This window comes from Bacillus sp. FSL R5-0593 (assembly GCF_038603755.1).
Taxonomy (GTDB): domain Bacteria; phylum Bacillota; class Bacilli; order Bacillales; family Bacillaceae; genus Bacillus; species Bacillus velezensis.
This window is the reverse complement of sequence record NZ_CP152011.1, coordinates 3230172-3345514: the sequence shown is the minus strand read 5'-3', so window position 1 is coordinate 3345514 and position 115343 is coordinate 3230172. Positions and strand designations below refer to the sequence as shown.

114 protein-coding genes and 1 pseudogene (2 of these 115 cut by a window edge) are annotated in these 115343 nt (G+C 47.6%); 84 read left to right on the top strand and 31 right to left on the bottom strand.

What is annotated here, in order from left to right; translation table 11 throughout:
- The 3 genes in view from sufS to sufB are tightly spaced (at most 19 nt apart) and all read left to right on the top strand, a layout consistent with a single transcriptional unit that may run on beyond the window.
- Positions 1–1061, top strand: the 3' portion of a protein-coding gene (sufS, locus tag NYE36_RS16610; RefSeq protein ID WP_007410089.1) for a cysteine desulfurase SufS. Its footprint begins 160 nt before the window's first position; 1061 of the gene's 1221 nt are visible here — the last part of the coding sequence; its start codon lies beyond the left edge, outside the window; it ends in the stop codon at positions 1059–1061.
- A complete protein-coding gene (gene sufU / locus NYE36_RS16605; RefSeq protein ID WP_003151877.1) occupies positions 1051–1494 on the top strand; it encodes a Fe-S cluster assembly sulfur transfer protein SufU in 444 nt (147 codons plus the stop codon). The genes sufS and sufU overlap by 11 nt, the downstream gene beginning before the upstream one ends.
- Before the next feature lie 19 nt (positions 1495–1513).
- On the top strand, positions 1514–2911 hold the full coding sequence (gene sufB, locus NYE36_RS16600) for a Fe-S cluster assembly protein SufB (RefSeq protein ID WP_007410090.1): 1398 nt from the start codon (positions 1514–1516) through the stop codon (positions 2909–2911).
- Between the two features lie 35 nt (positions 2912–2946).
- Here sufB and csn read toward each other — a convergent pair whose 3' ends face one another.
- Positions 2947–3783: a chitosanase gene (gene csn / locus NYE36_RS16595; protein WP_039253952.1), complete on the bottom strand. Its 837-nt coding sequence runs from the start codon at positions 3781–3783 to the stop codon at positions 2947–2949.
- A gap of 136 nt (positions 3784–3919) precedes the next feature.
- Positions 3920–4381 carry a DUF2691 family protein gene (locus NYE36_RS16590; RefSeq protein WP_076851272.1) on the bottom strand — a complete coding sequence of 154 codons (462 nt, stop codon included), beginning with the start codon at positions 4379–4381 and terminating at the stop codon, positions 3920–3922.
- 73 nt (positions 4382–4454) lie between these two features.
- On the opposite strand from NYE36_RS16590, the gene NYE36_RS16585 reads away from it, so the two are divergent.
- From NYE36_RS16585 to NYE36_RS16575, 3 genes are all read left to right on the top strand, one after another.
- Positions 4455–5156: a class I SAM-dependent methyltransferase gene (locus tag NYE36_RS16585; protein ID WP_094032466.1), complete on the top strand. Its 702-nt coding sequence runs from the start codon at positions 4455–4457 to the stop codon at positions 5154–5156.
- A gap of 37 nt (positions 5157–5193) precedes the next feature.
- Positions 5194–6309 (top strand): FAD-binding oxidoreductase, encoded by a 1116-nt coding sequence (locus NYE36_RS16580; RefSeq protein WP_094032465.1) that lies wholly within the window; start codon positions 5194–5196, stop codon positions 6307–6309.
- Positions 6310–6374: 65 nt separating this feature from the next.
- Positions 6375–6749: a nucleotide excision repair endonuclease gene (locus NYE36_RS16575; protein WP_007410094.1), complete on the top strand. Its 375-nt coding sequence runs from the start codon at positions 6375–6377 to the stop codon at positions 6747–6749.
- 38 nt (positions 6750–6787) lie between these two features.
- Here NYE36_RS16575 and NYE36_RS16570 read toward each other — a convergent pair whose 3' ends face one another.
- A complete protein-coding gene (locus NYE36_RS16570) occupies positions 6788–7060 on the bottom strand; it encodes a DUF1648 domain-containing protein (RefSeq protein ID WP_015240532.1) in 273 nt (90 codons plus the stop codon).
- A 73-nt stretch (positions 7061–7133) separates the two neighbouring features.
- Between NYE36_RS16570 and NYE36_RS16565 the strand changes: the two genes are divergently transcribed.
- Together NYE36_RS16565 and NYE36_RS16560 are read left to right on the top strand one after the other, a co-directional pair.
- Complete coding sequence (locus tag NYE36_RS16565) at positions 7134–7262, top strand: hypothetical protein (protein ID WP_265451034.1); 129 nt, start codon at positions 7134–7136, stop codon at positions 7260–7262.
- Positions 7256–7486, top strand: coding sequence for a hypothetical protein (locus NYE36_RS16560; RefSeq protein ID WP_231102349.1), 231 nt, complete (start codon positions 7256–7258; stop codon positions 7484–7486). Before NYE36_RS16565 ends, NYE36_RS16560 begins: the two co-directional genes overlap by 7 nt.
- A gap of 33 nt (positions 7487–7519) precedes the next feature.
- Here the strand turns inward: NYE36_RS16560 and NYE36_RS16555 are convergent, their stop codons facing one another.
- Positions 7520–8446 carry a MerR family transcriptional regulator gene (locus NYE36_RS16555; protein WP_241457668.1) on the bottom strand — a complete coding sequence of 309 codons (927 nt, stop codon included), beginning with the start codon at positions 8444–8446 and terminating at the stop codon, positions 7520–7522.
- Positions 8447–8642: 196 nt separating this feature from the next.
- Here NYE36_RS16555 and NYE36_RS16550 point away from each other — a divergent pair, with 196 nt between their 5' ends.
- The 5 genes from NYE36_RS16550 (at position 8643) to NYE36_RS16530 (ending at position 13639) form a co-directional block, all read left to right on the top strand.
- Positions 8643–9629: an SIS domain-containing protein gene (locus tag NYE36_RS16550; RefSeq protein ID WP_241457666.1), complete on the top strand. Its 987-nt coding sequence runs from the start codon at positions 8643–8645 to the stop codon at positions 9627–9629.
- Positions 9630–9702: 73 nt separating this feature from the next.
- The gene (locus NYE36_RS16545; RefSeq protein WP_039255045.1) at positions 9703–10968 is read left to right on the top strand and encodes an extracellular solute-binding protein; all 1266 of its coding nucleotides are present in this window, start codon (positions 9703–9705) and stop codon (positions 10966–10968) included.
- A gap of 36 nt (positions 10969–11004) precedes the next feature.
- Complete coding sequence (locus NYE36_RS16540; RefSeq protein WP_023357120.1) at positions 11005–11883, top strand: sugar ABC transporter permease; 879 nt, start codon at positions 11005–11007, stop codon at positions 11881–11883.
- A 3-nt stretch (positions 11884–11886) separates the two neighbouring features.
- Complete coding sequence (locus NYE36_RS16535) at positions 11887–12771, top strand: carbohydrate ABC transporter permease (RefSeq protein WP_003151895.1); 885 nt, start codon at positions 11887–11889, stop codon at positions 12769–12771.
- A gap of 13 nt (positions 12772–12784) precedes the next feature.
- Positions 12785–13639, top strand: a complete 855-nt coding sequence (locus NYE36_RS16530) for a PfkB family carbohydrate kinase (protein ID WP_032867112.1) — start codon at positions 12785–12787, stop codon at positions 13637–13639.
- Positions 13640–13663: 24 nt separating this feature from the next.
- Here NYE36_RS16530 and NYE36_RS16525 read toward each other — a convergent pair whose 3' ends face one another.
- Entirely contained in the window at positions 13664–14392 is a 729-nt protein-coding gene (locus NYE36_RS16525; RefSeq protein ID WP_012118372.1) for a GntR family transcriptional regulator, read from the bottom strand.
- A gap of 155 nt (positions 14393–14547) precedes the next feature.
- On the opposite strand from NYE36_RS16525, the gene ugpC reads away from it, so the two are divergent.
- Positions 14548–15654 (top strand): sn-glycerol-3-phosphate ABC transporter ATP-binding protein UgpC, encoded by a 1107-nt coding sequence (gene ugpC, locus NYE36_RS16520; protein ID WP_032869751.1) that lies wholly within the window; start codon positions 14548–14550, stop codon positions 15652–15654.
- A 48-nt stretch (positions 15655–15702) separates the two neighbouring features.
- Here ugpC and NYE36_RS16515 read toward each other — a convergent pair whose 3' ends face one another.
- Positions 15703–16572: an endonuclease gene (locus NYE36_RS16515; RefSeq protein WP_007410107.1), complete on the bottom strand. Its 870-nt coding sequence runs from the start codon at positions 16570–16572 to the stop codon at positions 15703–15705.
- Positions 16573–16771: 199 nt separating this feature from the next.
- On the opposite strand from NYE36_RS16515, the gene allC reads away from it, so the two are divergent.
- From allC to NYE36_RS16490, 5 genes are all read left to right on the top strand, one after another.
- Positions 16772–18013 (top strand): allantoate deiminase, encoded by a 1242-nt coding sequence (gene allC / locus NYE36_RS16510; protein WP_241457664.1) that lies wholly within the window; start codon positions 16772–16774, stop codon positions 18011–18013.
- A gap of 18 nt (positions 18014–18031) precedes the next feature.
- Entirely contained in the window at positions 18032–19285 is a 1254-nt protein-coding gene (locus NYE36_RS16505; protein ID WP_015418152.1) for an alanine--glyoxylate aminotransferase family protein, read from the top strand.
- A 121-nt stretch (positions 19286–19406) separates the two neighbouring features.
- Positions 19407–20603, top strand: coding sequence for a tetracycline resistance MFS efflux pump (locus NYE36_RS16500; protein WP_015418151.1), 1197 nt, complete (start codon positions 19407–19409; stop codon positions 20601–20603).
- 56 nt (positions 20604–20659) lie between these two features.
- The gene (locus NYE36_RS16495) at positions 20660–21793 is read left to right on the top strand and encodes a hypothetical protein (protein WP_015418150.1); all 1134 of its coding nucleotides are present in this window, start codon (positions 20660–20662) and stop codon (positions 21791–21793) included.
- Between the two features lie 433 nt (positions 21794–22226).
- The gene (locus NYE36_RS16490) at positions 22227–23357 is read left to right on the top strand and encodes a Rap family tetratricopeptide repeat protein (RefSeq protein ID WP_064115957.1); all 1131 of its coding nucleotides are present in this window, start codon (positions 22227–22229) and stop codon (positions 23355–23357) included.
- Between the two features lie 455 nt (positions 23358–23812).
- Here NYE36_RS16490 and NYE36_RS16485 read toward each other — a convergent pair whose 3' ends face one another.
- A complete protein-coding gene (locus NYE36_RS16485) occupies positions 23813–25408 on the bottom strand; it encodes a PucR family transcriptional regulator (protein ID WP_064107697.1) in 1596 nt (531 codons plus the stop codon).
- 179 nt (positions 25409–25587) lie between these two features.
- On the opposite strand from NYE36_RS16485, the gene NYE36_RS16480 reads away from it, so the two are divergent.
- The 6 genes from NYE36_RS16480 to yunB all read left to right on the top strand — a co-directional run bounded on the left by NYE36_RS16480 (position 25588) and on the right by yunB (position 31394).
- Complete coding sequence (locus NYE36_RS16480) at positions 25588–26952, top strand: allantoinase (RefSeq protein ID WP_265451028.1); 1365 nt, start codon at positions 25588–25590, stop codon at positions 26950–26952.
- 72 nt (positions 26953–27024) lie between these two features.
- Entirely contained in the window at positions 27025–27378 is a 354-nt protein-coding gene (locus tag NYE36_RS16475) for a hypothetical protein (RefSeq protein WP_007408736.1), read from the top strand.
- A 26-nt stretch (positions 27379–27404) separates the two neighbouring features.
- The gene (locus tag NYE36_RS16470; RefSeq protein ID WP_015240515.1) at positions 27405–28256 is read left to right on the top strand and encodes a DUF72 domain-containing protein; all 852 of its coding nucleotides are present in this window, start codon (positions 27405–27407) and stop codon (positions 28254–28256) included.
- A 19-nt stretch (positions 28257–28275) separates the two neighbouring features.
- Positions 28276–29097, top strand: coding sequence for a sulfite exporter TauE/SafE family protein (locus tag NYE36_RS16465; RefSeq protein WP_007613562.1), 822 nt, complete (start codon positions 28276–28278; stop codon positions 29095–29097).
- Between the two features lie 17 nt (positions 29098–29114).
- On the top strand, positions 29115–30509 hold the full coding sequence (locus NYE36_RS16460) for a bifunctional UDP-sugar hydrolase/5'-nucleotidase (protein ID WP_265451025.1): 1395 nt from the start codon (positions 29115–29117) through the stop codon (positions 30507–30509).
- A 126-nt stretch (positions 30510–30635) separates the two neighbouring features.
- Positions 30636–31394 (top strand): sporulation protein YunB, encoded by a 759-nt coding sequence (gene yunB / locus NYE36_RS16455; protein WP_020954305.1) that lies wholly within the window; start codon positions 30636–30638, stop codon positions 31392–31394.
- Between the two features lie 37 nt (positions 31395–31431).
- Here the strand turns inward: yunB and lytH are convergent, their stop codons facing one another.
- Positions 31432–32409 (bottom strand): L-Ala--D-Glu endopeptidase, encoded by a 978-nt coding sequence (gene lytH / locus NYE36_RS16450; RefSeq protein ID WP_007408731.1) that lies wholly within the window; start codon positions 32407–32409, stop codon positions 31432–31434.
- 202 nt (positions 32410–32611) lie between these two features.
- Between lytH and lipA the strand changes: the two genes are divergently transcribed.
- The 4 genes from lipA (at position 32612) to NYE36_RS16430 (ending at position 35265) form a co-directional block, all read left to right on the top strand.
- Positions 32612–33508, top strand: coding sequence for a lipoyl synthase (gene lipA / locus NYE36_RS16445; protein ID WP_003151923.1), 897 nt, complete (start codon positions 32612–32614; stop codon positions 33506–33508).
- Between the two features lie 217 nt (positions 33509–33725).
- Positions 33726–34001 carry a YutD family protein gene (locus tag NYE36_RS16440; protein WP_003151928.1) on the top strand — a complete coding sequence of 92 codons (276 nt, stop codon included), beginning with the start codon at positions 33726–33728 and terminating at the stop codon, positions 33999–34001.
- Positions 34002–34026: 25 nt separating this feature from the next.
- On the top strand, positions 34027–34461 hold the full coding sequence (locus tag NYE36_RS16435; RefSeq protein WP_020956293.1) for a DUF86 domain-containing protein: 435 nt from the start codon (positions 34027–34029) through the stop codon (positions 34459–34461).
- Between the two features lie 33 nt (positions 34462–34494).
- Positions 34495–35265, top strand: coding sequence for a TIGR01457 family HAD-type hydrolase (locus NYE36_RS16430; protein ID WP_007408728.1), 771 nt, complete (start codon positions 34495–34497; stop codon positions 35263–35265).
- 26 nt (positions 35266–35291) lie between these two features.
- On the opposite strand, the gene NYE36_RS16425 is transcribed toward NYE36_RS16430, so the two are convergent.
- Positions 35292–35792: a phosphatidylglycerophosphatase A gene (locus NYE36_RS16425; protein ID WP_003151934.1), complete on the bottom strand. Its 501-nt coding sequence runs from the start codon at positions 35790–35792 to the stop codon at positions 35292–35294.
- 154 nt (positions 35793–35946) lie between these two features.
- On the opposite strand from NYE36_RS16425, the gene yutH reads away from it, so the two are divergent.
- From yutH to NYE36_RS16400, 5 genes are all read left to right on the top strand, one after another.
- On the top strand, positions 35947–36963 hold the full coding sequence (gene yutH / locus NYE36_RS16420) for a spore coat putative kinase YutH (RefSeq protein WP_007613555.1): 1017 nt from the start codon (positions 35947–35949) through the stop codon (positions 36961–36963).
- Positions 36964–37164: 201 nt separating this feature from the next.
- Positions 37165–38466, top strand: coding sequence for a homoserine dehydrogenase (locus tag NYE36_RS16415; RefSeq protein ID WP_003151938.1), 1302 nt, complete (start codon positions 37165–37167; stop codon positions 38464–38466).
- Positions 38466–39524, top strand: a complete 1059-nt coding sequence (thrC, locus tag NYE36_RS16410) for a threonine synthase (protein ID WP_031378395.1) — start codon at positions 38466–38468, stop codon at positions 39522–39524. The genes NYE36_RS16415 and thrC overlap by 1 nt, the downstream gene beginning before the upstream one ends.
- On the top strand, positions 39521–40450 hold the full coding sequence (gene thrB, locus NYE36_RS16405; RefSeq protein ID WP_199022130.1) for a homoserine kinase: 930 nt from the start codon (positions 39521–39523) through the stop codon (positions 40448–40450). Before thrC ends, thrB begins: the two co-directional genes overlap by 4 nt.
- Positions 40451–40552: 102 nt before the next feature.
- Entirely contained in the window at positions 40553–42529 is a 1977-nt protein-coding gene (locus NYE36_RS16400) for a S9 family peptidase (protein WP_241457660.1), read from the top strand.
- Positions 42530–42569: 40 nt separating this feature from the next.
- Here the strand turns inward: NYE36_RS16400 and NYE36_RS16395 are convergent, their stop codons facing one another.
- Entirely contained in the window at positions 42570–42905 is a 336-nt protein-coding gene (locus tag NYE36_RS16395) for a NifU family protein (protein WP_181461952.1), read from the bottom strand.
- A gap of 79 nt (positions 42906–42984) precedes the next feature.
- Between NYE36_RS16395 and NYE36_RS16390 the strand changes: the two genes are divergently transcribed.
- A complete protein-coding gene (locus NYE36_RS16390; RefSeq protein WP_015240509.1) occupies positions 42985–43311 on the top strand; it encodes a YuzD family protein in 327 nt (108 codons plus the stop codon).
- A 37-nt stretch (positions 43312–43348) separates the two neighbouring features.
- Here NYE36_RS16390 and NYE36_RS16385 read toward each other — a convergent pair whose 3' ends face one another.
- Complete coding sequence (locus tag NYE36_RS16385) at positions 43349–44416, bottom strand: NAD(P)/FAD-dependent oxidoreductase (RefSeq protein WP_007613539.1); 1068 nt, start codon at positions 44414–44416, stop codon at positions 43349–43351.
- A 266-nt stretch (positions 44417–44682) separates the two neighbouring features.
- Between NYE36_RS16385 and NYE36_RS16380 the strand changes: the two genes are divergently transcribed.
- From NYE36_RS16380 to NYE36_RS16365, 4 genes are all read left to right on the top strand, one after another.
- A complete protein-coding gene (locus NYE36_RS16380) occupies positions 44683–44919 on the top strand; it encodes a YuzB family protein (RefSeq protein WP_007408721.1) in 237 nt (78 codons plus the stop codon).
- Between the two features lie 133 nt (positions 44920–45052).
- The gene (locus NYE36_RS16375; protein WP_012118346.1) at positions 45053–46270 is read left to right on the top strand and encodes a NupC/NupG family nucleoside CNT transporter; all 1218 of its coding nucleotides are present in this window, start codon (positions 45053–45055) and stop codon (positions 46268–46270) included.
- 123 nt (positions 46271–46393) lie between these two features.
- Entirely contained in the window at positions 46394–47248 is an 855-nt protein-coding gene (gene dapF, locus NYE36_RS16370; RefSeq protein WP_012118345.1) for a diaminopimelate epimerase, read from the top strand.
- Between the two features lie 78 nt (positions 47249–47326).
- Positions 47327–47689 (top strand): iron-sulfur cluster assembly accessory protein, encoded by a 363-nt coding sequence (locus NYE36_RS16365; RefSeq protein ID WP_003151967.1) that lies wholly within the window; start codon positions 47327–47329, stop codon positions 47687–47689.
- A 142-nt stretch (positions 47690–47831) separates the two neighbouring features.
- Here NYE36_RS16365 and NYE36_RS16360 read toward each other — a convergent pair whose 3' ends face one another.
- Positions 47832–48593, bottom strand: a complete 762-nt coding sequence (locus tag NYE36_RS16360) for an SDR family NAD(P)-dependent oxidoreductase (protein WP_064115953.1) — start codon at positions 48591–48593, stop codon at positions 47832–47834.
- 375 nt (positions 48594–48968) lie between these two features.
- On the opposite strand from NYE36_RS16360, the pseudogene NYE36_RS16355 reads away from it, so the two are divergent.
- From NYE36_RS16355 to NYE36_RS16325, 7 genes and pseudogenes are all read left to right on the top strand, one after another.
- A pseudogene (locus tag NYE36_RS16355) lies at positions 48969–49495 on the top strand (GNAT family protein).
- Positions 49496–49753: 258 nt separating this feature from the next.
- On the top strand, positions 49754–50326 hold the full coding sequence (locus tag NYE36_RS16350) for a hypothetical protein (protein ID WP_007613520.1): 573 nt from the start codon (positions 49754–49756) through the stop codon (positions 50324–50326).
- A gap of 67 nt (positions 50327–50393) precedes the next feature.
- Positions 50394–50729 carry an uberolysin/carnocyclin family circular bacteriocin gene (locus tag NYE36_RS16345; protein WP_003151973.1) on the top strand — a complete coding sequence of 112 codons (336 nt, stop codon included), beginning with the start codon at positions 50394–50396 and terminating at the stop codon, positions 50727–50729.
- 82 nt (positions 50730–50811) lie between these two features.
- Complete coding sequence (locus NYE36_RS16340) at positions 50812–52467, top strand: hypothetical protein (RefSeq protein ID WP_094032803.1); 1656 nt, start codon at positions 50812–50814, stop codon at positions 52465–52467.
- Positions 52460–53164, top strand: coding sequence for an ABC transporter ATP-binding protein (locus NYE36_RS16335; RefSeq protein ID WP_094032804.1), 705 nt, complete (start codon positions 52460–52462; stop codon positions 53162–53164). Before NYE36_RS16340 ends, NYE36_RS16335 begins: the two co-directional genes overlap by 8 nt.
- Complete coding sequence (locus NYE36_RS16330; protein WP_094032805.1) at positions 53161–53688, top strand: stage II sporulation protein M; 528 nt, start codon at positions 53161–53163, stop codon at positions 53686–53688. Before NYE36_RS16335 ends, NYE36_RS16330 begins: the two co-directional genes overlap by 4 nt.
- Positions 53689–53704: 16 nt before the next feature.
- On the top strand, positions 53705–53926 hold the full coding sequence (locus NYE36_RS16325) for a DUF5970 family protein (protein ID WP_003151978.1): 222 nt from the start codon (positions 53705–53707) through the stop codon (positions 53924–53926).
- Between the two features lie 62 nt (positions 53927–53988).
- Here the strand turns inward: NYE36_RS16325 and guaC are convergent, their stop codons facing one another.
- The gene (gene guaC / locus NYE36_RS16320; RefSeq protein WP_012118338.1) at positions 53989–54969 is read right to left on the bottom strand and encodes a GMP reductase; all 981 of its coding nucleotides are present in this window, start codon (positions 54967–54969) and stop codon (positions 53989–53991) included.
- 216 nt (positions 54970–55185) lie between these two features.
- Between guaC and NYE36_RS16315 the strand changes: the two genes are divergently transcribed.
- Positions 55186–55329 (top strand): hypothetical protein, encoded by a 144-nt coding sequence (locus NYE36_RS16315; protein ID WP_003151982.1) that lies wholly within the window; start codon positions 55186–55188, stop codon positions 55327–55329.
- A gap of 40 nt (positions 55330–55369) precedes the next feature.
- Here NYE36_RS16315 and yumC read toward each other — a convergent pair whose 3' ends face one another.
- The gene (gene yumC, locus NYE36_RS16310) at positions 55370–56365 is read right to left on the bottom strand and encodes a ferredoxin--NADP reductase 2 (protein ID WP_020956286.1); all 996 of its coding nucleotides are present in this window, start codon (positions 56363–56365) and stop codon (positions 55370–55372) included.
- Between the two features lie 311 nt (positions 56366–56676).
- Between yumC and NYE36_RS16305 the strand changes: the two genes are divergently transcribed.
- From NYE36_RS16305 to NYE36_RS16290, 4 genes are all read left to right on the top strand, one after another.
- Complete coding sequence (locus tag NYE36_RS16305; protein ID WP_007408709.1) at positions 56677–57897, top strand: NAD(P)/FAD-dependent oxidoreductase; 1221 nt, start codon at positions 56677–56679, stop codon at positions 57895–57897.
- Positions 57898–58070: 173 nt separating this feature from the next.
- Positions 58071–58196 (top strand): YuiA family protein, encoded by a 126-nt coding sequence (locus tag NYE36_RS16300; protein ID WP_007408708.1) that lies wholly within the window; start codon positions 58071–58073, stop codon positions 58194–58196.
- 68 nt (positions 58197–58264) lie between these two features.
- Positions 58265–58585, top strand: coding sequence for a YuiB family protein (locus tag NYE36_RS16295; RefSeq protein WP_003151989.1), 321 nt, complete (start codon positions 58265–58267; stop codon positions 58583–58585).
- A 100-nt stretch (positions 58586–58685) separates the two neighbouring features.
- Positions 58686–59327, top strand: a complete 642-nt coding sequence (locus NYE36_RS16290; protein ID WP_276020358.1) for a 3D domain-containing protein — start codon at positions 58686–58688, stop codon at positions 59325–59327.
- 29 nt (positions 59328–59356) lie between these two features.
- Here the strand turns inward: NYE36_RS16290 and NYE36_RS16285 are convergent, their stop codons facing one another.
- Complete coding sequence (locus NYE36_RS16285) at positions 59357–59833, bottom strand: divergent PAP2 family protein (protein WP_021495380.1); 477 nt, start codon at positions 59831–59833, stop codon at positions 59357–59359.
- A 147-nt stretch (positions 59834–59980) separates the two neighbouring features.
- On the opposite strand from NYE36_RS16285, the gene NYE36_RS16280 reads away from it, so the two are divergent.
- Together NYE36_RS16280 and NYE36_RS16275 are read left to right on the top strand one after the other, a co-directional pair.
- Positions 59981–61471: a leucyl aminopeptidase gene (locus tag NYE36_RS16280; protein WP_094032806.1), complete on the top strand. Its 1491-nt coding sequence runs from the start codon at positions 59981–59983 to the stop codon at positions 61469–61471.
- 132 nt (positions 61472–61603) lie between these two features.
- Positions 61604–62932: a Na+/H+ antiporter NhaC family protein gene (locus tag NYE36_RS16275; protein WP_094032807.1), complete on the top strand. Its 1329-nt coding sequence runs from the start codon at positions 61604–61606 to the stop codon at positions 62930–62932.
- A gap of 46 nt (positions 62933–62978) precedes the next feature.
- Here the strand turns inward: NYE36_RS16275 and NYE36_RS16270 are convergent, their stop codons facing one another.
- Positions 62979–63572, bottom strand: a complete 594-nt coding sequence (locus NYE36_RS16270) for a biotin transporter BioY (RefSeq protein WP_007408702.1) — start codon at positions 63570–63572, stop codon at positions 62979–62981.
- A gap of 99 nt (positions 63573–63671) precedes the next feature.
- Between NYE36_RS16270 and NYE36_RS16265 the strand changes: the two genes are divergently transcribed.
- The 8 genes from NYE36_RS16265 (at position 63672) to NYE36_RS16230 (ending at position 77418) form a co-directional block, all read left to right on the top strand.
- Entirely contained in the window at positions 63672–64268 is a 597-nt protein-coding gene (locus NYE36_RS16265) for a sulfite oxidase-like oxidoreductase (RefSeq protein WP_094032808.1), read from the top strand.
- A 175-nt stretch (positions 64269–64443) separates the two neighbouring features.
- Positions 64444–65313: an alpha/beta hydrolase gene (locus NYE36_RS16260; RefSeq protein WP_094032809.1), complete on the top strand. Its 870-nt coding sequence runs from the start codon at positions 64444–64446 to the stop codon at positions 65311–65313.
- Between the two features lie 135 nt (positions 65314–65448).
- Positions 65449–66234 carry a 2,3-dihydro-2,3-dihydroxybenzoate dehydrogenase gene (locus tag NYE36_RS16255; protein WP_014418780.1) on the top strand — a complete coding sequence of 262 codons (786 nt, stop codon included), beginning with the start codon at positions 65449–65451 and terminating at the stop codon, positions 66232–66234.
- A 23-nt stretch (positions 66235–66257) separates the two neighbouring features.
- Positions 66258–67454 carry an isochorismate synthase DhbC gene (dhbC, locus tag NYE36_RS16250; RefSeq protein ID WP_094032810.1) on the top strand — a complete coding sequence of 399 codons (1197 nt, stop codon included), beginning with the start codon at positions 66258–66260 and terminating at the stop codon, positions 67452–67454.
- Between the two features lie 18 nt (positions 67455–67472).
- The gene (locus NYE36_RS16245) at positions 67473–69098 is read left to right on the top strand and encodes a (2,3-dihydroxybenzoyl)adenylate synthase (RefSeq protein WP_113766684.1); all 1626 of its coding nucleotides are present in this window, start codon (positions 67473–67475) and stop codon (positions 69096–69098) included.
- Positions 69099–69115: 17 nt separating this feature from the next.
- Positions 69116–70042 carry an isochorismatase gene (locus tag NYE36_RS16240; RefSeq protein WP_032867164.1) on the top strand — a complete coding sequence of 309 codons (927 nt, stop codon included), beginning with the start codon at positions 69116–69118 and terminating at the stop codon, positions 70040–70042.
- Between the two features lie 14 nt (positions 70043–70056).
- A complete protein-coding gene (locus tag NYE36_RS16235) occupies positions 70057–77184 on the top strand; it encodes an amino acid adenylation domain-containing protein (protein ID WP_342496862.1) in 7128 nt (2375 codons plus the stop codon).
- Between the two features lie 18 nt (positions 77185–77202).
- Positions 77203–77418 (top strand): MbtH family protein, encoded by a 216-nt coding sequence (locus tag NYE36_RS16230; RefSeq protein WP_007408694.1) that lies wholly within the window; start codon positions 77203–77205, stop codon positions 77416–77418.
- 44 nt (positions 77419–77462) lie between these two features.
- Here NYE36_RS16230 and NYE36_RS16225 read toward each other — a convergent pair whose 3' ends face one another.
- From NYE36_RS16225 to NYE36_RS16215, 3 genes are all read right to left on the bottom strand, one after another.
- Positions 77463–78140, bottom strand: coding sequence for a YukJ family protein (locus tag NYE36_RS16225; RefSeq protein ID WP_113766682.1), 678 nt, complete (start codon positions 78138–78140; stop codon positions 77463–77465).
- Between the two features lie 117 nt (positions 78141–78257).
- Positions 78258–79388: an alanine dehydrogenase gene (gene ald / locus NYE36_RS16220; RefSeq protein ID WP_003152011.1), complete on the bottom strand. Its 1131-nt coding sequence runs from the start codon at positions 79386–79388 to the stop codon at positions 78258–78260.
- Positions 79389–79491: 103 nt separating this feature from the next.
- The gene (locus NYE36_RS16215; RefSeq protein ID WP_007408691.1) at positions 79492–80721 is read right to left on the bottom strand and encodes a PucR family transcriptional regulator; all 1230 of its coding nucleotides are present in this window, start codon (positions 80719–80721) and stop codon (positions 79492–79494) included.
- Between the two features lie 315 nt (positions 80722–81036).
- Between NYE36_RS16215 and NYE36_RS16210 the strand changes: the two genes are divergently transcribed.
- The 16 genes from NYE36_RS16210 to NYE36_RS16135 all read left to right on the top strand — a co-directional run bounded on the left by NYE36_RS16210 (position 81037) and on the right by NYE36_RS16135 (position 98726).
- The gene (locus tag NYE36_RS16210) at positions 81037–81330 is read left to right on the top strand and encodes a WXG100 family type VII secretion target (protein WP_015418116.1); all 294 of its coding nucleotides are present in this window, start codon (positions 81037–81039) and stop codon (positions 81328–81330) included.
- Positions 81331–81405: 75 nt separating this feature from the next.
- Positions 81406–81645 carry an EsaB/YukD family protein gene (locus NYE36_RS16205; RefSeq protein ID WP_007408690.1) on the top strand — a complete coding sequence of 80 codons (240 nt, stop codon included), beginning with the start codon at positions 81406–81408 and terminating at the stop codon, positions 81643–81645.
- A 14-nt stretch (positions 81646–81659) separates the two neighbouring features.
- On the top strand, positions 81660–82946 hold the full coding sequence (gene essB, locus NYE36_RS16200) for a type VII secretion protein EssB (protein WP_061861493.1): 1287 nt from the start codon (positions 81660–81662) through the stop codon (positions 82944–82946).
- Between the two features lie 54 nt (positions 82947–83000).
- A complete protein-coding gene (gene essC, locus NYE36_RS16195; RefSeq protein WP_094032813.1) occupies positions 83001–87476 on the top strand; it encodes a type VII secretion protein EssC in 4476 nt (1491 codons plus the stop codon).
- Positions 87473–90589, top strand: a complete 3117-nt coding sequence (gene esaA, locus NYE36_RS16190) for a type VII secretion protein EsaA (protein ID WP_199022127.1) — start codon at positions 87473–87475, stop codon at positions 90587–90589. The genes essC and esaA overlap by 4 nt, the downstream gene beginning before the upstream one ends.
- A 7-nt stretch (positions 90590–90596) precedes the next feature.
- Entirely contained in the window at positions 90597–91070 is a 474-nt protein-coding gene (gene essA, locus NYE36_RS16185; protein ID WP_113766679.1) for a type VII secretion protein EssA, read from the top strand.
- Positions 91071–91130: 60 nt separating this feature from the next.
- Positions 91131–91862: a (S)-benzoin forming benzil reductase gene (locus NYE36_RS16180; protein WP_015418111.1), complete on the top strand. Its 732-nt coding sequence runs from the start codon at positions 91131–91133 to the stop codon at positions 91860–91862.
- 163 nt (positions 91863–92025) lie between these two features.
- Positions 92026–92556 carry an HD domain-containing protein gene (locus NYE36_RS16175; RefSeq protein ID WP_007408684.1) on the top strand — a complete coding sequence of 177 codons (531 nt, stop codon included), beginning with the start codon at positions 92026–92028 and terminating at the stop codon, positions 92554–92556.
- Positions 92557–92693: 137 nt separating this feature from the next.
- On the top strand, positions 92694–92930 hold the full coding sequence (locus tag NYE36_RS16170; RefSeq protein WP_003152023.1) for a DUF2642 domain-containing protein: 237 nt from the start codon (positions 92694–92696) through the stop codon (positions 92928–92930).
- Between the two features lie 136 nt (positions 92931–93066).
- The gene (locus tag NYE36_RS16165) at positions 93067–94173 is read left to right on the top strand and encodes an AI-2E family transporter (protein ID WP_015418110.1); all 1107 of its coding nucleotides are present in this window, start codon (positions 93067–93069) and stop codon (positions 94171–94173) included.
- A 61-nt stretch (positions 94174–94234) separates the two neighbouring features.
- Positions 94235–94456 carry a spore germination protein gene (locus tag NYE36_RS16160; RefSeq protein ID WP_007408682.1) on the top strand — a complete coding sequence of 74 codons (222 nt, stop codon included), beginning with the start codon at positions 94235–94237 and terminating at the stop codon, positions 94454–94456.
- Between the two features lie 72 nt (positions 94457–94528).
- The gene (locus NYE36_RS16155; protein WP_003152028.1) at positions 94529–94777 is read left to right on the top strand and encodes a YueH family protein; all 249 of its coding nucleotides are present in this window, start codon (positions 94529–94531) and stop codon (positions 94775–94777) included.
- Positions 94778–94842: 65 nt separating this feature from the next.
- Positions 94843–95241 carry a DUF1694 domain-containing protein gene (locus tag NYE36_RS16150; protein ID WP_003152031.1) on the top strand — a complete coding sequence of 133 codons (399 nt, stop codon included), beginning with the start codon at positions 94843–94845 and terminating at the stop codon, positions 95239–95241.
- A gap of 96 nt (positions 95242–95337) precedes the next feature.
- Positions 95338–95889, top strand: a complete 552-nt coding sequence (locus tag NYE36_RS16145) for an isochorismatase family cysteine hydrolase (RefSeq protein WP_003152033.1) — start codon at positions 95338–95340, stop codon at positions 95887–95889.
- Positions 95890–95906: 17 nt separating this feature from the next.
- Complete coding sequence (locus NYE36_RS16140) at positions 95907–97373, top strand: nicotinate phosphoribosyltransferase (RefSeq protein WP_014305722.1); 1467 nt, start codon at positions 95907–95909, stop codon at positions 97371–97373.
- Between the two features lie 129 nt (positions 97374–97502).
- On the top strand, positions 97503–98726 hold the full coding sequence (locus NYE36_RS16135; RefSeq protein WP_007408678.1) for an EAL and HDOD domain-containing protein: 1224 nt from the start codon (positions 97503–97505) through the stop codon (positions 98724–98726).
- Between the two features lie 6 nt (positions 98727–98732).
- Here the strand turns inward: NYE36_RS16135 and NYE36_RS16130 are convergent, their stop codons facing one another.
- The gene (locus tag NYE36_RS16130) at positions 98733–99074 is read right to left on the bottom strand and encodes a hypothetical protein (RefSeq protein WP_007408677.1); all 342 of its coding nucleotides are present in this window, start codon (positions 99072–99074) and stop codon (positions 98733–98735) included.
- Positions 99075–99536: 462 nt separating this feature from the next.
- On the opposite strand from NYE36_RS16130, the gene degQ reads away from it, so the two are divergent.
- The 6 genes from degQ (at position 99537) to NYE36_RS16100 (ending at position 104350) form a co-directional block, all read left to right on the top strand.
- Positions 99537–99677, top strand: coding sequence for a degradation enzyme regulation protein DegQ (degQ, locus tag NYE36_RS16125; protein WP_003152043.1), 141 nt, complete (start codon positions 99537–99539; stop codon positions 99675–99677).
- Positions 99678–99828: 151 nt separating this feature from the next.
- A complete protein-coding gene (locus NYE36_RS16120; protein WP_025285191.1) occupies positions 99829–100704 on the top strand; it encodes a polyprenyl synthetase family protein in 876 nt (291 codons plus the stop codon).
- A 14-nt stretch (positions 100705–100718) separates the two neighbouring features.
- Complete coding sequence (gene comX, locus NYE36_RS16115; protein WP_015240484.1) at positions 100719–100895, top strand: competence pheromone ComX; 177 nt, start codon at positions 100719–100721, stop codon at positions 100893–100895.
- An 18-nt stretch (positions 100896–100913) separates the two neighbouring features.
- The gene (locus tag NYE36_RS16110) at positions 100914–103220 is read left to right on the top strand and encodes a sensor histidine kinase (RefSeq protein ID WP_094032817.1); all 2307 of its coding nucleotides are present in this window, start codon (positions 100914–100916) and stop codon (positions 103218–103220) included.
- Positions 103221–103300: 80 nt separating this feature from the next.
- Positions 103301–103945: a response regulator transcription factor gene (locus NYE36_RS16105; RefSeq protein ID WP_003152052.1), complete on the top strand. Its 645-nt coding sequence runs from the start codon at positions 103301–103303 to the stop codon at positions 103943–103945.
- A gap of 21 nt (positions 103946–103966) precedes the next feature.
- Positions 103967–104350, top strand: coding sequence for a hotdog fold thioesterase (locus NYE36_RS16100; protein ID WP_012118312.1), 384 nt, complete (start codon positions 103967–103969; stop codon positions 104348–104350).
- A 39-nt stretch (positions 104351–104389) separates the two neighbouring features.
- Here the strand turns inward: NYE36_RS16100 and mnhG are convergent, their stop codons facing one another.
- From mnhG to NYE36_RS16065, 7 genes are read right to left on the bottom strand one after another with little or no spacing between them, the layout of a single operon-like run.
- On the bottom strand, positions 104390–104764 hold the full coding sequence (mnhG, locus tag NYE36_RS16095) for a monovalent cation/H(+) antiporter subunit G (RefSeq protein ID WP_003152056.1): 375 nt from the start codon (positions 104762–104764) through the stop codon (positions 104390–104392).
- The gene (locus NYE36_RS16090; protein WP_012118311.1) at positions 104748–105032 is read right to left on the bottom strand and encodes a Na(+)/H(+) antiporter subunit F1; all 285 of its coding nucleotides are present in this window, start codon (positions 105030–105032) and stop codon (positions 104748–104750) included. The genes mnhG and NYE36_RS16090 overlap by 17 nt, the downstream gene beginning before the upstream one ends.
- Entirely contained in the window at positions 105032–105508 is a 477-nt protein-coding gene (locus NYE36_RS16085) for a Na+/H+ antiporter subunit E (protein WP_007613428.1), read from the bottom strand. The genes NYE36_RS16090 and NYE36_RS16085 overlap by 1 nt, the downstream gene beginning before the upstream one ends.
- 5 nt (positions 105509–105513) lie before the next feature.
- Positions 105514–106995 (bottom strand): Na+/H+ antiporter subunit D, encoded by a 1482-nt coding sequence (locus NYE36_RS16080; RefSeq protein ID WP_007408671.1) that lies wholly within the window; start codon positions 106993–106995, stop codon positions 105514–105516.
- On the bottom strand, positions 106988–107329 hold the full coding sequence (locus tag NYE36_RS16075; RefSeq protein ID WP_003152063.1) for a Na(+)/H(+) antiporter subunit C: 342 nt from the start codon (positions 107327–107329) through the stop codon (positions 106988–106990). The genes NYE36_RS16080 and NYE36_RS16075 overlap by 8 nt, the downstream gene beginning before the upstream one ends.
- Entirely contained in the window at positions 107329–107760 is a 432-nt protein-coding gene (locus NYE36_RS16070) for a Na(+)/H(+) antiporter subunit B (RefSeq protein ID WP_007408670.1), read from the bottom strand. The genes NYE36_RS16075 and NYE36_RS16070 overlap by 1 nt, the downstream gene beginning before the upstream one ends.
- The gene (locus NYE36_RS16065; RefSeq protein WP_061047115.1) at positions 107757–110159 is read right to left on the bottom strand and encodes a Na+/H+ antiporter subunit A; all 2403 of its coding nucleotides are present in this window, start codon (positions 110157–110159) and stop codon (positions 107757–107759) included. Before NYE36_RS16065 ends, NYE36_RS16070 begins: the two co-directional genes overlap by 4 nt.
- 243 nt (positions 110160–110402) lie before the next feature.
- Between NYE36_RS16065 and NYE36_RS16060 the strand changes: the two genes are divergently transcribed.
- Positions 110403–110621, top strand: a complete 219-nt coding sequence (locus NYE36_RS16060; RefSeq protein WP_047936077.1) for a hypothetical protein — start codon at positions 110403–110405, stop codon at positions 110619–110621.
- A gap of 45 nt (positions 110622–110666) precedes the next feature.
- Here NYE36_RS16060 and nupQ read toward each other — a convergent pair whose 3' ends face one another.
- From nupQ to NYE36_RS16040, 4 genes are all read right to left on the bottom strand, one after another.
- The gene (nupQ, locus tag NYE36_RS16055) at positions 110667–111626 is read right to left on the bottom strand and encodes a guanosine ABC transporter permease NupQ (protein ID WP_003152071.1); all 960 of its coding nucleotides are present in this window, start codon (positions 111624–111626) and stop codon (positions 110667–110669) included.
- On the bottom strand, positions 111627–112673 hold the full coding sequence (locus NYE36_RS16050; protein ID WP_047936075.1) for an ABC transporter permease: 1047 nt from the start codon (positions 112671–112673) through the stop codon (positions 111627–111629).
- Positions 112666–114198, bottom strand: a complete 1533-nt coding sequence (locus tag NYE36_RS16045) for an ABC transporter ATP-binding protein (RefSeq protein WP_043020760.1) — start codon at positions 114196–114198, stop codon at positions 112666–112668. The genes NYE36_RS16050 and NYE36_RS16045 overlap by 8 nt, the downstream gene beginning before the upstream one ends.
- A gap of 141 nt (positions 114199–114339) precedes the next feature.
- On the bottom strand, positions 114340–115343 hold the 3' portion of the coding sequence (locus NYE36_RS16040; RefSeq protein ID WP_047936073.1) for a BMP family protein. 70 nt of this gene lie beyond the right edge of the window; 1004 of the gene's 1074 nt are visible here — the last part of the coding sequence; its start codon lies off the right edge, out of view; the stop codon is at positions 114340–114342.

The following is a 115343-nucleotide window of genomic DNA, read 5'->3' as shown; positions in this document are numbered from 1 at the left end:
GAGGCGTTCATACTCTTGGCACGAGAGCGACAGACGGCTATGAAGGTGCGCGTGAAAAAGTCCGTAAGTTTATCAATGCGAAATCAATGGCTGAGGTCATTTTCACAAAAGGCACGACAACTTCACTGAATATGGTGGCGCTGAGCTATGCCCGCGCCAGCTTAAAACCCGGTGATGAAGTGGTCATCACCCAAATGGAGCATCATGCGAATATCATTCCGTGGCAGCAGGCTGTAAAAGCAACCGGCGCGACTTTAAAGTATATCCCGATGCAGGAAGACGGCACGCTTTCGTTAGACGACGTCCGGCAGACTGTCACAAGCCATACGAAGATCGTGGCAGTCGCTCATGTGTCAAACGTGCTCGGCACGATCAACCCGATTAAAGAGATCGCCAAAATCGCTCATGACAATGGCGCGGTCATCGTGGTGGACGGGGCGCAAAGCACACCGCACATGAAAATCGACGTTCAGGACTTGGATTGCGACTTCTTCGCGCTTTCTTCCCATAAAATGTGCGGCCCGACGGGAATCGGCGTGCTGTACGGCAAGAAAGAACTGCTTGAGAATATGGAGCCGGCCGAATTTGGCGGCGAGATGATCGACTTTGTAGGGCTTTATGAATCAACTTGGAAAGAGCTTCCGTGGAAATTTGAAGCAGGCACGCCGATTATCGCAGGCGCGATCGGATTGGGAGCCGCGATTGATTTTCTTGAAGAGATCGGACTCGACGAGATTTCCCGGCATGAGCATAAGCTTGCAGCCTATGCGCTTGACCGTTTCGAGCAGCTAGACGGCGTGACGGTATACGGTCCGAAAGAGCGGGCGGGACTTGTGACATTTAATCTTGATGAGGTTCACCCTCATGATGTCGCGACTGTCCTCGATGCTGAGGGCATTGCGGTCAGAGCCGGACATCATTGCGCCCAGCCGCTCATGAAATGGCTGGATGTATCTGCTACTGCGAGAGCGAGTTTTTACCTGTATAATACAGAGGAAGAGATCGATAAGCTCGCGGAAGCCCTCCAAAAGACAAAGGAGTACTTTACAAATGTCTTTTAATGCAAATTTAGATACATTATACAGACAAGTGATCATGGATCATTACAAAAATCCGCGCAACAAAGGGGTTTTGGATGACAGCATCGTCGTCGATATGAACAACCCGACTTGCGGCGACCGGATCAGACTGACAATGAAGCTTGACGGCGATACCGTTCAGGAAGCGAAGTTTGAAGGGGAAGGCTGTTCTATCTCCATGGCTTCAGCTTCCATGATGACGCAGGCGATTAAAGGAAAAGATATTGATACCGCCCTTTCCATGTCTAAGATTTTCTCAGACATGATGCAAGGGAAAGAGTATGACGACTCGATAGATCTCGGGGATATTGAAGCTCTTCAAGGCGTTTCGAAATTCCCGGCCCGGATTAAATGTGCCACCCTTTCATGGAAAGCACTTGAAAAAGGAGTCGCTGGCGAAAAAGGCGGCAATTAAAAGATTGGAGTGAAAATGGATGGCTAAAAAAATGCCTGAAATTGGTGAATACAAGTACGGTTTTCACGATAAGGACGTTTCCATTTTCCGTTCAGAGCGCGGATTGACAAAAGAAATCGTAGAAGAAATTTCACGCATGAAAGAAGAGCCTCAATGGATGCTTGATTTCCGCCTGAAATCTCTTGAGCATTTCTACAACATGCCGATGCCGCAGTGGGGCGGGGATTTAAACTCTTTAAACTTTGACGAAATTACGTATTACGTAAAGCCGTCAGAGCGTTCAGAGCGTTCTTGGGATGAAGTGCCTGAGGAAATTAAACAGACATTCGACAAACTCGGTATTCCTGAAGCTGAGCAAAAATACCTTGCCGGTGTTTCTGCACAGTACGAATCCGAAGTTGTTTACCACAATATGAAAGAAGATCTTGAAGAGCAAGGCATCGTCTTCAAAGACACAGACAGCGCGCTGAAAGAAAATGAAGACATTTTCCGCGAGCACTGGGCGAAAGTCATTCCGCCGACTGATAACAAGTTTGCGGCGCTGAACTCAGCTGTTTGGTCCGGCGGATCTTTCATCTACGTGCCTAAAGGCGTGAAGGTTGAAACACCGCTTCAAGCTTACTTCCGCATCAACTCTGAAAACATGGGTCAGTTCGAACGTACGCTGATCATCGTTGACGAAGAAGCAAGCGTTCATTACGTAGAGGGCTGTACGGCTCCTGTGTACACAACAAACTCGCTTCACAGCGCGGTTGTTGAAATCATCGTCAAAAAAGGCGGCTACTGCCGTTATACAACAATTCAAAACTGGGCGAACAACGTTTACAACCTAGTAACGAAACGTACGGTTTGTGAAGAAAACGCGACGATGGAATGGGTTGACGGAAACATCGGTTCTAAATTGACGATGAAATATCCGGCTGTCATTCTGAAAGGTGAAGGCGCGCGCGGCATGACGCTTTCTATCGCTCTTGCGGGTAAAGGACAGCATCAGGACGCAGGCGCGAAAATGATTCACCTTGCACCGAATACGTCATCCACAATCGTATCAAAATCGATTTCTAAACAGGGCGGAAAAGTAACATACCGCGGTATCGTCCACTTCGGACGAAAAGCGGACGGCGCCCGTTCAAACATCGAGTGTGATACGCTCATTATGGATAACAAATCAACTTCTGATACAATCCCTTACAATGAAATCCTGAACGACAACATTTCATTGGAGCACGAAGCGAAAGTATCAAAAGTTTCTGAAGAACAGCTTTTCTACTTGATGAGCCGCGGTATTTCTGAAGAAGAAGCAACAGAAATGATCGTTATGGGCTTCATCGAACCATTCACAAAAGAACTTCCGATGGAATACGCAGTTGAAATGAACCGTTTGATTAAGTTCGAAATGGAAGGCTCCATCGGTTAATAGTAAAACCCCGCCATATGGCGGGGTTTTTTTGTTTATTGAATAGTGAAATTACCGTATTCGCTTGACCGGACATGAATCGGCCCGTTTAAATTGTAGTTCTTCTCTTTGACAATATCGCGAAAAACGTCGACACGGGCAACCGATTCTCTCCATTCATCCTGGGTGTCCTCATCTGACGGATTCATCAGATCGTCATAGCGCACATCCAAGAATTTATTGAGCCATTTCTTCTCGTCAGTTCCGTCTTTCGGTGACCCGCCCATTTTTTTGTTCGTGCGTTTAATCAGGGCATAAAAGGAGTCTGGATCATCGCCGTCGCCATGCTGAATCACCGTATCGTACATCACTGCTTTTGCCAAGGCCGTTTTCAGTCCGGCATTTTCTGAACGTTTCATCGCCGGCTGATAATACAAGCTGTCATTTACCTTATCCTGGGCAGCGCGGAAGGCTTTATCATTGCCAAGTGAGCGCCAGGCAGAATCGAATCCTTTCAGGTTGCTGATATCATCGCTTTCGTCCTTCGCAAGACGCCGCAATTCAGGCAAATACTTTTTCAATTTGTTATTCGGCACCGCTTTCGTGTATACTTCGACTACTTCCAGCGCATCTCCGGTAGCCGTCGTAAAGCCGGCCCGCCCGCAAGTGTAACCTCTTCCGTCATCCAACGCTTCAACATATCCGTATTGGATTTCCGTCTTTCCGTTTTCAAAGATGCTGGTCAGCTGTTCCGCCCGGCGCTTCTGATCCTTATTCAGCCCGGCCGCAAAAACCGTACCGCTCATCATCAGGGTAAAAAACATGGTGAAAATAAGTGACGAAACCGCCGTCTTCTTCCAAAAATCTGCTTTTTTCTTTAAGCTGATTTTCATTGCCATACCCCTTTCATATGTAAGTTACGCACTCAGTATACATGAGGGGGTTGTTTTTTTGTTGAAAACACACGAATTTGTCAATATTTTGAATCCTAAGCCCTATCAGGTGCTTCATAAAAAGAACGCACCTTCATCAGACAGACAATCCCGTTCTCGCGTCATTCTCATCTGTAACATAGTCAACGCGGTGAAACCCGCATTGTACAGCCTGCTGATAAAGGGCTTCGAGCATATCCGGATCTTTGCAATATAACGTTACATACGAGCAATCTGCAATGAGAAGCACAAGCTCACAGGAACTCTCCAAATACTCCTCGTACGTATTGATTTCCGTTACCATCCCGCCCGGGAAAGCTTTCAATTCAGCAAAAATCATATAATAAGGGTTTCCTTCCAGACGCTGACGGAGTTCTTGACCCTGAATGATGCGCTGATTTTGCGGAAACAGGTCTGTATCGGTGTCTTCTTTGAATTCAGTATACGCCTCTCCATCACCGATAAACCACGTATAGGAAGAGATGGGGAACGGTTGTAATATATCTGCCGCAAACCGTCCGAATTGATTTGGGATGTCAAAAGTAATGCCGCGTTTCATATGGTCGTATCTCCTTTCGGCTTTTGAATATTATGGTATAATAGTTGGATAAATATTGAAAGGGGTGAGTGTTATGACAGCACGATACGGAATTGATGCGCCTTATGGAGCGTTTGGATTTATCTTTCTTGCGCTCCTTTATGCCGCAGCCACGTTATGCGGTATGATTCCTCCTTACTGGGGCTGGCTGACGGGCACCTTGTTTTTATTGCTCGGTCTTTGGATGCTCTTGTATTCAACGGCCATTAAACTTTCACACCGCCATCGTATTTTGGCGCTTTCCGGTTTAAAGCCGGACATGAAGGTGCTTGATATTGGAACGGGACGGGGGCTGTTAGCGATCGCCGCGGCACAAAAAGGCGCTGACGTCTCAGCGATTGACAAATGGTCAAGCTGGGATCTGGGCGGAAACGGGAGAGACGCATTTGAAAAGAACAGACGGGCAGAAGGAGCGCCGGAAATTGATTTGTATGACGGACTCGCGCAAGCCATGCCGTTTCCTGATAAAACGTTTGACCTTGTCATTTCGCATTTTACCGTACACAACATTTCAGGCAGAAAAGAGAGGGAACGGGCGATCAAGGAAATGATGAGGGTGCTGAAGCCTGGCGGCACATTGGCCGTGTCAGATATAAAAAATACATCACAATACAGAGCAATTCTTGAAGAAAACGGCTTTCACACAAGAACGTATTCCTTTTATTATACGTTTCCGTTTTCAAAACTCATTGTCGCCGTCAGGACTCCGGTAGGAACCGGGCGCTCCATTTGTTAAAATAAATAAGACAAAACAGATAGAAAAGGTGTTACACATGAAGTCTTATATAATTATCGGAGCCGGCATTCTCGGTGCGTCCGCGGCTTATCATCTCGCAAAGGCCGGTGCGGATGTAACGGTCATTGACCGGAAACACCCGGGGCAGGCGACTGACGCCGCGGCGGGGATCGTCTGCCCGTGGCTGTCGCAGCGCCGCAATCAGGCATGGTATGCGATCGCAAAAGGCGGAGCCCGCTATTATAACCAATTGATACAGCAGCTTGAAGCGGACGGAGAAACAGAAACCGGTTATCAAAAGGTCGGTGCCGTCAGCCTCCATACGGATGAAAAAAAGCTCAGCCAAATGGAGGAAAGAGCTTATAAAAGAAGAGAGGACGCCCCTGAAATCGGTGACATTACAAGACTGACTCCGGAAGAAACGAAGGCGCTGTTCCCCGCGCTGTCGGAGGAATACGGGGCGGTTCATGTCAGCGGCGCGGCCCGGGTGAACGGGAGGGCGCTTCGTAAGGCGCTGTTAAACGCGGCCGTTAAGCACGGCGCGATTGTTTACAATGAAGAAGCGTCAATATTGACAGAGGACGGTGCCGTCATCGGTGTGAAAACCGCAGAACGCACGCTTACTGCCGACCAGGTTCTCGTAACGGCCGGCGCTTGGGCGAGAGAGCTGCTTGAGCCGCTCGGCATCCGTTTTTCAGTATCATACCAAAAGGCGCAGATCGTTCATTTAGAGCTTCAGGGAGAGGAGACGGGCGGCTGGCCCGTCGTCATGCCCCCAAACGATCAATACATTCTTACCTTTGACAGCGGCAGAATCATAGCGGGCGCGACTCATGAAAACGATACCGGCATGGATTTGCGGGTGACGGCCGGCGGTCTCCGCGAGATTTTTGACAAAGCATTAACCGTGGCGCCGGGGCTTTCAGACAGTACTATGATAGAGACAAGAGTCGGTTTCAGGCCGTTTACTCCCGGTTTTCTTCCCGTCATCGGCAAAGTGCCGAATATCAGCGGACTCCTCGTTGCCAACGGGCTGGGCGCCTCAGGGCTGACGAGCGGGCCGTATCTGGGGGCTGAACTGGCGAAACTCGCGCTCGGGCAGCAGACGGAAATTGATGTAAGCCTTTATGATCCGGCCGGGGCGCTTGAATAAAAAATAGCTTTTGGCGCATTCTTATGATAGGATGGAGCTTTAATGAATAAGAGGACGTGACCCATTTGATAAAAATAAACCTTCCTGCTCCTGATGTAACCATTACGGAACGGCAGCAGTCACCGTCGGAGAATGAACCGGCGATTAAAGCGATTTACGGTTTCATTGATTTTCACCAAATTCCGAGAGACAAAGGCGGCATCTTTATGTTTTATAACATTCATGATGAGCTGCTGTTTGTCGGGAAGGCCCGTAAATTAAGACAAAGAATCAAAAAGCATTTTGAAGACAATGTGTCGCCTGTTAAACATCACAGGGACGAAGTGTATAAAATTGAAGTATGTGTCGTAAATGATCCGATGGAAAGGGAGATTTACGAAACGTACGCGATCAATACCCTTCAGTCGAAATACAACATTGAGAAAGTATTTTATAAATAAGAAAAACCGGAGCTTAAGGGCTCCGGTTTTCTTTATGTTTACAGTGCCAGCCACATCACTGCAATATGCACGATCAGCAGACAGTAAACGATGAGGAACAGCTGGACGACCTTTTTTCTGAATAACATGCAGATCATCATGAGCACGGGAAAAATCAGGACGCCGGCCGTTTTATTGATTGATGTATTCGGACGGTTCGACACGTCATAGTGAATGGCCATATCAGCAGGAAGAAACGGATAAAACACAATCGACAGAATAAAGGCGAGAACTACAGCACCCCACAGCACTTTATCATTCATTAAAAACATATGAACACTCCCTTTTTTTAGTGTGAAAAATTTCATTAGTTTCAGTATTTATCTTATGGGTGTTTCCGATCAGGTGATCGCTGATATTAAAAAGTCATCGCCGGATTATTTTAAAGAGTTGAAAGCGGCGGTCTACAGCGGCGATTATGAGAAAGTGAACAGCGTCATTGATCAAGGTTCGCAGATTATGAGAAAGTGCTGAAAGAAGAGTTTGACAAAAAGAGCATGGACAAAGGAAAATCAACGGCCATCGGCCAATGCGCAACGGCTGTATGGGTATTTTTAAACGCGGCGGCCGCCATTGAGACGATCGCTCTTGCGGTAGCGGCCATCATTTTGACAGTAGCAAGCGTTGACGAAGATTCCGACTTAGGAAAAGAGCAGCTCATCGCTAATGTCGTTGACCGCATTAACGCGCAGCACTGAAGCTGAAGAAAGAAAACGCTAAGGAGACGAACCTTAGCGTTTTTTTGATTGAAGCATCTGTTTTAAATATGCTTCTGAATCAAAGCCGAGTTCCTCGTCGGCTTCTTTTTTCAGTTCAAGCTGAAATCGCACATACGTGTCATATTTCGGGCTGAGCTTTTGAAGAAGATTGCTGAAAGGCGATCCCTCCTTCAGCGCGGGCAGATCAGAAGCGGATTCTCCGACCTTGATCAGGCTTTCCCTGTATTCTTCATCTGTCTGCACTCTTTTCACAAGCTGAATGATGATGTTTTTATGAGTGTCCCAAGTGGCGGGGTCTCTCTCCAAAATCCGCTCGATAAATTGGTCATGCTGGACTTTGTGCTGCTGAAGCTGAGCCGGATCCTCTTTGCCGACCAGCTGCATCATCGGGTGTGCAGCCGGAACTTCTTCCATATCATCCAATACTTTAATAAGCTCCGCCCATATCGTTTTTTTCTCATCTGTATCAATAGAAAAGTCGAGGAACGGTTCAAACAGCGCGGCGATAAATTCTCCGAAATCTCCCGGGAACAGTTTTTTCAGCTGAAGTCCCATATACTTCGGTTCATCTATTTTGACCTCGCCGATATCATGCAGAATTGAATCGACATTTTCCGCATCTTCCACGCGCTTGATCAGCATTTCAGTCAGTTTCCGTTCCTGCTCAAGCTCTTCAATCTGCCGGCTGAGCTTTTGATGCTGCCGGCGCAGTATATCATGCAGACTGCTGCCCTCTAAGAGGAACGCTTTAATATCGATTACAGACAGTGCCAGCATTCGGAGGGCGGCAATCATTTTCAGCGTATTCACGTTCTGAGCGGAATACTCACGGTATCCGTTATCAGGGTTTTTGCTGACGGTGATTAAACCTTCCTGCTCATAATATTTGATGGCTTTTTTCGTGAGACCCGTCTGTCTGGCGGCTTCTTTTATATTCATTCTGAATCACTCCCTGTTTTTCATTCTAAACGTGTCTCTAAGGGTCAGGTCAAGAGAGGACGGGAAATAAGACGGGTTTATTTTATATTTTAGAAATTTCAGAAAATATGATTGACAACGCACCTTTGTTGCGATTAATATAACGTTATATAATGTTATATAACGTTATATAATAAAACACTGAGGAGTGAAGGATTTGAGTCAAACTGCCGCACAAGTGAATCACAAGGTTCAGGCTTTCTTGGATGATCTGAAAGGAAAAACGATTGACCACGTCTTTTTCGTCGCTTGCGGGGGTTCTTCAGCCATTATGTATCCGAGCAAGTACGTGTTTGACAGAGAGGCGAAAGCCATCAGCTCTGATCTCTACAGTTCAAATGAATTTATTCAGCGCAATCCCGTTCAGCTCGGAGAGAACTCTCTCGTGATTTTATGTTCTCAGTCAGGCAATACGCCGGAAACGGTGAAAGCCGCCGGTTTCGCCAGAAAAAAAGGCGCGCTTACGATTGCGATGACCTTTGAGCCTGATTCGCCGTTAGCGAAAGAAGCCGAATATGTCGCGGTATATGACTGGGGTGAGAACGCACAGGCGATAAATACGAATTACGGGGTTCTGTATCAAATCGTGTTCGGCGCTTTACACGTGCTGGAAAACCATACCGCGTTTGAACAGGCGATCGACGGACTCAATAAGCTCCAGACCGTATATGACAAAGCGCTCAAACAAGAAGCGGATCACGCAAAGGCATTCGCGAAAGCCCACGAAAAAGAAGATATCATTTACACGATGGCAAGCGGTGCGAACTACGGCGTCGCTTACTCCTACAGCATCTGCATTCTCATGGAAATGCAATGGATTCATTCCCACGCCATTCATGCCGGAGAATATTTTCACGGACCGTTCGAAATCATTGATGAATCCGTTCCATTTATTATCCTGCTCGGCTTAGACGAAACAAGACCCCTTGAAGAGCGGGCGCTTTCCTTCTCAAAAAGATACGGCAAAAAACTGACTGTGCTTGATGCGGCAGCATATGATTTTTCCGGAATTGACGATTCTGTAAAAGGCTATCTGGCTCCTCTCGTATTAAACCGGGTGCTCAGAAGCTATGCGGATGCGCTGGCGGAAGCAAGGAACCATCCGTTAAGCCAGCGGCGTTACATGTGGAAAGTCGAATATTAAGAACGCGCATTATATTTCACCGGACTATAATGATATATAACGTTATAGTCCGGTGACAAAGGAGGAAAAGCATCTGAAAAAGCTCATCTGCCTGTTCGTTCTGTTAGCCGTATGTCTGTCAGCCGCCGCTTGTTCAAGCCAAAGCAGTTCCTCTGACGGAAAAGTGACCTTGAAGTTTTTTCACAGGTGGCCGAAGGAGCCGGAAAAAAGCTATTTTGAAGAAGCGGTCAAAGAATTTGAAGCTGCTCATCCGGATATTCATATCCAAACGGAAGCGGTCTTAAACGATTCTTATAAAGACAAGGTGAAAGTCATGCTCGGAACAACGAGCCCCCCTGATATTTTCTTTTCATGGAGCGACCGGTTTGCTTATAAATTCATCAAAGGAGATAAAGCCCTCGATCTGTCGTCTTACTATCAGCAGGATAAAGATTGGTCCTCACAGCTTGTGCAGTCACAAATCAAACCCTTTACGCATGACGGAAAACAGTACGGTGTTCCGTGGCAAATGGACGCTAAATCATTCTTTTATAATAAGGACATTTTTCATACATTACATTTGAAGCCCCCGGCGACATGGGATGAACTGATCACAGTCTCTGAGAAATTGAAAGAGAACGGATATATTCCGATCAGTTTCGGCACAAAAGCGCCTTGGACGATTTCTCATTATATCGGGACGCTGAACCAGCGTATGGTGGATGAAAAAACGCGGGCGAAGGATTACAGCCCGGAAACCGGGGAGTTTACGGACGAAGGCTATGTCAAAGCGCTTGAAAAGCTTCAGGAACTTCTGCCGTACTTTACAAAGCACGTGAACTCCGTTGATCACGAATACGTGCGCCAGCAGTTTACGAGCGGCAAAGCGGCGATGATTTATGCGGAAACGGCAGAAATTAAGCTCGTCGAACCGGTCAATCTGGGCTTGTTTCCTTTCCCGAAACTCAGCGGCGAAAAGGGATCTCCCCGTGCACTGACTGGATCTCCCGAAGGATTTATGATTTCCTCAAAAACGAAGCACCCGAAAGAAGCCATGGAATTTCTACAGTTTTTAACCTCGAAAAAAATGGGAGAGAAGCTGATAAAAGACGTCGGTAAATACAGCGCGGTTCAAGGAACGGCGACAGAAAACAATTCCGCCCCGATCCAGCGTGAAGCCGTGCAGGATATCGTCCGCGCCGAATCAATGGTGCCGTGGTTTGATATGGATGTTGACGTTGAAATCGCCGATGTGTATGCGGCAGGCGTTCAGCAGATGCTCGGCGGCACAATGACACCGCGCGAGGTGATGAATTCCGTGCAGAAAGCGGCGCGTCAGGTCAAAGCGTCATCTGAATAGAACAGATTTCTTTGGAGAAAGGAGATGAGGATTTCCTTGGTCAGCCGAAAACGTTTCATTCCGTATCTGTTTCTCGCGCCCGCGCTGATTTTTCTGCTGTTCGTTTACATTCCGATTATTGAGAATGTGTTTTTCAGTCTGTTTGAATGGAGCTCATTTCAACCCGAAAAGACATTTATCGGTTTGAAAAATTATATTGACCTGTTTCACGATCCCGTGTTTTTTACAGCGCTCCGCAACAATGTGCTGTATGCGGTCATATCGCTGATTTGCCAGGTTGGCGGCGGCTTAATTCTGGCGGCCGTGCTGGAAGACAGACTGGTAAGAAAATGGTCGCCGTTCTTCCGCACGGTCTTTTTTCTTCCGGTCGTCATTTCCATGACCGTCATTGCGCTGTTGTTTGATTTTATTTATAACCCGGAAATCGGGCTTTTGAATCAGCTGCTGGAAGCCGTCGGACTTGATGAACTGACCCGGGCGTGGCTGGGCGATGAAAACACCGCTATGCTGTCTGTCATTTTTGTGTCTCAATGGCAGTCTGTCGGTTACATCGCCATGCTGTATATTGTCTCGATTCAGAGCATTCCCGCTGAATTATATGAATCGGCGCAGCTGGACGGAGCCGGAAAAATCCAGCAGTTTTTTCACATTACGGTGCCGCAGACGAAAGAAATGTCGTTTGTTGCTGTGGTGATGACGCTGACCGGCGCATTTACCGTATTTAATGAACCGTATATTCTGACCGGCGGAGGGCCGGGCAATGCTTCAGAAGTGCTGAGCACATTTTTGTATAAGAGCGCTTTTACAAAGGATATGATGGGCTACGCTTCTGCGATCGCGACGGTGGTGCTTTTGCTGACGCTTGCTCTGTCGCTTATTCAGATGAAATTCTTTAAGACCGGAAAGGAGGAGTAGCCGATGCTTCCTGAAAAGACGGACTTGCGTCATGCCCGTCAGGCCGTCAGAACAGGCGGAAAACCGAGAAAATGGTATGTCGGGGAAACGTCTGTGTGGCTGTTTCTCTTTATCTACCTCATTGCCGTTGCATATCCGCTGTTATGGATGGCGGTCAGCGCCTTTAAAAGCTCGGATGAGATTTTTGAGCACAGCTGGTCGCTGCCCTCTGTCTGGCATCCCGAAAACTTCGTATCCGCATGGAACCAAGGGATTTCCGCTTATTTTATGAACAGCGTCATTGTGACCGTGCTGACTTGTCTCATCACCGTATTTGTGAGCGCCTGGGCGGCATACGGGCTGGCCCGTTTTCAATTTAAAGGAAAAGGGTTTGTGCTGATCATTTGTCTTGGCGGCTTGATGCTGACGCCGCAGGTCAGTCTTGTGCCGCTGTACTCCATTATCCAGTCATTGGGACTGTACAATACGTATTGGGCATTGATTCTTCCGTACGCCGCCTACCGTATTCCGTTTACCGTGATTCTGATCCGTTCCTATTTTTTGTCGATTTCCAAAGAGCTTGAGGAAGCCGCCTATCTGGATGGATGTACAAGTTTCGGAATATTTTTCAGAATATTCTTACCTATGAGCGTGCCGATTCTGGTGACATCAGGCATTTTGACGGCTTACCATACATGGAATGAGTTTATGTTTGCGATTATTTTTATCGATGATGAAAATTTACGGACGATTCCGGCCGGGCTGATGCAGTTCAGAGATGCGCTGCAGACGGATTGGGGCGTGCTGCTGGCCGGGCTGACGATTTCTGCTGCTCCGATCATCGCGCTGTTTTTATTGATGCAGAGATATTTTATCCGCGGCATTGCTGCGGGAAGCGTGAAAGGATAAGGAGGATGAAAAGATGAAACTGATAGCGGCAGGAGATAATGTAGTAGATTATTATCAGGATCAGGAGACGTTTTACCCGGGCGGAAATGCGTTAAATGTAGCCGTGCTTGCCCGGCGCTTAGGCCATGAAACTTCTTATATCGGGATTCTCGGCAGTGATGAAGCGGCGGATCACGTATTGAATGTGCTGAAACTGGAAAAGGTGAATGCCGATCTGATCCGCCGGGCATACGGAGAAAATGGGATGGCGGTCGTCACGCTTGATGAAAGAGGGGACAGGATATTTGCCGGATCAAATAAAGGCGGCGTGCAATCGCGTCTGACGCTCGCTTTTCAGGAGAATGACATCTCATTTATCGCCGGACATGATTTGCTGCATACGAGCGTATACAGCAGGATAGAACGTGATCTTCCGATGCTTAGCGGCCATGTGCCGATTTCCTTTGACTTCTCTGTAAAACGTGACGAAGCCTATTTAGAAGCGGTCTGTCCGTACGTGACGTATGCGTTTTTTTCCGGGAGTGATTTGAGTGAAAGTGAATGTATGCGGCTTGCCGAAAAAGCCCGCGGTTTCGGAGCGAAAATCGTCTGTCTGACAAGGGGGGAATATGGCGCGGTGTTATCGGATGGGGAACGCGTCTATCATCAGCCGGTGGTAAGAGCTGATATAATAGATACATTGGGCGCGGGTGATTCTTTTATCGCCGGGTTTCTTACCGATTTCTTCGAGCATCAGGATATTCGGCGAGCGCTTACTGCGGCCGCCGGGACGGCTGCCAAAACATGCGGAGGGTTCGGAGCGTTCGGTTACGGGCATCCCTACAGGCCGGGCGGCGGGAAAAGCAGTGAAAAAACGAGAATACGATAAGCATTGTCTCGTTTTTTATACTTGTTACGCATAGGGACTGTTAATGGTAAACGTGACGCGGTCGGTATGCATTAAAAACAGCGAGCTGTATATCGGCTGGTCTTTTGACATAAAAGCGGTTTTGTCAATTTCAAAAAGCGCATCCCCGATATCACAAGCCAGATAGCGGCTTTCTTCCTGCTTGGCGTATACGACATTTAACAGCTTCGTATTATGGGTGGGCACCACCTGATAGTGCTGTTTCAAAATGTCATGCATCGACACGCCGCCTTTAATATGCTTGCCGATGTCGGGAAATAAACTGAGCGGATAGTGGGCGATTTCGAATGAGAGCGGCTGGTCGTCGTGAAATAAAATGCGTTTTAATTCAAGAACGGGACTTTCGGAAGCGACGCGAAGTTTTTGGGCGATGGATTTAGGCGCTTCAATGATTTCATGGGAAAGGATCTGGTGTTTCGGTTTTTTCCCCGTTGATTCCATAAATTCAGAGTAGCCGTTGACCGCGATGAGCTCCCGCTTCAGTTTAGGGCTTTTAACGAACGTTCCCTTTCCCTGCTGCCGGACGAGCCAGCCTTCTTCCACAAGATCAAGGATGGCCTTCCTGACCGTTATGCGGCTGACGTTGTACGTTTCGCACAGCTCATTTTCGGTCGGCAGTTTCACGGACGGCGAATAAACGCCCTTCTTGATATCGTCCGCGATAATTTGTTTCAGCTGAATATATAAAGGTTTCGAGCTCCCGTTATTTAACAATGGGACGGACCTCCTTTGTCAAGTAGTAGTACTATTATATGTATTATGACGTTATAATACAAATTTGCTTTTCATTTATGAATCTGTCAGAAACCCCGAACATTTTTAACATAACAGAAAGATGTGGCGGTTTCCAGTATTGGAGGAGGTTTCGAATGGCATCATTAACATTTGACCATATCAAAAAAACATACGGCGCCCAATCGGCGGCAGTGAAGGATTTTCACTTAGATGTAAAAGATGAGGAGCTGCTGGTGCTAGTCGGTCCCTCAGGCTGCGGCAAATCTACGACACTCAGAATGATTGCCGGACTGGAGAGCATTTCTGAGGGGAAGCTTTATATCGATGGAGACACGGTGAACGATCTGCCTCCGAAGGATCGTGATATCGCGATGGTTTTTCAGAATTACGCGCTGTATCCCCACATGACGGTGTTTGACAATATGGCGTTCGGTTTGAAGCTCAGAAAGCTGCCGAAAAAAGAAATCGCAGAGCGAGTCCGGACGGCCGCCGATATTTTGGAAATCGGGCATCTGCTCAAGCGGAAACCGAAGGCTCTCTCAGGCGGGCAACGGCAGCGGGTTGCGCTCGGCCGGTCGATCGTGCGGGAGCCGAAAGTGTTTCTGATGGACGAGCCGCTTTCCAACTTAGACGCGAAATTGCGAGTGACGATGCGCGCCGAAATCAGCAAGCTCCATCAGCGTTTGAAAGCGACCATCGTTTATGTGACGCATGATCAGACGGAAGCGATGACAATGGGCGACCGGATTGTCGTGATGAATGAAGGAGATATTCAGCAGGCCGCAAGCCCGCATGAGATTTATCATTATCCGGCGAATCTGTTTGTGGCGGGTTTTATCGGTTCTCCGAGTATGAATTTTATAAAAGGCGTCATTGAAGAAAGTCACGGGCAATGGTATTTTGCCGGTTCGTCCGTTCGTCTGCCCATTCCGAAAGAAAAAGCGGCTGTTCTTGTGCAGAAAGGATACAGCGGTAAGGAGATGATTGCGGGGCTGCGTCCGGAGCATTTGACGCTTGCCGGACAATCAGAGCACCCGCCTGAAGCGGTGTGCCGCGCTGTGGCGGAAGTATGTGAAAACTTAGGCGCGGAGATGTACGTTCATGCGGTGAGCGGAGATGACCGCATGACGATCCGTCTTGACGGCGCTTCACAGGTGAAACCCGGCGATGCCATTCTGCTTGCGGTCAATATGAACCGGGCCGTCTTTTTTGATGCCGACACTGAAAACGCCGTATATTAAAAAGGGAGCCTGATGATCGGGGCTCCCTTATCACTTCTTATGATACGATTACCAGATTTCATCCGCCCATTCCGGATGGTCGATAAACGGATTGCGGTTATGCTGATAGTCTTCGTAAATGATTTCGTTCCGCCGTTTTTCCTTACTGTCGACGGGGTCTTGTTGATTCCATTTGAGCAAAACGGACAGTTTTCCCATGTAAGGAGCTGAGCCGTTTCCGGTTTTATCATTCAGCTCAAGGTCGGGATACCCGTCGTCTCCTTCATAACGCACCGCCATGTAAAACAGCATGCGGGCGACGTCTCCTTTAACCTCATCGCGCGGCTCCCAGGAATCACCGTCGTAATAATTGCCCGGCGCTTTCGGGTATTCTGAGCCGCCGTTATCAAAATCCATATTTCCTCTGGCGCTGTTCACCTGGACGTCCGCAGGGCGCAGATGATGAATGTCCGTCCCGGGGCCGGCAGCTGTTCCGAAGTTTCCGTGTGACTTTGCCCACACGTGTTCGCGGTTCCAGTCCCCGACGCTGCCGCCGTTTTTACTTTTGGCCCGTGATTCCTGGGTGTAGAGCAAGATGACATTGTTCGGGTTTGCCGGATCTTCGTCAGTTTCCTTCAATGCATTCCATACTTGGCTGTAAGACAGCTTTGTATGTCCGCTGATGATGCGGTGCAGGGCGCTCTTTAAGGCCGTTCCGCTTTTTCCGGAAGCTTCTTTGTAATATGTGTCCGTATCCGCAGACGGAGTGATGACAGCTGAGGCAGTTTGCGGAAAAAGAGTTGTGCCGCCGGCAGTTGAAACCGCCATCCGGCTGTACAGATTCGTGTCAGCCGGCGCGCCCGCAGAGGCTGACGGCGCGGCCCATCCAAAAATGAAAAACAGGCAGACAATCGGCAGAAACCAAAGTTTTTTTGTCATGACTTGCCCTCCTTTACCTCTATTATCCAAAAAATAAATCTAATATTCTATCTTTTTTGAAAAATGGTTCCTTCGGCTTATTGGTCAAAGTATCCGGAAAATCATTGATTTTTTAGAGGATATGATAATGAACTCGTTATGCGCTCCTTCTATAATGAAGATCATCTTGTCAGTTTTTCAGTTTAAAAGGAGGGCGTGTATGGAACATCAGCAGCTTTCGGCGGCGAATATCGGGATTTCCGATGACATACAATGGCTGTCTCAATTCGGCGCTTCCGCTTCCGGCGGAGTGACGAGGCTTTTATATACGAAAGAATGGATGGACGCCCAGCTTGCCGTCAAAAAGAAAATGGAGGCGTTCGGGCTGGAAACGGCATTTGACGATGTCGGAAACGTGTTCGGCCGTTTGAGCGGCACAGAATCGCCTGATGAGGTGATTCTGACCGGGTCGCATATTGACACCGTTATTGACGGCGGCAAATATGACGGTGCGTTCGGCGTGCTGGCGGGCATGCTGGCGATCCGGTATTTGCATGAGACGTGCGGGCGTCCGAAAAAAACGCTGGAGGCTGTGTCGCTCTGTGAAGAGGAAGGGAGCCGTTTTCCCATCACCTATTGGGGCTCAGGCAATATCACCGGTGCTTTCTCGCTATCAGATGCGGAAACGCCGAAAGACGCGTCCGGCATTTTTCTGAAAGAAGCCATGCGGCAGAACGGCTTCGGTACAGGCCGTTATCCAGCACCGCTGCGCACTGATATTAGTGCCTTTCTGGAAATTCATATTGAACAGGGGCAAACGCTTGAACGATCAGGAAAGGATATTGGGATTGTCACCGGGATTGCCGGACAGAGACGCTATACTGTTACGCTTGACGGTGAATGCAACCATGCCGGCACCACTTCGATGAAATGGCGGAAAGACCCGCTCGCGGCGGGAAGCAGCATCATCCATGAACTGATGCTTTCAGCGGAAAGACAGCCGGAAGAGCTCCGCCTGACGTGCGGGAAAATGACGGTTGAGCCGAATATGGCGAATGTCATTCCGGGCCGTATCCAGTTTTCCGTTGATATTCGCCACCCGGAGGAAGACGTGCTGGCAGCCTTCCATCAGAAACTGGTGTCGATTGTTGAAAACATCAGCCGCAGCAAAGGAGTCAGGCCCGTTATTGATGAATATATGAGGATAGAGCCGGTTCAAATGAATCAGACACTGACACAAACCGCAGCGGAGGCTGCAAAAGAACTGGGGGCGGACCCGGAGAAGATCGTAAGCGGAGCGGGACATGACGCCCAGATGCTCGGCAGAACCTTTCCGGCCTGCATGCTGTTTGTGCCGAGCCGTGGCGGGATCAGCCACTCGCCGCTTGAATTCACACCCGTACATCAGCTTGAAACCGGCGTCCTTACGCTGGCGAATGTATTACATAAACTTGCCTATTAACGTAAAGGGGGAATCGGCGTGCCGACCAGAAAAGAATTGTGCATTCCGCAAAGAACGATTATGACACCGGGACCGACAGAAGCTGAACCGAGAGTGCTGAGGGCGATGGGCGCTCCGATCATCGGCCAGTTTGACCCGGCATTTACCGGCATCATGAACGAAACGATGCAAATGCTCCGTGAATTGTTTCAAACGGAAAACCGCTGGGCCTATCCGATTGACGGTACATCAAGAGCGGGGATTGAGGCTGTTCTCGCAAGTGTGATAGAACCGGGCGACAGCGTGCTCGTTCCGATATACGGACGATTCGGATACCTGCTGACTGAAATCGCCGAGCGGTACGGAGCGGACGTTCATACGATTGAGTGTGAATGGGGAACGGTCTTCCGGCCTGAAGAGATTATCAGCGAGATGAAAAAAATTTCCCCGAAAATCGTTGCTATGGTGCACGGAGAAACATCAACGGGGCGGATTCACCCGCTGAAAGAAATCGGGGAAGCGTGCCGCGCCCAAGACGCACTCTTTATCGTGGATGCCGTGGCCACGATCGGAGGCTGCGCCGTAAAAACGGATGAATGGAAGATTGACGCAGTCATCGGGGGAACGCAAAAATGCCTGTCGGTCCCTTCCGGAATGGCGCCGATTACTTATAATGACCGGACGGCAGCTGTCATTGCCGCGCGTAAAAAGGTAGAACGGGGCATTGCGACGGCAGCCGACGGCAAAAGGCTGTCCGGTCATCGGCCGGTTACGAGCAACTATTTTGATCTGAGCCAGCTCGAAGATTATTGGAGTGAAAGAAGGCTGAATCACCATACAGAAGCGACAGCAATGCTTTATGCGCTGCGGGAGGGTGTGCGCCTTGTCCTGGAAGAAGGACTTGAAGAACGGTTCCGCAGGCATCGGCGTCATGAAAAAGCGCTTACGGCGGGACTTGCAGCGATGGGCCTTGATTTATTCGGCGATCCGGAGGCGAAGCTGCCTGTCGTCACATGTGTGAAGATTCCGCCGGAAGCAGACGGCGAATCGATCAGAAGTATGCTTTTGTCTCAATTCGGAATTGAAATCGCCAGCTCGTTCGGTCCGCTGCAGGGGAAAATTTGGCGAATCGGAACGATGGGCTACAGCTGCAGGAAGGAAAATGTGCTGTTTGTGCTGGCCGGACTTGAAGCGGTTCTGATCAGACACGGAGTTGCCGTTAAAGCTGGGGAAGCGCTGCAGGCGGCCCTTAACATATATGATCTGCCGGCTGAAACCGGTGTGCTGTCATGAGACTTGAAGACGAGATTGAAATCATCTGGACTTTTTTCCCTTTTGCCCGTTATACTGAGTGGTATAAAAAATGACAAATATGGAATGATCATCTGTTTGTCTGGGGAGAAGGTAAGAAATCATGGCGTACATAGGCCGATTGTCAATTTTAATGCTGAATATGTTTATTGCGATGCTTGGAATCGGATTGATTATTCCGATTATGCCCACTTATATTACCGAATTCGGAGCGACGGGCAGCACGATGGGTCTGCTTGTTGCGGCGGCGGGGCTTACACAGCTTTTATTTGCGCCTATTGCCGGGGAAATAACCGACAAATACGGACGGCGGAAACTGATTATTTTCGGCATCGCCGCCTTTGCCGTGTCACAATTGATCTTCGCCTTTGCCGGAAGCCTCTGGCAATTGTTCGCATCCCGCCTTTTGGGCGGAATGGGCGCGGCGTTTTTAATGCCGTCAATGTTCGCTTACATTGCGGATATAACGACCGAAGAAGAACGCGGGAAAGGAATGGGGCTGTTCAGCGCGGCGATGACGCTTGGTGTCGTCATCGGGCCCGGTGTCGGAGGCTATTTGGTTCATTACGGCATGTCTGTGCCGTTCATCGTGTCTGCAAGTCTTGCCTGCTTTTCAAGTGTGCTTTCATTTTTCTTTCTGCCCGAAACGCTGGGGCGTGAAAAGCAGCTGGAAGCCCGGGCAAAAACGGAAAAACGTGAGCATCTGTTTAAGCAAATGTCACGCGCGCTCAAATCGCCGTTCGCGTTTATGCTGATTCTGGTTTTTGTGCTGAACTTCGGAATTATGAACTTTGAATCTGTTTTCGGCCTTTACGTTGACCATAAACACGGATTTAAAGCGTCTGATATTGCCTTTATTATTACGGCCGCGGGTCTCATCGGCGTGTTTGTGCAGGCGGTCGGCGTCAGTTATCTCGTCCGCAAGTTCGGGGAAAAACGCGTGATTAACGTGACGTTGATCGGTGCTGCTGCAGGACTTGTGTGGTGCCGGTTTGCGGGTTCATATTGGGCCGTTTTTGCCGCGGCAATCTTTTTCCTGACGCTGACATCGCTGCTCCGGCCGGCGGTTAACACGATGCTGTCGAAGCTCGCCGGTGACCAGCAGGGGTTTGCCGGCGGGATGAACACCTCATTCATCAGCTTAGCGAATATCGCCGGACCGTCAGCCGCCGGTTTTCTCTTTGATGTAAATATGGAATTTCCGTATATGCTGGGAGCGGCCATTCTCGCCATCAGTTTTCTGGCCGCGCTTGGCTGGGGCAAAAAGACACAGACCCGGCCGTTCACGCAGCAAGGATAGAATCAAAAGCCTCCGGGTATCCGGAGGCTTTTTGCTATCTCATAGGGAGGAAAAAAATGAGTAGGCTTAAAACCCTGTTTATTTTCATTTGTATACTGATCGTCACAACCTCTTGCGGTCTCATCCAAACTGGGAATGAAAAAGAGGAAAGAAGCAGCAATAAAAAGACTGTATTAAAGGATATTGACAATGCAAAATTTATTGTTGGTTTTTCTAACACTTTAGATAGGGGAAGTGAGATTGGGGTTTACAGTGAAGATGGTATTAAAATGGATAGCTTGGAATTGAAAGATGGTATAAATTTCACGATGTCTTCACATAACAAAAATAATACATTCTTCTCATCAAATAGAAGCAATAATCACTTAATGATAGACAATAAAACCGGAACAATAAACAAAATCAATGAAAAGAGTTTGTCAAAAACAACTGAAGATGAAGGTGCTTTCTTTATAAATAGTTCTGACGGTTATATCATCCATGACATTAACGTTGGATATACAGACAAAGGGCTGGAAAGTGAACTGGTATATTGGAAGGGAAACAGCCGAAAAAACAAGAAACAAATAAAGCTTGACGGAGAACTTGGATCAGCAATCGTCGCTAAAAATAAAATTTATGTCATTTCAAGTGATGAAGAAAGTATGTCCATCCTTTCAATTAACCCAGAGACAAATAAGCAAGAGAACAAGGCATCCATACCGAATAAAGGGATATACTTCATGGATGAAAAGGATGCATTCCAAGCTCTAAATGCAAATACATTTATACTGACGGTTAATGATAACGTGAATGAGAAAGAGAATTCTAAGCTCATATTAATAGACAGAGAGACGCTAAAGGTAAAAAAAGAAGTCGAGATGGAGAAAGGGTTTCATCCTGTAAAATTGAAAATATTAAAAGATAGCATCTTAGCTGTTTCTTTTGATGGAAAGCTGCAGGTGTTTGATAAAAAAATGGTTAAGAAAAAATCTTTTGATTTTTATGCTGGGGATGATAACAAATTAATGAATGATGTTCAATTCACTGATAGAGAGATGTATGTTTTACTTAAAAACTTTGATATCCAGCGCGATAAGAAGCTTGGAGACATCACGTCTTATGATTTGAAATCAGGCAAAAAGCTAAAAACAATCCCGCTAAAAGTAAACAAAGAGTGGGAAATTGCACGTTTTGAAATTTTAAAATAAGTTGAGATGATTAGATCAGCTCCAGTTACATTCTGCATATATTATACTCATCATTACCCGGGAGATTCCAGCATGGTTCAGGTTACCCTGTAAAGGGCAATAAGATAAGCGAAGGGATGGATTGACATGAATAGTATCAGGTACATATTGTATTTTGTGATTTCTTTCGTTTTACAGCTTCTCTGGTTCTTCTTAGTAAAAGAAAATTCTAATGTAACTATACTAGACATGTTGATAATGTCTCTGTTATTCACATTATTTATGTTCATCTTAGATAAATTTCTCAAAAAAAGCAGGCTGCATAGGGACTGCTTTTTTGTTGTAGACTTAAAACTAAGATTTATGATCAAGCCGAATGAAATTTTGCGGTTTTATTGCGGGCATACATAATTTTGGAAATGTTAGAATATGAAATAAAAGGAGGAGTGGCCTTGTGAGTTCTGTTTTACCATCATCGGAGGTTGGCGTTAAGATTAATGAATGGTACAAAATGATACGTCAGTTCAGTGTTCCGGATGCGGAGATTTTGAAAGCGGAAGTGGAACAAGAAATAAATGAGATGGAAGAAGACGAGTATCTACTGATTTACTACACCCTCATGAAATTCCGCCATCAGCTTATGCTGGATTATTTAGAACCGGTGACTACCCGTGTGAGACCGACAATTGACGAGCTGCTGGAAACAATCGAAGCATCAAATAAAGGAATTTCCGGCCTGCTGTGCTATTATTCTTTATTTTTCCGCGGCATGTATGAATTTGATCAAAAGCAGTATGTAAAGGCGATCGGCTTTTATAGAGAGGCTGAAAAACAACTCGTTCATGTGCATGATGAAATTGAGAGAGCGGAGTTTCATTTTAAACTGGCTGAAGCATATTACGGTATGAAACAAAGCCACGTCTCCATGCATCACGTAAAGCAAGCGCTCGATATTTACGATCAGTATGAGTTGTATAAAGTCCGGAAAATTCAATGTCTATTTGTCATATCAGGAAATTATGTTGACTTTAAACGCTTTGAAAAAAGTTTGCCGCATTTAGAAAAAGCTTTAGAGTTGTCGAAACAAGTAAACAATAATGAAAGGCTGCTCAGTTCTGCTTATTACAACATAGGAAAGAATTACGGAGACCTGGAAGAATACAGTAAAGCTGAAATCTACTTAAAAAAAGCAGCGGAGATATCCGAAAAGTATAAATTGGGTAACCTTCCGCATTCCTTGTTTACATACGCAAAGCTTCTATTTAAACAAGGGAAAACAAGCGAGGCGATTCAAATCAGCAAAAAGGGACTTTCATCAGCGATATATCAAGGGGATAAGCTGTTTGAATCTCTGCAAAAATATTTGGAGGCTTTATATATTAATGCAATAGACCAAATGGGAATCAAAAAAACAATTGATTACCTTGAGAAAAATAAAAACTATTCGTATGTAGAAGATATTGCTCTTGATACGGCTGCTGTTTATGCAGAGTCAAAGCAATATGACAAATCTTATTTTTATCATCAAAAAATGATTCAAACGCAAAAACAAATTCAGAGGGGAGAATGCCTGTATGAATTTTAGAAAAGGCGTATTTATCATTGTATCGGCTGTCGTTTTAATGTCAGGGGCCGGTCTAACGGCATCGTCTGTTTCATTTGATGGATCATATCAAGTTTCGTCTGATCGTAATCAAACCTAAGAAGGAGAGTGCCAGTATGAATTTTAAAAAGAGCATTTTCATCATCCTGGGTCTGTCATTGACTTTAGTATGTGGATTGGGTATGAACACAGTGGAAAAACAAACACATGATACCTTTCAAACTGCCTCAGATCGTTTCCAGACTTGATCAGCTTACGCCTTTTCTTCGGGAAAGGCTTTTTTAGTTTAGATTAGAGTCTGCTGAAAATCATAACTAACGGCTGATGATATCAACGGAAGCAGATTTTGATGGCAGCATTTTTTGAGGATTAAGCTGAATCAATCCCCCTTAAATAGGATGCGGGAGAACACCCGCATCCCTGTCTCTAACCATTTCTTAACCGATCAGCCGCTGCATTCTCAGCGCGAGCCGCAGGCGCATCGTCGTCTCCGGATCTTTTAAGCTTTTGCCGAGCAGTTCCTCGCATTTTTCTAAACGATAGATCACCGTATTTCGATGGACGTACAGGCGCTTAGCCGTTTCTGAAATCTGGCAGTGGGTCTCCAGATAAACAGACAGCGTATGAAGCAGGCTCTGGTCTTCCTTTTGCCGGTCGGCCAGGCTTTGGAGGGTGGCTTCGTAAAATTTCTTCACATCTTCCGCCGGAAGCAGGCGGAGCAGCTCCGGCACGTCTTTGGCATGATAGATTTGAATAAACTCGGCGCTTCTGGACAAATGCCCGGATGAAATGGCGTCTGAAGCTTCAGTAAAAGCGTCAGGGACGTCGATCAGCTTTTGGCATATGTTTGAGATGCCGAAGGAGACAGTCCGTTTAAATTGCGTCCGGACCTGCTTTTGAAACTGCTCCAAAAAGCTGATGACAGACGCGTGCATTTCATTCCAGCTGTCTGTCGCTTCAATTAAAAGAATACCGACATTTCCTTTAATAAAGAGATGAGGGGGAAACGGAAAGGATGACAGCTCCCCTTCAAGCAGATCAAATACATGATCGGAAACGAGCTGATTTTCGGTAAAGCTGATCGTTTTCTCATTTCGGTCAAGCTTTCCGCAAATGCACATGTATTTCTGATCCCAGCGGAGCCGGAATTCTTTGGCGCGGCTTTTGATTTCTTCATGGCCGGTAAACGAGCGGTCGATGAAATTGCTGAAAAATTCATTGCGCGCCCGTCTGCCGAATTGTTTGACGGCATTTTCTTTCAGCAGTTCAAAGGAAATGACGTTGGCCGCCTGTTCAATTGTCAAAATCATGCCTTTATCAGCGGTCTGCACGAGCTCCGGAATCACCAGATAACCGCAGTTTTTTTCAACATTCAGAATTGGCAGGACAGAATACGCCTTTCTGTCGGACAGCATGGAAAAGCAGGTGAAATAAGGCCCGGAAAGGGAATAACAGATGTTTTTCAATAAAGACGTGTCAATGGGTATGCGGTGGGATGATGATAAGAGTTTTGTATGCTGATCCAAAAGCAGCACGGGAAGCCGGAGAATGTCTGAGAGCTTCTTAAGCAGGGATTGCAGCCCCTTGCCGCTCATGATGTGGTTTGTGAATTTTTTATGGGCGTAAATGGCCTGCTGCAGCTCATTTGAACGCATATCAAGAATATGGCTCAGTGTGGCGTTGACGATATCTCCGAGCCTGATGTCTTCCGGCAGCTCAATAATCGGAAATTCATACCGGTCGGCAAGCTCCGCGGCATCTTTCGGAATGACATTAAGATAACGCTTCGTTTTGATCCCCAGTCCCGCGCAGCCCCGTTTTGCCATGAGGCGGATCAAATCTTTCAACAGCTGCGGGCGGTCCTTCAAGTGATAAGCCGTGGTGACGAGCAATTCGTTTTTATGTAAAAAATCAGCGATGTCCGGCGCATCCATCATGTTGACGTGCTGCACCTCCCTCCATCCGCCGGATTTGCCTGCGATTAATGTTGCCCGCTCATAAGCGGGAATCTTCATCACGTCATAAATATTCATCAGTCAGTCTCCTTTCAGGTTCTAAAGACAACCATTGGTTAATATGAATAAAAATCATCAAAAATTATAGCGGTTTTGCTGATGTATTACGATCATAGTAGCAGTAAACTGGCAATCATAGACGCATGTTGTGATAAAAACTGACAGAAAATCGTCATCCTTACAGGGAGGAAGATAAAATGGCCTATGACGTAATTGTAAAGGGTGCGAAAGCTGTACGAAAAGGCGGAACAGAGCGGGCTGATATCGCCGTCAAGGACGGGAAAATCGCCTTGATCGGGCCCGGCATTGACGAAAACGCGGAACAAGTGGTGCAGGCGGACGGCATGTATGTGTTTCCGGGCGCGGTCGATTGTCACGTGCATTTCAATGAACCCGGCCGCGAAGAATGGGAAGGCATTGAAACCGGCTCAAACATGCTGGCTGCCGGCGGCTGTACGGCTTATTTTGATATGCCGCTTAACTGCATCCCTTCGACGGTAACTGCTGAAAACCTGCTGGCAAAGGCGGAAATCGCCGAACGGAAGTCATCGGTTGATTTTGCGCTTTGGGGCGGTTTGATGCCCGGATATACCGAACATATCCGGCCGATGGCAGAAGCGGGGGCAATCGGGTTTAAAGCGTTTCTGTCTAAGTCGGGAACGGATGAATTTCAATCAGCCGATGAACGGACTCTTTTAAAGGGAATGAAGGAAATCGCGGCGTGCGGCAAGATTTTGGCCCTGCACGCAGAAAGCGACGCCCTCACCCGATTCCTTGAAGCCGAGTACGCGCTCCGAGGGAAAATTGATGCCCGCGCTTACGCTTCCTCACGTCCGGAAGAGGCCGAATGCGAGGCTGTGCAGCGGGCGATTGAATATGCAAGAGCGACGGGATGCGCGCTTCATTTTGTACATATCAGCACGAAACGGGCTGTGCTCTCCATTCAGCAGGCGAAAAAAGACGGATTGGATGTCACCGTTGAAACGTGTCCGCACTACTTATTATTCAGCTTTGAAGACTTCCTCAAAAAAGGGGCGGCCGCCAAATGCGCTCCGCCGCTCCGCTCAGAGGCGGATAAAGAGGAATTGATCGGAGTTTTGGCTGAGGGCCTGATTGATATGGTGTCTTCGGATCATTCTCCCTGTCATCCGTCTTTGAAACGCGAGGATAATATGTTTCTGTCGTGGGGCGGGATCAGCGGAGGCCAATTTACGCTTCTCGGCATGATTCAATTAGCGATCGATCATGGGATTCCGTTTGAACATGTGGCCCGATGGACGGCCGAAGCACCTGCCAAGCGCTTCGGTTTAACGAATAAAGGACGGCTTGAAGAGGGATTTGACGCTGATTTTGCCATCGTCCGGCCGGAACCTTTTACCGTCACAAAAGAAACGATGTTTTCCAAACATAAGCAAAGCCTGTATGAAGGCCGCACCTTTCCATACCGAATTGCTGCGACCTACAGCAAGGGACGCTGTGTGTATCAGGATGGAGGCCGTAAGCAGAGCGGGGCTTTTGGAACATTCCTGAAGCCTTCTCAAATAAAAGAGCCGATTCTCTGATGAGAATCGGCTTTTTTTGTCGTTTGGAAAGCGGGTCTCGTGGTATCTTTTTATAAAAAGGAGTAAAACACATTGTATGATCAAATCTTGAACATATTAACGGCATCCTGGTCGCGCAAGACTAGTACAAAATGGACGGAAGATTGCCCGGCCAAAGGCCAGTGCGGCGTGACGGCTTTAGTCATCCAAGATGTTTACGGCGGTGACATTCTCAAAACAAAAACCGGCACAAGCTGGCATTTTTATAACCGAATAGACGGGGAGATATATGATTTCACGAGCGGTCAGTTTTCAGAGCCGATCGTCTATCAGCACATTCTTTCTTCCAGAGATGAGGCATTTTCGGACACCAATGAACATCAGTATCGGTTCCTGAAAAGTGCATTCAGAAAAAACATGGAAACAGAAAGAGAAAAACACCTGTGATAAACTAGAGTGAGAGGTGAAGGATTGTGATTTATATCGGACTGACGGGGTGGGGGGATCATGACAGCATCTATCCGCCTAAAACAGCGGGCCCGCAAAAACTGCAGGCGTATTCCTCCCATTTTCCCATCGTTGAGCTGGACGCGAGCTTTTACGCGATACAGCCCGCCCGCAATAATGAAAGATGGGTCAAAGAGACGCCGGAATCTTTTCAATTTGTCATTAAGGCATATCAAGGAATGACGGGCCATCAGCGCGGCGATATTCCCTATGAATCGAAGGAAGAAATGTTTGAGGCGTTTAAGCTGTCATTATCGCCGTATATAGAGCATGGAAAGCTTGCCATGGTGCTGTTCCAATTCCCGCCGTGGTTTGACTGCAAGAAAGAAAACGTCGCATATTTAAGATGGTGCAGGCAGCAGATGGGCGATATCCCGTGCGCGCTTGAATTCCGCAACCGGTCTTGGTTTTCCCCGCCATTTTATGAACAGACGCTTTCCTTTATGAAGGAGGAAGGCTGGATTCACAGCATATGTGACGAGCCGCAAATCGGCGAGGGCAGCATTCCGACCGTCCTGAAAGCAACGGATGAAGAAAAAACGCTTGTCCGTTTTCACGGGCGGAACAAACAGGGCTGGATCAAACCAGACGGCGGACAAAACTGGCGTGAGGTCAGATATTTATACCGCTATAACAAACAGGAGCTCAAAGATTGGAAAAACAATCTTCAGGTGCTGAAAAAACAGTCGCGCAATCTGTATGTGCTCTTCAATAATAACTCAGGCGGAGACGCCGCCGATAACGGGCTTGAGATGCTTGAAATGTTAAATATCTCATATACCGGGCTTGCTCCGAAGCAGCTCGACCTATTCAGCTAGAAAAGAGGTTTCAAGACACATGTCTTATCTTATTTTGATCATATTAGGATTTATCGCGGGAACGGTCGGCAGCCTGATCGGGCTTGGGGGAGGAATTATCATCGTGCCGGCAATGCTCTATTTAAGCACGATGACTCCGTTTTTCCATGACGTAACACCGCAGACTGCCATCGGCACGTCCCTTTTGGTGATTATTTTTACGGGCCTGTCATCAACTCTGGCCTATATGAAATATAAAACCGTTGACTACAAAAGCGGACTGATCTTTTTTATCGGTTCCGGCCCGGGAAGCATCATCGGCGCGTATTTGTCTAAACTTTTTAATGCGCATACGTTTTCCGTCTGGTTCGGACTTTTTATGATTTTGATTTCCATTACATTAATGCTGAAGGCGAAAGCAAAACCGGTCAATAAAGCGCATAAAGGCATGATCCGGACATATGAGGATGAATCGGGTGAGCTTTATACATATTCGTACCGTATTTTTACCGGTATCGTGATTGCCTTTTTCGTCGGTTTATTGGGCGGTCTTTTCGGCATTGGCGGCGGCTCTCTTATGGTTCCGGCCATGATGCTGTTATTTTTGTTCCCGCCGAAAGTGGCTGTGGCGACGTCAATGCTCATTATTTTCTTATCCTCCGTGACGGGTTCCGTGTCACATATCGCAGAGGGCCATGTCAATTGGCTGTATGCGCTGTGCCTCGTTCCGGGCGCGTGGTTCGGCGGCAAAATGGGCGCGTGGGTCAATAAGCGGGTGCAGACGAAAACGATCGTGCTTTTCATGCGGGTCGTCTTGATTTTGATCGGCTGTGAATTGATTTATCAAGGGATATTCAGCTAAAAGGTAGGAGAGATGGTATGTTAGAGAAGCTCCGTTTATATCATACGAATGATTTGCACAGCCATTTCGAAAATTGGCCGAAAATCGTACATTATATTGAGCAGAAGAGAAGTGAGCATGAAAAAAACGGGGAGGAAACACTCGTATTCGACATCGGCGATCATATGGACCGATTCCAAATGATAACGGAAGCGACCTTCGGCAAAGCGAATGTCGACTTGTTAAACCGGCTTGAGATCGATGCGGCTGCCGTCGGGAATAATGAAGGAATTACGCTGCCTCACGATGAGCTGGCGGATTTATATACCCATGCCGCGTTTCCCGTCATTGTGTCTAACCTGTTTGACGCGGATGGACAGCGGCCGGAATGGGCCGAGCCCTACGTGATCAAAACGCTGAAAAACGGGATGACCGCCGGCATACTCGGCGTCACGGTGCCGTATTATCCCGTCTATCAAAAACTAGGCTGGACGGTGACGGATGCGGAAAAAAGCATTCAAGAATCACTTGACGATATCAAGGGCAAAGCGGACATCATCATTCTGCTTTCTCATTTAGGCCTGATCGATGACCGGGCCGCAGCGGAAAAATTTCCGGACATCGATGTCATTCTTGAATCACATACGCACCACCTTCTTGAGGACGGACAGGACATAAACGGCGTATTGCTTGCATGTGCGGAGAAATACGGGAACTATGTCGGCTGTGTCGAGCTGACGATAGAAAGTGAATCACGAACCATTGTCAGCAAACAGGCGTCTGTACAGAAAATGGCTGATTGGCAAGGGGAATCTGAAGATACGGCGGCTTTTCTGAAAGAGAAGGAACGGGAAGCGGAAAACCTGCTCTCCGAACAAGTCGCCAACCTGAATGAAGAAGCCGGCGTGAAGTGGTTTGAGGAATCGCCGCTCCCGCTTCTATTAGCCGAAGCGCTGAAAAGCTGGTGCGGCTGTGAAGTCAGCATGGTGAATTCAGGCGTTATTTTGGGGCCTTTACAGAAGGGGCCTGTCACAAAGCTTGACCTGCACCGCATCTGCCCTCATCCGATCAATCCGGTGGCCGTTCGTCTATCAGGCAGGGAGCTCCAGGAAACAATCAGCCAGGCCGCCTCGGAACAAATGGAGCAGCTGCGGATTAAAGGCCTCGGCTTCCGCGGGGAAGTGATGGGCAGGATGGTATATGCCGGAGCCGAGGCGGAGGCCGGCATTCTTGAAGACGGTGTGACGCATCTCATGAATGTGAAAGTGAACGGAGAAGAGATTGATCCGGAGCGGATATACTCGGTTGCCGTTCTCGACATGTTTACACTCGGAAAGCTGTTCCCTTACATCCGCGATTCAAAAGAAAAGCAATACTTTATGCCGGAGTTTTTAAGGGATCTGCTCGCCTGGAAGCTCGCGCAGCAGCCGTAATGTCATATAGCTGCCCGCCGTTCCATTTCACCCGAATGAAGGTAAGCGGGACTTTTTAAGAACAAAAATAAAATACTATGTCCCCTCTTACAAGCATACATTGTGATATGTAAGGGGGGATTTTTCTTGCCTAGATACCGGAGCGCTCTTCGCAAGAGAGGGCCTTTGCCTTTTCGATATGTGCTTCTTCTGTCGTTTGCTTTTTTTATCATATCGACGGTCATCAGCCTCTGGATGATCAACTCCTCAATCAAACCGGTGCTGATGAACATAGGAGAAATGGAAACCAAACGGGTGGCGACAGAGGTCATTACGGAATCCATTGAAGAATACATGTCTCACAGCGACAATGTGAAAGATATGGTCGATATGAAAACGGATGAAAACGGAAAAGTCACAACGATGGATTTTAATACACAAATGGTCAACAGCATGAAGGCGAAAGTGACAAAGCAGCTTCAGGCTCATCTGAAGGAAGCGGAGTCGAACAATAAGCAGCATGAAACGGAAAAAGGCGCGAAAACGGCCGATGAAATTATGATCGATATTCCCTTAGGGCAGGTCACGGGAAACAGCATTCTCGGAAATCTGGGGCCGAAAATCCCCGTGCGCTTTAACCTGATCGGTGATGCGTTAACTGATGTGAAAACAAAAATAAAGCCGTATGGCATTAACAATGCCCTGATCGATATCAGTATTTTTGTGGAAATAAAAGTGAAGGTCATTATTCCGTTTGCCAGTAAGACATCAGTCGTGACAAATAATATTCCGGTCTCCATTAAAGCGATTCAAGGAGAGGTGCCGCAGTTTTATAACGGAAGCGGCGGGTCAGGTGTGACGCCTTCCGTCCAGCTGCCGAGTGAAAAACAGAAGAAAGATAAATAAAAACACACAGCCGCAATCTTTCCTGGCGGCTGTGTGTTTACTTTTTCCTGCGGATTTCTTTTCGTTCCCATGCCCTTAAATGGGGATACGGATCAAAAGACCATTCCGATCTGCCGTTATCTTTATACATCCCGTAGTGAAGATGCGGCGGAAATTTTCCCGCGGTGCCCGGCGGTCCGTACCCGGAACTGCCGACAGAGCCGATCACCTCTCCGGGTTTGACGATCTGGCCTTTATGCACACCTTTTGCAAAGCCGTTCAGGTGAGCGAAGTAGTGATACGTGTTATTGATATCCCTGATGCCGATTCTCCAGCCGCCGAAACGGTTCCAGCCCTTCATTTCAACAATACCGTAGCAGGTCGATCTGACGGGGAGCCCGTAATGAGCGAACAGATCCGTTCCTTCGTGAATCCGGCGCCCGCCGAAACCCCGTGCGGCGCCCCATGTGCTGCGGTAGCTGTAATCCGTCTTCACGGGAAGCGGAAAAGCGTGCTCTCCGAGATCAAGGCGGCCGAACGTTTTAAACAGTGTCATGAATTCGGTGATAATGCCGACCGTCTGATCACGGCGGTAATAATTCCAGAGACCGATGCGGATATGGTCAAGATCGGTTCCGAATCCCGCTAAATACTGAGCAAATGTATAAAGGATATCCTCATCATTGCTTACCTCGGCTTTTCCGTCGCCGTCGCCGTCCAGGCCGATCCCGTCAAATACTTTAATGCTGAGAGGCGCATCGTCCTTAGGATTTGGATTTTCAGGGCCGCTCCACAAATGATCCGGAATATAAATGCTGATGATTCCCGCTTTTTCCGGCAGATCCTTTCGGTTCGAGCGGACATTTTCTTCATATTGATCAACTGCCGCAAGCACATACCAAGGAATCTGCGTGACTGCTTCGGCTTTGCGGTACAACTGCATCCGTTCGCCGTAAACAAGAGCCGATTGTTCTTTCCCGCTTGCAGCCGGACAGAAAACTGAAAAAAGGAGAAGAGCAGATAACAGAACTTTCACAACATGATCTCCTTTCAGGATTGAATACAAATAGTTTGCGGCAACAATCCGAGAAAATGTAAGTAATTCTCTTCCCTTGTCGAGAAATTTTTCCTATGTTAAAGTGACTATTGAATAGAAATCCGCAAGTTTTATATCCATCGTGAAATAGAAATTTTTCGCACACGAACATGAATAAAGGGATAATGGAGATGATGGGGAAATGGCAAAGAAAGACGAGCATCTGAGAAAGCCGGAATGGCTCAAAATAAAGCTGAACACGAATGAAAACTATACGGGTCTGAAAAAATTAATGCGTGAAAATAATCTGCATACCGTATGTGAAGAAGCAAAATGCCCGAACATCCATGAATGCTGGGCTGTCAGACGTACGGCGACGTTCATGATTCTCGGTTCCGTCTGTACGAGAGCATGCCGCTTCTGCGCTGTAAAAACGGGTCTGCCGACCGAGCTGGATCTGCAGGAACCGGAACGCGTAGCTGATTCCGTCGCGCTGATGAATTTAAAACACGCCGTCATCACGGCCGTAGCGCGTGATGATCAGAAAGACGGCGGAGCAGGCGTCTTTGCGGAAACGGTCCGGGCGATCCGCAGAAAAAGCCCGTTCACGACAATTGAAGTGCTGCCATCCGATATGGGCGGAAATTACGACAACCTGAAAACATTAATGGATACCCGTCCTGATATTCTGAACCACAACATTGAAACCGTCCGCCGCCTGACACCGAGAGTCCGGGCCCGCGCAACATATGACCGTTCTTTGGAATTCTTGCGCCGTGCGAAAGAAATGCAGCCTGACATCCCGACGAAATCAAGCATTATGATCGGTCTCGGCGAAACGAAGGAAGAAATTATTGAAGTGATGGACGACCTGCTTGCGAACAATGTCGACATCATGGCGATCGGCCAATACCTGCAGCCGTCGAAAAAACATTTAAAAGTCCAAAAATATTATCATCCGGACGAATTTGCCGAACTGAAAGAAATCGCGATGCAAAAAGGCTTCAGCCACTGTGAAGCAGGCCCGCTTGTCCGTTCTTCCTACCATGCGGATGAACAAGTGAACGAAGCGTCTAAAAAACGCCAGGCCCAAGCATAAGATAAGCCGAAAAAACCCAAAACGCCGCAGGTTTTGGGTTTTTTGTGATGGAGCCGTTTTTGCAGGGAAAAAGTCATTCTTGAATAAGGATCGTCTGAACCGCTACACTGGATATAAAGAGGAAAAATTCTCCGTCCGTCCGAACCGTCTCATTTTGCAATTGATGGACAGAAGTCAATGAATTATGATAGTAAAGAGTGATAAAAGAGGTGAAGACATGATTCTTATTCAAAATGCCGAGTTTGAACTCGTACACGATTTTAAAAACGGCTTTAATGAAGAAGCGTTCAAAGCCCGCTATTCAGACATATTAAATAAATATGATTACATTGTGGGAGACTGGGGATACAGTCAGCTGCGGCTCAAAGGCTTCTTTGATGACCAGAATCAAAAAGCAACCTTTGAAACGAAAATCAGCACATTGGACGAATACATTTACGAATACTGCAATTTCGGCTGCGCGTATTTTGTTTTAAAACGAATCAGAAAATAATTGATGCAGAAGGGGATGCTGTCACGTGTATTTTGTTGACAGAAATAATATCGAACAAACACTCCGTTTTTTTGAGACCCAGCTGGCGCTGTTTGACAGCACGCCTGCATGGGAGAGCGAGATCGAAAAAAGGGCGCTTGAGCGGATCAGCCATCTTATGATCGAATGCATTCTCGATGTCGGAAATGATATGATTGACGGCTTTATCATGCGCGATCCGGGGAGTTATGACGACATCATGGATATTCTGACGGATGAAAAGGTGGTAGCTGAGGATGAAGGGAATAAGCTGAAGCAACTGATCTCTTCCAGAAAGCAGCTTGTCCAGGAATATCAGCACGCCGATCATCAGGAGCTGTTTACGCTGATTACGTCAAACAGAGATGTGCTGAAAGCCTTTCCGGCCCGTGTAAGAACCTACCTGGAAACAGAATTAGGGCCTGTTTCCGCATTTAAATAACAACGAGTGAGAAAATCCACAGGAGTGTTGAGTATGAAGGATTATAAAGGATATTTGATAGATTTGGACGGCACAATGTACAACGGGACGGAAAAAATCGAAGAAGCGTGTGAATTCGTGAGAACGCTTAAAGCGCGCGGCATTCCGTATTTATTCGTGACGAACAATTCTTCCCGGACGCCGAAGCAGGTGGCGGACAAGCTGATGAGCTTTGACATTCCGGCATCTGAAGAGCAGGTCTTCACGACGAGCATGGCGACTGCGCAGCATATCGCCCAGGAGAAAAAAGACGCGTCGGTGTATGTGATCGGCGAAGAAGGCATCCGTCAGGCCATTGAAGAAAACGGGCTGAGCTTCGGAGAAGAAAACGCGGACTTTGTCGTTGTGGGAATCGACCGCGGCATTACATATGAAAAGTTGGCAACGGGATGCCTTGCGATCAGAAACGGCGCCCGGTTCATTTCAACAAACGGCGACGTCGCCATTCCGACTGAAAGAGGGCTTTTACCAGGGAACGGTTCGCTCACATCCGTTTTGACGGTGTCAACGGGCGTTGAGCCTGTCTTTATCGGCAAGCCTGAATCCATTATTATGGAACAGGCGATGCGTGTGCTCGGAACGGATATTTCCGAAACACTCATGGTCGGCGATAACTATGCAACGGATATTATGGCCGGCATCAATGCGGGCATGGATACGCTGCTGGTTCATACCGGAGTGACAAAGCGTGAGCATATGGCAGATTACGGCCAAAAGCCGACATATGCGATTGACTCTTTAACCGAATGGATTGAACATCTATAAAAAAGGGACGGCCATGACGGCCGTCCTTATTCTGTATTTCTGGCGCTGTGAGCAAGCCGGCTTGAAGCCGCTGCTGCGATTGCGCCGACGATATCATCAAGAAACGTATGGCATTCGCCCGTAGATTTATCATTTAACCGCCCGAGAATACCGGGTTTTTCTTTGTCAATGTAGCCGTAATTCGTAAAGCCGATTGAGCCGTATATATTCACGATAGAGAAGGCGAGCACCTCGTCAACCCCATACAGGCTTTCATCAATCGCCAGAATGGTCTGAAGCGGTTCAGACAGCTTTTTTTGTTCGGCGAGCACATCTAATTCTATTCCCGTTAAAATGGCGTTTTGCACTTCGCGTTTTGCGATGACACGATCCACATTGAGCCTGCATACCTCCATCGTCAAATCAGGATGATATTTTTTTTGAAGGAAATACACCAGCTCGGCAATATCGTCCGTCTCAACCCCCCGTTCTTTTAAACGCGCCCTGGCGACAGCTTCCACCTGATTCAGTTGTTCCTTTTCTGACATTTGCTTCACCCAATCTTTTTTTACTAGTTTATACAACACTCTTCCGATGTGTACGATGTTTCTCCACTTGATTCAAAGGATTACAATATGTATTCATAATTCCGCCGGCGTATGACTACGATGTGAATAGCTCTAATTTTTCAGGCAGGTGATTATGATGAAAAGCATCATTAAAGAAAAGTACGGCATCCACGTCAGACAGCTTTCCGTTTATCAGAAATACCAATGCTTCCAGACGCCTAATTCCTTCTTTCTTATAATTCCCGTTTCCGGGTTTTCGCAATCAGAGCTGACGGAGCTTTACTACATGAGTCAGTATTTACAAGAACAAAGTGACCCATACGTTTCAGTGTTTATCTTTACGAAGGAAGGAGAACTGACCTTTGAGGACGAAGGCAAAACGTATGCGCTCTTAAAAGCGCCGATTCCCGTCTCAAACCGGTCGTTTTCTGTCGGAGGGGAGCTTGCCGAATTTCATAGAAAAGGGCGGGGTTTTCCGTACGAAGTGAAAGAAGCGGGCAGGATCGGCCAATGGAAGGACTTATGGGGAAAACGGGTGGATCAGCTGGAATCGTTCTGGATGCAGAAAATTCATATGTCTCCGCTTGAACCGTTCGAAAAGAAAATGATCGAAGCATTTCCTTATTATTCAGGCTTAGCGGAAAACGCCATTCAATATTTAGTGGATACGGAGCTGGATGACAATCCCGGCGCAGAAGACTCGGGGACAATCTGCCATCAGCGGATGGAACGGGATACCTGGTCGGAGGAATCATTGATCCGCATTCCGGGCGATTGGGTATTCGACCATGCCGCCCGTGATATTGCGGAATATATGCGCAGCACATATTTGTATCATCGTGACGACCTGCTCAAAGATGGATTTTTGTTTCTGCAGGAATATGAGCAAGTTACGCCGTTATCCTCCTTTTCCAAACGCCTGTTTTACAGCCGCCTGCTGTTTCCGCTCCATTTCTTCGAGACGGTGGAGAGCTATTACATTTCTCATGATTCTGAAAAACAGTTTTACGAAGAGCAGCTTGACTACATTCTTGCCGACTGCACCCGCTATGAACAGTTTTTACAGACATGTCACAACATGATGAATGTCAGGTCGGCGCAGGTTTTTGTCCCGCCTGTGGCGTGGCTCGGAAAAGGAATCAGTTCGTAAGAAAATATGACGTAAAAATATTTAGAAAATAGGGAATCTTGTCATATCAATGTGTTAAGCGTTTTCATAGCCGTAGAAACAATATTCAGCCGCTTGTCAAAACAAATGCGGGCATATATAATATTTGTAACTTAAATGTCTGTGAAGGGTTAACAATTGTCCTTTTCTAGTGGACAAAAGGAAGAAAGGTGGAGTTTCTCTTTGGAAGCGATTCGTATTGGACTGTTAGGACTGGGAACCGTGGGAAGCGGAGTCGTCAAAATTATACAAGATCATCAGGATAAGCTTATGCACCAGGTCGGCTGTCCGGTGACGATCAAAAAAGTGCTAGTTAAAGATATTGATAAAAAACGAGACGCAGACCTGCCGAAAGAAGTGCTGACGACAGAAGTCTATGATGTGATCGATGACCCTGAGGTCGACGTGATTATTGAAGTCATCGGCGGTGTCGAACAGACGAAGCAATATCTTCTTGATGCCTTGAAAGCGAAAAAACATGTTGTGACCGCAAATAAAGATCTGATCGCCGTATACGGGTCAGAGCTTTTAGCCGCCGCAAAGGAAAATGGCTGTGACTTGTATTATGAAGCGAGTGTCGCCGGCGGAATCCCGATTTTACGCACGCTCGAAGAAGGCCTTTCTTCTGACCGGATCACAAAAATGATGGGAATCGTCAACGGAACGACGAACTTCATCTTAACGAAAATGATTAAAGAAAAAAGCCCGTATGAAGAAGTGCTGAAGGAAGCGCAGGATCTCGGATTCGCGGAAGCGGACCCGACCGCCGATGTAGAAGGGCTCGATGCCGCACGCAAGATGGCGATTTTAGCCCGTCTCGGCTTCTCTATGAATGTCGATCTGGACGATGTCAAAGTAAAAGGAATTTCCCGGATAACGGATGAAGACATCAGCTTCAGCAAACGGCTCGGCTATACGATGAAGCTGATCGGCATCGCCCAGCGTGATGACAATAAAATCGAAGTCAGCGTTCAGCCGACACTGCTCCCGGATCATCATCCGCTCTCTGCGGTGCATAACGAGTTTAATGCCGTTTACGTGTACGGAGAAGCCGTCGGCGAAACGATGTTTTACGGCCCCGGAGCCGGAAGCATGCCGACTGCGACATCGGTCGTTTCCGATCTGGTCGCGGTCATGAAAAACATGCGTCTCGGCGTAAACGGAAACAGCTTTGTCGCCCCGCAGTTTGAAAGAAATCTGAAGCAGCCGTCTGATATCTATGCCCAGCAGTTTTTAAGAATTCACGTCAAAGACCAGGTCGGCTCTTTTTCAAAAATCACATCGGCCTTCTCAGAGCGCGGCGTCAGCTTTGAAAAAATTCTGCAGCTGCCGATCAAAGGCCATGACGACCTCGCGGAAATCGTCATCGTCACGCATCATACATCGGAAGAAGATTTCAGTGACATTCTGCAAAACTTAAATGACCTCGAAGTCGTACAAGAAGTAAAAAGCACATATCGCGTAGAAGGGAACGGTTGGAGCTAATGTGGAAAGGACTCATCCATCAATATAAAGAATTTCTGCCGGTGACGGATCAGACGCCGGCCCTGACATTGCATGAAGGCAACACACCGCTGATTCACCTGCCGAAACTTTCCGAAAAGCTCGGAATTGAACTGCATGTGAAAACAGAGGGCGTTAATCCGACGGGATCCTTTAAAGACCGCGGCATGGTCATGGCGGTCGCCAAAGCGAAAGAAGAAGGCAATGATACCATCATGTGCGCCTCTACAGGGAACACATCCGCGGCAGCTGCGGCATACGCGGCGAGAGCCGGCATGAAATGCATCGTCATCATCCCGGACGGAAAAATCGCCTTCGGAAAACTTGCGCAGGCCGTCATGTACGGTGCGCAAATCATCGCGATTGACGGAAACTTTGACGACGCGCTGGCCATCGTCCGGTCGATTTGCGAAAAATCACCGATTGCATTAGTGAATTCAGTAAACCCTTACCGGATTGAAGGGCAAAAAACAGCGGCCTTTGAAGTATGCGAACAGCTTGGCGGAGCGCCGGACATTCTGGCGATCCCGGTAGGTAATGCGGGGAATATCACGGCCTACTGGAAAGGGTTCAAAGAATATCATGAGAAAAACGGCACCGGACTTCCGAAGATGCGCGGTTTTGAGGCGGAAGGTTCTGCGGCTATCGTCCGCGGCGAAGTCATTAAAAATCCAGAGACCGTTGCGACGGCAATCCGAATCGGGAATCCTGCCAGCTGGGACAAAGCCGTGCTCGCTGCGGAAGAATCAGCCGGAAAAATTGATGAAGTCACAGATGAAGACATTCTTCACGCTTATCAGCTGATTGCCCGTGAAGAAGGCGTGTTTGCCGAACCGGGCTCCTGTGCATCCATCGCCGGCGTTTTGAAACAGGTGAAATCCGGTGAAATTCCAAAAGGCAGCAAGGTTGTCGCAGTTTTGACCGGAAACGGCCTGAAAGATCCGAACACGGCTGTAGACGTATCTGACATAAAACCGATTACACTGCCGACAGATGAGGACAGTATTCTGGAATACTTAAATGGAGCGGCGCGTGTATGAATGAGGCGGAGATGCTGTTTTCCATTACGGTTCCGGGAAGCACCGCCAACTTAGGACCTGGGTTTGATTCCGTCGGGATGGCTCTCAGCAGATATTTGAAGCTTTCGGTTTTCCGAAACGATGAATGGCAGTTCTCGGCGGAAACCGAAACTGTCGCGGGCATCCCTCAAGGAACGGACAACCTCATCTACCAAGTCGCCAAACGGACGGCTGACCGCTATCAGAAAGAGCTGCCGCCCGCCCATGTCAAAGTGTGGAGTGACATCCCCCTTGCGCGGGGTCTCGGAAGCAGCGCGGCCGCTATCGTCGCCGCCATTGAGCTTGCGGATGAGTTATGCGGCCTGAAGCTGTCGGAAAGCGACAAGCTGCACTTAGCCAGTCTTGAAGAGGGACACCCTGATAATGCCGCTGCTTCCCTTGCAGGAGGGCTTGTGATCGGCCTTCACGAAGAAGATGAAACACATATCGTGCGTGTTGCCGAAGCGGATATCGACGTTGTGGCAGTGATTCCGTTTTACGAAGTTCTGACCAGGGACGCAAGAGACGTGCTCCCGAAAGAGCTGCCGTACCGGCACGCCGTTAAAGCAAGCGCCGTCAGCAACCTTCTCGTTGCTGCGATCATGTCAAATGACTGGGCGCTCGCCGGGAAAATGATGAGAAAAGACATCCTCCATCAGCCGTACCGCGCCATGCTTGTTCCTGAGCTTTCAAAGGTGGAACATGCGGCCGAAATGAAAGGCGCCTACGGGACGGCGCTGAGCGGAGCGGGACCGACGATTCTTGTCCTGATTGAAAAAGGAAAGGGAGAAGAGCTGAGAAAGCAGCTTTCTGAGCATTTCCCCCACTGTGAGATTGCGGCGCTTACCGTCCCGTCAGAAGGAAGCGTAATTGAACGGAATCCTTTAGAGCAGGTGAAAAGTGTATAATGATAAAAAAGCGTTCTTCCCATCAGAGAAGGACGCTTTCTTTTTCTGGAGAAGGATTTTTATTTAGGGAAGCGAAATAAAAAAGAAAAGGAGGAGATACGATTGAAAAAACTCTTAACCGAGGAGGACATTGCGTCACTCGTATCCGTGACAGACCCGCAATATGCCCCTGACGGCAGAAGAGCCGCTTACGTCCGGACAACAGTCAATCATAAGCGTGATTCCTATTCCTCAGCCATTATGGTATATGACACAGAATCCGGCATCTCAAACCCGTGGACTTTCGGGGACAACAGAAATACAAGTCCGCGGTGGTCGCCTGACGGACGGCGCCTCGCCTTTGTTTCTGACAGGGAGAACGGCGTCCCTCAGCTGTACATCATCGACGCTGCCGGCGGAGAGGCGGAGCAGGCGGCCGATATTCCTTGGGGCGTATCAGATCCGATATGGGCGCCCGACGGCAGATCCGTGCTTGTGTCCGTCAGTCTGACATCAGCGGAGCGCGCCGATGAGAAAGAAAAAAAGAAGCATGACGAGTATGAGCCGGTTGATATTCAATCATTAACATATAAACGTGACGGGAAAGGCCTGCTGAACGGAAGCTGGGCCCAGCTTGTGCTGATTCATCTTGAAACGGGTGAGATTCGGCAGCTGACGGATCATGAAGCGGATCATTATGGCGCGGCCTTTTCACCGGATGGCAGGCAGCTTGCGTTTACCGCCAATTTATGCGAGCCGGGTGACGCCGGAAAGCCGAGCGATGTCTATCTGATGAATCTGGCGGACGGAAGCCTGAAGCAGATTACGCCGCACCGCGGTTCTTTCGGTTCCTGCGTGTTTTCACCGGACGGGTCTTATATCGCGATGCTGGGCCATGAAAATGAATTTCGCAATGCGACTTTAGAGAAAGCGTGGCTGTACGACGTGAAAACTGAGCGGCTCTCCTGCCTGACCGACATGCTGGATGTTCATTTGAGCGATGCGCTGATTGCGGATTCAATCATAGGAGGGGTGACGCCCCGGCCTGTATGGACAAACGACGGGCAGGGTTTTTACGTTCTCGGGAGCGAGCAGGGAAGCACCGGTATTTATTATATCTCGATTGACGGCCTCGTCTATCCGATCCGATTAGAAGAAGAGTACGTGAACGGTTTTGCTTTTCATCCTGATCAGAAAAGCTGTATCGCTGTCATTGCCAAACCCGCACAGCCTTCCGAGCTTTACAGCATTTCACTCGAAGAAGGGGAAGAGAAGCAATTGACATCCGACAATGATCGGTTTATTGAGGAGCGCATCATATCCGTGCCGGAAAAGCTGCAATATGAAACAAAGGACGGGCTGACGGTAAACGGCTGGTTTTTAAAGCCCGCCGTTTTTGAAGAGGATCAAACTTATCCGCTCATTCTATACATACACGGCGGGCCTCACATGATGTACGGCCATACGTATTTTCACGAATTCCAAGTGCTGGCCGCACAAGGATATGCTGTCGTGTATGTCAACCCGAGAGGAAGCCATGGCTACGGGCAGGATTTTGTCAATCGTGTCAGGGGTGATTACGGAGGCGGAGATTACCGTGATGTCATGCAGGCGGTGGATGAAGCTGTTCAGGCGTATCCGTTTATTGACAGCGGCCGTCTCGGTGTGACGGGCGGAAGCTACGGAGGGTTTATGACGAATTGGATTGTCGGGCAGACCGGCCGTTTTAAAGCAGCCGTCACGCAGCGCTCCATTTCAAATTGGTTCAGCTTCCACGGTGTCAGCGATATCGGTTTCTTTTTTACTGACTGGCAGCTCGGACATGATTTGTTTGAGGAAGCGGATAAGCTTTGGGATCGTTCTCCTGTAAAATATGCGTCTCGCGTTTCGACGCCGCTTTTGATTCTGCACGGTGAGCGAGATGACCGCTGTCCGATAGAGCAGGCGGAGCAGCTCTTTACCGCATTGAAGAAACTGAACAAAACGACGTCGTTCATCCGATTTCCGAAAGCTACGCATGAGCTGTCGAGAAGCGGCCATCCGGAACAGCGGATGAAACGCATCCGTTATATTTGTTCATGGTTTGATGGCTATTTGTAAAAAATAAAAAACCAGGCTGTCATGCAGCCTGGTTTTATGATTAAAATACTTGTTCTACTTCAACGACACCCGGTACTTCTTCAAGAAGGGCGCGTTCGATTCCGGCTTTCAGCGTAATCGTTGAACTTGGGCAGCTGCCGCATGCGCCAAGGAGGCGAAGCTTTACAATGCCTTCGTCTACATCAACAAGCTCACAGTCACCGCCGTCACGAAGCAGAAACGGGCGTAATTTATCCAATACTTCCTGTACTTGCTCTTTCATTTCAACCTCAGTCATGAGATTCGCTCCTTTCATATACATAAAACCATTATATTCACAGTAACGGTAAAAATCTAATGTTTGGTTTGCAAAGCTGCTTTCCTCATTATAGCATATTTAAACTTGAACATAAAAACCGTTTTTTATACAAAAGCTGCCTCGTCCTTTGTATACTGGTGTAAAGGGGATGATATACATGACAAAGCCGGTTACGCTCAGTGTTTACGGCGCTGAAACGCTTTGCGCAAGCTGCGTGAATATGCCGAGCGCCAAAGATACATTTGAATGGCTGGAGGCGGCGCTGCAACGGAAATATCCGGAACAGCCTTTTCACATGCGGTATATTGATATTGACGCACCGCCTCAGCAAAAGGAGACAGAAGAGCTTGCGGAGCGCATCAGAAACGATGAATTTTTCTATCCGCTCGTGCTGGTGGAGGATGTCATTGTGGGGGAAGGGAATCCGCATTTAAAAGATATATATGAAGAAATGGAAAAGCGCGGCTATGTTGCAGGCTCTTAAAAATGGCCGCTGATCGCAATCAGCGGCTTTTTTCTTATCAGCCGTTATGATGCTTGTACATCCATAAAAGGCCTGATTTTAATAAACGGGGCACACGCCCGATGAGCGGACGGTCGTTGACAAGACCGAAGCCCGCTTTTTTTCCGAGTGAACCGAGAACGCCTTTCAGCTTAAATTGCGGCATTGTTTCCGGCAGCTCTTCATTGTTCCAGCGTTTCAGTAGGATCTGCACAATTTGTTCCGCTTGAGCTTCAGCCAGCTGGGCGCTCGGCGCATGCGGCAGGCTTGCGCAATCACCGACGACGTAAACATGCTCATCGCCCGGAAGGTTGTGATGCGGTGTTAAAACGATGCGGCCTTGCGGATCTTTTTCAGCGTCCAGTTCTCTGACGGCTTTATTCGGCTGAATTCCCGCCGTCCACACGATGGCATCGGCCGGTATTCCTTCATCATGATTATAAACGATCCCGTCTTCCACTTTTGTAATATTCGCATTATTGATAATGGTGACGCCGTGTTCTTCAAACCATTTCTGAACATACTTGCTGAGTCTTTTCGGAAAGCTTGATAAAATCAGGTCGCCCCGGTCAAATAACATAATCTTCAGATCGTCACGGCTCTCTCTTAATTCACTGGCAAGCTCCACGCCGCTTAATCCCGCTCCGACGATAGCGACAGATGCATTGGCGCCGAGGTTGTTCAGCTTTTGATAGGCTTCGCGTGACTGATCAATGGTCTGAATGCTGTAAGTATGTTCCGGCGCGCCGGGCACGTTATGATACTTATCCTCGCAGCCCAGTCCGATCACCGCGTCATCGTAAGAAATCGGTTCGCGGTCATGAAACAGAACCTGTTTGTTTTTCGTGTCGACGGAAGCCACCTCACCGTATTGAACATCCAGATTCGGATGCTCAGGAAAAGACACCCTGATATGATGATCAGAAATCGTGCCGGCGGCGAGCGCATAATATTCTGTTTTTAAGCAGTGATACGGGTTTCTGTCAATCAGCGTGATGGATATATCTGACGGAAGCTGGTTCGGCAGTAAGCGGTGCAGCACCCGCATGTTTCCGTAACCCCCGCCGATCAAGACCAATTTTTTCATAATGATTCCCCTTTTGCCCGAAAAATATGGTAGTCAATGTTGTTACAAAATAACGAACTATGTAAAATAACATCTAGAATTATATCGAATTTGATCTAAAACCACAATAATAGTTTTAAAATAACCTACAAATTGACCAGAAAACACGTAATAGTAAAACCTTTAACCTGAATTAATATGTTACGATAACATTGAGCGTGAAACCGGATCTTTGACGAATAGAGGAAATTCCGTTAGGATAAGGTACATATGTGAGGTGAAACCGCATGAATCCGATGATTGAATTCTGTGTCAGCAATTTAGCGCGCGGTTCCCAGGAAGCACTTGAGATCTTAGAGAAGGATCCGAACTTGGACGTGCTTGAATACGGCTGTTTAAGCTATTGCGGGAAATGCATGGAGTCCCTGTTCGCCCTGGTCAACGGCGAAGTGGTCACGGGAGGCACGCCTGCTGAACTGGTTGACAACATATATACATTCATAGAAGAAAATCCGATGTTTTAATCAGAGGCTCCGAACGGGGTCTCTTTTTTATTGCGCCCGGGTTTTGGCAAAATAAAAAATTTGTAGACAGCAAAAATAAATATTGTTATCTTAATAAAGACTTTTTTTAAATAAAATTTTAGAGGTGGATTCATTGAATATCGTTTGGGGGCTGCTCGGGGCAGTTGCTATATTAGCCATTGCTTTTTTGTTATCAGAGAAGAAAAGCAAAATTAACCTGCGAACCGTCATTGTCGGTTTATGTTTACAAATGGCCTTCGGATTCATCGTATTAAAGTGGGACGCCGGACGGGCCGTATTTTTATGGTTCTCAAGCCGTGTGCAGCTTCTCATTGATTATGCGAACGAAGGCATCAGCTTTATTTTTGGCCCGCTGTTAAAAGTGGGCAGCAGCCCGGCTTTTGCGCTGAGCGTTCTGCCGGTCATTATCTTTTTCTCAGCGCTGATTGCCGTTTTGTATCACTTGAAAATCATGCAGCTCATCTTTCGCGTCATCGGAGGCGGACTGTCAAAACTTCTTGGGACAAGCAGAACGGAATCGCTTGCGGCGGCTGCGAATATTTTTGTCGGACAGTCTGAATCACCGCTTGCCATTAAACCGCTGATTGCGGGATTGACCCGTTCCGAGCTGTTTACGATTATGACGAGCGGCCTTTCGGCTGTCGCGGGTTCGACGCTTTTCGGTTACGCCCTGTTAGGCATTCCGATCGAATACTTGCTGGCGGCCAGCTTTATGGCGGCTCCCGCCGGTCTCGTGTTCGGAAAAATTTTAATACCTGAAACGGAAAAAACGCAGACGATAAAAGGCGATTTTAATATGGACGAAGAAGGCGAAGGCGCCGCTAATGTGATTGATGCAGCGGCAAAAGGCGCGTCCACTGGCCTTCAGATTGCTCTAAATGTCGGCGCCATGCTGCTTGCGTTTGTCGCGCTCATCGCCGTAGTGAACGGAATTCTCGGCGGAATCGGCGGCTGGTTCGGTTTCAAACATATTACATTAGAATCCATTCTCGGTTACGTGTTTTCACCGATCGCATTTGTAATCGGCGTTCCTTGGCATGAAGCGCTCGGAGCGGGAAGCTATATCGGACAGAAACTTGTGCTGAATGAGTTTGTCGCTTATTCAAACTTCGGTCCGCATATTGCGGACTTTTCTAAAAAAACGTCTACGATTATCAGCTTTGCGCTGTGCGGATTTGCCAACTTCTCTTCGATTGCGATTATGCTCGGCACACTGGGCGGTTTGGCCCCAAGCCGCCGTTCGGACATTGCGCGCCTCGGATTAAGAGCGGTTATTGCGGGAACACTCGCAAACCTTCTCAGCGCGGCGATTGCCGGCATGTTTATTTAGTAAACGATAAAAGCTCCCTGCATATGCAGGGAGCTTTTATGTATGAAAAACGGGGGATATTTGTATTGTGTCCGAGCAGAAGAGCTTTTATACTAAGTAAAAGAAAAAAAGTTGGAGGCCGATATGAATTCATTCCGTTTTACCAAGATGCACGGTCTTGGAAACAGTTATATATATGTAAATCAATTTGAAGAACAGCTGCCGGAAGAACGGCTGGCTGAGATTGCCGTTAAAGTGTCCAGTATTCACACGGGCATCGGCTCTGACGGAATGATCCTCATCTGTCCGTCAGAAAAAGCGCCCGTCAAAATGCGGATTTTTAATAATGACGGCTCAGAAGGGAAAAATTGCGGCAACGGCCTTCGCTGTGTGGCAAAGTACGCATACGAACATAAGCTGACAGAAGAAACGTCCTTTTTCATTGAGACGCTTTCAGGTCTTGTGAAAGCAGACATTACGGAGGACAACGGGATTGTGCGTGAAGTCGCCGTTGATATGGGCGAACCGCGCCTCACCAAAAAAGAGCTGCCGATGCTCGGCAATGAAGATGAACGGACGATCGATGAAACCTTTGTTTTTGGAGAAACGGAGCTTTCCGGAACAGCCGTATCAATGGGAAACCCCCATATTGTTTTTCCGGTTGCGGATATCAATCAAGCGCCTCTTACAACGCTCGGTCCCGTCATTGAAAAAGACCCGAGATTTCCGGAAGGCGTCAATGTCGAATTTGTGGAAACCGTCAGCGCCGATGAACTTCATTTCCGCGTATGGGAACGCGGCTCCGGCATTACACAGGCTTGCGGAACAGGCGCCTGTGCGGCGGCTGTCGCATCCGTATTGAACGGTGTTTCCGAACGAAACCGGGATATCACCGTTCATTTAGCGGGAGGCGACCTTGTAATTAATTGGCAGGACAACGGGCACGTGCTGATGACGGGCCCCGCCGAAACCGTATGCAGCGGCGTCTATTATTTGTAAACAGCTCGTTTGAGAAATACTCTCCTCAAGGTTTATAATAGATATCAGCATCCGTTTTTAAAAAAAGGAGGTCTACCTATGAGTGTTCCAGTAACCATCACTGAAGCAGCGGCTTTGCATATAAAAGATATGATGAAAGAGCATGAAGAAGAAAACGCGTTTCTCCGTGTGGGCGTAAAAGGCGGCGGCTGCAGCGGCCTGTCTTACGGAATGGGATTTGAGCACGAAAAAGGCGAAAAAGACAGCATGTTTGAACAGCACGGAATTACCGTTTTGGTCGACAGCGAAAGCCTTGATATTATGACCGGCACGATCATTGACTTCAAACAGTCCATGATGGGCGGCGGTTTCACCATTGACAACCCGAATGCCATCGCTTCCTGCGGCTGCGGTTCATCTTTCCGCACGGCCAAAAACGCCGGTACGCCGGAAGAGTGCTAAGGGTCAACCCGCCATTATTAGGATGAAAAAATATGACGTCTTTCTTTCCGGTGGCGCTTGCACCATTGTTAAAAAAGGCGTTTATCTGTTTAATAAAAGCAAAACCCGCTCAACAGAAGCGGGTTTTCCTTTTTCAAAGAGGTTATTCGATTGTATGTTTCATCGCATGGTACATATTTGCCGTATGTTCATCGGCTTTATCCCGTGACATGCGCAGCCGTTCTTCTGAAGAACCATATCCGATTTCTTGTTTGCCCTCTTTCAGTCCTTTAAAAATCCCATCAGCGAATTCATCCAGCGGTTCTCCTTGAGTATGCAGCCCTGCTCCGCCTAAATCTGTATTCACCGCCGGAGGCGCAACTTCAATCACTTCTACAGATGAATCAGAAAGCTGATGTCTCAGACTCATTGTAAATGAGTGAAGCGCCGCTTTCGTTGCTGAATAGATCGGTGCAATGGCAAGCGGTGTAAAAGCCAATCCCGAAGAGACGTTAATGACAGCCGCATCTTCTTTTCCGGCAAAAAACGGAGCAAACAGCATAGACAGGTGGAAGGGAGCTTCAATGTTCGTTGTGATTTCTTTATTGAAATAGTCCCAATTGTCCTTCGCATCCGCTTTCAGCACATGAAACCGTTGTTGAATCCCCGCGTTGTTTACTAACACATTCACTTCCGGATAATTTTCTTTCACCCAATCAAACAGTGATATACGTTCAGATGGAAGGCTCAAATCACTGACATATGTAATAAGATCCGGGAATGTTTCCTTTGCTTTTTGAAGAGCGTGCTCACGCCGTCCGGTCACGATGACTTTATTTCCCGCTTTTAAAAACCGTTCTGCGAAAGCCAATCCTATTCCGGCATTTCCGCCTGTAATCAGTATTGTATTTCCCGTCAGTTTCATATTAACTCCTCTTTTCCGATTGTTTTTACATTTCTTTGTCACATTTCAGCTTTGATCCAATCAATATATTCATCCCGCAAATAGGCATGAAATAAGGCAGCAGTGATTCTGTAAAATTGATTTTTAGATCATCGGGAAACCCGCCAAAACTATTCTTTCCTTGTCACAATATGATGATACGGCTTAAAGCACGGTTTAAGTCAACAAAAGAACCTTGTGCTTCCGTTTCGGTTACTCACATCAGACATAGGTCACGACAGGAAAGGTGAACGTAAAGTCTTGGAATTTTCTTGATGCGATAAAGCGTACCGTATCACATGGGTGAGAGGCAATTAAAAAAACGTTTCTGATCAAAACAAAAGGACGGCGATGCATATGCAGGAAGGTATCAGGCCGCTCAGCTTGAATGATGCAGAGCAGGAACTGGTTTTGCAGAGGGAAAACCGCATGTTTTTTGAACGGTTTGCCATGTCGAGACAAGGGGATTTTTATACGCTGGAAGGCCGGAAAAAACGAATTGAACAATCACTGAAGAATGCAAAAAATGATACTGAATACAGCTTCGGCATTTTTCTTCAGGATCAGACCCTGATTGGCACGATCAGCCTTTTTCAGGTGGTTCGGGGTTCTCTCCAAAGCGCTTTCATGGTTACTTTTTAGATGGTGAACATAACGGAAAAGGTTATGCGACGAAGGCTGTTAAGCTGGCAGTCGATTATGCATTCAATGAGCTGGAACTGCATCGGATAGAAGCCGGAGTCATGCCGCACAATAAGGCGTCAATCCGGGTGCTCGAAAAAGCTGGCTTTCATAAAGAAGGCATTGCGAGAAAAAATGTAAAAATAAATGGAAAATGGGAAGATCATCAGGTGCTGGCGATCATACATCCGGAGGATACATGACGATATCCTCCTTTTTTATACCCTGCGTCTCTTTCGACAGGTTCTTCCTAAAACTTCAAATCAATTGTCTAAATCATACTATTTGCAAATTCAAAAAAAAATAAAGGGTACATAGCACCAAAAACTCTGAAAGATGTGCTCTTTGTCAACACGTCCTAAAGTCATATTTTTCGAAAGGATATTGATTTTTTGATAGGATTAAACTAAATTGTAAAAGTATAGAATAGTTAATTTATTTTGTAAGAAAAGGATGATAATATGATAGGTCAATTGAGCAATAAAAAAATATTTTTAAGTTCTTTTTTCATCATTTTGATCTGTTCATTACTCTTCCAATTCAGTATTTCAGATAAAGTTCTGCAGTCGTATTATTCTTCCGTCGGAGAAAGTACCTACGATATCGGGGAGAAAAGTGTTCGTACGATTGTCATGTTTCTGCAAGGGTTTATGATCTTCACAACTTTTGTGGAAATTCTGATAGGCGGATTTCTGTTATTCGTTGCCGCTTTTATTCTCGGTACAAAAAAACCGAAAAAAATATATTTGCTTCTATATACGCTGACTTCTTTAATCTCAGCATTTAAAATGTTGATTCTTTCAGTTGTTAACTACTTAACGGCTGATTCCTCGCTTATATATTCTGCCGGCGGCACCAGCTTGAGTCTGCAGCTGCTGGATCCATTTCTGCTCATATCAATCGCGGCTCTTTATGCTGCTGCGGGAAAACTGACCGATCTCAGTAAAGGCAAGAGAATCATTTTGACTGGATGTTTTGTTTTACTAAAACTCTTTACTATTTTCTTAAACTATTTTATGGCGGATAAAATTTAGCTCGGGAGAGAGTCAATTAAGCTGAATTTTATTATAAATTAAAAAAACAGAGTAGGGAGATGTTATGATGAACTTAGTAAAATCTAATAAAAAGTCTTTCATTTTGTTTGGCGCGGCTCTTGCTGCAGCAACATTGGTTTATGCACTATTATTAACGGGAACTGAATTAAACGTGGCGGCGGCTCATGCATTCTCAGCCAATGCTGAATTAGCTTCTACTCTCGGCATCTCTACAGCAGCAGCTAAAAAAGCAATTGATATTATTGATGCGGCATCAACAATTGCTTCTATCATTTCTCTTATCGGTATCGTTACAGGCGCAGGCGCGATTTCTTATGCAATCGTTGCAACAGCAAAAACAATGATTAAGAAATACGGCAAAAAATACGCAGCTGCTTGGTAAAATCGATCAATAAATAATTGCTCTTTTTGTACAAGCTGCAAAAAGAGCCTCTCTCCCAAATACATATGTAAGGATTGAAAGTATGATAGTCAAACAAATTGCGGCTCTTATCAAATATAATACCCTGTCATCGTTTCGAAAAAGAAAGGAAGATTGGGGCATTCTTCAACTCAACAGCAAACTGCTGTCTGCCATTATTATTTCTCTGTTATGTTTATATCTCGTTTTCCTGGGATGCGGTGTTGTATTCGGGACAAAACTGATTCAGCTGCCCCTCAGCGCATGGGGGCAATTTGTTTTAATCGCCGTTTCACTTGAGCAGCTTTTTTGGGCTGCCGGCTTCTTTAAAGAACACCACAATGCCTTTCTGCTGGATACGCGCAAGGTCATTCATCAATTAAAAAAGGTGCGTTTTTTACAGCTGTTTTCTGTTTTTGCCGGCCAGGCGATCAAAAAAACCATTTTCGTATGGTATCTTTTTGTTTTTCCGGTCTTTTTATTTTTATCAAGCGCAGGCATGACCGGGTCTGCGGCGGTCATCGTATTTTTCTTGGGCTTCGTTTATTTTCTTCTCAATTTATTTTTATCTATGCTGTTTTCTTATGTTGTTTATCTTCTTACAAATATGTGGAGCAAATTGTTTTACTTGAAAATCATGAAAGGCATTTTATTCAGCGTCAGCCTGCTGGTTCCGCTTGCAGTCGGGTATGCCGTTTATCTTCTCGTGTTTGGGGAGTATACCGCAAAGGATATTTCAAGCTTTACGGAGTCACCGGCTTTCCGGAACATCCTCATGAATACGCCGTATGTATGGTTAGCATTCCGCTCACATTCCGTGCTCGTTTTCGCCGCGGTGTTTGCGGCCGCCGTCCTTTTAACGGCGGGGATGTTTAAACTATGGTCGGCCACGCTGAAGAAAATGGACCTTATTCCTTATATGTTTTTGACAAACGCAGATTTTGCGCCAAAGCTGAAATTATATAGAAATAACAAAATATTTCATGCCGTTTTTCAAAAGGATCTGCTGTTTTTATCGAGAATTGACGGGTTTTTTATCAGGAACTTCGGCAGTATGCTGTATTTGTTCATGCTGTTTTTAGGTTTTTGTATTCCGCTTCTGTCGCATCATTTTATCGGGTATTCGGCAGCCGCCATCGTGTCTGCGGCGGTTATCATTGCGAACTTTTCGTATCAGCTCGTCGGAGATGCGCTCAAAACAGTATTGTCAGTTGACGGGGAAATAAAAAATCAGCATTTGTTTCACCGGAATATCAAACATGCGTGGCAGCTGGTGTTTCCGAAAGTATGTATTTATAATCTCGCCGCTCTTATCTATTCGTTCATCATCACCATTTTGATTACGGTGTTTTTTTCGTCTTCCGCTGCGCTGACGATTTACTTGTTTATTGTGTTTTTATGTTCGGGTTTTTTATACAGTCTTGTCCAGATTTCAAGCACCGCCCTGTATCCTAAGAAAAACTGGGAGCATATGTACGAAATTGGAGAAGCGGGGAAAGCAAAGACGTATAACAACTTATACGGATCTTTCATTTTCATTGTGTCGCTTCAAATCGCTGCGATCACGTCGTATTCTATCTATAAAAAGCCGGAACTTGAAACGATGCTTATTCATTCTGCATCAGGTATTTTTGTCCTGTTCACACTATTAAACTATGGAGTCATGTTTCTGTTTCTTCGCAGAATCAATATGGCGGAAAGGTTTGCGAACAATGATTAAATTAGTGAATATACAAAAAAACTATAGTGAAAAACAGGTGTTGAAAGATATTTCGTTTGAGGTGAAAAAAGGCTCAATTTATGCTTTGCTGGGGACTAATGGAGTCGGGAAAACAACGACTTTGAAAATCATTTCGGGCCTGCTTAAACCGACTTCAGGCAGCGTCATGATTGACGGTAAGGAACCGGATTCAGAAGAGGGGGGGCAAATATCGGCTGATATCGGTTTTGTGCCCGACCATGCCTTTTTATATGATTACTTAACGGGAGTCGAATACTTGCATTTTACAGCGGAGATGTTTGAAGTACCGTCTCAGCGGACAAATGAGTATATAAAGAATATGTTAGAGACGCTGAAGCTTGCTCAAGACGGAAATCAGCTGATTAAAACATATTCACATGGAATGAAACAAAAATTATCAATTGCGGCCGCGCTCATTCATCAGCCAAAGATATTAATTCTTGACGAACCGCTGACGGGCATTGATTTAATCAGCGGTAAAACGATACGGACGTTATTAAAGGAATACGTCAAACAGGGACATACGGTCCTGTTATCGACTCACTTGCTGGAGCTGGCGCATTCGCTGTGCGATACGATCGGTATTATACATGAAGGCGTTTTTGCGGCGGAGTATCAGTCATCCGAGCATTCATTAGAAGAGATTGAAAAATTGGCTGAGAGTATTTATACATGATGAACCGCATGTTGCCGGCAATCAGGACGTCCGCCATTCCGTTAACCGCATCATTGCTGTTTTTTTCAGGCGGTGTGATCGCTGCGTTTTTTTCCGATCACTTTGTTTCAACAGCATCTTACAACGGCTCGTCAGGCGCGGTTGAACTGCTGAAAAACAATGCAATCGCTTGTCTGTTTTTAGCCGCGGGGTTTTTTACCTTTGGGTTGACCTCAATCTTTTATTTATTCACCAACGGGTTTATTTTAAGCGGCTCTATTATAGAAAATCTGCATAGCGGAGTTCCTTTTTATCAGATTTTTTTACTGCTAATTCCTCATGGTATATTTGAAGTTCCTGCGTTATTATTAAGTGGCGCCATTGGTTTTAAGGGCGTTGAATTGGTCATCAGGCTGTGTTTTTCTAAGGAAAAAAAGATAATAGCTTCAATGTTCAGGCATATTGGAATATTGGTGCTCATAATTATTTGTCTGCTGATCGCCGCTGCCATTATTGAAGCTTACATCACACCAATTTTTAAGTAAAAGGGGCAGAAATCATATGAGAAGTAAATTATCATTAATCGGTGTGCCGATTGTTATGATTATCGGTTATATCATTTCTTTATCCTTTGAGTGGCTGTTTCCTGTTCTTACTTTTGGGGTGGCAGGACTATATCTCTTTATATTTGCTCCGGTGCAAAATAAATTCATTCGTTACATCTTTTTGTTTATTTTTGTGATTAATCTGTTGGCCAGTGCGGCTCTTTATTTCGGTATTTAATAAAAAAATGACATTCATATTGAATGTCATTTTTTTATTTTTTTTTGCGGCTCTGCTGCGTGTTAAAATCTGTCGCCGTTGAAAATAGAGTTTTTTACGATCACGTAGTCGACATTGCGGATGGCTTCGAGTGTATTGCCGCCGGCGTAAGAGATGGAAGATTGCAGATCCTGCTCCATTTCAACCAGCGTGTCCTGTAAAGACCCTTTATGTTCGACATGCATTTTTTTGCCTTCGACGTTTTTCTTTTCGCCTTTTTGAAATTCAGAAGCGGAGCCGAAATATTCTTTGTACAGCTTTCCATCGATTTCGATCGTTTGTCCCGGTGATTCTTCGTGGCCGGCGAATAATGATCCGATCATGACCATAGATGCGCCGAATCGGATGGATTTCGCGATATCGCCGTGCGTGCGGATGCCGCCGTCAGCAATGATCGGTTTGCTCGCCGCTTTTGCGCACCAGCGAAGCGCGGCTAATTGCCATCCGCCGGTTCCGAAGCCGGTTTTAATTTTGGTGATGCAGACTTTCCCGGGGCCGATTCCCACTTTTGTCGCGTCGGCGCCCGCGCGTTCCAGCTCCCTTACGGCTTCAGGCGTCCCGACATTCCCTGCGATGACAAAGCTTTCCGGGACATGTTCTTTAATAAATTGAATCATGCTGATCACGGCATTGGAATGGCCGTGCGCGATATCAATGGTAATATAATCCGGCACAAGCTCCTGTGCTTTCAGCTCCCGGATGAATTCATAATCATTTTCCTTCACGCCGACACTGATGGAAGAAATCAGTCCGCGCGCTTTCATATCTTGGACAAAAGCCAGGCGTTTTTCCGGCTCGAAGCGGTGCATGATATAAAAATACCCGTTTTCCGCGAGCCAGGCCGCGATGTTTTCATCTATTATCGTCTGCATGTTGGCCGGCACGACCGGAAGTTTAAACGTGTGTCCGCCCAATGTAACTGATGTATCACATTCAGATCGGCTGTCCACAATGCATTTTGCAGGAATCAGCTGAATATCTTCGTAATCAAATACATTTTCCATATATAACACCCCTAAAAGCGAATAATAGAATTAAATAAAATTAAAATGTTCGTCTTTTTATAATGTACTTTGTTTTGTCAGGAATGTCAAATGATTTCATGCTGCCTCATATGCGGTCAGCTTGTCATCCATTTGCAGTTTGGTTATCATAGTAGTATTGGGTGTTGTAAGACATTTGTTACGATAGATAGATTTGCAAAGAAGGGAGGGGCCGGTGTGGAACAAAAACAGCCCGGGCACAGCCCGAAAGCCCAGAAAATTCAGGACCGGATTATTTTAGGCACGATTTGGGTCGTGTCGGCGCTTGTCATTGCGCTCGTTGTCGGAACCGTCATGAATTATATTTGGATGTTTAAATAAAAAAGAGTCTGTGCCGGTATGACACAGACTCTTTTTTATATTATTTTTCAAACATGCTTGTAGAATGCATTGGCTGGACACGCGCTTTCGGGTCCATGTAGGCCTTCGCGTTGTTCACGGCTGTCGGAGCTTCGCCGAAACCGCTGGCGATCAGCTTGACTTTGCCTTCATATGTGCAGATATCTCCGGCGGCAAAGAAGCCTTCAATATTCGTTTCCATCGTGCTTTTGACGACGATGGAATTTTTCTCGATGTCAAGGCCCCAGTTTTTAATCGGGCCGAGAGAAGAAACAAAGCCGTAGTTTACGATCAGGTCATCAATTTCAATGATTTCTTTACGGTCGCCTTTCACTTCTTCGAGAACGAGCTGTTCGATCCGGTCTTCACCGACAAGTTCAGCGGGAACAAACGGTGTCAGCACGTTGACTTTAGAATTATGCAGGTTTTCGACACTGTGCTCATGCGCGCGGAATTTATCACGGCGGTGGATGATGCTGACTTCTTTCGCGATCGGCTCAAGCATGAGCGCCCAGTCAACCGCGGAATCGCCGCCGCCCAGAACGGCAACGCGTCTGCCTGCGAATTGATTGAGGTCGTCAATGAAGTAATGCAGGTTTTTGCCCTCATATTGTTCCGCTGATTCCAGCTCAAGCTTTCTCGGCTTAAATGCGCCGTTTCCCGCGGTGATAATAACCGTTTTTGAATAATGCGTTTCTGAATTCGTGACAAGCTTAAACACACCGTCCGCCTGTTTTTCAACAGATTCAACGGCCTGCTCTAAGCAGATGGTCTGATCGAACTTTGCCATTTGCTCTTTTAAGTTGTTCACAAGTTCTTGGGCGCGGATTTTCGGGAATCCGGCTACATCATAAATATATTTTTCAGGGTACAGCGCGCTGAGCTGGCCGCCAAGCTGAGGCAGGCTCTCGATGATTTTGACGCTCGCCTGTCTCATTCCCCCGTAAAAAGCGGTAAACAGGCCGACCGGGCCGCCGCCGATGACCGTAATATCATAAACCTTTGAATCCTCTTGCATACCAAATTGCCTCCTAATTGAAAATTGTTATTAATTATAACATACAATTTAAAAGGATGACGAGTGCCGAAAACCGCCCGGCCGCTTCATTCTTGAAAAAAATTGCGGCCGCCGCTAATATGGGGACAAATTCCAATCTGTTTTTTCCTGAATGTTTTCTGATTCTTCCGGATAGTATGGTGATATGCAGACATGTGCGGTTTTCTAAAAAATTTTATATTTCATTTCATAAAATCCCGCCAATAAGCTGAAGCTAATACAAATGTTGATTTGATTATGCGTCTAACAGCAAAAAAAAGAAGGTGGATGTGATGGCATTGAATAAACCCAAAATCGTGGTTTTAGGTGCAGGTTATGGTGGATTAATGACAGTAACAAGGCTTCCGAAGCATATCGGGGCAAATGACGCTGACATTACTTTGGTCAATAAACACAATTATCATTATGAAACGACATGGATGCATGAAGCGAGCGCAGGAACGCTGCATCATGACCGCTGCAGATATCAAATAAAAGATGTAATCAATGAATCACGGGTCAAATTTGTGCAGGATACCGTAAAAGCGATAGATGTGCAAAATAAAAAGGTGACGCTTTCACAAGGGGACATCCCTTATGATTATCTTGTCATCGGGCTTGGCGCCGTCCCTGAAACATTCGGGATTAAAGGCTTAAAAGAATTCGCTTTTCCGATCGCGAATATTAATACGTCGCGACAGCTGAAAGACCATATTGAGCTCCAATTTGCGACATACAATACGGAGGCCGAAAAACGCCCTGACCGCTTAACCATCGTTGTCGGCGGAGCGGGCTTTACGGGAATTGAATTTCTCGGTGAACTTGCGAACCGCAAGCCGGAGTTATGCAGATATTATGATATAGATGAAAGTCTCGTCCGGATCGTCTGTGTCGAGGCCGCCCCGACGGTTTTGCCGGGATTTGATCCGGAGCTTGTCGATTACGCCGTTCAATACCTTGAGAGCAAAGGCGTTGAATTTAAAATCGGCACCGCGGTACAAGAATGCCGCGCAGACGGTGTCACAGTCGGCAAGAAAGATGAAGAGCCGGAAGAAATCAAATCGCAGACCGTTGTCTGGGCGGCGGGCGTGCGCGGACATCCGATCGTGGAGGAAGCGGGTTTTGAAAATATGCGCGGCCGTGTCAAGGTCAACCCTGATCTTCGGGCGCCGGGTCATGATGACGTTTTTATACTCGGCGACAGCTCGCTCTTTATCAATGAAGAGACGGAACGGCCGTACCCGCCGACTGCTCAGATCGCGATGCAGCAAGGAGAAACGGTCGCCAAAAATCTGGGCGGTTTGATTAAAGGAGGCCAGCTTGAAGAGTTCAAGCCTGACATTAAAGGAACCGTCGCCTCCCTCGGTGAGCATAACGCCGTCGGAGTCGTATACGGCAGGAAGCTCAAAGGCATGCCGGCGTCCTTTATGAAAAAGGTCATTGACAACCGATCGCTCTTTATGATCGGCGGGCTGGGCCTGACGCTGAAAAAAGGGAAGTTTAAATTCTTCTGAAAACCCGCGGCCGCGGGTTTTCTCTTCTTTTAAAAAAGAGCGCTATCAAAAGAATGTAAAAGAAAAAAATGAATGTTTTCGCTTACATGAGTTATTTTGTTACATATTCTGACTTGGTGCTTGACAAGTAAATATGATATATTATCAGAAAATTAAGAAAAAGGGTGATCCGCATGAAAACGACAGCAAAAAGCACGGCGGCGTGTCCGTTCTGCTCAGGTAAAGGGTATTTTCAATTGCTTCTTGGCGGCTCCGAAACATGTCCCTCCTGCCAGGGAAGCGGCAAAGAGAGACGCTGATTTTTCCAGACGTTGACTTTTTTACCGCCCCCGAGGTACACTGAAAGTGCTGTAGGGGGTGGATGTTTGTGATTAGTTTGCCGGTTGTCCTGATCTCAATTGTACTATTTTTTGTACTGTTTTTCGGCATAGGCTTTCTGTTGAACATGCTGCTTAGAATGTCGTGGATTATGGCTGTTGTCTATCCGATTGTATGCCTTTTCATTATCAGCAATAAAAAGATGATCAGTTACGTGCAGGCGCCGGGGGAATCCTTTCAAAGCCTGTTTCAGCGCATCATGTCATTAGCGGTTGCGGATGTCGTGATTTTGGCGGGCGGACTGGCGGGAGCCATCATGTCAGGCATTGCCATAAAGGCGCTCAGAAAAAGAGGATATCAAATGTTTTAAGTCGCTTTCTTATTCGAGAAAGCTTTTTTTGTGCCGCGGCGCTTTTTGTATAGCACCTCACCGAGTTGGGAACAATGACTCGGAGGAGAGTGATTTCAGATTGACGATAATCAGACGAGTATTCATGATCGTGCTCTTTTTGGGCGCATGCCATGCGACATATTTTTCCATAACCGGTATTGAAGCAAAGGATCTGACAAATTGGATGACGGAACATCGCGGCGCCGTTTTGAAAAACATCGGCACTCCGTTTCAATCCTTACAGAATCAGCCGGAAAAGAAGGCATCAGGCAGGATAAAACCGCTGGAAGAAGCTTTTGACTGGGAACGCTATCCGTCACAAAAGGTGACGGCCACCGGTTATACCGCCGGAGCGGAATCTACCGGAAAATCTCCCGGGCATCCGCAGTACGGAATTACATATTCAGGCGTGAAGGTCAAACGCGATTTATATTCAACTGTTGCGGCCGATCCGTCTGTTTTCCCGATCGGGACGATTCTGTTTATACCGAATTACGGATACGGGGTTGTCGCCGATACCGGCTCAAAAATTAAAGGAAGCCGCCTTGACCTCTACTTTGACACCGTCAAGGACGTCTATAACAATTGGGGCAAAAAAACACTTGATGTCTACATGATTAAAAAAGGGAACGGCACAGTGACCGAGGACGAACTTGTAAAGCTGAACGAAACCAAGTCGATGCAAGTGTTCAGAAATCAATACAAAACGGTAAAAGAATAAAAACGCTTCAGCATCCGCTGAAGCGTTTTTTACATAAAGAAATAATCTAAAATCAATGTCAGCACAATACCGGTGACGCCGCCGAAGAACACTTCAATCGGCTGATGGCCGAGCAGTTCTTTCAGTTTCTTCTGTTTTTCCTTCTCTTCCGCTTTCTGAAAGTCCTTCGCTTCGCTGACAAACCGATTAAAGTCGATGACCAGTTTATTAATGACCGTCGCCTGTTCACCCGCATGCCGCCTGACACCTGTAGCGTCGAACATCGTAATGACGGCGAAAATCGCGGCGACTGCAAACAGGGGCGAGTCCAGTCCCTGTTCCAAAGCGACTCCGGTTGACAGCGCAGTGACGGCGGCGGAATGGGAGCTCGGCATGCCGCCGGTGCTCGTCACAAGAGACCAGTCAAGTTTTTTGGATACGATAAATTGAATAGGCACTTTTACAACTTGGGCAAAAATAATGGCGGCAAAACTCGCCAGTAAAGGAAAATTCATAAGTACATCCATATGCAACATCCTTTCTGTATCTGCTGATTCCGATCGTATCGAAAAACTGCAGAAAACGCCCTTAGTTTGGTAAAATAAAATCAATGAAAAATGTTTTTTCATTATACCACTTTACATAACAAATACCCACATAAGGAGTGTGTACTCATGTTTTATGCATCTGATCAACTGCGGCATCCCGAAACACTGGTCATCGGTCTTTTTCAAAAAAGCACGCTGAACGGATTTACGAAGGAATTGGATGATAAATTGGACGGTCATCTGACCCAGCTGTTAAAGGATGGTGATGTGTCCGCCAAACGCAATCGTGTATCAAAAGTATACCCTCCGGCTGCGACCGGTATGAAACGTATTTATTTTATCGGCCTGGGAAGAGAAGCGGATTATTCGTTTGAAGATACGAAAGAATGCTTTGCACGAGTATTTCAGCAGGTTCATCAAGATAAAAAACAGGAAGTATCCGTTTTGCTCGATACATTCGTCTCCGGGGAAGTGCCTGCCGCCGATGCCGCTCATGCGCTTTCAGAAAGCTGTCTGCTTGCGGTTTACGAAGTGCAGGATTATAAACATAAATCAAATGAGCCGGATCAGGAACTGATCTCAGTCTGCGCCGTGACCGAAGAAGACCTGAGGGAAGTGCAGGCCGGCCTGAACGTCGGAGCGGCATACGGCCAAGGGACGAATTCAGCCCGCACGCTTGTGAATATGCCGGGTAATATGCTGACGGCCACTGATTTGGCGTCATATGCCGCTGAGCTGGCGGCAAAATACGATTTCGAGTGTGAAATTTTAGAAAAAGATGAAATGGAAGAGCTCGGCATGGGCGGGCTGCTTGCCGTTAACAAGGGCTCATCCGAACCGCCGAAAATGATCGTTCTGAAGTATCAGGGCAAAGATCAGTGGGAAGACGTCATCGGCCTGGTCGGTAAAGGAATTACCTTTGATACGGGCGGATATTCAATTAAGCCGAAAACCGGCATCGTCGGCATGAAAAGCGATATGGGAGGGGCCGCCTCGGTATTAGGGGCAATGGAGATTATCGGCGAACTGCGGCCTGAACAAAACGTGCTCGCCGTCATACCGTCTACGGACAACATGATTTCGTCCGATGCGATGAAGCCGGATGATGTCATCGTTTCGCTCAGCGGAAAAACCATTGAGATCCTGAACACCGATGCGGAAGGGCGTCTCGTGCTTGCCGACGGCATCACATACGCCAAGCAGCACGGAGCCTCTGTCCTCGTAGACGTCGCAACGTTAACGGGCGGTGTCATTGTCGCCTTAGGAAACGAAATGACGGGCGCCATGACCAATCACGCCGCGTTTTATGAACAGGTGGCGGAATCGGCGAAAGAATCCGGCGAGCCGATCTGGCAGCTTCCGATTACAGAAAAGGATAAAAAACGGGTGAGAAACAGTCAGATGGCTGATTTGAACAATTCTCCGGGAAGAGAAGGCCACGCGATTATGGCGGGGGCATTCATTGGTGAATTCGCGGAAAACACGCCGTGGGTTCATCTCGATATTGCGGGAACCGCGACGGCGAATAAAGCGACATGCTTCGGCCCTGCCGGCGCAACAGGCGTCATGGCAAGGACGTTGGCTGTTTTGACTGAGCGCTATACGCCCGAAAGATAACAGCATCCCGCTGCCTTGATGCAGCGGGTTTTTTGATTTCCAAAATCTTTAGTTGACTAAAGCGCAGAATATATGTTAACTTTAATTATCTACTACATTAGCAAACTAAAGGATTTTTGGAGGGACTCATCAATGAATGCTGTTGTTGTCGCAGTATTGCTTATGCTCGTCTTAAGCCTGCTGCGTGTCAATATTATTATAGCTTTAATGATCGGCGCGCTTGCCGGCGGGCTGACCGGCGGCTTAGGCCTCGGAGAGACGGTGAAGGCTTTTACGGACGGTCTCGGCGGAAATGCCACCGTCGCGGTCAGCTACGCGCTGCTCGGAGCATTTGCCGCGGCGCTGACAAAGACGGGGCTTCCCGATGCAATGGTGGAAGCGTCTGTCAAACTAATCGGAAAAAAGGAAGATTCGCGGAAAAAAGCACTGTCAAAAGTATTAATCGTACTGATTATTTTAATCATATCCTGTTTCTCGCAAAACGTGGTGCCCGTTCACATTGCGTTTATTCCTGTATTGATTCCGCCGCTTTTAAAAATATTTAACGAACTTGAAATAGACCGCAGACTGATCGCGTGTGTGATGACATTCGGACTGACTGCGCCTTATATCGTTATGCCTGTCGGATTCGGACAGATTTTCCAGGGGATGCTGAGAGATAATATGGCGTCAGCCGGTTTAAAGGTGCCGCTAAGTGATATCCCGTATGCTTTAATCATCCCGACGGCCGGGATGGCGGTCGGTTTAATTTTAGCCGTCATCGTCTTCCGGAAACCGAAGAAATATGAGACGAAGGAGATTGCCGGACTATCGTCTTCTCCTTATACGAAAAAAAGCATTGCCATCGCCTTGATCTCCATTGCCGTGTCGCTTGCCGTTCAGCTCTATCTGTCACAAGTGCTCGGAGTGGAAGGTATGATTATGGGCGCGCTTGCCGGCTTGTTTACGCTGTTTATCAGCGGAGTCATGAAGCGCAATGAAGCGGATAAGCTGATCACGGACGGCATGATTCTGATGGCTTTTATCGGGTTTGTCATGCTTGTTGCGGCCGGTTTTTCAAATGTACTGAATAAAACGGGCGATGTGGCTTCCTTGGTCAAAGCATCAACAGGCCTTATCGGCCACAGCCAATCATTAGGCGCGCTCCTGATGCTGGTGGTCGGTTTATTAATCACGATGGGAATCGGATCATCATTTGCAACCGTACCCGTCATTACGACCATATTTGTCCCGCTGTGCGCTCAGCTCGGATTCAGCCCGATGGCGACGATTGCCGTAATCGGAGCGGCCGCCGCGGTCGGCGATGCGGGTTCTCCTGCAAGTGACAGTACGCTCGGACCGACGTCAGGCCTCAGCGCCGACGGACAGCACCACCACATTTGGGATACGTGCGTACCGACATTTCTTTTCTATAACATTCCGCTTGTGATATTCGGCTGGATTGCCGCGCTTGTCCTGTAAAAAAAGGCTCCCGGAAAGGGGAGCCTTTTTGTATGCTGAGAACATCTTACGCCGGATTTCTGCTGAACCCCGTCGCTTTATGAATAGACCTGTATACGGCAGGCGCGATTGATGCCAATAACAGTGCTAAAACGATATCTTTTATGAAAAACCATATCATGTAAAACCAGGCCATTCCGTAGCTGATCGGAGCATGAAGCCATAATTTCAGCGCAATATACGTATAGGTCGTGCCAATGATATAAATGACGGCGGTACCGATCAAAGAGGCCCATGCATAATGCAGGCGGCCGGGTTTTTTTGTTTTTTCCAGCAGCCATCCGGCTGCAAATGCCGCCGGGATATAAGCGAGAATAAATCCGCCGCTCTTTCCGATAAACGGCGCAAAGCCTGCTGAGAATTGAGCGAAAACAGGCGCCCCCGCGAGCCCGGCCAATGCGTATACCGTCATTGCAATGGCTGCCCGTCTGGCGCCGAGAAGCATCGCGGCTAACAGACAAAAGAAAGGCTGCAGCGATAACGGAATTCCCGCAACTTGCAAAAAAGGAGCCATTGATGTAATGTTGGCGCCGACGGCCATCAGTGCGGCAAACATGCCGATAAGCGCCATATCGCCCGCGCGAAGGTTGCGTTGTTTCATTTGTTTTTCCCCCTTACACTTGTACCAGATTAGCGTAATCGAAGGGTGATTGATTGTCAACAAAGATTTAATACAGGTTTACTAAATGGAGGGAGCCATATGTTTTTCGGGAAAACGAAACAAACAAAACAGTCGGAACGGATTCCGCCAAACCAAAATGTCACAACGAAGTTTCCCGTGCTTCACACCGGAAATGTTCCTTATTATGAAGATATGTCAAAATGGAATCTGCAAGTGTACGGGCTTGTTGACCGTCCTATGCTGTTAAGCTTTGAAGATATCAAAGCCTTTCCTGAAGCCGAAGTGAAAAATGATATTCATTGCGTCACGGGCTGGTCCCGTCTTGATAATATCTGGCAGGGAATACGCGCCAAAGACATCGCTGAGAAAGCGGGCGTGCACAAAGAAGCGGGATTCGTCATTCTGCACGCTGAAGAGGGCTGGACGGCCAACCTGCCGCTTTCTGATTTTACGCGGGAAACATCCCTGCTGGCATATGCGCATAACGGCGAGCCGTTAACGCCAGAGCACGGCTATCCGCTCAGAGGCGTTTTCCCCCATCTTTATTTTTGGAAAAGTGCAAAATGGCTGCGCGGCATTCAGTTCACAAAGGAAAACCACCCCGGCTTTTGGGAGAAAAACGGTTACCATATGAGGGGAGATCCATGGAAGAATGAGCGCTTTACATGGGATTAAGCCCCTATCACTATATAGTTCTTAGGTACCTTATTGAAATAGGGTGCTTTTTTTATATCAAAAATCCATTGACTTTGTTTGGCAAAAAACCTATTATTTGAGGTGTCTTTTGATATTGAAAATCATTATCAATAAGCATAGATAAAGCAATTGCCGCAAAGGGGATGAACACATAATGGACGGAAAACAAATAAAGCGGGGTTTCGCGCCGGCCGGCCGATACGCGGTTCCGGGCACAGAAGTAAGAGAAATGCGCTCAAAAGGAGGCCGTACGTATCGTATCTTTGTCTTTTTTCCTCAGGAAGAACCGCCTGCATCCGGCTTCCCCGTCATATACCTGCTCGATGCGAATTCCGTATTCGGCACAATGGCCGAAGCTTTGCGGGTGCAAAGCCGGCGGCCTGAAAAAACAGGCGTTGTTCCGGCGGTGATTGTCGGAATCGGCTATCCGACAGATCAGCCGTTTTCCGCCGAACGGCACAGTGATTTTACGATGCCGCTTTCTGAATCAGAACTGCCGGTGCATCCGCGTGGCGCGGCATGGCCCGAACAGGGAGGGGCGGAAGCGTTTCTGAGTTTTATAGAAGAAGAAGTAAAGCCCGCGATGGAGCGGGATTATCCGATCGACAGAGGCAGGCAGACGATTTTCGGCCATTCGCTGGGCGGTCTTTTTGTGCTGCAAGTGCTTTTGACGAGGCCGGACATGTTCCAGACCTATGTTGCCGGGAGTCCGTCAATTCACTGGAACAAGCGTTTTATTCAGGAAAAAGCGGAACGATTGTCAGCCCGGCTCTCTGCGGAAAATCTTCAAGTCAGCGTATTGCTGGCTGCGGGAGAAATTGAAAAAACACATAAAAGCAGAATCCCGCAGCACGCAGAGGCGCTGTACTCTTTATTATCCGGATTTGAAGATGATGGAGTCCGTGCTGAATACAGCGAGTTTGAAGGAGAGGGCCATATTTCTGTCCTGCCCGTTTTAATCAGCAGGGCCCTGCGTTTCTGCCTGAATCCGGGAGGACCGCATACCCCGTATTCTCCCGCATGAGAAAAAACAGGCCCTTCGAACTAAATGCGGCTGATTCTAATTTTCTAATTGACTGCGTGTTTTGATTTGGATATGATTGTCTTGAATCATAATTGATAATGATAATCATTATCAATATAGAAAGGGAATGATAATATGGACGCATTGGGAATGAAAGGGAAAACGGCCGTTGTCACCGGCGCCGCTCAAGGCATCGGAGAAGCAACAGCGCTTGCCCTTGCTGAACAAGGCGTAAATGTGGCAGCTATAGATACAAATGAAGACCTGCTTCTCGGGCTTACTGACAGACTTCGGAAAAAAGGCGTGCAGGCGCAGGGGTTTGCCGCAGATGTATCTGACAGTGCGGCTGTCAATGATATCATCGCCGCCGTTGAACGCGACATGGGGCCTATTGAAATATTGGCGAACGTTGCGGGCGTGCTGCGGCCGGGTCCGGTGCAATCCCTCAGTGATGAAGATTGGGATCAAACATTTTCAGTTAATACGACCGGCGTATTTCATGTGTCGCGGGCTGTAAGCCGGTACATGATTGAGCGTCAAAAAGGCGCCATCGTTACGGTCGGTTCGAATGCAGCCGGCGTTCCGCGTGCTTCCATGGCGGCTTATGCGGCGTCAAAAGCGGCTGCCGTTATGTTTACGAAATGCCTCGGACTGGAGCTTGCGGCCCATCATATCCGCTGCAACATCGTATCTCCGGGTTCAACGGAAACCGACATGCAGCGGGCGCTGTGGCAGGACGAGAACGGAGCCCGGGACGTCATCAGAGGTTCGCTTGATACATATAAAACGGGAATTCCGCTTCAAAAGCTGGCGAAGCCTTCTGATATTGCAAATGCCGTTTTGTTTCTGGCTTCTGAACAGGCAAACCATATTACGATGCATGATTTATGCGTTGATGGCGGCGCTACTTTAGGCGTTTGATGTAACGAGAAGGAGGGACAAACATGACAAATCAACATTTATTGGCGGAAGTGTCTGCAAAAGAGGTGCTGGATGCTTACAAGCCCGGGGCGTTCTTTTTAGCTTCCCCGAAAAGTACGATGCTTGCGGAAGGAATGTTTGCGGAAGTGCCTGATACAGACGCGGAAAATCAGCTGGATTCACTGCCTGAACGCGTGAGACAGACGCTTCTTGAGGCAAAGCAAGCCGGCATCAAACATCCGATTGCGGCCGGCGCCATTCCTTTTGACGGCAGAAAAGCTTCCCGGCTTTTTGTACCGAAGAATGTCCATACGGCAGGCCCGCTTTCGTTTGCGGAATCTTCCGCAGAAAAGCCGCAATCCAATACATATGACATCCGTCCCGTTCCGGACCCTGAGGGCTTCATGAGCGGTGTGGAACAAGGCGTATTCAACATTACGGACGGTCCGCTCAGCAAAATCGTGCTGTCAAGGACGCTTCATCTGACCGCTGAAAAGGATATCGACATTCCACAGGCCGTCAAGCATTTGGCGCAGCACAACCCGCGCGGCTATACATTCGCTGCGGATGTGACGGGAACGTCAGAAATAAGAAAAACGCTTTTCGGCGCAAGTCCTGAACTGCTGCTGTCCAAAAACGGAACATCGATTCTGTCCAATCCGCTGGCAGGTTCCAGACCTCGCAGCACCGATCCCGCCGAGGATCAGAGAAGAGCGGAAGAACTGCTGCAATCAGCAAAAGATCTGCATGAACATGCCGTAGTCGTGGCCGCCGTGGCCGCCGCCCTTAAACCGTTCTGCCGTGTGCTTGATGTGCCGGAAAAACCGTCACTCATTAAAACTGAGGCGATGTGGCACCTGTCCACCGAGGTAAAGGGAGAGCTGCGTGATCCGTCAACGACATCACTTGAGCTGGCCATCGCCCTGCATCCGACGCCCGCGGTATGCGGAACGCCGACGGATGCGGCGAGAGAAGCGATTCAGGATATTGAGCCGTTTGACCGCAATTTCTACACGGGAATGGCGGGCTGGTGTGATGCTGAGGGTGACGGAGAATGGATTATCGCACTCCGCTGCGCCGAAGCGGAAACAAGGTCTCTCCGGCTCTTTGCGGGTGCCGGGATTGTCGCCGGATCAAAGCCGCAGGATGAACTGGACGAGACCTCGGCCAAATTCCGCACCATGCTCCGGGCGATGGGGCTTTACCAAGATGAGTTGTAAAAAAGGAGGGAACGGATCGTGCTGACTGGATTTACGCCATGGCCGGAAGAATGGGCTGACAAATACCGGAAAGACGGCTGCTGGAAGGGTGAGACGTTCGGAGGAATGCTGAAAGAGCGTGCGGCTTTATACGGAAATCAAACTGCCGTGACGTGTAAAGATGTACATTGGACCTACAAAGAATTAGATGAAAGGGCAGATCGTTTAGCGGCGGGGCTGCATAAGCTTGGAATTCAAAAGGAAGACCGCGTTGTCGTTCAGCTGCCGAATATCGCTGAGTTTTTTGAAGTGATTTTCGCGCTGTTCCGGCTGGGAGCGCTGCCCGTTTTCGCGCTGCCTTCTCATAGAAGCAGTGAGATTACGTATTTCTGCGAGTTTGCAGAGGCGAAAGCATACATCATTCCTGATATGCATTCAGGTTTTGATTACAGGGCGCTTGCCAGACAGGTGAAAGGCAAACTTCCGGATTTGGCGCATGTCATTGTTGCCGGCGAAGCTGAAGAGTTTCAGGAACTGAGCAGCCTGCATAGAGAGCCTGTTCAGCTGGAAGAGGTAAGCCCGGCGGAAGTCGCCTTTTTACAGCTTTCAGGAGGCAGTACGGGGCTGTCCAAGCTGATTCCGCGAACACACGACGATTACATATACAGTTTGCGCATCAGTGCGGAAATATGCGGCTTGGATCAACACAGCGTTTATTTGGCCGCTCTGCCGACAGCGCATAATTATCCGCTCAGCTCGCCAGGTGTGCTGGGAACTTTATATGCCGGGGGCCGGGTCGTTCTGTCACCGACGCCGAGTCCGGATGACTGCTTCCCGTTAATTGAAAAAGAACGTGTCACGATTACAGCGCTCGTCCCGCCGCTTGCGATGGTGTGGATGGACGCATCCGGTTCGCGAAGTGATGATTTATCAAGCCTTCAAGTGCTGCAGGTGGGAGGCGCCAAATTCAGCGCTGAGGCGGCCCGCCGCGTGAAGAGCGCTTTCGGATGCACCCTTCAGCAGGTTTTCGGAATGGCGGAAGGATTGGTGAATTATACGAGACTGGATGATCCTGAAGAGATCATTGTCAATACGCAAGGCAGACCGATGTCACCTTTTGATGAGGTAAGGGTTTTAGACGATGACGGGCGGGATGTCGCCCCCGGTGAAGCGGGACATTTGTTTACACGCGGCCCTTACACGATTCGCGGATATTATAAAGCGCCTGAACATAATGAAAGATCATTCACAACCGACGGATTTTATCAGACCGGCGATATCGTCAAACTGACGGCGGACGGCTATATCATCGTCGAAGGACGTGCGAAAGATCAAATCAACCGGGGCGGTGAAAAAATAGCCGCTGAGGAGGTGGAAAATCACCTTCTTGCGCATCCTGCCGTTCATGATGCCGCCATGGTTTCAATGCCGGATGATTTTCTCGGGGAGCGTTCCTGTGTGTTCGTCATCCCGAAAGGAGAAGCGCCGAAACCGGGAGAGCTGAAAGCATTTTTGCGTGAGCGCGGACTGGCGGCATATAAAATCCCCGACCGGATTGAATTTATCGCTTCTTTCCCGAAAACCGGCGTCGGCAAGGTCAGTAAAAAGGATCTTCGCGAAACGATCGCCCAAAAAGTAAAGCCGGCTGAAATCAAACAATCTTAAAAAAGGAAGTGTTTACATTGGCTATACCGTCTATTCCCGCATATGCGCTGCCGACAGCGTCAGATATGCCTGAAAATAAAGTATCGTGGACGCTGAATCCGAAACGCGCGGTGCTTCTGATCCATGACATGCAGAATTATTTCGTCGATGCTTTTGCGAAAGGTGAAGCTCCGATCACGGAGGCGTCTCAGAATATCAAAAAAATAAAAGAGCAATGCAAAGCACTCGGCATTCCGGTGGTGTATACCGCGCAGCCGGGCAGCCAAGACCCGGCGGACCGTGCGCTGCTGACGGATTTTTGGGGGCCGGGGCTAAAAAGCGGGCCTTATGAAGAAAAGGTCATTCCGGAGCTTGCACCGGATGATCAGGACATTGTCCTCACAAAGTGGAGATACAGCGCGTTTAAACGGACGAATCTCCTTGAGATCATGCGTGAAAGCGGCAGAGACCAGCTCATGATTACGGGAATTTATGCACACATCGGCTGCCTCGTCACAGCATGTGAAGCATTTATGGATGATATCCAAAGCTTCTTTATCGGAGACGCCGTTGCTGATTTTTCTTCAGAAAAACATAAGATGGCCATCGAATATGCGTCTCAGCGCTGCGCTTATACAGCTTTGACAAACGAAGTGCTGGAGCTGCTGGGCGGCGCACCGGTTTCTGAAGGAGAAAAGAAGGCTTCCGCCGTATTGACAAAAGACCGGGTGCGAGAACAAATTGCGGCGATTCTTCAAGAATCACCGTCTGATATTCCGGATCATGAAGACCTGCTGGACAGAGGTCTTGACTCCGTCAGAATCATGAGCCTTGTCGAACAATGGCGCCGTGACGGAGCTGAAGTGACGTTTGTGGAACTGGCGGAGAACCCGACGCTGGAAGAGTGGTGGAGACTTCTTTCTTCCCGATCTCAAAAAGTCTTGCCGAACGCAGATTATTTATAAAGGGAGAGAATAGAATGCATGATACACAACAGCTGCCTCTGACAGGCGCACAAGCCGGTATCTGGTTTGCGCAGCAGCTTGATCCTGATAATCCGATTTACAATACAGGCGAGTACGTTGAGATAAACGGCGCGATCGATGTGAACATATTTAAAACCGCTCTCGAACGCGTGCTGACGGAAGCCGCGTCATTACACGCCCGCTTCGAGGAGGGGGCAGACGGGCCGAAGCAGATCATCAATCCTCCATTTGAAGCTGCGATCGATGTCATAGATGTGAGTTCAGAAGTTGATCCGAAGCAGGCCGCACTCAGACTCATGCAGACAGATTTGGCTGAGCCCGTTGATATGGCGGCCGGGCCTTTGTTCAGCGACATTTTATTTCAGGCGGGACCGGAACGCTTTTTCTGGTATCAGCGCATTCACCACATTGCGATAGACGGCTACGGTTTTTCACTGCTGGCACGGCGTACGGCGCAAATGTACACCGCAATACGGGAAGGACGTCCGGATAACGGGCGCTCCTTCGGTTCTTTGGAGGATCTGGTAAAAGAAGAGCAAGAATACCGCGCGTCTGATCAATTCCTGAAAGATCGGGAATTTTGGATGGAGAAATTTGCGGATGAACCTGATGTCGTCAGTTTGGCAGAAAGAGCGCCGCGAACGTCAACACGTTTTCGGAGAAGCACGGCTTATCTTTCTGAAACGGCTTTACAGCATGTAAAAGCGATTCCGAACTGGCATGAAGCCGTCACGGCCGCAGCGGCGGTATATGTCCATCGGATGACAAACGCAGGGGATATCGTGCTCGGTTTACCGATGATGGGGCGGATCGGCTCAATTTCACTGAATATTCCGAGTATGGTCATGAATCTTCTTCCTTTACGGCTTTCACTCCGCCCGGATATGAATTTTCATGAGGCCGTCAGCCAAGTGGCAAAAGAAATCCGAAACATCCGGCGCCATCAGAAATACCGCCATGAAGACATGCGCCGCGACCTTAAATTGCTCGGAGAAAATCGCAGGCTGTTCGGCCCGCAAGTCAATGTGATGCCGTTTGACTACGCGCTTGATTTCGCCGGAGCGCGGGGGACCGTTCATAACTTATCAGCAGGGCCCGTTGATGATTTGTCAATTAACGTTTACGACAGAGCGGACGGAAGCGGAATGCGTGTGGACTTTGATGCGAATCCGGAAGTGTACAGCGCCGAAGATATTGAAAATCATCAAAAACGATTCCTGCTTCTGTTGGAATCCGCTGTGAAAGACCAGACACAAAAAATCGGCACACTCAACCTTCTGCTTGAAACTGAACGTCTCCGCGTACTGGAAAGCTGGAATGACACGCGCAAGGCCGAGAAGCAGAAAAGTCTGCCGGAGCTGTTTTACGAACAGGCCGTAAAAACACCGGACCGGCCGGCAATCATCACCGAAAACGAAGAGCTCAGCTATGCCGAATTGAACAAGCGCGCGAACCAGCTTGCCGGCATGCTAAAGGAAAAGGGGCTCGGACCGGAACAATTTGCCGCTTTGCTGCTTCCGCGGTCACAGGAGTTGGCCGTGAGCATGCTGGCCGTTTTGAAAACGGGAGCCGCATACCTGCCGCTTGATCCTGATTTTCCTTCTGAGCGGATCACATACATGCTCAAAGATGCACAGCCTGCATGCCTGATTACAACGATGGAATTATCCGGCCGCATGCCGGAAGACAGTGATGCAAAAAGGATCATTCTCGATGACCCGGATACGGTAAAAACCGTTGCCGCTCAAAATGCTGACTTTCCCGCTCAGGCGGAATGTTCGCCTTTGCACCCCGCTTATATCATTTATACATCGGGCTCAACGGGCAAACCGAAAGGCGTAGTCGTGACATTAAAAAGCGTAAGCAATTTCCTCTTATCCATGCGGGAAATGTTCCCGCTTGGCGCACAAGACCGCCTGCTTGCCGTTACGACTGCGGCGTTTGATATTTCCGGGCTTGAGCTCTTCCTTCCGCTCATAAGCGGGGCGGGGTGCGTCATCGCACGTAAAGAGACGATTCAGGAACCGCGGGCGCTTGCGCACATGATTCACTCATACGGTATTTCAATCATGCAGGCAACGCCGACATTGTGGCATTCATTAGTCACCAATGAACCGGATTCTCTCCGGGCGCTGCAGGTGCTTGTCGGAGGTGAGGCGCTTCCGAATGCGCTTATGCATGCTCTGCTTGAATCAGGCTGTACGGTGACGAATCTGTACGGGCCGACTGAAACAACAATCTGGTCGGCCGCACAGCCGCTTGCAAAAGGCCATACAGGGGCGCCTCCGATCGGAAAGCCGATTTGGAACACGCGGGTATATGTGCTGGACGCCGCATTGCAGCCCGTCCCGCCGGGAATCGCGGGCGAGCTTTATATAGCGGGGGAGGGGCTTGCCAGAGGTTATTATAACCGTCCTGATTTAACAGCGGAAAGATTCATTGCCGATCCGTACGGGCCCGCGGGCGCGAGGATGTATCGGACGGGAGATCTCGTGCGCTGGCGTGAGGACGGCTCGCTTGATTATATCAGCAGAGTCGATCACCAAATTAAAATCCGCGGGTTCCGGATAGAATTAGGAGAAATTGAGTCAGTGCTGTCGAAATATCCGGGTATTTCGCAGGCCGCCGTCATTGTCCGTGAAGACCAGCCCGGAGATAAGCGGCTGGCGGCTTATGCTGTCGCGGATCAGCCCCTTGATATCGGCGGACTTCGTGAATATATGGGCGAAAGCCTGCCGGATTATATGGTGCCGGGCGCGTTTGTACAGCTGGAAGAATTGCCGCTGACACCGAATAAGAAGCTCGATCGCAGCGCTCTGCCTGCACCTGATTTTTCCGCTGTCCTGTCTGACAGAGGGCCGCGGACGCCGCAGGAAGAAATATTATGCGATCTGTTTGCCGAGGTTCTCGGTCTCGCGCGGGTCGGAATTGATGACGGGTTCTTTGAATTGGGCGGACATTCGCTCTTAGCCGGACGCCTGATGAGCCGGGTCCGGGAGACGATGGGCGCAGAGCTTGGCATCGGCCGTCTGTTTGATACGCCGACCGTTGCCGGGCTCGCCGCACAGCTTGATACTGCAAAGAGTGCGCGGCCTAAGCTCAAGCCGTTTGACCGGCCGGAGCATATCCCGCTGTCATTTGCGCAGCTGCGTCTATGGTTTCTCTACTGTCTTGAAGGGCCAAGCCCGACTTACAACATTCCGGTGATTGTCCGCATGTCAGGCAAGCTTGACCAATCAGCGCTGAAACACGCCTTTTACGATGTTGTCAGCCGTCATGAAAGCCTGCGCACCGTTTTTCCGGAAAATAAGGGATCATCTCATCAGCTCATTTTATCTGCTGAAGAAGCCCGCCCTGTGTTTACAGTGACACGTGCAGACAAAAACGAGCTCCAAGACATGCTTGCCGCTGCGGCACGATATCGGTTTGATCTCGCTAAAGAGCCGGCCGTCCGAGCCGAGCTGTTTGATCTTGGTGACGGCGAGTATACGCTGATGATTCTCCTGCATCACATTGCAGGTGACGGCTGGTCCTTGAATCCGCTCATGCGTGACTTATCCATAGCCTATATCGCCCGGCAAACAGGTGAAAAAGCAGAATGGGCGCCGCTGGCGGTTCAATATGCGGATTATGCGCTTTGGCAGCAGCAGCTTTTAGGCAGCGCTTCTGATTCTGAGAGCTTAATTGCGCGCCAGCTGGATTTCTGGAAGAAAACGCTTGAAAATGTACCGGATCAGCTGGAGCTGCCGTCTGATTTTCCGCGTCCCGCTGAATCAAGCTACAGGGGCGGCGTCATTCCGATCAACATCGGCCAAGAGCTTCATGCCCGTCTTCTCTCACTTGCCAGAAATCAGCGCGTAAGCCTGTTTATGGTGCTTCAATCAGGGCTTTCCGCGTTACTGACCCGGCTCGGTGCAGGGACCGATATTCCGATCGGCAGTCCGATAGCCGGCCGCAGTGATGACGCATTGGGAGACCTTGTGGGTATGTTCATTAATACACTCGTACTGAGAACCGATACCTCTGGCGATCCGAGCTTTTGTGAGCTTCTTGAAAGGGTCAGGGAAATGAATCTCGCAGCATATGAACATCAGGACGTGCCGTTTGAACGTCTCGTGGAAGAATTGAATCCGGTTCGTTCCCGGTCAAGACATCCGCTGTTCCAAGTGATGCTCGCATTCCAAAATACGCCTGACCCTGTACTCAGTCTTCCTGATATGGAAACAAGCCTGCAAATCAGCAGTGTCGGATCGTCCAAATTTGATTTGACGCTGGAATTGGCTGAACAGCGCCATGACGACGGCACGCCTGCCGGTATTGAAGGCCTGCTGGAGTTCAGTACGGACTTATTTAGAAAAGAAACGGCTGAAGCACTTGCCGGACGCCTGCTTCTTCTGCTCGAAGATGCCGCATCACATCCGGAAAAACCGATTGGAAGCTTAACCATTCTTTCTGATGAAGAGCGCCGGAAGCTTTTGCCGGTTAAACGGGCAAAACAGCATATTCAGCCTCGGCAGACACTGCCTGAACTGTTTGAAATACAGGCCGCCGCAAAATCGGATGAAACGGCGGCAGTTTTTGAAGAGAGCGGACTCACTTATAAAGAGCTGAATGAAAGAGCCAATCAGCTCGCGCACATGATGATTGCCCGCGGCGTCGGCCCGGAGCAGTTTGTCGCACTGGCGCTGCCGCGTTCTTTAGATATGATTGTCGGGCTGTTAGCCGTCCTGAAGACGGGGGCAGCGTATCTGCCGCTTGATCCTGATTATCCCGCGGACCGCATTGCTTTTATGTTACATGATGCCAAGCCCGTATTTATGCTTACCAACCGTGAAGGCGCAAGTAAGCTCTCTATCGAAAGCGGCATGCAGGCCTTCATCTTGGATGACCCGCAGAATAAAGAAACACTTGAGCGATATGCCGTCACGAACCCTGCGGACGCTGACCGGATTCGGCCGCTGTCACCGCTTCACCCGGCCTACGTCATTTACACGTCGGGATCAACAGGTGTGCCGAAAGGTGTCATCATTCCGCACAGCAATGTTATCCGGCTGTTTGAGTCGACGCGGCATTGGTATCACTTTCATTCTGATGATGTATGGACGATGTTTCACTCCTACGCTTTCGATTTCTCTGTCTGGGAAATGTGGGGGCCGCTGCTTCACGGCGGACGTCTCGTCGTCGTGCCGCATGACATCAGCAGATCGCCGGAAGCGTTTTTACATCTCCTCGTGAAAGAGCGGGTAACCGTGCTTAACCAAACGCCGTCAGCGTTTTACCAGCTGATGCATGCGGAAAAAGAACATAAAGAGCTGGGGCGTCAGCTCGCACTCAGATATATCATCTTCGGAGGCGAGGCGCTTGAGCTGAGCCGGCTTGAGGATTGGTACAGCCGCCACGCGGACAATCAGCCGGTGCTCGTGAATATGTACGGCATTACGGAAACGACGGTGCACGTCAGTTACCTTGAATTAGACAAAAACATTGCCGAGCTGAGAGCAAACAGCCTCATCGGCTGCGGCATTCCTGATCTGAACGTATATGTGCTTGATGATCGGCTGGAGCCTGTGCCCCCGGGCATCACGGGCGAAATGTATGTGGCCGGAGGAGGCGTGGCACGCGGTTACTTAGGGCGGCAAAGCCTGACCGCCGAACGCTTTGTGGCTGATCCGTACGGCCCGCCGGGAACGAGAATGTACCGGACGGGGGATTTAGCCCGTGTGCGGACGGACGGTTCTCTTGATTATATGGGCAGGGCGGACCACCAGATTAAAATCCGCGGCTTCCGGATTGAATTGGGAGAAATCGAAGCGGTTCTCGTCAAACATCCGGATGTTGAGGATGCCGCCGTAGTCGTCCGTGAAGACCGGCCGGGAGATAAACGGCTGGCCGCCTACCTTGTCCGATCTGCCGGCAGCACCTTGGACACGGGAAACATGCGCCGGTTTGCCGAAGAAAGCCTGCCGGATTACATGGTTCCGTCAGCTTTTGTCCAAATGAATGAACTGCCGCTGACACCGAATGGAAAGCTTGACCGAAAAGCGCTCCCTGCGCCTGACTTCCAAACGGAGGTCACCGGCCGGGGGCCGAGAACGCCGCAGGAAGAAATGCTGTGTGAGCTGTTCGCAGAGGTGCTTCACCTGCCGCGTGTCGGTATTGATGACAGATTCTTTGATTTAGGCGGCCATTCTTTGCTTGCGGTTCATTTAATGAGCCGTATTCGGGAAGCGATGGGAGCCGAGCTGAGTATCGGAACATTATTTGAAGCTCCTACGGTGGCAAGTCTTGCTGAAAGACTTGAGTCAGGAACGGGCGCAAGCGCGCTTGATGTTCTTCTTCCGCTCAGAACGGCAGGAGAAGAAACACCGTTGTTCTGTGTCCATCCGGCCGGCGGTCTCAGCTGGTGTTATGCCGGGCTGATGTCTTCTTTAGAGGCTGATTATCCGATATACGGCTTACAGGCGAGAGGCATCGGAAAAAAAGAATCGCTTCCGCAAAGCCTAGATGACATGGCGGCGGATTATATTGAAAAAATCCGTACCGTGCAGCCGAAAGGGCCGTACCGTCTGCTCGGCTGGTCTCTCGGAGGGAATGTCATTCAGGCCATGGCGACACAATTACAGAGCCGGGGTGAAGAGGTTTCGCTTTTGGTGATGCTTGACGCGTATCCGAATCATTTTCTGCCGATAAAAAATGCGCCTGATGACGAGGAAGCCGTCATCGCGCTGCTCGCCCTGGGAGGGTACGACCCGGACAGCCTCGGGGATCAGCCGCTTGATTTTGACACCGCGCTGACCATTCTCCGCCGTGAGGGAAGCGCATTAGCCAGCCTGGACGAGTCAGTGATGATGAATCTGAAAGATACGTACATTAATTCTGTCGGGCTGTTAGGAACATACAAGCCGAAACCGTTCCACGGAGATGTGCTGTTCTTCAGATCAACGATTATTCCGGAGTGGTTTGACCCAATTGAGCCGGATACTTGGAAACCGTATATTACCGGGAAAATCGAGCGGTATGACTTAGACTGCCGCCATAAAGATATGTGCCAGCCGGGCCCGCTTGCCGACATCGGCGCGATTCTGGCAGAGAAATTAAACGGACGGCGTACAGTCCGGTAAAGAAAGGAAAGAGATGATATGACAAATCCATTTGAACGGGAAGACGGCTCATACCATGTGCTCGTCAATGCTGAAGGCCAGTACTCACTGTGGCCGGCCTATCTGGATGTGCCGGACGGCTGGGAAACCCGCCTCACGAATGAAACCCGCCCCGTTTGTCTCGAATATATTGAAACAAACTGGCGTGATATGAGGCCGGAAAGCCTGAAACAGGCCGAAGCCGCTAAAATGTAATAAGAAAAGCCTGCCGTTATTTCGGCAGGCTTTTTATGCGGACATCAGCCGTTAAGCTGTGTATGATCACAAAATGTATAAGGGTGGCCTTCTTCATTCGTGCACCATGACTGAGACAGAAAAGCCAAAAAGACCGCGGCCCACTGGTCTGCAAACTGGATTAAAATACCGCCGTCGTGCCACGTTCCGTTATCCTTCTTCCAGCGTGTATCAATTGGGTTTCCCTGATTCATATGAATATTATGCATGCCGTTTGTCGGCTTGAACCCGAAAATCTTATCAGCGCCCGGCTCCGGCCCGAATTTAGAGCCGTAAATATAGACGGTGGCTTTTTCTGATTTGGCTTTTTGCATGTACGTCTCAATAAAGTCATTTAAGTCATTATCCGGACCGGTGACTTCATGCGGGAGGGGCACCATGTTCCGGGGATCAAACAATCCGCCGCGGACATAATCCAGCGCCAGCTCACGGCTGGTTTCATCAATTGGGGTATATCCATACGGAATGTTGGGCAGCAGGGTGATCGTGCTTGCGTCAAAATGATCGCGTGCCGCATACAGAACCTCTGATTCTTTTGAACTTGACATGACATTGATCGCACAGCGATAGCGCGTATCAGGCTCGCCTAGCACCTCGACTTGAAAATGCGGAGAATCATCATCTGTTTCCCTTTTCATATCTGACACAGTGCCTTTTAATACACCATAGTGCTGAACAGCCATATGAATCCTCCTTTTTCTTCCGGGATATGAATTGATATTCGAGACAGGGGGCCGTTTTTCCTTTTATGAGAAAGAAAAAAGGACAGCCCGCTGATCAGGCTGTCCTCTTCATATCTATTAAGCTTTTGCAGCCGAACCTTGCATTGCTTTTTCAGCAGGCACGTAGTCATAGCCTAAGTCTTTGGCTACCGCTTCATACGTGACATGTCCGTTAGCCGTATTTAAGCCCGCTTTAAGCGCAGGGCTGTCTGCAATGGCCTGTGCCGCGCCTTTATTGGCGATTTGAAGCGCGTAAGGAACGGTTACATTCGTTAATGCGAGCGTAGACGTACGCGGTACGGCGCCCGGCATATTGGCGACAGCGTAGTGAACGACGCCGTGTTTTTCGTAAGTCGGATTATCGTGGGTTGTAATATGATCAACGGTTTCCACAATGCCGCCCTGATCGATGGCAACATCAACAATGACGGAACCCGGTTTCATTTGTTTAACCATTTCTTCCGTAACGAGAGTCGGCGCTTTGGCTCCCGGGATGAGCACGGCGCAGATCAGAAGATCCGCTTCCGCGACGGAATCTGCAATATTTACAGGGTTTGACATCAATGTTTTAATCTGATGCCCGAAAATATCATCAAGCTGACGCAGGCGGTCTGCGTTCAAATCGATCATTGTCACATCGGCACCGAGTCCGACAGCCATTTTCGCGGCATTTGTTCCGACGCCGCCCCCTCCGATGATCGTGACTTTTCCGCGGGATACACCCGGTACGCCGGCTAATAAAATTCCTTTTCCGCCCTTTGGTTTTTCAAGAAACTGAGCCCCGATCTGCGCGGCCATTCTGCCGGCCACTTCGGACATCGGCGTAAGCAGCGGAAGGGAACGTCCGTCCGTTACCGTTTCGTACGCGATAGCTGTCACGCCTTTTTCTGTAAGCGCTTTAGCTAATTCCGGCTCTGCAGCTAAATGAAGGTAAGTGAATAAGACCAGACCTTGACGGAAATACGCATACTCTTCAGCCAGCGGTTCTTTTACCTTCATGACCATTTCCGCATCCCATACTTGCTTTCTGTCCTCCAGAATTTCCGCCCCTGCTGATACATAATCTTCATTTGTAAAGCCGCTTCCGAGTCCCGCTCCGGATTCCACAAGAACCCGATGGCCGTTTCCGATAAGCTGTGAAACGCCTCCAGGTGTTAAAGCCACTCGATTTTCATTGTTTTTGATTTCCTTTGGAACCCCGATAATCATGTCTGTTTCCCCCAATGTTTGTGTGATGCTTCAAGTGTAGCGCGATTTTTGCGAAAATTCTTTGTTTGAAACAGAAAATAAAAAAACACGGATTTGTGAAATTTCACGAACCCATGCTGCGAAGTTTGATATCAAGGTAAATCGTAAACTTTTCATTCACATTTTTTAAGTCGATTTCTGCGATCTGGCTGATTCTTTTCAGCCTGTAATTCAATGTATTGACATGGATGTTAAGCGCTTTAGCCGCGGTGTTGACGTTGCTGTCGGCATCAATAAAATGTTCGAGCGTTTTTACCATATCGGCTTGGTGCTCCCTGTCATACTGCTCAAGCTTTGAGAGGGAATAGTTCATATAGCCGCTGTGCTTGCGTTTTTCATCCAATACATCCAGGTACTGATAAATGCCGAGTTCCGAAAAGCTGAAAAGGTGTTTGGTTTCTCTCACAAACCGCTCTTTCGCTTTTAATACGGAAAGCGCTTCCTGATAGGAGCGGTAAACATAAGAAATCGATTCGTAAATACCGCCTACCGCAATCGACGCATCCTCAATTTTATATCGTTCCTTCAGCTGTTTTTGAATATGAAGGGCGAAGTGCTTTACATCTTTAAAAGGCTGATCGGTTTTCGGCGCGGCTAATAAAATTAATTCATTTGAATCGACAGTCGCCAGCATGACATGAATCTGCTGTGTCGTTTCCTGCAAATATTGCAGCTGCTGTTCCGTCTTTTCAGTCAGCTCATCATGTAAACGGATGATCATGACGCTGAACACGGACGGCAGCGCCATCCCGAGCTTATGAAACCCTTCGGCCATTTCGGCTTCCTGATAAATATGGCCGGTCAGCATTTTCCAAAAAAACTCCTGGCCCCGCTCTTCGATTTTCGTTTTGCGGATCTGCAGGTGCAAAAGCTTGTTCCGCACCGCTTTGGCTGCCAGCTGAAGTGTCTTCAGATCCTCATCATTAAGCTTTTTTTTGATTTCAAGCGCCCAAATAAATCCGAGAACCTGACTGTTTTTCCAGATGGAAATCGCCACGCGGTTGCTCAGGCCCACCTCGTCAATTTCTTTCACTTTGATCGGCTGGTCCGTTTTTAAAAGGGCCGGAATGGTTCCGTCTTTCCAGAGTTTGTTGATGACTTTTTCCGGCACCCTCCGCCCGATAATCGTCGACGTCCGGGCCGGATCTGTACAATCGCTGTGCGTGCTGTATGCAAGCAGTTTATGATTAACGTCTTCTATTGTAATGGGGCATTGAAGAACTTCACTGATATGATCGGCAACATCTTCAAGCCTGTCGAAACTGTACTTAAATGGATCCTTTGGATTGGTCATCTGTATCCCTACTTTTTCATAGCTTCATATCTTGATCTTACCATCTTGCTTTTCAGACTGAAAGGCATCTTTGCAGGGAAATAGACTAGGACAATAAGATCATTCGATGAAAACGAAAATAATAAGAAAATCATACTACTACATTTACAAAATGTGTAAATGTGACGAAAAATCCAATATATCATAAGACTCATTTTGTAAAATTAAAACAGATTTGTTTGACTGTGCCGAATGGTTGTTTTTATAATAATGACGTTCAAAAAATAAGTGAATTAGCCCATATTTAGGCTGATGACACAGGAGGGTATAAGGAATATGTCTGGATTAATTCGTGTCACACCCGAAGAGCTAAGAGCGATGGCTAAGCAATATGGCGTTGAAAGTCAGGAAGTCATGAATCAGGTTGACCGCCTGAACCGCATGATTTCTGATTTGAAAAGCATGTGGGAAGGTGCTTCAAGTGAAGCATTTGCAGATCAATATGAGCAGCTGAAACCTTCATTTATTAAAATGTCTGAATTGCTTCAAGATGTGAATCATCAGCTCGATCAAACGGCAAATACGCTTGAGTCTACTGACCAAGATATCGCTAACCAAATTCGCGGATAATAAGATGAATGAAGAAACGGAGCGCCTGATTCAATCAAGAAGACGGCGCTCTTTCTATGTAAGGGTGATATGAATATGTATATCGATATTACAATAGATTTAACACATTATAACGGCAGCGTCTTCGATCTCAGATTGTCAGATTACCATTCTGTGAAAAAAGTCATTGATATTGCCCGGCAGGCTCAGCATGTATCCGTTCCGCCGCGTGAAGGCTATTGGATCAGAGTGGTCAATAAAGAAGCGGTTTTTTCCGGAGAACAAAAGCTATCTGACTGCGGCATTACGAACGGAGACCGCCTTGAAATTTTATGAAAGGACATGGTGGAATGACAGGTCATAACAGATCTTATTTAGAAACAGAATTAGATGCCGTCCGGGAAGAAACCGAATCAGGCTTCACGTTCACCTTCCAGCGGGAAAAAATCAAGCTTCTCGACGGGCTGGAAGCAAACGTGATTAAAGATGCCGATCCTTTTTTTCAAAAAGAGGTCTCAGTTTCAGAAGACGAAGTAACCATCACAATCAAACCTCCTTCTTCTTATCAGGCTTTCCGCTATATAAAAGGAAAAGATAAAAAAAGCAGGTGGCAATTTGCCTACCGTCTCGTCCAAGCCGTGAAACAGCATAAGCTGAAACGTCTCAATCTGATTGCCGCCCCTGAAAATATCGTGTTTGATAAAGCGCTGACGCCTTACTTTCTTCATTACGGCGTAAAGGAGAGCCTTCCGCCTTATGAGGAAGATAGAGAAAGGGTGTTAAAAGAGCTCAAAGCCTGTGCGGCGCTTGCAGCTGACGGGGCGTACACCTTCGATGAATATTTGAAGTACAAGGAGACGCTTCACTTCTCTCCTGAGGTGAAAAGCGTGCTAGAGGCGGAGACGATTGAAGAACTGGAAGAAACCATTCAAACCGCAATTGATTCCCTCGAAGAAAGGGACAAGACATACATAAAACTGCCGAAAAAGAAATGGAAAATCCAAAGATACGCCGGTCTGGCGCTTGCCGTCCTCCTTGTGCCGGCACTTCTTTACTCCTTATACGTTCTGTTTTTCGCCCAGCCGAAGCAAGAGGCAATTACGGAAAGCAACCGCTATTTTTTAAATCAGCAGTACAGCAAAGTCATTGACACACTCGCCAAATACGATGCGGAAAGCCTCCCGGAATCTGTGCAGTACGAGCTTGCTTCCTCTTATGTGGCAGTTGAAAATCTGAGGGAAGAGCAGCGGAAAAACATCGGGAATCTGGTCACGCTGCAATCAGACCCGAAGCATTTCCTTTATTGGATTGATATCGGCAGAGGGGAAAATGAAGAAGCCATCAAAATCGGCCGCAATCTTGAGTACAACCCGTACATCTGGCTCGGACTTACAAAATATAAACAGCAATTATTAGCGGATGACAGTATGAAAGACGACGAAAAGCAGAAAGAACTGGACGCCGTGGAAAGCGAGCTTGCGAAGGCGAAAAAAGAGGCGGAGGAGCAGCATAAAGAAGCGGAGGAAAACGGTGACACCGCCGAAGCTTCCGCCGGACAGGATGAAAGCAAACAAGACAAAGCGAAAGATAACAAAGAGAACGACAAGAAAGATGAGAAAAAAGATGAAAAAAAATAACAGCACACATCAAATGGCCGCAGGTAACGATCAGGCTGTCAGGAGGTTCGCCATATGAGTCTGTTATGGGTCTTTTACCGAGAGCACGTACAAAAGATTCAGCTGTCTGAACTCCCGCCGTCTCAGCCGATTACGATCGGTCCGGATATGAAAGATACAATCACGGTCGGCACACTTCCGTTACGGCAAAACGCCGCAACCCTTTATCGAAAAGAAACAGATCGTTATGATGTTTTCCTGGGAAATAACTGTGCCGGCGAATTGACAATAGGAAATGAAATGCCCTGTCGGATTGAAGAAGAGACGATGCGGCTTCTGCTCACCCCTGACAAAGAAGAATCCTCCGTTTATTTTATCGGCGGGAAGGATGAGATCGTTTTCTCATCAGAAACAGAGGAAGCGGATATATACAAAGAGCCGTCCTCCGCTCAAACAGGGGCTTTTTATCTGCGAAAGTCGGGAGGATGCTGGTCTGTCGTCCCTGATGGCCAGGACGTTTATGTGAACGGAAAACTTGCAGAAGCTCCCGAAAGGCTCCGCACGGGAGATGAGCTGCTGTGGAATTTTCTGCGTGTGAGGCTGACGGAGGACGACCTTTTAGAAGTCGTTCATCACGAAAAGCTTCAAACCGGTTTAACCAAAACGGTAAAACCAAGCACCGAAATGAAAAAGAAATACCCGCAATATCGAAGAACGCCGCGTATGGTCTACGATCTTCCCGAAGACCGCGTTTCATTCAGCTTTCCCTCGCAGGAAAGCGAACAGAATAACCGGGGGCTGTGGCTCGTCATTCTGCCTCCTTTGGTCATGCTGATTGTAATGGGGGTTGTCGCCATTATACAGCCGAGGGGCATATTCATCCTTGTCTCTTTGGCGATGTTTATGATGACTCTCATTACCTCCACCGTGCAGTATTTCCGTGAAAAAAACCAGCGGAAAAAACGGGAGGAAAAACGGGAGCGTGTGTACAAGCAGTATTTAGAAAGCAAGCGGAAAGAGCTTCAGACGCTGTCGGAAAAACAGCTGCAAGTGCTGACGCATCATTTTCCCCCGTTTGAAAAAATGAAATATTTAACTTCTGAAATCAGCGGCCGCATTTGGGAGAAATCGCTGGATAGCAGGGATTTTCTGATGCTTCGGCTCGGAACGGGCACGGTCCCGGCAAGCTACGAGATTTCAATGAGCGGCGGAGACCTGGCGAACCGTGATGTGGATGACTTGATGGAGCAGTCGCAGCACATGCAGCGTGTGTATAAAGATATCCGCCATGCGCCCGTGACCGTTGATTTACAAGAAGGGCCGATGGGGCTTGTCGGGAAACCCCAGATCGTCAAAAATGAAATTCATCAGCTGATCGGCCAGCTCGCGTTCTTCAACAGCTACCATGACCTGCGATTTGTCTTTATCTTTCATGAGGACGAATATAAGGAATGGGAATGGATGAAGTGGCTGCCGCAATTTCAGCTGCCTCATATGTATGCGAAAGGATTTATTTACAATGAACAGACCCGCGATCAATTGTTATCGTCCATTTACGAGCTGCTGCGTGAGCGGGATTTGGAAGAAGATAAAGAAAAGAAGATCTTCCAGCCGCATTTTGTCTTTGTCATCACAAATCAGCAGCTGATCGCAGAGCACGTCATTTTAGAATACATCGAAGGCCGGCATGAGCATCTCGGCATCTCGGCAATCATCGCCGCGGAAACGAAGGAAAGCCTGGCGGAAAACATTCATACCCTCGTCCGCTACATTAATGAAGATGAGGGAGACATTCTCATTCAGCAGAAAAAAGCGGTGCAGATCCCGTTTAAGCTGGACAGGCATGAACGGACAAACAACGAGCGGTTTTCCCGGACGCTTCGGACATTGCACCATCAGGTCGGAATGACGAATTCCATTCCTGAAACGGTCTCATTTCTGGAGCTGTTCCATGCGAAGGAAGTAAAAGAAATCGGCATCAGGCAGAAGTGGGAGACAAGTGAGTCTGCAAAATCGCTGGCTGTTCCAATCGGCTATAAAGGAAAAGACGACATCGTCTATTTAAACCTGCATGAAAAAGCGCACGGGCCGCACGGATTGCTGGCGGGAACGACCGGCTCCGGGAAAAGTGAATTTCTGCAAACGTACATCCTGTCATTGGCCGTTCATTTCCACCCGCATGAAGCGGCGTTTTTGCTGATTGACTATAAGGGCGGAGGAATGGCCCAGCCGTTCCGCAAGATGCCGCACCTTCTCGGAACCATCACGAATATTGAAGGAAGCAGAAACTTCAGTATCAGGGCGCTTGCATCCATTAAGAGCGAGCTGAAAAAACGGCAGCGTCTGTTTGATCAATATCGCGTCAATCACATCAATGACTATACAAAGCTGTATAAACAGGGAGAAACGGAGATTCCGATGCCGCACCTGTTTTTGATTTCAGATGAATTCGCCGAGCTGAAAAGCGAAGAGCCTGACTTTATCAGGGAGCTTGTCAGCGCGGCCCGCATCGGACGGAGCCTTGGTGTGCATTTAATTCTCGCCACGCAAAAGCCGGGCGGCATCATTGACGACCAAATATGGAGCAACTCACGCTTTAAGGTCGCGCTGAAAGTGCAGGATGCAAGTGACAGTAAAGAAATCCTGAAAAACAGTGATGCGGCGAATATTACGGTCACCGGACGCGGCTACTTGCAAGTCGGAAATAACGAAGTGTATGAGCAGTTCCAGTCTGCCTGGAGCGGCGCCCCTTACATGGAAGATGTATACGGCACCGAGGATGACATTGCCATCGTTACCGACACAGGCTTAATTCCGCTGTCTGAGGTGGATGCGGATGATGCGGCGAAAAAAGATGCCCCGGCAGAAATAGAGGCCGTAGTCGAAGAAATCGAGCGGATTCAAAATGAAATGGGCATTGAAAAGCTGCCGAGCCCGTGGCTTCCGCCGCTTGCCGAACGTATCCCGCGCACGCTTTACCCTGCGCAGGAAAAAGACCGGTTCTTCATCGCCTGCGTTGATGAGCCTGATCAGCAAAGACAGGCGCCTCTCGCTTATACGATGATGGATGACGGCAACATCGGCATTTTCGGCTCATCCGGCTACGGCAAGTCAGTGGCTGCCATCACCTTCCTGATGAACTTCGCGGAAGGATACACGCCGGAAGAGCTTCATATGTACATCTTTGATTTCGGAAACGGCACGCTTCTGCCATTGGCAAAGCTTCCGCACACCGCAGACTATTTCTTAATGGATCAAATGAGAAAGATCGAAAAATTCATGATCCGCATCAAGGAAGAAATCGAGCGGCGGAAACGGCTGTTCAGAGAAAAAGAAGTCAGCCATATCAAAATGTACAATTCGCTCAGTGAAGAAGAGCTGCCGTTTATATTTATCACAATTGACAATTTCGACATCGTAAAAGATGAAATGCATGAATTAGAAACGGAATTTATCCAGATTTCACGCGACGGGCAAAGTTTAGGCATTTACTTCCTGCTGACCGCAACGAGGGTAAACGCCGTCCGCCAGTCGCTGTTAAACAACATAAAAACGAAAGTCGTCCATTATTTAATGGATCAGTCAGAAGGATACTCCATTTACGGGCGTCCGCCGTTCAGTCTCGAACCGATCCCGGGCCGCGTGATGATCCAAAAAGAAGAACTGTATTTCGCGCAAATGTTTCTTCCGGCTGAAGCGGAAAATGACCTCGAGATGTTCCAGGAGCTGAAAGCCGATGTCAAAGCATTAGCTGAGCGCCACGCAGGAACAGCCGGCCCAGACCCGATTCCGATGCTTCCGGATAGGCTGACGGCCGGCGAATTTTCACTCCGTCTCGGCCCGGATCAAGAGCCGTTCCGCATTCCTGTCGGGCTTCATGAGGAAAAGGTCAGCCCTGTGTACTTTGATCTGGGCAAAAATAAGCATTGCCTTATCTTAGGCCAGACACAGCGGGGAAAAACAAATATCCTGAAAGTCATGCTGAATCACCTGCTGCGTGAAGGTACGGAACAGGTCGGGCTGTTTGACTCGATTGACCGCGGACTGTCGCAGTATGCGCAGGAAACAAAAGTCAGCTATCTGGACACAAAAGAAGACGTCCGGCAGTGGATCGAAACGGCAGAAGCTATTTTCACGGAGCGCGAAGCTCAGTATGCGCAGGCCGTCAAAAATGGCGATGTCCACAAACTCAGTTTCTCTCCGGTCGTGTTAATGGCCGACGGCATTACAAGATTCCAGCAGACGATCGACACCGCCATTCAGGACAAGCTGGCGATGTTTATGAAATCTTACGCGCATGTGGGCTTCAGTTTTATCCCAGCGGGCAATCACAGCGAATTCTCAAAAGGCTATGATTCCTTAACGACGGAAATGAAACAGATCCGCCACGCGATGCTGCTTGTGAAAAAATCCGAACAAAATGTCATTCCGCTGCCTTACCAAAGGCAGGAACCGGACATTCAGCCGGGCTTCGGCTATTTGGTTGAAAACGGGAAGGAGCAAAAAATCCAAATACCTTTATGTTCAGCGGAAAGGGAGGCCGTCAGATGACTGAACAACGAAAAAGCCTGATCAAATTAATAGCCGCGGTCGTCATCATTCTGCTGCTGCCGGTGCTGTTTTTCCGGTTTATCGGCGATGACCCGGGAAAACAAAAAATCAACGCCACCCGCCAAATCGCAGTCGTGAATGAAGACATGGGCTTACAAACAGATGAAAATGAGGAAGAGGAATCCGTCCATTTCGGCAAAGAAGTAGCGGCCGCTCTCGGCGGCCGTCCGGATTATTCATGGACGGTTGTCAACAGGAGCGCGGCTGAAAACGGTCTGGCGGCTAAGAAGTATGACGCCGTCGTTTACATTCCATCCGATTTTTCAAAAGATATCTTAAGCTATGACAAGGAGCGTCCGCAAAAAGCCACGCTGACATTCAATATTCAAAGCAACCTGAACGCCGTCAACAAAGAAAAGGTGCAGCGTGAGCTAGAAGACGCCCAAAAATCAATGAATAAAAAAATGTCGGCATTATATTGGAATTTCGTCTCGCAAAAAGTGAACAATGTCCGAGGCGATTTTGACAAGATCGTCAATAAAGAATCAGAGTTTCAAAACGTCATGTACAACTTTTACAAGCCGAGCTCCAATGACTTGGCAGGTGAAATCAAGCGGCAAAAAGACCTGATTGACGAACTGAAAAAATCAATGAATGAAGCGCAGGGCGCGGCAAAAGAAAAATTGACTTCGGCAGATGAAGCCAAAACCACGCTTAAAGACTTTGCCGACACGGTCGAGCGCTATAAACAATATCAAGAAAATCAGAAAAAATTGCTGATGGCCGCGCAGGAACAAAACCAAAAGCAAATCACAACCGGACTGAATGCCATTAAAGCACAGCAGGCCGCCAACCAGTTCAGCACGATGATGAGCGGACTGTCCTCCGGCATAAACCGGGCGCAGACACAGCTTGACCAGACGGGATCGGCTCTTTCTGCCGCCCAACAGGTGAGAGAAGCGCAGGTTCCTGATCAGGAACACGGGATGGCGAATATTCAATCCAATTTACTGGACAATTATTTGACTCAATATAAAGCTCAAGCAAGATTTGAAACATTGAACAGCATTCAAACCCTTATGAAAAGGGATCGGCCGGCATTAACCGTTCCGGAAAAGGACCCGGGTGATGACGGCTCGGATGAACCGAAAGAAGAAGAAAAACCGGAAGAAGAAAAACCCGGCGATCTGAAGATGGACCTTGACGATCAGCGTGACGAATTAAAACGCATCTCCGCTGAAATCAATGACATTTCTGACGGATTAAAAGAACCGGAAAAAGAAAAACCGGAACCGGAAAACCCGGGCCAAGGCGATGACGGTGAAAACTCCGGCGATACCGATCCGGATAACGGAACGAATCCCGGAGAAGACGGAAAAACGGAAGACGGCACAAAAGAAGAGCAGCCTGCTTCCCATAACACAGGCGATCAGGAGCCAAAAAACGTCCAGACCGCCACTGCCGCTAAAAACGTCACTCCGCCTGCTGATGAGCCGGCGGACGACCCGAACGATTCTGAAGGGGACGGCGGCACGGACATATCTGAGGCGAAAGAAAGGCTGAACCAAGCCGCAGAACGCATTCAGCAAATTGAAAAAGAGCTGGAAGAGAAACAGCAGACTCATAATGAAGAACTGAAAAAACGTCTCGATGCTCTTGATGAAGAAATCCAAGGCCTTCAAGACCAGATTGATGACGTCAAAAAACGTGCAAAGAAAAAGCTAGAGGAATTGAAAGAAACGAGAAAACAAGACTTCAATACCGTTTACAGATTGATTGTAAGAACAGAACAGAACATTTTGAACTACCCGTCATTGGATAGCGGCCGCAAATCTGCTCTTGAACAGATATTTGCCGCTGACATCAATACAAAAGAAATATCCGATTTAATGAGTTACTATAATGATTTATCCCTGTATGAGGCGACACTTTATCACTCTCTTGACGCGGGCTCGCTGCCTGATGTGAAAAACAGGGTGCTGAAAGCCCAGCAAGGCGAAGTTCAAACCGTTCTTGCCATCAAACCGGTGGAAACGGCAAGCTGGGAAAATCTGAAAAACAACAAGATGCAGACAGATGAAGACATCAGCAATTTCATTAAAGGCATGACCGAATTCTCGGATAACTACAGCTCGTATATCAGAGATGAACAAGCCGGAGTGCTCGATGAGCTCGCCAGCATTTCAGACAGCGCGGCGAAAGCATCCGATCAGCTGGCTGAAGGCGCCGTGCAGGAAGCGGCCGCGTTCAGCGGAGACGGATTAACCGGAACGATGGCGCTCGGCGCTCAGGATACCGTCGGCCGCGAAGTCCTGCAAATGTCTGACACGATGGGCCATCTGTCAGAACGCCAGTCCGGCATCATCAGCTATACCGACAATATGCAGCAAAGCGTAAATGACGTCCAGCATAAAGCGGACACCCTGAACAGCAACTGGGGCAAAAACGTCGATTCCACGAAATTGATCAGAAATGACGTGTACGGCATTTTAGGGAACGCGCTCGTTGACGGACAGGAAAACGGCTACGTTTACGATTATCTCGCCAACCCGCTTAAAATCAGCGGAGAGGTGCCGGAAGACCGGGTTCAGAATGTTCCGCCGGTCGTCATTTTGGTGATCGTTCTGATCAGCAGTCTTCTGATCGGCTATTTCAGCTCGTATTATCAGCAGGCGCCGCTTCTTGTCAAAGGCGCGCTCTTTGGGATTTTAAACATTATGGTCGGATTGATGATCAGTCTGTTCGGTCTGAATATCTACTCGCTTCCGGACGATCAGACCATTAAATGGTCAGTCTTTACGATTCTCTTGCTTGCGGCGAGTTCAGCTTTTATCCGGGCAGCCTTTGTCTTTGGCTCAATCACCGGATGGATTGCATCATCCGCGCTCATTCTCTTTTATGTGGCGCCTTTGATCGACCTGATTATGCCGAACTTCACCTTTGACAGTCCGGTTTCGAAAGTCTATATCGATATTCAATACGGAACGGGCCATCTGTTTGCGATGGGGGTAACGGTTCTTGCGATCATTACGCTGATTGCGGCGGCGCTTCCGCTCGTCATTCGGCTGTTTGCGGAAAAAACGGAGGAAAGTGATCAGTCTTATGAGGCGTAACACGTTCATGGAAAAAGGATTGCTGCTGTTTGCTCTCTCCTTTTTCCTTTTCCTTCCCCAAGCCGCAGCCGCGAATGAGGAAAATACTGATGTCAAGCCGAATGAATATGAAAAGAAAGACATTGAAATTCGTACGGATTACCTGCACGACGATGCCTACTCCGAGGAAAAAACGGCGCTTCCGAAAGAACAGAAGGATATTACCTTTGATCAGCCGGCGGAAAACCCGGATGACAAACTGATATCAAAGTTGTTTACATCGTCAGACACGGAGCCGAATACGATCAAAGCGCAATCGAAAAAACTGGGTATCACATTTGCCGAGCCTGCGGTGCGGCATACCTCGGCAGATATGGAAACGGAAGAGAAAAAGACTTCTTATCTGCTTCCTGTCATTTATGCCGTCTTGATCCTCCTCGGGATTGCGGCGATGATCTATCTGATCCCGAAAGTCACAGCGCAGGAAAAGGCACAGCGGTAAACGGATCGCTTGTGTTTGCGGAAAGACAGCCCGTAAAATAAGAAAAAAAGGAGGAGTTTCATGCAGTTTTTTCTTATAACAGGCGCGTCAAAAGGCTTGGGCCGGGCGCTGACGGAACAGGCGCTGCAAGAAGGAGCCGAAGTCGCCGCGCTTTCAAGAACGATAAGCGGGGAAAAGCGTGAGGGGCTGACAGAATACAGTGTTGATTTAACCGATCTGGCAGATACAGAGCGGCAGATGAAGGCGATTCTTGATCAAGCTGAGAAGAAGCGGTATTCCGCCGTCACACTGATCAACAATGCCGGCATGGTGGAACCGATCAAGCGGGCGAAAGAGGCTTCCGCCGAAGAATTAAACCGCCATTACACCCTTAATCTGACGGCGCCCGTTTTGCTCAGCCAAATGTTCACAAAGCGTTTCGAAGCGTTCAGCGGCAGCAAAACAATTGTCAACATCACATCTGGCGCGGCGAAAAATCCTTATAAAGGATGGAGCGCGTATTGCAGCTCAAAAGCGGGGCTTGATATGTTTACGAGAACATTCGGGTTTGAACAGGAAGATGAAGAGCTGCCGGTCCGCATGATCTCATTCTCGCCGGGAGTGATGGATACAGACATGCAGGCCGTCATCCGTTCTTCGTCAAAAGAAGATTTCCATGACATCGAACGGTTCCGCAATCTGAAAGAAACGAAAAACCTCAGAAGCCCGGAATACATCGCCGGCGTCATTCACTCACTGATCGCGGGCGAGCCGGAAAACGGACGGATATACGATATCAAAGAATTTTTGTAGAGCAGCTTTTACGCTGCTCTTTTTTGTTTGTACAATCACTTCGGGGTCCGGCGGCATATGATGAATGAAACAACGTATAAGGGGTATAAGAAATGTATCAGATGAATTGAGTTTCTTCTCGATTTATGTTAGGATTCTAAAAATATATTAAGGAGGGGTTTCCATGAGAAATGTAACGTTAATGGATGTCTTCACCCATCCAATCGCACAAAAGTATTTACAGCGTTCCGGTGTCGCCCATGCGATCGCCTGCGCGTTTCATGCATACCGTCTTGCCGTAAAAGCAGGTGTCAGCCCGGATCTTGCGGCGAAAGCGGCTTTACTGCATGACGTCGGCCATTATGAATGGTACACAGACGGCAAATGGGATTATGAAAAGTACAGAAGAAACGATATCCATGCCATTAAAGGCGCGGAACGGGCGCATAAGCTGCTCATCCGGCTCGGTGAAGAACCGAAAGCGGCGAAGGACATTGCGCTGGCGATTCTGCTTCACACCGATTCCTATCTGCCTGAAGGCGAACTGGACAAGAATACGCTCCAGCAAATCGTGAAACAAGCGGATGAACTCGATGAAGAACCCGGCGGACATCACCATTACCGCCAAATGGATCACACGGCCGCGCTCAAACAAATCCAAAAGCTTGATCAGTTAATTGACCAAGCCCAATATCCCTTAAGAAGCTCAGTCTAGGCCACTCATGCGGCCTTTTCCGCTTACATAACTCCGCATGCTCACTAACACCTTTTCCGCTCCGATAGACGTACTGTGTCAAAGCCTTTGTCCGCTGCATATGCTGAAGGAAAACATAGTAAAGGGGATCAGCGAAAATGGCCCATCAAGGAAGCCCGCAAATCGTCTCGTTAGTGGATCCTTACGTTTATCAGACCATCCATAAGCTTATCGGCTCAAGGTTTATCATTCAAACCGTCAGACGCATTGTCAGAGGACGGCTGATTGATGCCACTCCGGATCACATCGCCATTGAAGAAACGCATGACCGTGTATTTTATATCAGAAACCGCCATGTGGTTTCCGTCATGCCTGATTATACCGAACGCGTGTAACAGCACGAATAAGGCGCAAACCGGAGGCGGCCCTATAGAACCCCGGTGCGTCTTCTTTTTTGAGATACATAGATGCACGGCGGCTTTTTTTGGTACAATCACAGTACAAGTTCACATGACAATAGGAGGAAACCGCTTGTTGAAATCAAAGGTCCATTTTTGGACGCTGCAAATTTTGCTCGTTTTGCTCATTATTTACGTATCAACGAAAGTCTCGTTTATTTTTCAGCCGTTTTTCGGTTTTATCACCACTTTGTTTTTTCCGATTTTGATCTCGGGCATTTTGTTTTTCATTTTTAATCCGATCGTACGCCTGCTTGAGAAAAAAATCCCCCGGACATTGGCGATCCTGCTCATTTATCTCGTTTTCATCGGCTTGATTGCCTTTATGTTCACCGCCATCGGACCGATTGTGGCTTCCCAGGTCACGGGGCTGATTAACAATTTCCCTGATTACATTCATCAGATTCAAGTCTTAACGGCGCAATTATCCCATTCCAAATGGTTTACGTGGATGATGACGCAGGATTATGTGTCGATAGAAAAAATCCAGCAGTCTCTGACGGGATTTTTACAAAGCCTTCCGCAAAATATTACGGCAAGCCTGTCGGCCGTGTTCGGCGTCGTTACGAATATTACGCTTGTCGTGATCACCGTTCCGTTCATTTTGTTTTATATGCTGAAGGACGGCCGGCGGTTTCCGCTCTTGGCGGTTAAAATCCTGCCTACTTCCTACCGGGCGGAAGGTCGCAAAATATTTAATGACTTATATGTCACATTGGCCGCCTATTTCCAAGGCCAGCTGCTGATTTGTCTCTTTGTCGGAACGGCATGCTTTATCGGATATTGGATCATCGGCCTGCAGTATGCGTTAATTCTCGGGATGGTGATCGCCGTCACCAATATTATTCCGTACCTGGGGCCGTTTCTCGGGGCGGCGCCCGCGGTGATTATCGCGTTTATGGATTCGCCGGCTAAGGCGCTGTTTGCCGTTATTGTTGTCGTTGTCGTCCAGCAGCTTGACGGGAATCTGCTTTCTCCGCTTGTCATCGGGAAACGGCTCAATACCCACCCGCTCACCATTATTCTTCTGCTTATCGGAGCGGGCAGTTTCGGCGGCATTCTCGCAATGATTCTGGCCGTGCCGGTTTACGCGGTTTTAAAAGCTTTTGTCTTAAATATCGTCCGGCTTATCAAACTTCGTCAGCGGTCAAAGCTAGAAGACAGCCGCAAGCCGAAATAAAAACGGGCACAACTCCCGATGCAGCGCATAAAATGCTGTAAAGAAAAGCGGAGGTGTGGGTATGCCTGCAATTGTGGGACCGATTTATATTATGAGTTTAGCCGGAGACGCTGCGGCGAGCTTCGGTGACGTGTTTGCCATTTCTCCCAAAGCCGTTGACCACTCAGGCGCGGGGGCAGGGGCGTTTCATTCCGGAGATTTTGTCAAAGTCACTAATAAATTCAGCAAAACGCGCTTTGAAGACATCGATGTGTTTGACGAACCTGATTGGTTTAACGCGTGACAGCCTCCTTTTAGGAGGCTGTCGCTTTTTTGTAGTATAATAGAATCAGTCTTTATAAAAGGGGAATTTTTTATGAAAATCAGAAAAGCGAATATTACCGTGCAGTCCGGAATGATCGGTGATGTATATCTGCATGAAAATAAAAAAGAACAGCATACCCTTGTAGCCGTTCCGGAACTTGAGTGGAGCACGATCATTTCCTATGAGGAAGAGAAAAAGGCGCTGGCGCAGCGGCTTTTACAATCATTCAGCAAGCTGATTGAAGAAGAACCCGCCGGAGAGCTCGCCGGCAAGATCTCCCATTGGGTGGCTGAAATGTAACGAAGCGGTTTACCGCGTCCCGTCCGGGGAGATAATTGTAAAACAAGCTGAGGAGGGACAGGCCGATGAGCGACAAAACGGTTGACCTTTATTTACAGCAGGGGATGTACGGCCCTCTGCAGACGAAACCGGATGAACGCCATTTATTTTTAGGCTCGCTGCGTGAAAGAGTCATCATTGCCCTGACGAAGGGGCAGGTGCTGCAAAAGCAGCCGTATGAAGAAGTGAAACAGGCGCTGAAAAGCCGAAAAGACGCGGTGCTCTATATAAACGGAAGGCTCCCGTATCATGCTTATTCGCCATATATGAAGCTTGCCGCACTTGCCGGTGTCCGAAGCTCCGTCATATCGGATCTTCAATTCGAAACGCCGCTCGGCCTGGTTTTTGCCGCCGATTATGCCGTGAACCTTGACGGCATTTACGTACAGGATGACATTTTTCAGCGCTCACTCCTGAAATCTTAAAAGGGCAAAACACCGTTTGTCATTTTACAATGCCAATTCACTTACAAGTGGAGATAGGATATAATGGTTTTCATATGAATGGCGGGGAGGCCGGCTATGAAAAAAGCATTTATATGCATTGATTATACGAATGATTTTGCAGCAGAGAACGGGGCATTAACCTGCGGAGAACCCGCGAGACAGATTGAAGATACGATTGTCAGTTTGACGCAAGCATTTATAGAAAACGGTGATTACGTTGTCTTTGCGGTTGATTCGCATGATGCAGACGATGACTTTCATCCCGAGACACGCCTGTTTCCTCCGCATAATATCAACGGCACGGAGGGCAAAGAGCTGTACGGAAGGCTATCGCCTCTTTATGAGAAACATAAACACGCAAAAAACGTAAATTATATGGAAAAAACGAGATATTCTGCTTTTGCGGGAACGGATTTAGAGCTGAAACTGCGGGAACGGCAGATCACTGAGCTGCATCTTGCGGGCCTGTGCACGGACATCTGCGTTCTTCACACGGCGGTTGACGCCTACAACAAGGGCTTTCAGATCGTCATTCATCAAAACGCTGTGGCCAGCTTTAATCCGGAAGGGCATGAATGGGCCCTGTCCCATTTTAAGAACAGCATCGGAGCGCAAGTGGCAGAGTAAGGAAGGGGAAAACAATTTTGGTGGAGCATGGTTTTAAAGACGACAGTTTGTCTTTACATACAGATCTTTATCAAATTAATATGGCCGAAACGTACTGGAGAGACGGCATTCATGAGAAAAAAGCAATTTTTGAGCTTTTTTTCAGAAAGCTTCCCTTTGAAAACGGCTATGCGGTATTTGCGGGCTTAGAAAAAGCAATCGAATACTTGGAGAACTTCAAATTTACCGACAGCGATCTGAATTATTTAAAAACGGAATTGCACTATGCTGATGATTTCATTGATTATTTACGGGATCTTTCTTTTACCGGATCTCTTTACAGCATGAAAGAAGGCGAGCTCGTTTTTAACAACGAACCGATTATGCGGGTCGAAGCGCCCCTGATCGAAGCCCAGCTGATTGAGACGGCTCTGCTTAACATTGTGAATTACCAAACATTAATCGCCACGAAAGCGGCCCGCATTAAAGGCGTTGTCGGTGACGAAGACGCCCTCGAATTCGGAACGCGGCGCGCCCATGAAATGGATGCGGCTATGTGGGGAGCGAGAGCGGCTTTGATCGGCGGCTTCAGCGCGACGAGTAATGTAAGAGCCGGAAAGCGTTTTAATATACCGGTATCCGGCACGCACGCTCATGCGCTCGTACAAGCGTACCGCGATGAATATACGGCATTTAAGAAATATGCGGAGACCCACAAAGACTGCGTATTTCTCGTAGATACGTACGATACGATCCGTTCGGGCATGCCGAATGCGATTAAAGTCGCAAAGGAATTCGGCGACCGGATCAACTTCATCGGCATCCGCCTGGATAGCGGGGACTTGGCGTACCTGTCAAAAAAAGCGCGTGAAATGCTTGATGAAGCGGGTTTCACAGACGCAAAGGTCATTGCTTCAAGCGATCTTGATGAGCACACGATATTAAATCTGAAATCGCAAGGAGCGAAAATCGATACGTGGGGCATCGGCACGAAGCTGATTACCGCATACGATCAGCCGGCTCTCGGCGCGGTTTACAAGCTTGTCGCCATTGAAGAGGACGGCAAACTGACCGACACCATTAAAATTTCGTCAAACCCTGAAAAAGTGACAACGCCGGGAAGAAAGAGAGTATACCGGATTATCAACAAGCTGAATCACCACTCGGAAGGTGATTATATCGCGCTTTATGACGAGCGGGTAAATGATCAGAAACGCTTAAAAATGTTCCATCCCGTCCACACGTTCGTCAGCAAATTCGTCACTGATTTCTATGCGAAAGACCTTCATGAGCCGATTTTTGAAAACGGCGTTTTATGCTATGATAATCCCGAAATTACCGACATCCAGCAATACGTGCAGGATAACCTCAAACTTCTGTGGGAGGAATACAAACGGATCAGCAAGCCGGAAGAATATCCGGTCGATTTAAGCGAAGACTGCTGGAGCAACAAGATGCAGCGGATTCATGAAATCAAAAGCAAGCTGAAACGGGAACTTGAATAGAAGACAAAGCGGCCTTTCCTTTCTCTGGAAAGGCCTTTTTGTTGTGATAATATTTTTCACATTTAGACAAATTTCGTCAAGTTATTTGATATACTTATGTTCGAAGGCCGCATCTAAGGGGGTAAATGAATGAAGGTGTTTGTTGCGAGACAGCCTATCTTCAACAGAAACGAACAGGTTGTTGCTTATGAACTTCTTTACCGGGAGAGCGAAGAGAACCGTTATTCGGCCGCTGACGGAGATAAAGCTACGACGGATCTCATTATTAACAGCTTTATCAACATCGGAATCGAAAAGCTGACTGAGGGGAAACGCTGCTTTGTGAATTTTACAGAAAGCCTGATGTTTTCAGATCTCCCTACCTCCTTTGATCCTGACCAGCTTATTATCGAAATTCTTGAGGACATACCGATCACTCCGGCACTCATCTCAAGATGCAGACAGCTGAAGAAATTAGGATATACATTAGCACTTGATGATTTTTACGCCATCAATCCGGAAAATGAAGAGTTAGTGGAACAGCTGATGAAATATATTGATATTTTAAAAATCGACTTTTTGCAATCCTCGCGTCTGGAGCGCAAAAAAATCATTCAGACGTACAGCTGTAAAAGTCTGATTTATTTAGCGGAGAAAGTGGAGACGAGAAAAGATTATAAACAGGCGGCCATAGACGGCTTTCACCTGTTTCAAGGATATTTTTTCAGTGAACCGCGTGTCATCAGCGGAAATGATCTGACGTTTCATTTTCATTCTTACTACCAGCTTTTAAGCGAATTAAACAATGACCAGCCCAATATACAGCGCGTGACGGAATACATAGAGCGGGACGTCAGCTTATCGTATCAGATTCTGCGTTTTTTAAACGGATCGCAAACAAGGCTGAAAAAAAAGATAGACAGCATCCAGCAGGCCATCATGATGCTTGGGCTGAATGAGATTAAGCGCTTGATTTACATTCTTTCATTCAGAGATTTAACGGCGAAAAGCCACTCAAGCCAAAAAGAAATCATTAAGATTTCCTTAATCAGGGCCAAACTGTGCGAACTGCTGGCGAAAAGAACCGGAAGGCCCCAGCCCTCTTCTTACATGCTGATCGGCATGTTTTCGCTCATCGATACGCTTCTCCACAGGGAGCTGGAGGATATCATCAAAGAACTGCCTTTAATCGATGAAGTCGGACAGGCGCTGCTCGGTTATGAAAACGATTATTATAAGATGCTCGCGTTCGTCAAAGCCATTGAATGCAACAACTGGGACTGTGACGAGTGGGGAAAAGAACTGAACAAAGAAGAAGCGTATGAATGTTACTTACAGGCGATCGAATGGTGCCGGCAGCTGATCGTGGATTGAGCCGCTTTAAGCCGACCACCTGAGGGCGATGGTAAACCGGCTTTGCTCTCTGATCAGACTGACACGGATGCCGTCGGGATTATACGTCACGTCAAAGTCATTTTTGATGCCGGTCTGCTTAATGAGCCGCTTGACCGCTGCGGTGTCAGATGATTGCGCTGCGGTGAGAATGCGGCGCGCAAGCTCTTTTGACGCCGACAGCCGCGCAAGGAGCAGGCGCGCATCCTCCAGCATGCCCGCAGCCTCTTTTGCGGACGCTGTCAAAATATCTGCGTGAACCGGGGCACTGGGCGCAGGATGCCGGTATGGCGCGGCGAAAACAGGACAGCATGGATACACATAATGCATACGGCGGCCTCCTTCCTGAGAAAACATTCGTTATAGAGTATAGGCGGCATGATAACGAGTTATGACATGCAAAAAGACCACAATGCGGGGGTTGCGGTCTTTTCGGTGTTTGTCGGTGGTTATGCGACGCTGTTCGCCCATTCTGTTTTGAAATTGCGACGGCAGGGACTATAGTCCTTGCCGGTTTGTCGGAAAACCGTTAAAAAAACAGCAGAACCGCCAGATTGGTCTGCTTCATCCTAAACGTCTGCCTTTCTGGTAGTTATATAGTCCTGTTCGCTAAATGCTCCATTCGGGACTATGGAATTACCACGGTTTGCGGTGTCACGCAGATACTTTTACACATACTTTTCGGTGAAAAATCCCGCAAAAACGTTTACACTATTAGTAACAGATCAAATACCTAGGACTCGTTCACCATACACAATTCATTGATCTTTCAAAAAAAGGAGTGTGGAAACGGTGGAAAACAAATTAGAAGAAGTAAAGCAATTATTATTCCGACTTGAAAATGATATCAGAGAAACAACCGACTCATTACGAAACATTAACAAAAGCATTGATCAGCTCGATAAATTCTCATATGCAATGAAAATTTCTTAAAAAGACTTGGAAACAAGTCTTTTTTTTGTGCATTTTTTATCCATTTCATGGATAAAGTATTATACGATTGTTAAAAAACGAAAAACCTGCTGTCTTTCATCACCTGCATTTAGTAAAATAGAATGGGAGGGTGAAGACAATTATTGAGCAAATGTGTTTAGATGCCGAAACGATTAAAGAGAAGATGAAGGAAATTGTTAGGGAGAAAATAAACAATCCACATTTAAAAGACACTCTTCAGACTTTTATAAATGAAAAAAATAATTTTGCTTTTGGCGTTCTTGCATTTAAGCATTATATGGCTTTCGATGGTAAACATTATTCGGATATTACGTTATTAGCTTCAGGAATTGAATTGTTAATTTTAGCTTTTGATATTTTTGACGATATAGAGGATGAAGATAACTTGGATAAGGAATGGATGAAGGTAGATCAATCTATCTCATTAAATGCAGCCACTTCTCTTTATTCAATAAGTCTTCAAGTGATTTGTGAGCTTAAAACGAACTCCGATTTTCCCCGGTTTGCTATGAAATATGCCTTAAATGCAATGCAAGGTCAGCATAATGATCTGAGAAATTTTCCTGAAACTGAAGATGAATGTCTTCAAATGATTAAGCAAAAATCAGGCTCGCTTACTGCAATGTCAGCTGTATTAGGAACAATGCTTGCAAATGGGGAGTTTAACGAAGAAATTGAGAATTATTCTTATAAAATTGGAATTGTTAAACAGATTGAAAATGATTATTATGGTCTTTTTAATAAAAATCGTAGTGATATCAAAAAGGGAAGAAAAACATTAATTCTGTTGTATCTAAAGCGAAGATTTAATGCTGCTTCAGAAAAAATCTTGGATTTAATGAATGCAGAAGCAAGTTATCATTCATTCCTCATTGATAATAAAAAAAGCTTTGAAGACCTGCTATTTGATGCAGGAGTTAGCCAGTATATTTCAATGTTAATTAAAATGTACGAGGAAGAAATTACGACAAGTATAAAAGATTTAAATATAATGTTAGAACTTTAACGGAGGAAATTACAGTGAAGCAAGATATCGTACATTATCTTATGGAAAATCCACTTGTACTTACAAAGTTAGCGTGTGGGGAAGCTAGTTTAATAGGAGTTCCGGATAAACTGTTACCTGCCATTGTTGAGATTTTTGAAAGAGATTTAAGTCAATCAAAAAGATGTAGGGGAATTTTTTGGGAACAATGATTGAGAGAGTGAGATTTATTGAAAAAATTCATTAGAAATTTTTCGATTGTATTGTTATTCGTCAGTCTCTTTTACGTTGCTCATATTATATATTTTACTCAAAACGGAATTTTGGTAGGAACCTATGTGGTTGAAAACAATAACCATGAATTACAGGTTGTAAAACTCTCCAAGTCTACGTATGGTAAATATATGGGCTTAAAAGAGGGAGACAGGATAATTGAAATAAGCGGAAAAATACCGACAGAAGAGAATATAAAAGGTCAATATCTAGCGAAAGCTGAACATATGAAAATTATAAGGGATAACCATAAAATAGACCTACATAATACGGAATTTATTTCCTTGAACAGCTCTTATAGCTTTTTTATTTATATTATCCCGTGCATATTGTTTGCTTTAAGCTTGTTGTGTATTTTTTACATTTATAAAGTTAACAGAGTAAAAGATACTTATTCAGCCTATATTTTAATTATCTTTTTATTATTTACATCTATTGCTTATTTAAGCGCAGGTGGAGTAACTAGAGGGTATGAAATAAACAGATATATTAACCTTTTTACGTTTTTGAATGTACCTGTACTATACTATCACTTTCTTTATCAATATTTTAAAGAATTAAAAATAAAGTTTTCATCTGGTTATGTTGTGTCTGCTTTATATATTTTGCCGGTTATTAATATAATAATTGAGATATTCCAAAACCATTTTGCTTTTCAACTTGTTACGAATATTAATTTAGGAACATTTTTTTTGGAAATGATGGTTGTTTACACGGTTATTATTTTTTATGGACTAGTCTATAGAAAAAAGGATCACTTTTATTTGTTGAAAGTGTTACTTATATCTAACACCATAGCTTTTTTCCCTTTTACAGTTTTTTATATTATACCTGAGGTATTGTTCGGACGGTATATTTATTCTGCTATAGTGACGTCACCGTTTATAATTATTATTCCGTTAGCGTTAGTCTACCAATTCGTGGTCAATAAAATCTATGATATAGATTTTTTGTTAGGCAGAATCAGGTACTATGGTTTCCTTTCCATTGTTCCGACTATTGGAGTTGTTTGGCTGAATATATTATTCGACAGCAAGGGGAATAACTTTAACATTATTCAAATCACTGTATATGTATTTTTGATTTTTTTAGCGGTATTTTATATTAAGGAGTTATTAGACTACAAATTCCGCCTGAAACGTTTTTCAGAAAAATATAATTATCAAGACAGCATTTATAAATATACACAGCTTCTTAAAAGCGTATCAGCTTTAAATCAAGTGTTTATGAATTTGAAAAAGACTATTTTGGACGTCTTGCCTGTTAGTAAAGCTTATATATTTGAAATCAATTCTGACGGAGACATTCTGTATTTTGATAAACAGAACAGTGAACCGAACTGGCAGCCGTATAAAAAAGAATTTGTTAAAGTCACATCAGAGATTGGAAAGATTATTGAAGTAAATCAAGGTTTTCTGATGAAGATTGGAGAAAGAGGGGCAAACTCATACGTTCTGCTTTGTTTGTCGAGCATTAATACTCCGAGACTGACAAGAGATGAGATATCTTGGTTAAAGACATTGTCTTTTTATACAAGTGTTTCGATGGAAAACATATTGCAGATCGAAGAACTCATGAACCATTTACAAGATCTAAAACAACAAGGCTCAAACCCGGTCTGGCTAAAAAAGCTGATGTTTACGATCGAGGAAAAGCAGCGTTCGGATTTGGCCCGTGATCTGCATGATTCAGTGCTGCAGGACTTGATTTCTTTGAAGCGCCAGTGTGAGCTGTTTCTGGCCGATTTTAAGAAAGAGGAGCCTTGCCAGTTAGAGGTGCAGGACAAGCTTCATCAGATGAATGAGCAGATGTCCGATGTCATTTTGATGACCCGGGAGACGTGCCATGAGCTTCGGCCTCAGCTGCTGTATGATTTGGGCCTGGTCAAGGCGGTATCCAAGCTTGCCGCACAGCAGCAGGAGCGTGCGCCGTTTCATATCCGTCTGAATACGGGCCGGTTTACGGCGGCGCTGGATTTGGATACGCAGCTGAATTTGTACCGCATTATTCAGGAATTTCTTTCGAACGCCATGAAACATTCACAGGCGAATGAGGTGCTGATTATGCTGATCAGCATTCAAAATAAAGTGATTCTGCATTATGAAGACGACGGTGTCGGATGCAATCAGGAAGAAGGCGGCGGGCAGTCGATGAGCATGGGTCTTTCGGGTATTAAGGAGCGCGTCCGTGCGCTTGACGGACGGATGAAAATCGACACAAGTGAAGGAAACGGTTTTAAAGTAGATATTGAAATGGAATTGTAACCAATTTATCACCAAATCGACTTGGCAGAAGCCAAGTCTTTTTAATAAAATGGAAATGAGTGAGTAAAAGGGAGGAAACCATGAAAAAGATACTAGTGATTGATGATCATCCGGCTGTCATGGAGGGCACCAAGACGATTCTGGAAACGGACACGAATCTTTCTGTCGATTGCCTCAGTCCTGATGCCAGTGAACAATTCGTTCTCCGGCATGATTTTTCAGCTTACGATCTCATATTAATGGATTTAAATCTGGGTGATGACATCAGCGGCATAGAGCTTTCCAAGAAAATCTTAAAAGAGAATCCTCTCTGTAAAATCATTGTCTACACAGGCTATGAGGTTGAAGATTATTTTGAAGAATCCATCCGCGCGGGCCTGCATGGCGCCATCAGCAAAACCGAATCTAAAGAGAAAATCATGCAATACATATATCACGTGCTCAACGGACAGATTTTAGTTGATTTCTCCTATTTCAAACAGCTGATGACCCAGCAAAAAACAAAAACGTCTTCTTCCCCTCAAAGTGAGCAGGATCGGTTAACCCCGAGAGAGCGACATATTCTCCAAGAGGTCGAAAAAGGTTTGACCAATCAGGAAATCGCAGATGCGCTTCACTTAAGCAAGCGGTCAATTGAATACAGCCTGACATCCATTTTTAACAAGCTGAATGTCGGCTCCCGAACTGAAGCGGTGCTGATCGCCAAGTCAGATAACGTACTATAAATCTTGAAGGGAGAATGACCTATGAATCTGAACAATACATTGCTCGGCGCACTCGGTATTGAAATCACTGAAAACACACCGGAGAGATGCGTGGCGGTGATGCCGGTGGATAAGAGGACGGTGCAGCCTTTCGGATATCTGCATGGTGGCGCGTCAGCAGCGCTGGCGGAGACTGTTGCTAGTGTCGGGGCCCAGCATTTTATCGACCGGTCGAACCAGGCGTGTGTCGGGCTTGAGATTAATGCCAATCATTTAAAATCCGTGAAAGAGGGCGGGACGGTCACGGCGATTGCGAAACCCGTTCACACAGGCAGGGCAACCATTGTGTACGAGATTAACATTTTCGATGAACGGGAAAGGCTGATCTGTGTTTCCCGCTGCACGCTGGCTGTTATAACAAAATAAACAAACAGCCGGAACCCTGAATCGTCCGGCTGTTTGTTTTTACAAATATGAATCTTCTTTTCGTTTGATCACAAAGTTTCTGATCCCTTTGTAATCATCCTGTACGCTTCTTTTATCAAGCGCCGCTCCCGAATTGTACGCGGCCCTGCATATGAGGTGCGCTCCGACCGGCGCCGTCAGCAGGATAAAAATGATGCCGAGCAGTATTTTTACAGAAATTTCTCCGGTCAGCATCCACAAGTAGCCTAACACCCCGAGCAATACCAAATTAACGCCGAGTGTCGAGCCTTTTGAAGAGGCGTGGGCGCGCGTATAAACATCAGGAAGCCTGAGTGTGCCGAAAGACGCGACCAGGCAGATCAGCGATCCCATCAGAATACAAACGGCGACGGCCCATTTAACGATTTCGATCATTTTCGATAATCTCTCCTTTCTCCAAAAACTTAGCAAAGGCAATCGTGCCGATAAACGATAAAATGCCGAGCAGCAGAATGATGTCCAAAAAGGCCGATGTGTTTAAGAGAATGGATACAAGCGCGGTCATGGCAATCAGATTAATGCCGATCCCATCAAGCGCGACGACCCGGTCCGGTATCGTAGGCCCTTTTATGACGCGAATGACGTACAGAAGAGTCGAAACCGCCATAATGCCGAGTGATAATTGCAGAATAAACGTAAACATCAGCGGCTCACCTCCTGAATGGCTTTTTCAAAAGAGACGCGGATGTCATGGATCGCTTTCTCCGCATCTTCAATGTCCATGGCGTGTATATAGAGAATCGACCGGTCATCGGAGATATCCATCACGAGCGTACCCGGTGTTAAAGTGATTAACAGCGAGAGCAGCGTGATCTCCCAATCCTCCGTCAATTCCGTCTTAAACGCGAAAATGCCCGGGCGGATGTTCAGTTTCGGCGATATAACGGTTTTCAGTACGCTGACATTGGCCAAATATAATTCCTTTATAAAGATCAGCGCCAGTTTGATGACTGACCATATTTTCCAAATGTAAAACGGGCGCGAGAAGAAGCGCCGGAAAAAAAACAGCGCCGCCAAGCCCGCGATAAATCCGGTCATAAAACCCCCGGCGCTGAGGCTGTTTGTGAGAAACATCCAGCAAACAGCGAGAAGAACATTTAATAATAGTTGAAAAGCCATGCCATCTACTCCTTCAAAACAGCTTCAATGTATTTTTCCGGATTCAGCAGATTCTCAGCCGTCTGATTGACATACGGTGAAACCCATTCGGTTCCGAGCCCGAACAGAAGCGACAAAAGGAGAAAAGCGGCTGCCGGATAAAGAAGTCCTTTTGCGGACCGTCCGCCTGCGCCGGGAATTTCTTTTTCTTCTCCCCAAAAAGCCGTCGTAAAAACCTTCAGCACGGAATAGAGCACAAGCAGGCTTGATAAGAGAATCAATACGGAAAACAAAGTTTCCCCCTTATCGAACCCGCCTTCCGCGATCTTCAGCTTGCCCACAAATCCGCTGAACGGCGGGATGCCGGCCAGAGATATGGCTGAGATAAAGAACATCCATCCCAAAACGGGATAACGGGTGATCAGTCCGCCCATTTTATGCAGGCTGGCAGTGCCTGTCAAAGCGATAAGCGTGCCGGCGAGCATAAACAGCGCTCCTTTAATCAGCATATCGTGAATCAAGTAATAAACCGCTCCTTGAATGGAGGCCGGCGTGTTCATGGCAATGCCGAACAAAATCACGCCGACGGCTGTAATAATATTGTAGATGACGATTTTCATGACATCCGAAAAGGCGATAGATCCGATGACGCCGAATAGCACCGTCAGCATCGCAAGCCACATCATCAATTGGTGGGTAAAGCCCGTATCGTGAATAAAGATCAGGGTGAATACTCTTAAAATGGCGTACAGGCCGACTTTCGTCAAAAGAGACCCGAATAAGGCCGAAATCGCAGCCGGCGGGGCGTAATAAGAGCCCGGCATCCAGAAATACAGCGGGAATATCCCGCCCTTTAAACCGAAAACGACGAGAAGAAGGACGCCGATGACGGTGATCAGCCCGGTCTGGCCCGATTCACTTATTTTTACGCTTAGATCAGCCATATTCAGCGTGCCCGTCACCGCATATAAGTAACCGACGCCGATGACAAAAAACGCGGATGACACAATGTTAAACACGATATACTTCAATGATTCTCTTAATTGAATTTTCGTTCCGCCAAGCACGATCAGCATGTAGGACGCGATAAGCAGAAGCTCAAAAAAGACGTACATGTTGAACAGGTCACCCGTCAAAAACGCTCCGCTTACGCCGGCCAGAAGAAACTGCACCCCTGAATAATAGAAAGCGCGCTCCCTTTTTTCTCCGATGGAGCGGAAGGAGTACAGGGTGACGAGCAGCCCGATTATGGCGGTTGTCAAAACAAGCAGTGCGGCAAGCTGATCCGCGGCGAGCACAATGCCGTACGGCGCTTTCCAGCCGCCGAGTGTCAGCGTCTGAATCCCGTGTGTGAAAACCGTCTGAACGAGAGCGGCGCTGATGACGATGGAGACACAGGAAGCGGCAGTGCTGAATATCCGCATCAGCATCACGTGTCTGTTCATAAAAATCAGCAGCACTGCGGCAAGCAGCGGCACCAGAATAGGCAATATCACAAAGTTATTCATGTTGATCATTTCCCCTCATTCGATCCATATCGTCCGTTTTCAGTTCCTGATAGGCGCGAAACGCCATCACAAGCAGGAAGGACGTGACGCCGAACGAAATAACGATCGCCGTCAGTATGAGTGCCTGCGGCAGCGGATCGACAAACGACGTGCTTTTTCCGCCCAGTATGGGAGGAGCGCCTTTTTTCAGTCCGCCCATGGTCAGGAGCAGCAAATGGACGCCGTGGCTTAATAGCGCGGTGCCGATAATCACGCGCAGCAGACTTTTAGAAAGCAGCAGGTAGGTTGCCGCCATAAACAAAATACCGGCAATGACAGACATTAAGATTTCCATTATTCTTCCTCTCCAATCGTTTGAATAATGGTCATCGTCACGCCGACAACAACGAGATACACACCTAAATCAAACAAAGTGGCCGTCGCAAGCTCCGTATTCCCAAGCACCGGGAGATGAAAATGGCCGAATGTATGGGTGAGAAAGGGTGCTCCGAATAAGAACGAACCTGCACCCGTTGCAATCGCGATAAGCAGACCCGCGCCCGCCACATAAATAAAATTGACGGGCAAAATCGATTTGACGGTTTTTAAATCAAAGGCCAAAAGCAACAGCACGATGGCCGAAGACGTAATCAGTCCGCCGACAAATCCTCCGCCGGGAGCGTTATGCCCCGATAAAAATAAATAGAAAGAGAAAAGCAGAATGATAAAAGATACAAGCTTCGTTGCCGTCTGAAGGATGATGTCGTTTGTGTTTTGCTGTCTCAACGCTCTTCTCCCTCCTCTTTTACTTTTGTTCTGATCATGCCGTAAATCCCGAGTGCGGCAATCGACAGCACCGTGATTTCAAACATCGTATCAAATCCCCTGAAATCAACGAGGATGACGTTGACGATATTGTTTCCTCCCCCGAGCTTATGGCTGTAAGCGGTGAAAAAGGAGGAGATGCTGTCTTTTGTTTTTTCGCTGGAAGACGCGATTCCGAGCATTGTCACGATGACGCCGACACCGAGAGAAATGATAAAATTCGTCATCCGGAATGTTCTTGTCTTCTTTTTCCGCCGCATTTTCGGCAGATGGTAAAAACAAAGAAGAAACAAGGCGACCGATATCGTCTCAATGACGAGCTGCGTGAGCGCCAGATCGGGCGCTCTGAAAATCACGAAAAACAGCGCGAGTGTGTACCCGACAACACCGAGTGAGATAATGGCCGTCAGCCGCGATTTGGCGAACACAGTCGCAATCGTTGCGCTCACCATAACGAGGGACAGCACGATTTCATAAAGGCCGATTTCAGCCATGCCTTTCGCTGTCATGGAAAAGCCGCCTTTTGTGACGAACGCCGTTCCGATGAGAATGATAAACGCCGCAAAGATATACAGCAGATAATCCCGCAAAAATCCGGTCATATAAGATGACGTCAGCTGGTAAGATCTTTTTTCCATACTGCCCGTCACCGCATCGTAAAGCTTGTTCAGCGTCAGTTTTTTCGGAAACAGACCGTACAAACGCTCCCATTTAGACAGCGTTACGTAACCGATCGTGCCGACAATGATGATGCCGAGGGTCATCATTACCTCAGCCGTCACCCCGTGCCACTGGGAAATATGGACATGGAATGTATCTCCGCCGGTTAACAGAGCCGGATAAATGGAGTTCATCGCCGGTTCAATCAGGCTGTAAGACAAAACGTTCGGTGCAAAAAACAGACTGACGGCGCAAGCGGCAAGAATCACCGGCGAAATCAGCATGCCGAGCGGTGCTTCATGCGGCGTCTTTTCAAGCTGATCAGGTTTGCGCGCGCCGCTGAACGTTCTGAAAAACAGCTTCATGCTGTAGATGAAAGTGAAGACGCTCCCGATCCATGCGAGAACGGGGAACAGCACGCCCCACGTATCAAGACTGAAAATATCTGCATGAGCAATCCGCAGCATACTTGTAAAGAACATTTCTTTACTTAAAAAGCCGTTAAACGGAGGGAGGCCCGCCATGGAAAACGTTCCGATCAGTGAAACGGTGAACGTTACCGGCATAAGCGCCATCAGTCCGCCGAGCCTGCGGATGTCCCGTGTTCCCGTTTCATGGTCGATAATGCCGACCGCCATAAATAAACTTCCTTTAAAAGTAGCATGGTTAATTAAGTGAAACACAGCCGCGGTGACAGCCGCCGTAAAATACTCTGAATGCTGGTAATGAAGCGCGGCGGCTCCTGCGCCGAGCATCGATACAATCATACCGAGCTGGCTGACTGTGGAAAATGCCAGAATCGCTTTTAAATCGGTTTGTTTCATCGCATTAAAGGAAGCCCATACCATCGTGATCAGACCGACTGAGGCAACCGTCCAAAACCAGACGGGTGAAAATGCAAAAACCGGACTGAATCTGGCAATCAGATAAATGCCCGCTTTCACCATTGTAGCCGAGTGCAGATAGGCGCTGACAGGAGTCGGCGCCTCCATGGCATCAGGCAGCCAGATATAAAACGGAAACTGCGCTGATTTCGTAAAGGCCCCCAATAACAGGAGAACCATCGCCGGAATAAAGAACGGATGGCCTGCGATAATATGCACCTGGTTGACCATTTCCCTGATACTGAAAGAATCCGTCATCAGATACAGCAGGATAAAGCCGCCGAGCATGCACAGCCCGCCGCCGACGGTAATCAGCAGTGACTTTTCCGCACCGTAGCGTGATTTCTTCCGCTTATGCCAATACCCGATTAATAAGAAGGATGACAGGCTTGTCAGCTCCCAGAACATATAAAGCACGATAACGTTATCGACGAGCACAACGCCGAGCATCGCGCCCATAAACATCAGCAGGTACACATAAAAGGGGCCGAGCTTTTCTTTGTCCTTCGATAAGTAAAAAATACTGTAAAGCGTCACCAAAGAGCCGATGCCCGTAATCAATAAAGCGAATAACAGCCCGAGTCCGTCAAGATAAACGGTATAGTTAATACCGAGGGACGGAATCCATTCGGCCGCATATCGGACGGTTTCCCCAGCCATTGTTACAGGGAGCTTGCTGATAAAGTAAACAAACAGCACAACGGGCACTATCAGCACAAACCAGCCTGTATGGACTTGTTTTACCCGTTTATAAAGAAAGGGAACGATAAATGCAAATAAAAAAGGCGCCAAAATCGCGAAATGTAACAGCTGCAACAGAAGACCTCCTTTGCTTGTTTTTTCATCAAGCAACTGCTTTATGTAAGAGTGAATTAATCAATTCACGGTCATAGGACCCAGTACAAATTATATCGCACTTTTTTTTACCCTGCTACGGCATAATGTATTCCTCTCTGTGTTTTTGTGGTCTTTTGAACCCAAAATAAATTTATCAAATATCCTGATCTTTGTATATACATTTATCTTTCAGATCAAGCTTTTAAAAAAGGAGCTGGTCAGATGAAGAGAAAGGCGGCGGCCTGTATTGGAATATTTTGTTCTATTATTGCAGGAACATTCATAGCGGACGATTTCTGCAAAACGCGGCAGCAGACGGAGGCAGATGAATGGGAGCGTTTTTTTCTCGGTGCGGAATACGCGGAAGAAAAGCTGAGTGCGGCTGAATCAATGCAAACACCGTTTCAGCCGCGTGAGTATATCAGAATCGTATATAGATGAAAAGAGTTCCGGCACCAGGGTGCGGAACTCTTTTTTTTGTGGCAATCAGCGTTTTCCTTTAATGTAAGGGATGCCGTTGGCTTTAGGCGCATCCGCGCGGCCGATGAAGCCGGCAAGCGCGAGAATGGTCAGAATGTAAGGAGCCATCAGCATGTATACATTCGGAATGTCTTTGAACAGGGGCAAAAGCGAGCCGATAATGCTCAAACTCTGTGCAAATCCGAAGAACAGCGCAGCCCCGAGCGCGCCGATCGGATGCCATTTGCCGAAAACCAGCGCGGCGAGAGCGATAAAGCCTTGCCCGGAAATGGTGGAGTGCGTGAAATCAAGCGCGATCGTGGAAGCATATACACCGCCGCCGAGCCCGCCGAACAGCCCGCTGATCATGACGCCGATATAGCGCATGCCGAACACGTTGATTCCCATCGTATCGGCCGCCATCGGATGTTCCCCGACAGAACGGATGCGGAGGCCGAACGGCGTTTTGAATAAAATAAACCAGGAAACAAAGGCCAGTACGATGGCTAAAATCGACGTATAATATACGTCGGAAAAGAAAATCTTTCCTAAAACCGGAATATCGCTTAACCCGGGAATGTTCGTTTTGTAAAAGGGCTCCGGGATTTTATCAGTCTGCGCCTTTCCGTAGATCAGCTTGACGATAAACAGTGTCGCTCCTAACGCGAGCATATTGATCGCCACACCGGTTACCGTCTGATCGGCGCGGAAAGAAACCGCGGCGGCCGCGTGAATCAGTGAGAACAGTCCGCCGGCAATCATAGCCGCAGCCAAGGCGAGCCAAGGAGCGGCGGCGCCAAGCTCGCGTCCGAAAAATAAGTTGAACATGACGCTTGTAAAGGCGCCGATAATCATCAGTCCTTCAAGACCGATGTTGACAACTCCCGATCTTTCAGAAAACACGCCGCCGAGAGCGGTTAAAATAAGCGGAGCCGCATATACGAGTGTTGCCGGGACAATAATGGATAAAATCTGCAGGAAGTCCACTTACTTCGCCCCCTTTTTCTTCAATTTATCAAGGATGAGACGGATGGCGTAGCTTGATGCCACAAACAAAATAATAATGGCGATGACGATGTCAACGACTTCAGAAGGCACCCCGGATTCAATCGGCATATTTAATGCCCCGACTTTAAGGCCGCCGAGAAGACATGCCGCCAGAACAACGCCGATTGCCGTGCTGCCGCCGAGAAGCGCAACCGCAATGCCGTCGAAGCCGACGCCGGTAAAGGCGCCCTTAACCGCCGCGTATTGAAAGGTTCCGAGTCCTTCCATCGCGCCGGCAAGCCCCGCGAAGGCGCCGGAAATCATCATGGCGTACATCATATTTTTTCTGACGCTCATTCCGGCGTATTGTGCGGCGTGCTGGTTAAAGCCGACAGCCCGGAATTCAAATCCGCTTTTTGTTTTATGAATGATAAACCACATGAGGACTGCCGCAAACAGAGCGATCAGAATGCCCCAGTGAAGGCGGGAGTAATCTGTCATCTGCTCTAAAAACGGCGAGCGGAGCGACGCGCTTTCATGAATTTTGTCTGTTTTGTCCCGGTGGTCCGTCATAACATCGGAAATGAGATAATTGGTTAAATGAAGAGCGATATAATTCATCATGATCGTGACAATCACTTCGTGGACAAAAAAACGGGCTTTTAAAAATCCGGGAATCAGGCCCCAAATGCCGCCCGCAACCGCAGCCGCCAATAACGAAAGCGGAAGGTGGATGTAAGCGGGGGCGTCAAAGGAAGCGCCGACCCACACCGCGGCGGTCCAGCCGACAAGGAGCTGTCCTTCAACCCCGATATTAAACAGGCCGGTCCGAAATGCGAATGCCACGGCCAATCCGGACAAAATATATGGCGTAATCTGGCGGATCGATTCCCCGATGTAATACACTTCTCCGAAAATGCCGCTCCAAAGAGCCGAATACCCGCTTACGACATTGTAGCCGCTGGCGAGCATGATGACCGCACCCGCAGCTAACCCAAGGATGATCGCAATCAGCGGCACAGCCAGATGAGAAAGTCGATTAATCATGTGTTTTCCCCGCCTCCATTTGCTTACTTCCCGCCATTAAAAGTCCGAGCTCCTGCTCGTTTGTTTCAAGCGGATTGACGTTTGCGATGATGCTGCCTTCAAAGATGACGGCGATGCGATCGCTGAGATTCATTATTTCATCAAGTTCAAAAGATAACAGAAGCACCGCTTTACCGGCGTCACGCTGCTCAATGATCTTTTTATGGACGAATTCAATCGCGCCGACATCGAGTCCCCGCGTCGGCTGGGCCGCAATTAAAAGATCCGGATTTCTGTCCACTTCCCGGCCGATAATGGCCTTTTGCTGATTCCCCCCGGAGAGAGCGCGCGCAGGCGTATATTCATCAGGTGTTCTGACGTCGTATTCTTCAATCAGGCTTCGCGCTTTGTCATAAATCGTGTGTTTATTTAATATGCCGAAAGAAGAGTAGGGCTTTTGGTAATAACTTTGCAGCACGATATTTTCTCCGATCGGAAAATCAAGGACGAGCCCGTGTTTATGCCTGTCCTGCGGAATATGCCCGATGCCGGCTTCAGTGACTTTCCTGGGCGGCATGTTTTGCAGCTGTTTGCCCTTTAACGTGATCGTGCCGGCATTCGTTTTTCTGAGACCTGTAATGGCTTCAATTAATTCAGACTGGCCGTTTCCGTCAACGCCCGCAATGCCGACGATTTCACCGGCTCTGACTGAGAGGGAGAGCTGTTTGACCGCCTCAACGCCGCGCGCGTCCTTAACCGTTACATCAGAAAGTGAAAGCACTTCTTGTTTCGGATCGGCCGCTTGTTTATCCGTCTTGAATGACACTTCGCGTCCGACCATAAGGCTTGCCAGTTCATCTTGATCCGTATGTGCGACATCGAGTGTTGTAATGCCTTTTCCTTTCCGGATGATGGTGACACGGTCGCAGACTTCCATAATCTCTTTTAATTTGTGGGTGATGAGGATGATTGATTTTCCTTCATTGACAAGATTTTTCATAATCTGAATCAGTTCTTGAATTTCGTGCGGGGTCAGCACCGCGGTCGGCTCGTCAAAAATGAGAATGTCGGCGCCCCGGTAGAGGGTCTTTAATATTTCCGCCCGCTGCTGCATACCGACGGAAATATCGGCAACTTTGGCTTCAGGATCAATGTGCAGGCCGTAACGGTCGGAAATATCGCGCACGTCCCGGGCGGCGCGCTGTCTGTCAATTCGGCCGAAAGTTTTCGGCTCTTTTCCGAGAATGATATTTTCTGAGACGGTAAAGGTATCCACAAGCATAAAATGCTGGTGCACCATCCCGATGCCGAGATCGTTAGCTCTGTTCGGGCTGTTGATGTGAACGCGTTCGCCCCGCACCCGGATCTCGCCTTTTTCCGGCTGATACAGGCCGAATAAAACGTTCATGAGTGTCGATTTTCCGGCGCCGTTTTCACCGAGAAGGGCGTGTATTTCGCCTTTTTTCACTTGAAGCGTGACGTCATCATTGGCGACGATTCCGGGAAACTCCTTGCGTATATTAAGCATTTCAATGATATAATCCACCGATTTGACGCTCCTTTTCAGAGATACTTTGATGAGAAAGAGCTTGGCAAAAGAAAAGCTGCAAGAGATGCAGCTTTTCCTTCACCGCTCTTTTCATAAAAGAGAGGGGATAAGCACGGAAGTCTCCTTATCCCCTGGTTCTTACTCAGCCTTGAAGGATTTCAATTCTTTTTCAGTTGAAGGGATCTCGAGTCCGTCCGCGATTTTCTTCTTCCAATCGTCTGTTGCTTTGATGACATCGTCAGAAAGGTTCTCCTTGTGATCCGAGATGCCGACTGCATCTTGCGCCAAACCGTATGTTAATGTTTTGCCGCCCGGGAATTTCCCGTCACTTGCTTTTTTCGTTAAGTCCTCTACGGCTGTATCCACTTTTTTGACCATTGATGTCAGAGTGACATTGTCTTTTGTGCCTTTGACTTGGCCTTCCGCGTACTGGTCTTTATCAACACCGATAACCCATACGTTCCGCTTCGGATCTTCTTTTTTCAGATTTTTCGCTTCTGTGAAGACGCCCGTTCCCGTTGCGCCGGCCGCGTGATAAATGACGTCAACGCCTGATTTGAACATGCTTTCAGCCGTCGCCTTACCGACATCGGCTTTGTCAAATCCGCCCGCATATTTCACTTCGACGGTCGCTTTCGGATTTGCGGCTTGTACACCCGCGCGGAAGCCGATTTCGAATTTTTTGATCAATTCAGACTCCATTCCGCCCACGAATCCGACTTTTCCCGTTTTGCTCGATAGCGCAGCAGCCGCTCCCACGAGGAATGAACCTTCCTGCTCTTTAAATGTAAGGCTCGCCACGTTGTCTTTTTTGACAACGGCGTCAATGATCGCAAAATTGGTGTCTTTGCGCTGATCGGCGATTTCGCTGATGGAATCCTGCATCAGATACCCGACGCCGTAAATCAGGTCAAAGTGTTCCCGCGCTAATTTATTTAAGTTCGTTGTATAATCTGCATCTGATTTTGATTGAAGATAGTCAAAACCGCTTTTGCCTTTTGTAAGCCCGTTGTCTTTTCCGAATGCCTGAATACCTTCCCAGGCGGACTGGTTAAATGATTTGTCATCGACACCGCCGATATCTGTTACCATGCCGACGGTAAAGTTTTTGCTGCCGGAGCCGTTTGCTTTGTCACTTGAAC

Coding starts and splice junctions, on each gene's coding strand:
- sufU (WP_003151877.1), top strand. CDS start 1,051: ATGTCTTTTAATGCAAATTTAGATACATTATACAGACAAGTGATCATG.
- sufB (WP_007410090.1), top strand. CDS start 1,514: ATGGCTAAAAAAATGCCTGAAATTGGTGAATACAAGTACGGTTTTCAC.
- csn (WP_039253952.1), bottom strand. CDS start 3,783: ATGAAAATCAGCTTAAAGAAAAAAGCAGATTTTTGGAAGAAGACGGCG.
- NYE36_RS16590 (WP_076851272.1), bottom strand. CDS start 4,381: ATGAAACGCGGCATTACTTTTGACATCCCAAATCAATTCGGACGGTTT.
- NYE36_RS16585 (WP_094032466.1), top strand. CDS start 4,455: ATGACAGCACGATACGGAATTGATGCGCCTTATGGAGCGTTTGGATTT.
- NYE36_RS16580 (WP_094032465.1), top strand. CDS start 5,194: ATGAAGTCTTATATAATTATCGGAGCCGGCATTCTCGGTGCGTCCGCG.
- NYE36_RS16570 (WP_015240532.1), bottom strand. CDS start 7,060: ATGTTTTTAATGAATGATAAAGTGCTGTGGGGTGCTGTAGTTCTCGCC.
- NYE36_RS16555 (WP_241457668.1), bottom strand. CDS start 8,446: ATGAATATAAAAGAAGCCGCCAGACAGACGGGTCTCACGAAAAAAGCC.
- NYE36_RS16535 (WP_003151895.1), top strand. CDS start 11,887: ATGCTTCCTGAAAAGACGGACTTGCGTCATGCCCGTCAGGCCGTCAGA.
- NYE36_RS16530 (WP_032867112.1), top strand. CDS start 12,785: ATGAAACTGATAGCGGCAGGAGATAATGTAGTAGATTATTATCAGGAT.
- ugpC (WP_032869751.1), top strand. CDS start 14,548: ATGGCATCATTAACATTTGACCATATCAAAAAAACATACGGCGCCCAA.
- NYE36_RS16515 (WP_007410107.1), bottom strand. CDS start 16,572: ATGACAAAAAAACTTTGGTTTCTGCCGATTGTCTGCCTGTTTTTCATT.
- allC (WP_241457664.1), top strand. CDS start 16,772: ATGGAACATCAGCAGCTTTCGGCGGCGAATATCGGGATTTCCGATGAC.
- NYE36_RS16500 (WP_015418151.1), top strand. CDS start 19,407: ATGGCGTACATAGGCCGATTGTCAATTTTAATGCTGAATATGTTTATT.
- NYE36_RS16495 (WP_015418150.1), top strand. CDS start 20,660: ATGAGTAGGCTTAAAACCCTGTTTATTTTCATTTGTATACTGATCGTC.
- NYE36_RS16485 (WP_064107697.1), bottom strand. CDS start 25,408: ATGAATATTTATGACGTGATGAAGATTCCCGCTTATGAGCGGGCAACA.
- NYE36_RS16480 (WP_265451028.1), top strand. CDS start 25,588: ATGGCCTATGACGTAATTGTAAAGGGTGCGAAAGCTGTACGAAAAGGC.
- NYE36_RS16465 (WP_007613562.1), top strand. CDS start 28,276: ATGTCTTATCTTATTTTGATCATATTAGGATTTATCGCGGGAACGGTC.
- NYE36_RS16460 (WP_265451025.1), top strand. CDS start 29,115: ATGTTAGAGAAGCTCCGTTTATATCATACGAATGATTTGCACAGCCAT.
- lipA (WP_003151923.1), top strand. CDS start 32,612: ATGGCAAAGAAAGACGAGCATCTGAGAAAGCCGGAATGGCTCAAAATA.
- NYE36_RS16440 (WP_003151928.1), top strand. CDS start 33,726: ATGATTCTTATTCAAAATGCCGAGTTTGAACTCGTACACGATTTTAAA.
- NYE36_RS16430 (WP_007408728.1), top strand. CDS start 34,495: ATGAAGGATTATAAAGGATATTTGATAGATTTGGACGGCACAATGTAC.
- NYE36_RS16425 (WP_003151934.1), bottom strand. CDS start 35,792: ATGTCAGAAAAGGAACAACTGAATCAGGTGGAAGCTGTCGCCAGGGCG.
- yutH (WP_007613555.1), top strand. CDS start 35,947: ATGATGAAAAGCATCATTAAAGAAAAGTACGGCATCCACGTCAGACAG.
- thrC (WP_031378395.1), top strand. CDS start 38,466: ATGTGGAAAGGACTCATCCATCAATATAAAGAATTTCTGCCGGTGACG.
- thrB (WP_199022130.1), top strand. CDS start 39,521: ATGAATGAGGCGGAGATGCTGTTTTCCATTACGGTTCCGGGAAGCACC.
- NYE36_RS16390 (WP_015240509.1), top strand. CDS start 42,985: ATGACAAAGCCGGTTACGCTCAGTGTTTACGGCGCTGAAACGCTTTGC.
- NYE36_RS16385 (WP_007613539.1), bottom strand. CDS start 44,416: ATGAAAAAATTGGTCTTGATCGGCGGGGGTTACGGAAACATGCGGGTG.
- NYE36_RS16380 (WP_007408721.1), top strand. CDS start 44,683: ATGAATCCGATGATTGAATTCTGTGTCAGCAATTTAGCGCGCGGTTCC.
- dapF (WP_012118345.1), top strand. CDS start 46,394: ATGAATTCATTCCGTTTTACCAAGATGCACGGTCTTGGAAACAGTTAT.
- NYE36_RS16365 (WP_003151967.1), top strand. CDS start 47,327: ATGAGTGTTCCAGTAACCATCACTGAAGCAGCGGCTTTGCATATAAAA.
- NYE36_RS16360 (WP_064115953.1), bottom strand. CDS start 48,593: ATGAAACTGACGGGAAATACAATACTGATTACAGGCGGAAATGCCGGA.
- NYE36_RS16350 (WP_007613520.1), top strand. CDS start 49,754: ATGATAGGTCAATTGAGCAATAAAAAAATATTTTTAAGTTCTTTTTTC.
- NYE36_RS16345 (WP_003151973.1), top strand. CDS start 50,394: ATGAACTTAGTAAAATCTAATAAAAAGTCTTTCATTTTGTTTGGCGCG.
- NYE36_RS16340 (WP_094032803.1), top strand. CDS start 50,812: ATGATAGTCAAACAAATTGCGGCTCTTATCAAATATAATACCCTGTCA.
- NYE36_RS16335 (WP_094032804.1), top strand. CDS start 52,460: ATGATTAAATTAGTGAATATACAAAAAAACTATAGTGAAAAACAGGTG.
- NYE36_RS16330 (WP_094032805.1), top strand. CDS start 53,161: ATGATGAACCGCATGTTGCCGGCAATCAGGACGTCCGCCATTCCGTTA.
- NYE36_RS16325 (WP_003151978.1), top strand. CDS start 53,705: ATGAGAAGTAAATTATCATTAATCGGTGTGCCGATTGTTATGATTATC.
- guaC (WP_012118338.1), bottom strand. CDS start 54,969: ATGGAAAATGTATTTGATTACGAAGATATTCAGCTGATTCCTGCAAAA.
- yumC (WP_020956286.1), bottom strand. CDS start 56,365: ATGCAAGAGGATTCAAAGGTTTATGATATTACGGTCATCGGCGGCGGC.
- NYE36_RS16305 (WP_007408709.1), top strand. CDS start 56,677: ATGGCATTGAATAAACCCAAAATCGTGGTTTTAGGTGCAGGTTATGGT.
- NYE36_RS16300 (WP_007408708.1), top strand. CDS start 58,071: ATGAAAACGACAGCAAAAAGCACGGCGGCGTGTCCGTTCTGCTCAGGT.
- NYE36_RS16285 (WP_021495380.1), bottom strand. CDS start 59,833: ATGGATGTACTTATGAATTTTCCTTTACTGGCGAGTTTTGCCGCCATT.
- NYE36_RS16280 (WP_094032806.1), top strand. CDS start 59,981: ATGTTTTATGCATCTGATCAACTGCGGCATCCCGAAACACTGGTCATC.
- NYE36_RS16275 (WP_094032807.1), top strand. CDS start 61,604: ATGAATGCTGTTGTTGTCGCAGTATTGCTTATGCTCGTCTTAAGCCTG.
- NYE36_RS16270 (WP_007408702.1), bottom strand. CDS start 63,572: ATGAAACAACGCAACCTTCGCGCGGGCGATATGGCGCTTATCGGCATG.
- NYE36_RS16265 (WP_094032808.1), top strand. CDS start 63,672: ATGTTTTTCGGGAAAACGAAACAAACAAAACAGTCGGAACGGATTCCG.
- NYE36_RS16260 (WP_094032809.1), top strand. CDS start 64,444: ATGGACGGAAAACAAATAAAGCGGGGTTTCGCGCCGGCCGGCCGATAC.
- NYE36_RS16255 (WP_014418780.1), top strand. CDS start 65,449: ATGGACGCATTGGGAATGAAAGGGAAAACGGCCGTTGTCACCGGCGCC.
- dhbC (WP_094032810.1), top strand. CDS start 66,258: ATGACAAATCAACATTTATTGGCGGAAGTGTCTGCAAAAGAGGTGCTG.
- NYE36_RS16235 (WP_342496862.1), top strand. CDS start 70,057: ATGCATGATACACAACAGCTGCCTCTGACAGGCGCACAAGCCGGTATC.
- NYE36_RS16230 (WP_007408694.1), top strand. CDS start 77,203: ATGACAAATCCATTTGAACGGGAAGACGGCTCATACCATGTGCTCGTC.
- NYE36_RS16225 (WP_113766682.1), bottom strand. CDS start 78,140: ATGGCTGTTCAGCACTATGGTGTATTAAAAGGCACTGTGTCAGATATG.
- ald (WP_003152011.1), bottom strand. CDS start 79,388: ATGATTATCGGGGTTCCAAAGGAAATCAAAAACAATGAAAATCGAGTG.
- NYE36_RS16215 (WP_007408691.1), bottom strand. CDS start 80,721: ATGACCAATCCAAAGGATCCATTTAAGTACAGTTTCGACAGGCTTGAA.
- NYE36_RS16210 (WP_015418116.1), top strand. CDS start 81,037: ATGTCTGGATTAATTCGTGTCACACCCGAAGAGCTAAGAGCGATGGCT.
- NYE36_RS16205 (WP_007408690.1), top strand. CDS start 81,406: ATGTATATCGATATTACAATAGATTTAACACATTATAACGGCAGCGTC.
- essB (WP_061861493.1), top strand. CDS start 81,660: ATGACAGGTCATAACAGATCTTATTTAGAAACAGAATTAGATGCCGTC.
- essC (WP_094032813.1), top strand. CDS start 83,001: ATGAGTCTGTTATGGGTCTTTTACCGAGAGCACGTACAAAAGATTCAG.
- esaA (WP_199022127.1), top strand. CDS start 87,473: ATGACTGAACAACGAAAAAGCCTGATCAAATTAATAGCCGCGGTCGTC.
- essA (WP_113766679.1), top strand. CDS start 90,597: ATGGAAAAAGGATTGCTGCTGTTTGCTCTCTCCTTTTTCCTTTTCCTT.
- NYE36_RS16180 (WP_015418111.1), top strand. CDS start 91,131: ATGCAGTTTTTTCTTATAACAGGCGCGTCAAAAGGCTTGGGCCGGGCG.
- NYE36_RS16175 (WP_007408684.1), top strand. CDS start 92,026: ATGAGAAATGTAACGTTAATGGATGTCTTCACCCATCCAATCGCACAA.
- NYE36_RS16170 (WP_003152023.1), top strand. CDS start 92,694: ATGGCCCATCAAGGAAGCCCGCAAATCGTCTCGTTAGTGGATCCTTAC.
- NYE36_RS16160 (WP_007408682.1), top strand. CDS start 94,235: ATGCCTGCAATTGTGGGACCGATTTATATTATGAGTTTAGCCGGAGAC.
- NYE36_RS16155 (WP_003152028.1), top strand. CDS start 94,529: ATGAAAATCAGAAAAGCGAATATTACCGTGCAGTCCGGAATGATCGGT.
- NYE36_RS16150 (WP_003152031.1), top strand. CDS start 94,843: ATGAGCGACAAAACGGTTGACCTTTATTTACAGCAGGGGATGTACGGC.
- NYE36_RS16145 (WP_003152033.1), top strand. CDS start 95,338: ATGAAAAAAGCATTTATATGCATTGATTATACGAATGATTTTGCAGCA.
- NYE36_RS16135 (WP_007408678.1), top strand. CDS start 97,503: ATGAAGGTGTTTGTTGCGAGACAGCCTATCTTCAACAGAAACGAACAG.
- NYE36_RS16130 (WP_007408677.1), bottom strand. CDS start 99,074: ATGCATTATGTGTATCCATGCTGTCCTGTTTTCGCCGCGCCATACCGG.
- NYE36_RS16120 (WP_025285191.1), top strand. CDS start 99,829: ATGTGTTTAGATGCCGAAACGATTAAAGAGAAGATGAAGGAAATTGTT.
- NYE36_RS16105 (WP_003152052.1), top strand. CDS start 103,301: ATGAAAAAGATACTAGTGATTGATGATCATCCGGCTGTCATGGAGGGC.
- NYE36_RS16100 (WP_012118312.1), top strand. CDS start 103,967: ATGAATCTGAACAATACATTGCTCGGCGCACTCGGTATTGAAATCACT.
- mnhG (WP_003152056.1), bottom strand. CDS start 104,764: ATGATCGAAATCGTTAAATGGGCCGTCGCCGTTTGTATTCTGATGGGA.
- NYE36_RS16090 (WP_012118311.1), bottom strand. CDS start 105,032: ATGTTTACGTTTATTCTGCAATTATCACTCGGCATTATGGCGGTTTCG.
- NYE36_RS16085 (WP_007613428.1), bottom strand. CDS start 105,508: ATGGCTTTTCAACTATTATTAAATGTTCTTCTCGCTGTTTGCTGGATG.
- NYE36_RS16080 (WP_007408671.1), bottom strand. CDS start 106,995: ATGAATAACTTTGTGATATTGCCTATTCTGGTGCCGCTGCTTGCCGCA.
- NYE36_RS16075 (WP_003152063.1), bottom strand. CDS start 107,329: ATGGAAATCTTAATGTCTGTCATTGCCGGTATTTTGTTTATGGCGGCA.
- NYE36_RS16060 (WP_047936077.1), top strand. CDS start 110,403: ATGAAGAGAAAGGCGGCGGCCTGTATTGGAATATTTTGTTCTATTATT.
- NYE36_RS16050 (WP_047936075.1), bottom strand. CDS start 112,673: ATGATTAATCGACTTTCTCATCTGGCTGTGCCGCTGATTGCGATCATC.